This window comes from Streptosporangium sp. NPDC000239 (assembly GCF_040300765.1).
In the GTDB taxonomy this organism is placed as follows: domain Bacteria; phylum Actinomycetota; class Actinomycetes; order Streptosporangiales; family Streptosporangiaceae; genus Streptosporangium.
The window spans coordinates 1-113,194 of sequence record NZ_JBEPEI010000010.1 but is presented as its reverse complement, the minus strand read 5'-3'; the positions used below and the strand labels follow the sequence as shown (position 1 = coordinate 113,194).

The 113,194-nt window shown below is 71.4% G+C and carries 104 protein-coding genes (1 of these 104 cut by a window edge); 55 read left to right on the top strand and 49 right to left on the bottom strand.

Features of this window, described 5'->3' with window-relative positions; genetic code table 11:
- The 7 genes from ABT340_RS24135 to ABT340_RS24105 form a co-directional block, all read left to right on the top strand.
- Positions 1–935 carry the 3' portion of a helix-turn-helix transcriptional regulator gene (locus tag ABT340_RS24135; protein ID WP_352013076.1) on the top strand. 22 nt of this gene lie to the left of the window's left edge, so the window shows 935 of its 957 coding nt (coding positions 23–957); its start codon lies beyond the left edge, outside the window; it ends in the stop codon at positions 933–935.
- A gap of 24 nt (positions 936–959) precedes the next feature.
- Positions 960–1,148 carry a hypothetical protein gene (locus tag ABT340_RS24130; protein WP_352013075.1) on the top strand — a complete coding sequence of 63 codons (189 nt, stop codon included), beginning with the start codon at positions 960–962 and terminating at the stop codon, positions 1,146–1,148.
- Positions 1,149–1,213: 65 nt separating this feature from the next.
- Positions 1,214–1,543 (top strand): Sec-independent protein translocase subunit TatA, encoded by a 330-nt coding sequence (tatA, locus tag ABT340_RS24125; RefSeq protein WP_352013074.1) that lies wholly within the window; start codon positions 1,214–1,216, stop codon positions 1,541–1,543.
- Positions 1,544–1,700: 157 nt separating this feature from the next.
- On the top strand, positions 1,701–2,495 hold the full coding sequence (gene tatC, locus ABT340_RS24120) for a twin-arginine translocase subunit TatC (RefSeq protein WP_352013073.1): 795 nt from the start codon (positions 1,701–1,703) through the stop codon (positions 2,493–2,495).
- An 18-nt stretch (positions 2,496–2,513) separates the two neighbouring features.
- Entirely contained in the window at positions 2,514–3,431 is a 918-nt protein-coding gene (locus ABT340_RS24115; protein WP_352013072.1) for a diacylglycerol kinase family protein, read from the top strand.
- A gap of 335 nt (positions 3,432–3,766) precedes the next feature.
- The gene (locus tag ABT340_RS24110) at positions 3,767–6,496 is read left to right on the top strand and encodes a DEAD/DEAH box helicase (protein WP_352013071.1); all 2,730 of its coding nucleotides are present in this window, start codon (positions 3,767–3,769) and stop codon (positions 6,494–6,496) included.
- 155 nt (positions 6,497–6,651) lie between these two features.
- Positions 6,652–6,819: a hypothetical protein gene (locus ABT340_RS24105; protein WP_352013070.1), complete on the top strand. Its 168-nt coding sequence runs from the start codon at positions 6,652–6,654 to the stop codon at positions 6,817–6,819.
- A 58-nt stretch (positions 6,820–6,877) separates the two neighbouring features.
- Here the strand turns inward: ABT340_RS24105 and ABT340_RS24100 are convergent, their stop codons facing one another.
- Genes ABT340_RS24100 through ABT340_RS24090 form a run of 3 tightly spaced genes read right to left on the bottom strand, consistent with a single transcriptional unit; the run spans position 6,878 to position 10,523 of the window.
- A complete protein-coding gene (locus ABT340_RS24100; RefSeq protein WP_352013069.1) occupies positions 6,878–8,305 on the bottom strand; it encodes an RNB domain-containing ribonuclease in 1,428 nt (475 codons plus the stop codon).
- A gap of 51 nt (positions 8,306–8,356) precedes the next feature.
- Entirely contained in the window at positions 8,357–9,280 is a 924-nt protein-coding gene (locus ABT340_RS24095) for a 5'-3' exonuclease (protein WP_352013068.1), read from the bottom strand.
- A 22-nt stretch (positions 9,281–9,302) separates the two neighbouring features.
- Complete coding sequence (locus tag ABT340_RS24090; RefSeq protein WP_352013067.1) at positions 9,303–10,523, bottom strand: PP2C family protein-serine/threonine phosphatase; 1,221 nt, start codon at positions 10,521–10,523, stop codon at positions 9,303–9,305.
- A 237-nt stretch (positions 10,524–10,760) separates the two neighbouring features.
- Here ABT340_RS24090 and ABT340_RS24085 point away from each other — a divergent pair, with 237 nt between their 5' ends.
- Positions 10,761–11,885: a M24 family metallopeptidase gene (locus tag ABT340_RS24085; RefSeq protein ID WP_352013066.1), complete on the top strand. Its 1,125-nt coding sequence runs from the start codon at positions 10,761–10,763 to the stop codon at positions 11,883–11,885.
- A gap of 73 nt (positions 11,886–11,958) precedes the next feature.
- Positions 11,959–13,107, top strand: coding sequence for an acyl-CoA dehydrogenase family protein (locus ABT340_RS24080; RefSeq protein ID WP_352013065.1), 1,149 nt, complete (start codon positions 11,959–11,961; stop codon positions 13,105–13,107).
- 18 nt (positions 13,108–13,125) lie between these two features.
- On the opposite strand, the gene ABT340_RS24075 is transcribed toward ABT340_RS24080, so the two are convergent.
- The 3 genes from ABT340_RS24075 to ABT340_RS24065 form a co-directional block, all read right to left on the bottom strand.
- Positions 13,126–13,800 carry a hypothetical protein gene (locus ABT340_RS24075; protein ID WP_352013064.1) on the bottom strand — a complete coding sequence of 225 codons (675 nt, stop codon included), beginning with the start codon at positions 13,798–13,800 and terminating at the stop codon, positions 13,126–13,128.
- Positions 13,801–14,059: 259 nt separating this feature from the next.
- On the bottom strand, positions 14,060–15,472 hold the full coding sequence (locus ABT340_RS24070) for a dihydrolipoyl dehydrogenase family protein (protein ID WP_352013063.1): 1,413 nt from the start codon (positions 15,470–15,472) through the stop codon (positions 14,060–14,062).
- A 64-nt stretch (positions 15,473–15,536) separates the two neighbouring features.
- Positions 15,537–16,499, bottom strand: a complete 963-nt coding sequence (locus ABT340_RS24065; protein WP_352013062.1) for a pirin family protein — start codon at positions 16,497–16,499, stop codon at positions 15,537–15,539.
- Between the two features lie 110 nt (positions 16,500–16,609).
- Between ABT340_RS24065 and ABT340_RS24060 the strand changes: the two genes are divergently transcribed.
- Positions 16,610–17,110 carry an Lrp/AsnC family transcriptional regulator gene (locus ABT340_RS24060; protein WP_352013061.1) on the top strand — a complete coding sequence of 167 codons (501 nt, stop codon included), beginning with the start codon at positions 16,610–16,612 and terminating at the stop codon, positions 17,108–17,110.
- Between the two features lie 38 nt (positions 17,111–17,148).
- Here ABT340_RS24060 and ABT340_RS24055 read toward each other — a convergent pair whose 3' ends face one another.
- The 3 genes from ABT340_RS24055 to ABT340_RS24045 form a co-directional block, all read right to left on the bottom strand.
- Positions 17,149–18,120 (bottom strand): N-acetylglucosamine kinase, encoded by a 972-nt coding sequence (locus ABT340_RS24055; protein WP_352013060.1) that lies wholly within the window; start codon positions 18,118–18,120, stop codon positions 17,149–17,151.
- Positions 18,117–19,379 (bottom strand): 6-phospho-beta-glucosidase, encoded by a 1,263-nt coding sequence (locus ABT340_RS24050; RefSeq protein ID WP_352013059.1) that lies wholly within the window; start codon positions 19,377–19,379, stop codon positions 18,117–18,119. Before ABT340_RS24050 ends, ABT340_RS24055 begins: the two co-directional genes overlap by 4 nt.
- Positions 19,380–19,595: 216 nt before the next feature.
- Positions 19,596–20,789, bottom strand: a complete 1,194-nt coding sequence (locus tag ABT340_RS24045; RefSeq protein ID WP_352013058.1) for an ROK family transcriptional regulator — start codon at positions 20,787–20,789, stop codon at positions 19,596–19,598.
- Positions 20,790–21,015: 226 nt separating this feature from the next.
- Here ABT340_RS24045 and ABT340_RS24040 point away from each other — a divergent pair, with 226 nt between their 5' ends.
- The 11 genes from ABT340_RS24040 to ABT340_RS23990 all read left to right on the top strand — a co-directional run bounded on the left by ABT340_RS24040 (position 21,016) and on the right by ABT340_RS23990 (position 33,634).
- Complete coding sequence (locus ABT340_RS24040) at positions 21,016–23,316, top strand: HelD family protein (protein WP_502992528.1); 2,301 nt, start codon at positions 21,016–21,018, stop codon at positions 23,314–23,316.
- 570 nt (positions 23,317–23,886) lie between these two features.
- A complete protein-coding gene (lnt, locus tag ABT340_RS24035) occupies positions 23,887–25,515 on the top strand; it encodes an apolipoprotein N-acyltransferase (protein ID WP_352013056.1) in 1,629 nt (542 codons plus the stop codon).
- Complete coding sequence (locus ABT340_RS24030; RefSeq protein ID WP_352013231.1) at positions 25,515–26,258, top strand: polyprenol monophosphomannose synthase; 744 nt, start codon at positions 25,515–25,517, stop codon at positions 26,256–26,258. Before lnt ends, ABT340_RS24030 begins: the two co-directional genes overlap by 1 nt.
- An 87-nt stretch (positions 26,259–26,345) precedes the next feature.
- Positions 26,346–26,885: an FxsA family protein gene (locus tag ABT340_RS24025; protein WP_352013055.1), complete on the top strand. Its 540-nt coding sequence runs from the start codon at positions 26,346–26,348 to the stop codon at positions 26,883–26,885.
- Between the two features lie 260 nt (positions 26,886–27,145).
- On the top strand, positions 27,146–27,283 hold the full coding sequence (locus tag ABT340_RS24020; protein WP_352013054.1) for a putative ATP-grasp target RiPP: 138 nt from the start codon (positions 27,146–27,148) through the stop codon (positions 27,281–27,283).
- A 127-nt stretch (positions 27,284–27,410) separates the two neighbouring features.
- Positions 27,411–28,454, top strand: coding sequence for an MvdC/MvdD family ATP grasp protein (locus ABT340_RS24015; RefSeq protein WP_352013053.1), 1,044 nt, complete (start codon positions 27,411–27,413; stop codon positions 28,452–28,454).
- On the top strand, positions 28,451–29,452 hold the full coding sequence (locus ABT340_RS24010) for a TIGR04500 family putative peptide maturation system protein (protein ID WP_352013052.1): 1,002 nt from the start codon (positions 28,451–28,453) through the stop codon (positions 29,450–29,452). The genes ABT340_RS24015 and ABT340_RS24010 overlap by 4 nt, the downstream gene beginning before the upstream one ends.
- A complete protein-coding gene (locus tag ABT340_RS24005; protein ID WP_352013051.1) occupies positions 29,437–29,634 on the top strand; it encodes a hypothetical protein in 198 nt (65 codons plus the stop codon). Before ABT340_RS24010 ends, ABT340_RS24005 begins: the two co-directional genes overlap by 16 nt.
- Positions 29,631–31,778 carry a peptidase domain-containing ABC transporter gene (locus ABT340_RS24000; protein WP_352013050.1) on the top strand — a complete coding sequence of 716 codons (2,148 nt, stop codon included), beginning with the start codon at positions 29,631–29,633 and terminating at the stop codon, positions 31,776–31,778. The genes ABT340_RS24005 and ABT340_RS24000 overlap by 4 nt, the downstream gene beginning before the upstream one ends.
- A gap of 114 nt (positions 31,779–31,892) precedes the next feature.
- On the top strand, positions 31,893–33,032 hold the full coding sequence (locus ABT340_RS23995) for an NAD(P)/FAD-dependent oxidoreductase (RefSeq protein WP_352013049.1): 1,140 nt from the start codon (positions 31,893–31,895) through the stop codon (positions 33,030–33,032).
- Positions 33,033–33,136: 104 nt separating this feature from the next.
- Positions 33,137–33,634: a GNAT family N-acetyltransferase gene (locus tag ABT340_RS23990; protein ID WP_352013048.1), complete on the top strand. Its 498-nt coding sequence runs from the start codon at positions 33,137–33,139 to the stop codon at positions 33,632–33,634.
- 176 nt (positions 33,635–33,810) lie between these two features.
- Here ABT340_RS23990 and ABT340_RS23985 read toward each other — a convergent pair whose 3' ends face one another.
- Together ABT340_RS23985 and ABT340_RS23980 are read right to left on the bottom strand one after the other, a co-directional pair.
- Positions 33,811–34,377: a snapalysin family zinc-dependent metalloprotease gene (locus tag ABT340_RS23985; RefSeq protein WP_352013047.1), complete on the bottom strand. Its 567-nt coding sequence runs from the start codon at positions 34,375–34,377 to the stop codon at positions 33,811–33,813.
- Between the two features lie 64 nt (positions 34,378–34,441).
- Entirely contained in the window at positions 34,442–35,554 is a 1,113-nt protein-coding gene (locus ABT340_RS23980) for a S1 family peptidase (RefSeq protein WP_352013046.1), read from the bottom strand.
- A 576-nt stretch (positions 35,555–36,130) separates the two neighbouring features.
- On the opposite strand from ABT340_RS23980, the gene ABT340_RS23975 reads away from it, so the two are divergent.
- A complete protein-coding gene (locus tag ABT340_RS23975; RefSeq protein WP_352013045.1) occupies positions 36,131–36,298 on the top strand; it encodes a hypothetical protein in 168 nt (55 codons plus the stop codon).
- Positions 36,299–36,320: 22 nt separating this feature from the next.
- On the opposite strand, the gene ABT340_RS23970 is transcribed toward ABT340_RS23975, so the two are convergent.
- Positions 36,321–37,286: a TIGR03557 family F420-dependent LLM class oxidoreductase gene (locus tag ABT340_RS23970; protein ID WP_352013044.1), complete on the bottom strand. Its 966-nt coding sequence runs from the start codon at positions 37,284–37,286 to the stop codon at positions 36,321–36,323.
- Positions 37,287–37,440: 154 nt separating this feature from the next.
- On the opposite strand from ABT340_RS23970, the gene ABT340_RS23965 reads away from it, so the two are divergent.
- Complete coding sequence (locus tag ABT340_RS23965; protein ID WP_352013043.1) at positions 37,441–37,884, top strand: hypothetical protein; 444 nt, start codon at positions 37,441–37,443, stop codon at positions 37,882–37,884.
- Positions 37,885–37,891: 7 nt separating this feature from the next.
- Here ABT340_RS23965 and ABT340_RS23960 read toward each other — a convergent pair whose 3' ends face one another.
- The 3 genes from ABT340_RS23960 to ABT340_RS23950 form a co-directional block, all read right to left on the bottom strand.
- On the bottom strand, positions 37,892–38,206 hold the full coding sequence (locus ABT340_RS23960; protein ID WP_352013042.1) for a VOC family protein: 315 nt from the start codon (positions 38,204–38,206) through the stop codon (positions 37,892–37,894).
- 133 nt (positions 38,207–38,339) lie between these two features.
- On the bottom strand, positions 38,340–39,683 hold the full coding sequence (gene gdhA / locus ABT340_RS23955) for an NADP-specific glutamate dehydrogenase (protein ID WP_352013041.1): 1,344 nt from the start codon (positions 39,681–39,683) through the stop codon (positions 38,340–38,342).
- Between the two features lie 134 nt (positions 39,684–39,817).
- Positions 39,818–40,759, bottom strand: coding sequence for a quinone oxidoreductase family protein (locus ABT340_RS23950; RefSeq protein ID WP_352013040.1), 942 nt, complete (start codon positions 40,757–40,759; stop codon positions 39,818–39,820).
- 124 nt (positions 40,760–40,883) lie between these two features.
- Between ABT340_RS23950 and ABT340_RS23945 the strand changes: the two genes are divergently transcribed.
- Positions 40,884–41,771 carry a LysR family transcriptional regulator gene (locus ABT340_RS23945; protein ID WP_352013039.1) on the top strand — a complete coding sequence of 296 codons (888 nt, stop codon included), beginning with the start codon at positions 40,884–40,886 and terminating at the stop codon, positions 41,769–41,771.
- A 3-nt stretch (positions 41,772–41,774) separates the two neighbouring features.
- Here ABT340_RS23945 and ABT340_RS23940 read toward each other — a convergent pair whose 3' ends face one another.
- Both ABT340_RS23940 and ABT340_RS23935 read right to left on the bottom strand, forming a co-directional pair.
- Complete coding sequence (locus ABT340_RS23940; protein ID WP_352013038.1) at positions 41,775–42,509, bottom strand: DUF3152 domain-containing protein; 735 nt, start codon at positions 42,507–42,509, stop codon at positions 41,775–41,777.
- Between the two features lie 169 nt (positions 42,510–42,678).
- Positions 42,679–43,248: a hypothetical protein gene (locus ABT340_RS23935; protein WP_352013037.1), complete on the bottom strand. Its 570-nt coding sequence runs from the start codon at positions 43,246–43,248 to the stop codon at positions 42,679–42,681.
- A gap of 316 nt (positions 43,249–43,564) precedes the next feature.
- Here ABT340_RS23935 and ABT340_RS23930 point away from each other — a divergent pair, with 316 nt between their 5' ends.
- Positions 43,565–44,821, top strand: a complete 1,257-nt coding sequence (locus ABT340_RS23930; RefSeq protein ID WP_352013036.1) for a sensor histidine kinase — start codon at positions 43,565–43,567, stop codon at positions 44,819–44,821.
- Positions 44,818–45,513, top strand: a complete 696-nt coding sequence (locus ABT340_RS23925) for a response regulator (RefSeq protein ID WP_352013035.1) — start codon at positions 44,818–44,820, stop codon at positions 45,511–45,513. The genes ABT340_RS23930 and ABT340_RS23925 overlap by 4 nt, the downstream gene beginning before the upstream one ends.
- A gap of 9 nt (positions 45,514–45,522) precedes the next feature.
- Here the strand turns inward: ABT340_RS23925 and ABT340_RS23920 are convergent, their stop codons facing one another.
- Positions 45,523–45,723, bottom strand: coding sequence for a DUF5302 domain-containing protein (locus tag ABT340_RS23920; RefSeq protein ID WP_352013034.1), 201 nt, complete (start codon positions 45,721–45,723; stop codon positions 45,523–45,525).
- A 59-nt stretch (positions 45,724–45,782) separates the two neighbouring features.
- Positions 45,783–45,965: a hypothetical protein gene (locus tag ABT340_RS23915; RefSeq protein WP_352013033.1), complete on the bottom strand. Its 183-nt coding sequence runs from the start codon at positions 45,963–45,965 to the stop codon at positions 45,783–45,785.
- Between the two features lie 84 nt (positions 45,966–46,049).
- Between ABT340_RS23915 and ABT340_RS23910 the strand changes: the two genes are divergently transcribed.
- The 4 genes from ABT340_RS23910 (at position 46,050) to ABT340_RS23895 (ending at position 48,991) form a co-directional block, all read left to right on the top strand.
- On the top strand, positions 46,050–46,496 hold the full coding sequence (locus tag ABT340_RS23910; protein ID WP_352013032.1) for a MarR family winged helix-turn-helix transcriptional regulator: 447 nt from the start codon (positions 46,050–46,052) through the stop codon (positions 46,494–46,496).
- Between the two features lie 28 nt (positions 46,497–46,524).
- Positions 46,525–46,749 carry an HGxxPAAW family protein gene (locus ABT340_RS23905; RefSeq protein WP_352013031.1) on the top strand — a complete coding sequence of 75 codons (225 nt, stop codon included), beginning with the start codon at positions 46,525–46,527 and terminating at the stop codon, positions 46,747–46,749.
- Between the two features lie 205 nt (positions 46,750–46,954).
- A complete protein-coding gene (locus ABT340_RS23900; protein WP_352013030.1) occupies positions 46,955–48,289 on the top strand; it encodes a cation:dicarboxylate symporter family transporter in 1,335 nt (444 codons plus the stop codon).
- A 252-nt stretch (positions 48,290–48,541) separates the two neighbouring features.
- A complete protein-coding gene (locus ABT340_RS23895) occupies positions 48,542–48,991 on the top strand; it encodes a DoxX family protein (RefSeq protein WP_352013029.1) in 450 nt (149 codons plus the stop codon).
- A gap of 55 nt (positions 48,992–49,046) precedes the next feature.
- Here ABT340_RS23895 and ABT340_RS23890 read toward each other — a convergent pair whose 3' ends face one another.
- Positions 49,047–49,871, bottom strand: a complete 825-nt coding sequence (locus ABT340_RS23890; protein ID WP_352013028.1) for an alpha/beta fold hydrolase — start codon at positions 49,869–49,871, stop codon at positions 49,047–49,049.
- A gap of 75 nt (positions 49,872–49,946) precedes the next feature.
- Between ABT340_RS23890 and ABT340_RS23885 the strand changes: the two genes are divergently transcribed.
- A complete protein-coding gene (locus tag ABT340_RS23885; protein ID WP_352013027.1) occupies positions 49,947–50,981 on the top strand; it encodes a sigma-70 family RNA polymerase sigma factor in 1,035 nt (344 codons plus the stop codon).
- A 57-nt stretch (positions 50,982–51,038) separates the two neighbouring features.
- Here the strand turns inward: ABT340_RS23885 and ABT340_RS23880 are convergent, their stop codons facing one another.
- A complete protein-coding gene (locus ABT340_RS23880; RefSeq protein ID WP_352013026.1) occupies positions 51,039–51,932 on the bottom strand; it encodes a serine hydrolase in 894 nt (297 codons plus the stop codon).
- A 131-nt stretch (positions 51,933–52,063) separates the two neighbouring features.
- Between ABT340_RS23880 and ABT340_RS23875 the strand changes: the two genes are divergently transcribed.
- The 4 genes from ABT340_RS23875 to ABT340_RS23860 are packed head-to-tail and all read left to right on the top strand — an operon-like array spanning position 52,064 to position 56,776.
- A complete protein-coding gene (locus tag ABT340_RS23875) occupies positions 52,064–53,251 on the top strand; it encodes an LLM class flavin-dependent oxidoreductase (RefSeq protein WP_352013025.1) in 1,188 nt (395 codons plus the stop codon).
- Positions 53,248–54,573 (top strand): NtaA/DmoA family FMN-dependent monooxygenase, encoded by a 1,326-nt coding sequence (locus tag ABT340_RS23870; RefSeq protein ID WP_352013024.1) that lies wholly within the window; start codon positions 53,248–53,250, stop codon positions 54,571–54,573. The genes ABT340_RS23875 and ABT340_RS23870 overlap by 4 nt, the downstream gene beginning before the upstream one ends.
- A complete protein-coding gene (locus ABT340_RS23865) occupies positions 54,570–55,652 on the top strand; it encodes an LLM class flavin-dependent oxidoreductase (RefSeq protein WP_352013023.1) in 1,083 nt (360 codons plus the stop codon). Before ABT340_RS23870 ends, ABT340_RS23865 begins: the two co-directional genes overlap by 4 nt.
- A complete protein-coding gene (locus ABT340_RS23860; protein ID WP_352013022.1) occupies positions 55,649–56,776 on the top strand; it encodes an LLM class flavin-dependent oxidoreductase in 1,128 nt (375 codons plus the stop codon). Before ABT340_RS23865 ends, ABT340_RS23860 begins: the two co-directional genes overlap by 4 nt.
- A 55-nt stretch (positions 56,777–56,831) precedes the next feature.
- On the opposite strand, the gene ABT340_RS23855 is transcribed toward ABT340_RS23860, so the two are convergent.
- From ABT340_RS23855 to ABT340_RS23845, 3 genes are all read right to left on the bottom strand, one after another.
- Positions 56,832–57,830: an alpha/beta fold hydrolase gene (locus ABT340_RS23855; RefSeq protein WP_352013021.1), complete on the bottom strand. Its 999-nt coding sequence runs from the start codon at positions 57,828–57,830 to the stop codon at positions 56,832–56,834.
- 285 nt (positions 57,831–58,115) lie between these two features.
- On the bottom strand, positions 58,116–59,273 hold the full coding sequence (locus ABT340_RS23850; protein WP_352013020.1) for a cation:proton antiporter: 1,158 nt from the start codon (positions 59,271–59,273) through the stop codon (positions 58,116–58,118).
- Between the two features lie 8 nt (positions 59,274–59,281).
- A complete protein-coding gene (locus tag ABT340_RS23845; RefSeq protein WP_352013019.1) occupies positions 59,282–59,764 on the bottom strand; it encodes a cation:proton antiporter regulatory subunit in 483 nt (160 codons plus the stop codon).
- 162 nt (positions 59,765–59,926) lie between these two features.
- On the opposite strand from ABT340_RS23845, the gene ABT340_RS23840 reads away from it, so the two are divergent.
- Complete coding sequence (locus ABT340_RS23840; RefSeq protein ID WP_352013018.1) at positions 59,927–61,075, top strand: LLM class flavin-dependent oxidoreductase; 1,149 nt, start codon at positions 59,927–59,929, stop codon at positions 61,073–61,075.
- Between the two features lie 24 nt (positions 61,076–61,099).
- Here ABT340_RS23840 and ABT340_RS23835 read toward each other — a convergent pair whose 3' ends face one another.
- From ABT340_RS23835 to ABT340_RS23810, 6 genes are all read right to left on the bottom strand, one after another.
- A complete protein-coding gene (locus tag ABT340_RS23835; protein ID WP_352013017.1) occupies positions 61,100–62,653 on the bottom strand; it encodes an MFS transporter in 1,554 nt (517 codons plus the stop codon).
- Between the two features lie 129 nt (positions 62,654–62,782).
- Positions 62,783–63,934 (bottom strand): ARPP-2 domain-containing protein, encoded by a 1,152-nt coding sequence (locus ABT340_RS23830; protein WP_352013016.1) that lies wholly within the window; start codon positions 63,932–63,934, stop codon positions 62,783–62,785.
- Positions 63,931–65,304 (bottom strand): hypothetical protein, encoded by a 1,374-nt coding sequence (locus ABT340_RS23825; RefSeq protein WP_352013015.1) that lies wholly within the window; start codon positions 65,302–65,304, stop codon positions 63,931–63,933. The genes ABT340_RS23830 and ABT340_RS23825 overlap by 4 nt, the downstream gene beginning before the upstream one ends.
- Positions 65,305–65,638: 334 nt before the next feature.
- Positions 65,639–67,363 carry a M28 family peptidase gene (locus tag ABT340_RS23820; protein ID WP_352013014.1) on the bottom strand — a complete coding sequence of 575 codons (1,725 nt, stop codon included), beginning with the start codon at positions 67,361–67,363 and terminating at the stop codon, positions 65,639–65,641.
- Between the two features lie 169 nt (positions 67,364–67,532).
- A complete protein-coding gene (locus tag ABT340_RS23815) occupies positions 67,533–68,495 on the bottom strand; it encodes a LysR family transcriptional regulator (protein WP_352013013.1) in 963 nt (320 codons plus the stop codon).
- Positions 68,496–68,665: 170 nt separating this feature from the next.
- Complete coding sequence (locus tag ABT340_RS23810; RefSeq protein WP_352013012.1) at positions 68,666–70,885, bottom strand: MMPL family transporter; 2,220 nt, start codon at positions 70,883–70,885, stop codon at positions 68,666–68,668.
- Positions 70,886–70,989: 104 nt separating this feature from the next.
- Here ABT340_RS23810 and ABT340_RS23805 point away from each other — a divergent pair, with 104 nt between their 5' ends.
- Positions 70,990–71,619, top strand: coding sequence for a TetR/AcrR family transcriptional regulator (locus ABT340_RS23805; protein WP_352013011.1), 630 nt, complete (start codon positions 70,990–70,992; stop codon positions 71,617–71,619).
- A 4-nt stretch (positions 71,620–71,623) separates the two neighbouring features.
- Here ABT340_RS23805 and ABT340_RS23800 read toward each other — a convergent pair whose 3' ends face one another.
- Genes ABT340_RS23800 through ABT340_RS23790 form a run of 3 tightly spaced genes read right to left on the bottom strand, consistent with a single transcriptional unit; the run spans position 71,624 to position 73,874 of the window.
- Positions 71,624–72,172: a hypothetical protein gene (locus ABT340_RS23800; protein ID WP_352013010.1), complete on the bottom strand. Its 549-nt coding sequence runs from the start codon at positions 72,170–72,172 to the stop codon at positions 71,624–71,626.
- A 21-nt stretch (positions 72,173–72,193) separates the two neighbouring features.
- Positions 72,194–73,174, bottom strand: coding sequence for an ankyrin repeat domain-containing protein (locus tag ABT340_RS23795; protein ID WP_352013009.1), 981 nt, complete (start codon positions 73,172–73,174; stop codon positions 72,194–72,196).
- A gap of 28 nt (positions 73,175–73,202) precedes the next feature.
- Positions 73,203–73,874, bottom strand: coding sequence for an endonuclease V (locus ABT340_RS23790; RefSeq protein WP_352013008.1), 672 nt, complete (start codon positions 73,872–73,874; stop codon positions 73,203–73,205).
- Positions 73,875–73,950: 76 nt separating this feature from the next.
- Between ABT340_RS23790 and ABT340_RS23785 the strand changes: the two genes are divergently transcribed.
- Complete coding sequence (locus ABT340_RS23785; RefSeq protein WP_352013007.1) at positions 73,951–74,250, top strand: thiamine-binding protein; 300 nt, start codon at positions 73,951–73,953, stop codon at positions 74,248–74,250.
- On the opposite strand, the gene ABT340_RS23780 is transcribed toward ABT340_RS23785, so the two are convergent.
- A complete protein-coding gene (locus ABT340_RS23780; RefSeq protein ID WP_352013006.1) occupies positions 74,238–75,503 on the bottom strand; it encodes an MFS transporter in 1,266 nt (421 codons plus the stop codon). The two genes, ABT340_RS23785 and ABT340_RS23780, sit on opposite strands and share 13 nt — an antisense overlap.
- A gap of 325 nt (positions 75,504–75,828) precedes the next feature.
- Between ABT340_RS23780 and ABT340_RS23775 the strand changes: the two genes are divergently transcribed.
- The 6 genes from ABT340_RS23775 (at position 75,829) to ABT340_RS23750 (ending at position 84,895) form a co-directional block, all read left to right on the top strand.
- Positions 75,829–76,941, top strand: a complete 1,113-nt coding sequence (locus ABT340_RS23775; protein ID WP_352013005.1) for an MBL fold metallo-hydrolase — start codon at positions 75,829–75,831, stop codon at positions 76,939–76,941.
- A 257-nt stretch (positions 76,942–77,198) separates the two neighbouring features.
- The gene (locus ABT340_RS23770) at positions 77,199–78,911 is read left to right on the top strand and encodes a glycosyltransferase family 2 protein (protein ID WP_352013004.1); all 1,713 of its coding nucleotides are present in this window, start codon (positions 77,199–77,201) and stop codon (positions 78,909–78,911) included.
- Positions 78,908–80,929: a radical copper oxidase GlxA gene (gene glxA, locus ABT340_RS23765; protein ID WP_352013003.1), complete on the top strand. Its 2,022-nt coding sequence runs from the start codon at positions 78,908–78,910 to the stop codon at positions 80,927–80,929. The genes ABT340_RS23770 and glxA overlap by 4 nt, the downstream gene beginning before the upstream one ends.
- 8 nt (positions 80,930–80,937) lie before the next feature.
- Entirely contained in the window at positions 80,938–81,948 is a 1,011-nt protein-coding gene (locus tag ABT340_RS23760; protein ID WP_352013002.1) for a glycoside hydrolase family 6 protein, read from the top strand.
- A 100-nt stretch (positions 81,949–82,048) separates the two neighbouring features.
- Positions 82,049–84,028: a Xaa-Pro dipeptidyl-peptidase gene (locus ABT340_RS23755; RefSeq protein WP_352013001.1), complete on the top strand. Its 1,980-nt coding sequence runs from the start codon at positions 82,049–82,051 to the stop codon at positions 84,026–84,028.
- Positions 84,029–84,184: 156 nt separating this feature from the next.
- Positions 84,185–84,895, top strand: a complete 711-nt coding sequence (locus ABT340_RS23750) for an SDR family NAD(P)-dependent oxidoreductase (RefSeq protein ID WP_352013000.1) — start codon at positions 84,185–84,187, stop codon at positions 84,893–84,895.
- Between the two features lie 32 nt (positions 84,896–84,927).
- Here the strand turns inward: ABT340_RS23750 and ABT340_RS23745 are convergent, their stop codons facing one another.
- The 3 genes from ABT340_RS23745 to ABT340_RS23735 form a co-directional block, all read right to left on the bottom strand.
- Positions 84,928–85,218: a DUF1330 domain-containing protein gene (locus tag ABT340_RS23745; protein WP_352012999.1), complete on the bottom strand. Its 291-nt coding sequence runs from the start codon at positions 85,216–85,218 to the stop codon at positions 84,928–84,930.
- 83 nt (positions 85,219–85,301) lie between these two features.
- Positions 85,302–86,366, bottom strand: a complete 1,065-nt coding sequence (locus ABT340_RS23740; protein ID WP_352012998.1) for a cobalamin-independent methionine synthase II family protein — start codon at positions 86,364–86,366, stop codon at positions 85,302–85,304.
- 117 nt (positions 86,367–86,483) lie between these two features.
- Entirely contained in the window at positions 86,484–87,425 is a 942-nt protein-coding gene (locus tag ABT340_RS23735) for a YihY/virulence factor BrkB family protein (protein WP_352012997.1), read from the bottom strand.
- Between the two features lie 397 nt (positions 87,426–87,822).
- On the opposite strand from ABT340_RS23735, the gene ABT340_RS23730 reads away from it, so the two are divergent.
- The 4 genes from ABT340_RS23730 to ABT340_RS23715 all read left to right on the top strand — a co-directional run bounded on the left by ABT340_RS23730 (position 87,823) and on the right by ABT340_RS23715 (position 92,161).
- Entirely contained in the window at positions 87,823–89,157 is a 1,335-nt protein-coding gene (locus ABT340_RS23730; RefSeq protein WP_352012996.1) for an erythromycin esterase family protein, read from the top strand.
- Positions 89,158–89,355: 198 nt separating this feature from the next.
- On the top strand, positions 89,356–89,526 hold the full coding sequence (locus ABT340_RS23725) for a hypothetical protein (RefSeq protein ID WP_352012995.1): 171 nt from the start codon (positions 89,356–89,358) through the stop codon (positions 89,524–89,526).
- Positions 89,527–89,622: 96 nt separating this feature from the next.
- Positions 89,623–90,657, top strand: coding sequence for an NADPH:quinone reductase (locus ABT340_RS23720; RefSeq protein WP_352012994.1), 1,035 nt, complete (start codon positions 89,623–89,625; stop codon positions 90,655–90,657).
- A 130-nt stretch (positions 90,658–90,787) separates the two neighbouring features.
- The gene (locus ABT340_RS23715) at positions 90,788–92,161 is read left to right on the top strand and encodes an NADP-dependent succinic semialdehyde dehydrogenase (protein WP_352012993.1); all 1,374 of its coding nucleotides are present in this window, start codon (positions 90,788–90,790) and stop codon (positions 92,159–92,161) included.
- Positions 92,162–92,228: 67 nt separating this feature from the next.
- Here ABT340_RS23715 and glyA read toward each other — a convergent pair whose 3' ends face one another.
- A complete protein-coding gene (gene glyA, locus ABT340_RS23710) occupies positions 92,229–93,536 on the bottom strand; it encodes a serine hydroxymethyltransferase (protein WP_352012992.1) in 1,308 nt (435 codons plus the stop codon).
- 116 nt (positions 93,537–93,652) lie between these two features.
- Between glyA and ABT340_RS23705 the strand changes: the two genes are divergently transcribed.
- Together ABT340_RS23705 and ABT340_RS23700 are read left to right on the top strand one after the other, a co-directional pair.
- Complete coding sequence (locus tag ABT340_RS23705; RefSeq protein WP_352012991.1) at positions 93,653–94,702, top strand: PucR family transcriptional regulator; 1,050 nt, start codon at positions 93,653–93,655, stop codon at positions 94,700–94,702.
- A 39-nt stretch (positions 94,703–94,741) separates the two neighbouring features.
- Positions 94,742–94,891 (top strand): hypothetical protein, encoded by a 150-nt coding sequence (locus ABT340_RS23700; RefSeq protein WP_352012990.1) that lies wholly within the window; start codon positions 94,742–94,744, stop codon positions 94,889–94,891.
- 10 nt (positions 94,892–94,901) lie between these two features.
- On the opposite strand, the gene ABT340_RS23695 is transcribed toward ABT340_RS23700, so the two are convergent.
- From ABT340_RS23695 to ABT340_RS23685, 3 genes are read right to left on the bottom strand one after another with little or no spacing between them, the layout of a single operon-like run.
- A complete protein-coding gene (locus ABT340_RS23695; RefSeq protein WP_352012989.1) occupies positions 94,902–95,414 on the bottom strand; it encodes an ATP-binding protein in 513 nt (170 codons plus the stop codon).
- Between the two features lie 51 nt (positions 95,415–95,465).
- Positions 95,466–95,771, bottom strand: a complete 306-nt coding sequence (locus ABT340_RS23690; protein WP_352012988.1) for a DUF4031 domain-containing protein — start codon at positions 95,769–95,771, stop codon at positions 95,466–95,468.
- The gene (locus ABT340_RS23685; RefSeq protein ID WP_352012987.1) at positions 95,768–96,319 is read right to left on the bottom strand and encodes a TetR/AcrR family transcriptional regulator; all 552 of its coding nucleotides are present in this window, start codon (positions 96,317–96,319) and stop codon (positions 95,768–95,770) included. Before ABT340_RS23685 ends, ABT340_RS23690 begins: the two co-directional genes overlap by 4 nt.
- Before the next feature lie 116 nt (positions 96,320–96,435).
- Between ABT340_RS23685 and ABT340_RS23680 the strand changes: the two genes are divergently transcribed.
- Together ABT340_RS23680 and ABT340_RS23675 are read left to right on the top strand one after the other, a co-directional pair.
- Positions 96,436–98,010 carry an MDR family MFS transporter gene (locus ABT340_RS23680; protein WP_352012986.1) on the top strand — a complete coding sequence of 525 codons (1,575 nt, stop codon included), beginning with the start codon at positions 96,436–96,438 and terminating at the stop codon, positions 98,008–98,010.
- Between the two features lie 100 nt (positions 98,011–98,110).
- On the top strand, positions 98,111–99,073 hold the full coding sequence (locus ABT340_RS23675; RefSeq protein ID WP_352012985.1) for a GNAT family N-acetyltransferase: 963 nt from the start codon (positions 98,111–98,113) through the stop codon (positions 99,071–99,073).
- A 46-nt stretch (positions 99,074–99,119) separates the two neighbouring features.
- Here the strand turns inward: ABT340_RS23675 and ABT340_RS23670 are convergent, their stop codons facing one another.
- Entirely contained in the window at positions 99,120–100,499 is a 1,380-nt protein-coding gene (locus ABT340_RS23670) for an MFS transporter (protein WP_352012984.1), read from the bottom strand.
- Positions 100,500–100,601: 102 nt separating this feature from the next.
- On the opposite strand from ABT340_RS23670, the gene ABT340_RS23665 reads away from it, so the two are divergent.
- Together ABT340_RS23665 and ABT340_RS23660 are read left to right on the top strand one after the other, a co-directional pair.
- A complete protein-coding gene (locus ABT340_RS23665) occupies positions 100,602–101,468 on the top strand; it encodes a helix-turn-helix transcriptional regulator (protein WP_352012983.1) in 867 nt (288 codons plus the stop codon).
- Between the two features lie 134 nt (positions 101,469–101,602).
- Positions 101,603–102,040: a nucleoside deaminase gene (locus ABT340_RS23660; protein WP_352012982.1), complete on the top strand. Its 438-nt coding sequence runs from the start codon at positions 101,603–101,605 to the stop codon at positions 102,038–102,040.
- A gap of 1 nt (position 102,041) precedes the next feature.
- On the opposite strand, the gene ABT340_RS23655 is transcribed toward ABT340_RS23660, so the two are convergent.
- From ABT340_RS23655 to ABT340_RS23635, 5 genes are all read right to left on the bottom strand, one after another.
- On the bottom strand, positions 102,042–103,358 hold the full coding sequence (locus tag ABT340_RS23655; RefSeq protein WP_352012981.1) for an AAA family ATPase: 1,317 nt from the start codon (positions 103,356–103,358) through the stop codon (positions 102,042–102,044).
- Positions 103,355–104,824: a hypothetical protein gene (locus ABT340_RS23650; protein ID WP_352012980.1), complete on the bottom strand. Its 1,470-nt coding sequence runs from the start codon at positions 104,822–104,824 to the stop codon at positions 103,355–103,357. Before ABT340_RS23650 ends, ABT340_RS23655 begins: the two co-directional genes overlap by 4 nt.
- Positions 104,821–105,921, bottom strand: a complete 1,101-nt coding sequence (locus ABT340_RS23645; protein ID WP_352012979.1) for a hypothetical protein — start codon at positions 105,919–105,921, stop codon at positions 104,821–104,823. The genes ABT340_RS23650 and ABT340_RS23645 overlap by 4 nt, the downstream gene beginning before the upstream one ends.
- Positions 105,918–106,700, bottom strand: coding sequence for a hypothetical protein (locus ABT340_RS23640; RefSeq protein ID WP_352012978.1), 783 nt, complete (start codon positions 106,698–106,700; stop codon positions 105,918–105,920). Before ABT340_RS23640 ends, ABT340_RS23645 begins: the two co-directional genes overlap by 4 nt.
- 110 nt (positions 106,701–106,810) lie before the next feature.
- Positions 106,811–108,856 carry a HelD family protein gene (locus tag ABT340_RS23635; RefSeq protein WP_352013230.1) on the bottom strand — a complete coding sequence of 682 codons (2,046 nt, stop codon included), beginning with the start codon at positions 108,854–108,856 and terminating at the stop codon, positions 106,811–106,813.
- Between the two features lie 63 nt (positions 108,857–108,919).
- Between ABT340_RS23635 and ABT340_RS23630 the strand changes: the two genes are divergently transcribed.
- Complete coding sequence (locus ABT340_RS23630; protein ID WP_352012977.1) at positions 108,920–109,525, top strand: TetR/AcrR family transcriptional regulator; 606 nt, start codon at positions 108,920–108,922, stop codon at positions 109,523–109,525.
- Between the two features lie 72 nt (positions 109,526–109,597).
- Here the strand turns inward: ABT340_RS23630 and gnd are convergent, their stop codons facing one another.
- Together gnd and ABT340_RS23620 are read right to left on the bottom strand one after the other, a co-directional pair.
- Positions 109,598–111,028: an NADP-dependent phosphogluconate dehydrogenase gene (gnd, locus tag ABT340_RS23625; RefSeq protein WP_352012976.1), complete on the bottom strand. Its 1,431-nt coding sequence runs from the start codon at positions 111,026–111,028 to the stop codon at positions 109,598–109,600.
- A 119-nt stretch (positions 111,029–111,147) separates the two neighbouring features.
- Positions 111,148–112,812 (bottom strand): serine/threonine-protein kinase, encoded by a 1,665-nt coding sequence (locus tag ABT340_RS23620; protein WP_352012975.1) that lies wholly within the window; start codon positions 112,810–112,812, stop codon positions 111,148–111,150.
- Positions 112,813–113,194: the final 382 nt, after the last annotated feature.

Here is a 113,194-nt window from a genome sequence, read left to right as displayed (position 1 = left end):
CCAGGCTGCTGGCGCTGGTGCCGTACCTGATGTCCCACCCCGGGGCGCAGGTGCCGGAGGTCGCCAAGGTCTTCGGACTGAGCGAGAAACAGCTCATCGACGACCTGCAACTGGTGTGGATGTGCGGGTTGCCCGGCCACACCCCGGGAGACCTGATCGACGTCTCCTGGGACGGCGGTGAGATCCTCATCGACAACGCCGAGACCATCGCCCGCCCGCTGCGGCTGGGCATCGACGAGGCGAGCGCGCTGCTGGTGGCCCTGCGGATGCTCGCCGAGCTGCCGGAGTTCGGCGACCGTGACGCGCTGGCGCGGGTCATCGCCAAGTTCGAGCAGGCCGCGGGAGAGGGAGCGGCGGCGGTCAGCAGCCAGGTCGCCGTCGAGGTCGGCGCGACCCCGGACGCCCTGCCGACCGTCAACGAGGCGTTGCGCCGCGGCCGGCGGCTGTCGCTGCGCTACCACGTGCCCGGCCGTGACGAGATCACCCCGCGCGAGGTCGACCCGATGCGCCTGGTCGTGGTGGACGGCCGTTCCTACCTGTCGGGCTGGTGCTACCGGGCCGAGGCGGTCCGGCTGTTCCGTCTCGACCGGATGCTCACCGTCGAGATCCTCGAAACGGCCGCCGACCCGCCCGCGGACGCGGTGCCCGACGAGGTGACACCCGGGGTGTTCCGTCCTTCGCCGACCGACGAGCTGGTCGAGCTCGAACTGACCCCCGCGGGCCGCTGGGTCGCCGAGTACTACGCGTGCGAGGAGGTCACCGAGCTGGGCGAGGGGCGCCTGAAGGTGGCGCTGCGGGCTCGCGACCAGGGCTGGCTGGTACGGCTCGCACTGCGTCTCGGCGACACGGGCCGGGTGCTCTCACCCGCCTCACTGGCCGAGAGCGTCAGGCGGGCGGCGACCTCGGCGCTGAATCGTTACGAGTCGGTCTCCTGACGTGCGCCGTTATGATCGGCTGTCATGAGCTGGATCTTCGCCGCGGTCGGTCTCGCCTTCGCAGGCCTGCTGGTGCTGGGTTTTCTCGGGGTTCGCGTGCTGCTGGCCACCAGGGAGCTGGGCAGGGAGGTCGACAGGATTCGCCGGACGATCACCCCCGCACACAGCGCCTTGAACGAGCAGGTCCGGACAATCCCATCCCGGAAGGGATGAGTCTGTGCCCGGGGGAGCGTACGATCGGGCAGGAGAGTGCGTGTCGTTCGGCCTAAGGATGTGTCATGCCTAACCTGGGACCCACCGAGCTGATCATCATCGGCGTGATCCTGATCCTGCTGTTCGGTGCGAAGAAACTGCCGGACGCGGCTCGCGGCCTGGGCCGGTCGCTGCGGATCTTCAAGTCGGAGACGGCCAAGCTTCGCGACGACGACGAGACGGACACCCACACGGCCACCCATACGGCCACCGTCGTCCAGGCGCAGCAGCCCGCCCCGGCTCCCCAGCCGCTCCCCACGGCTCCCACCGCCCAGACGGCCGAGGAGCAGGCGCGTGCCCTTGAGGAGCAGGCCGCGAAGCTGCGTGCCCAGGCCGGTGCGGCCAAGCCGCAGTAGGGGCCGTACCGCAGAGGCCGCAGCCAGGTCTGTGGCCGGCTCCCCACCACCTCACTCGTCAGACCGGGATTCGTGAATGGCGCTGCTGAAATGGCCCAAGCCGGGCTCGAACAGACCGGGATCGCCCACGGAATCCTCCGAGGGGCGCATGCCGCTCATGGAACACCTCCGTGAGCTGCGCAACCGCATCCTGATCTCCCTGCTCGCGCTGGTCGTCGGCATCGTTGTCGGCTTCCTGTTCTTCCAGCCGATCTGGACTTTCATCACCGAGCCCTACTGCAGCCTTCCCGCGTCGCAGACCCTGCGAGCCGGAGAGTGCACCTTCGCCATCCGCGGTGTCTTCGAGGCCTTCTTCGTCAACCTGAAGGTCGCGGTGATGTTCGCGATGGTCGTCTCCTCACCGGTCTGGCTGTATCAGATCTGGGCCTTCGTCACCCCTGGCCTGTACCGCAACGAGAAGCGCTACTCGCTGTCGTTCCTCGGCCTTGCGATCCCGCTGTTCCTGGCGGGTGCCGGTCTGGCCTACCTCATCATGGACACCGGTCTGGCGATCCTGCTCAGCTTCGCGCCCAACAACGCGATCCCGCTGCTGGAGATGGACGACTACCTCACCTACGCGCTGGTGATGCTGGTCATCTTCGGTGTCTCCTTCGAGCTGCCGTTGCTCATGGTCTTCCTCAACGTGATCGGCGTTCTGCCGCGCGCCACCGTGGCCAAGCACCGGCGCACGGTGATCTTCATCATGTTCGTCTTCGCCGCCCTCGCGACCCCGAGCACCGACCCGTTCTCGATGGTCGCCCTGGCGATCCCGATGGTCGTGCTGTTCGCCCTCGCCGAGGGCTTCATGTACCTCAGGGAGAAGAGAGCTCCCAAGGGCGAGGACTTCTCCAACCTGCCCGACGACGAGGCCTCCCCGCTCGACCTGGAGACGGATACCGATCCGCCGAAATAGGCGGTAGATTCCGGCCCCATGCCCGGAGAGATCGCCGTCCTCGTCAACCCCGCCGCCCGGGGCGGGCGCTCACGCGGGATGCTCGGCCCGGTGCTGCACCGGCTGCGCCGAGGCGACAGGAAGGTCTCCGTGCTCGTCGGTGAATCCGCCGCCGACGCCCTGGCCAGAGCCCGTACGGCCGTGGCCGCCGGCGCGAGCGCGCTGGTGGCCTTCGGCGGTGACGGGCTGGTGCACCTGGCCGTGCAGGCGGTCGCGGAGACCGGAGTCCCACTGGGGATCATCCCCGCGGGCACAGGAAACGACATCGCCACCGCCCTCGGCGTCCCGCGGGGCGGACCTCTGGAGGCGGCCGACGCCGTACTCCGGGGTGGCAGCCGTACGGTGGACGCCGTGCAGACCGGGAGCGGCGAGTGGTTCGCAGGGGTGCTCGCCTGCGGCTTCGACTCCCGCGTCAACGAGCGGGCCAACCGGATCAGCGGGCCACCGGGCATGGCCAGATACCTGCTCGCACTGGCCGCGGAACTGGGCTCCTACCGGCCGATCCCGTTCCGGATGATCCTGGACGGCCCCTCGGGGACCGAGACGATCGAACGGCGGGCCATGCTGGTCGCCGTCGGCAACACCTCCTCCTACGGCGCCGGGATGCGCGTGTGCCCCGGCGCAGTCCCCGACGACGGCCTGCTGGACGTGACGATCATCGACGCGGTGCCCGTCGGGCGTTTCCTGCGCGCCTTTCCCCGGGTCTACCGGGGCTCCCACATCACCCACCCCTTCGTCACGACCAGGCGCGTGCGCGGGATCACTCTGGAGGCACCGGACGTGGTCGCCTACGCCGACGGCGAGCGCCTGGGCCCGCTCCCTCTCAACTGTGAGGTCGTCCCAGGGGCTCTGTCTCTTTGCTCCGCCTTCGGCGTCGCGGGGGCCTGGGCGCCCTGAGTCGGTGCTTTCCCTCGTCACTGCGTCGCTGCGCTCCTGCGTTCCTCAGTCCAAGCACCGACGCGCCCAAGCCGAAACCCCTCACACACGGCACCGGTAAAGCAGCAAGACCAAACTCTTCACTTCTGGCGCCAGGGCGTCGGAGTGGAAACCTTTCGGGCACGGCGCCGAAGCGCCCGAACCGGAAATCCCTCACACACTGGACCAGGGAAGTGCAAACCGAACTCTTCGCGCATGGCGTCGGGATCCTCCTCAACCCGGGTGGAGGGGGAGGCGGGCGATCTTCTGGGGTTCGTGGGGCGGACCGGAATCCTGATATCGGTAGGCTTGGAGACATGACGACCCCAGCGGAACGTTACGCTGCCTTCCGTCAGAGCCAGGCCGACAGCGGACCGGCGCTGACCTCGTTCCGCGGTCTTTACAGCTTCCAGCTGGACGACTTCCAGCTGGACGCCTGCCGGGCTCTTGAGGCGGGTGACGGGGTGCTCGTGGCGGCCCCCACCGGCTCGGGCAAGACCGTGGTGGGGGAGTTCGCGGTGCACCTGGCCCTGGAGGAGGGCCGTAAGTGCTTCTACACGACCCCCATCAAGGCGCTCTCCAACCAGAAGTACAACGACCTGGTCAAACGCTACGGCGCCGCCAAGGTCGGCCTGCTCACCGGTGACAACAGCGTCAACGGCGAGGCCCCGATCGTCGTCATGACGACCGAGGTGCTGCGCAACATGCTCTACGCCGGGTCGGGGACCCTCGCGGGGCTCGGCTTCGTCGTCATGGACGAGGTCCACTACCTGGCCGACCGGTTCCGCGGCGCGGTCTGGGAAGAGGTGATCATCCACCTTCCCGAGTCGGTACGGCTGGTCGCCCTGTCGGCCACGGTCAGTAACGCCGAGGAGTTCGGTGAGTGGCTGGGGGAGGTCCGCGGCGACACCAGCGTCATCGTCGACGAGCACCGGCCCGTCCCGCTCTGGCAGCACATGCTCGTCGGTCACCGCCTGTACGACCTCTTCGTCGGTGAGGAGGACGGCCTCAGGCCGCTGGTCAACCCCAACCTGCTGCGCCTGGCCAGAGACGAGGAGCGACAGGCGTACGGCAGAGGCCGCAGGGGCTACTCCCGCCCGCGCAGGGGCGGCCCGCCGGACCGTTCCCAGGCCATCGAGCGTCTCGACGCCGCGGGCCTGCTGCCCGCGATCACCTTCATCTTCTCCAGGGCCGGTTGCGACGCGGCCGTCATGCAGTGCCTGTACGCCGGGATCCGGCTCACCACGGACGCCGAGCGTCACGAGATCCGGCAGATCGTCGACGAGCGCACCGCCCACCTTCCGGACGAGGACCTCGCGGTGCTCGGCTACCTGGAGTGGCGCGACGCCCTGGAACGCGGCCTGGCGGCCCACCACGCGGGCATGCTTCCGGCCTTCAAGGAGGTCGTCGAGGAACTGTTCACCCGCAACCTGGTCAAGGCCGTGTTCGCCACGGAGACCCTCGCCCTGGGCATCAACATGCCCGCCCGCTCCGTGGTGATCGAGAAGCTCGACAAGTGGAACGGCGAGACCCACGCCGACCTCACCCCGGGTGAGTACACCCAGCTCACCGGAAGGGCGGGGCGGCGCGGCATCGACGTCGAGGGACACGCGGTCGTCCACTGGCAGCCGGGCATGGACCCGTTGCAGGTCGCGGGCCTGGCCAGCACCCGCACCTACCCCCTGCGTTCCAGCTTCCGCCCCTCCTACAACATGGCGGTCAACCTGGTCGGCCAGGTGGGCAGGGAACGTGCCAGGTCGCTCCTTGAGTCCTCCTTCGCGCAGTTCCAGGCCGACCGGGCGGTCGTCGGCATCGCCAAGCAGCTGCGCCGTCATGAGGAGGCGCTGCGGGGCTACCGCGACTCGATGACCTGTCATCTGGGCGACTTCGAGGAGTACGCCGGGATGCGCAGGGCGCTGTCCGACCGGGAGGCCGAGCTGGCGCGTCAGCGTGGCGCGGCCCGTAGGGGCCAGGCGCTGCGCTCCCTTGAGGCGCTCAGGCCGGGAGACATCATCCGTGTGCCCGGCGGACGCAGGGCCGGGGTCGCGGTCGTCCTGGACCCCGGGCTCAACTCCCGCGGTGAGGGGCCGGCCCCGCTGGTGCTGACCGCGGGCAAGCAGGTCAAGAAGCTCTCACCCGCCGACTTCCCCGTCCCCGTCGAGCCGGTCGAGCATCTGCGCATCCCGAAGAACTTCAACGCCCGGTCGCCGAGGGAGCGGGCCGACCTGGTCTCCTCCATGCACGCCAAGCTCGGTGACCGTGACCTCGGCAAGCCTCCCAGGGCGCGTGACCACGCCGCGGAGGACGAGGAGATCCTGCGCCTGCGCAGGGACCTCAGGCAGCATCCCTGCCACGGCTGTGACGAGCGGGAGGACCACGCCCGCTGGGCGGAGCGCTACTACAAGCTGCTCAGGGAGACCGAGGGCCTGCGCCGTAGGGTCGAGGGCCGCTCCCACGTCATCGCCCGCACCTTCGACAAGGTGTGCGGGGTGCTCGACCAGCTGGGATACCTCGACGGTGAGAACGTCACCGCGGAGGGTCGCAGGCTGGCCCAGCTCTACACCGAGCTGGACCTGCTCACCGCCGAGTGCCTGCGCGCCGGGCTCTGGGAGGGCTTGGACCCGGCGGAGCTGGCGGCCACCGTCTCCTCGCTGGTCTTCGAGTCCCGGCAGGCGGACGAGGCGCGTCAACCGAGGATTCCCGCGGGCGGGGTGCAGAAGGCGCTGGGCGACATGATGCGTCTGTGGGGCGACCTGGAGGCCGTCGAGAGCGACCACGGCCTGTCGTTCATCAGGGAGCCCGACTTCGGGTTCGCCTGGGCGGCCTTCCGCTGGGCCAGGGGGCACAACCTGGACGCGGTGCTCGGCGACGGGGTCAACGGCGCCGAGCTGGCCGCGGGAGACTTCGTGCGCTGGATCAAGCAGCTGCTCGACCTGCTCGGCCAGATCGCCGACGCGGCCCCGTCCGGCAGCAAGGTGAGGCAGAACGCGGGCAAGGCGATGGACGCGCTCAGACGCGGCGTCGTGGCCTACTCGTCCCTGAGCTGAGCGGATCCGAGGGAGGGCACGGGCCGACTGACCGTCCGGTCAATACCGCGTGACGGCGGGTGGGCGGAACGTCACCTTCAGGGCTGTTTTCCGGGATATCGCCTAGGAAATTCCCAAAGCGGAACCATGTTGGACCCCCGCCCAGGGAGGTAGGAATGCTCGCCCTCGTCGCCGCGCTGCTGTTCGTTCTCGCGCTGATCTTCCAGATCGCCGGTGTGGCCGTCGGTTCCGTCGTGACCGTCACCACGCTCGTCCTCGCCGGACTGGCCCTCGTCGCCCTGCACCTGCTGGGCGTCGGCGCCGGCTGGACGCTCAAGAGGTAAGAGGCCCAGCAGGAGACCGGAGGCGGGCGGCCCGGCGGAGAACGCGGGAAGCCCGCCGTCAGGTCAGGCTGAAACGGACCTCCCGGGTCGCCGGGTCGGCGCGCGTCAGCCGTACCCGGACGGCCTCGCCGAGCGGGAGCCGTTCCCCGTCGCAGCGGGCCACCACGGCGGGGTCGGTGACCTGAACCAGCCCCCCGGACCGGCCCTCGTCCACGTCGATCACCACCGCGTCGAACGTCTGGCCGACCCGCTCACGCAGCACGAACGCCTCGACCAGGTCGACGCACGCCCTCTCGGCCGCGCCCGCGCGCCGTCCCGTCACCCGCATGACGCCGGGCAGCTCGCCCATGACCCGCTGGACCTCCTCGGGCACCGGCTCGCCCGCCGCGACCGACAGGCAGACCTCGGTGGCGTAGCGGTCGATGAGCCTGCGCAGCGGAGCGGTCACGTGCGCGTACGGCGCGGCGACCGCCGCATGGGCCGCCTGGGCCGGCGGCGCGCCGTTGAAGGCCACGTATCCGGCCCCGCGCAGCAGGACCGTCGACTCCTCAAGAAAGGCGGCCTGCCCGGGGATCTTCGGGTCGAGGCCGTGGACGACCTCCCCGTAGCCAGCCCCGTCCGGCCACGGCACGCCCAGCGCGGCGGCGACCCGGCGAACCTGGGCGATCTTCTCGGCGGGGGCGGGCGGCAACACCCTCAGCAGGCCGATCTCGGCGTCAAGCATCATCGAGGCCGCGGCCATGCCGGTCAGCAACGAGATCTGCGCGTTCCAGGCCTCGGCCTCCATCGGGGCGCGCAGCTCGACCCGGTAGCCGTCCCCGTCCGGGACGACCTCCTGCTCCGGGGTCGGCAGCGTGACGCCGCCCCTGTCCCGTTCGAGTGCCAGCCTGAGCCTGCCGATCTCGGCCAGCAGCCGCAGCGTGCCGTCCGCGGTCCCGGTGTCGACCGCGGTCTGCACGTAGTCGTAGTCGAGGCGTTCCCGGCTGCGCACCAGCGCCCTGGTCACGTCGGCGCCGACGACCCTGCCCTCGGCGTCCAGGTCGACGCACCACAGCGCGGCGGGCCTGGTCGCGCCGGGCAGCAGGCTGGCGGCGCCCTCGGAGAGTACGGCGGGATGCAACGGCACCCGGGCGTCCGGCATGTAGACGGTCTCGCCCCGGGTACGGGCCTCGGCGTCGATCGCCCCGCCGGGCCGTACGAAGGCGGCGACGTCGGCGACGGCGTACCAGGCGCGGTAGCCGCCGCGACGCTCCTCCAGGTGCATGGCCTGGTCCAGATCCATGGCCCCCGGCGGATCGACCGTGACCAGGGGAAGGTCGGTGCGGTCGAGCGTGGGCAGCGTGGGTGTCCTGGTGACCTGCTCCGCCTCGGCGCGCACGGCCGGAGGGAACTCCCCGGGCAGCCTCAACTCACGCCTGATCCGCTCGAATCCGTCGCTCAGCCGCGGATGGGGGTCTTCGGGCACCCGGATGCTTTTGTGGGGCACGGGGGCCAACCTACCGCTCTCCGCGGTGCCCGAGCTCGGCCAGGGCGGGGCTCAGGGCCGCCAGGTCCAGGACAACGCATCGGCGAGGCGGCCGAGAGGACCGCCGAGCCCATGACGCCCGGCCAGGTCGGTGAGCGCCCGCGGGTCGCGCGGCTGCGCGGGCAGGGTCAGGCCGACATCGGGCACGGGCACGTCGTGGGCGACCCGGACCACCTCGGGTGCCACCCGCAGGTAGTCACGGGCGGCCTCCAGCCTGTTCCGCTGCGCCCCGGTGAGGTCGCCGTCCCCGTCGAGGGCCTTGAGCAGCGCGTCGAGCGAGCCGAACCGGGTGATCAGGGCGGCGGCGGTCTTCTCGCCGACCCCGGGCACCCCGGGCAGGCCGTCACTGGGGTCGCCGCGCAGGACGGCGAAGTCGGCGTAGGAACGGCCCGGCACGCCGTATTTGGCGGTGACCGCGGCCTCGTCGACGAGCTGGAGGTTCTTGACGCCCCTGGCGGTGTAGAGGACCCGGATCGGCACGCCGTCGTCGACGAGCTGGAACAGGTCCCGGTCACCGGTGACGATGTCGACTCCGCCGCCGGTCTCGCCCCGGGGACGCAGCGCGAGCGTGCCCATCACGTCGTCGGCCTCGTAGCCCGGCACGCCGAGGCGGGCGATGCCCGCGGCGTCGAGGACCTGCTCGATCACCGGGACCTGCGGGACGAGTGTGTCGGGGGTCTCCTCGCCGCCTCCGGGGGCGAGGCGGTGCGTCTTGTAGGACGGGATCGCCGCGACCCGGAAGGCGGGACGCCAGTCGGCGTCCATGCACGCGACGAGCTCGCCGGGGGAGTGCTGCCTGACCAGCATGGCGATCATGTCGATGAGGCCGCGCACGGCGTTGACGGGCGTCCCGTCGGGGGCGGTCACCGACTCCGGTATCCCGTAGAAGGCGCGGTAGTACAGCGAAGGGGTGTCGAGAAGCATCAGCCCGGGCATGGCGACCATTTAACCAAGTCGTTCACCCGGGCAGGACGATCATCAGAACACAGGTGTCGTCCTCGGGGTTGGGGCCGCCGACCGCCTGGATCAGTCGGTCCAGGGCGGCCTCCCCGTCCTGCCGCCGCAGGGCGGAGGCGGCCCTGAGGGTCAGGGCGAACCCCTCGTCGATGTCGCGGTCGCGCCGCTCGACGAGCCCGTCGGTGAACAGCAGCAGCGCGTCACCGTCGCGCAGACGTACGGCCGAGCGTTCGTACCGTTCGGACAGGGTCGCGCCGAGCAGCACCCCCGAGGGCGGCTCAAGCTGGACGGCGGTCCCGTCGCGGACCAGGATCGGCGCCGGGTGCCCCGCCTGGCTCCAGGTGAACACGCGGCTCAGCGGGTCGAGGTGGCCGACGACCGCGGTCGCGGTGGTCTCCTCGAAGCGGTGCATCACCAGGTGGTTGAGCCAGGTCAGCAGCCGGTCGGGAGGCTCGCCCGTCATCGCGAGGCCGCCCAGCGCGTGCCTGAGCCTGCTCATCTGGGTGACCGCGGGCAGGCCGTGGCCGGACACGTCGCCGATGGTCAGCAGCACCCGTCCGTCGGGCATGGTCGTGGCGTCGTACCAGTCGCCGCCGAGGCCGTCCTTCTGCCCGGCGGGGACGTAGCGGACCTCCATCCGGGCACCGGGGAGGTCGACGGACGCTCCGAGGCGCGGCATGATCGCCTCGCGCAGGGCCGTGCTCACGCCCTGCTGCTGGGCGGCCCGCTCACGGACCTCCAGCAGTTGCCTGCGCGACTCGGAGGCGATCTGCTCGGCTCTGCGGCGGCCGGTGACGTCCTGGATCACTCCGTGCACGGAGGCGTGTCCTCCGCTCACGACGGGGTCCAGGGCCGCGCGGAGGTTGCGGACCTCCCCGCGGCGGCGGATGCGGAACTCGGCCTGCCCGGGCTTGGCCAGATCGACCACCGACCTGAGCAGCCCGTCGACGAGGGCCCGGTCCTGCGGCTCGACGTGGCCGACCAGGTCACGCAGGCCGATGGGGCCCTCGACGGGATCGCGGCCGAAGATGGCGTAGGCGTGGTCGGACCAGGTGGACTCGCCGCTGTGCAGGTGCCACTCGGCCCAGCCCAGATCGCCCAGCCGTTCGGCATGGGCCAGCCGCGTGCTGAGAAGTTGTCTTTCGACGGCCATGTGCTCGTCCAGCTCTCCGCGCAACGGCTGCACCATCTCTGCCGCGGTCAGCGGGGCGGAACCGGTCACGTGGTCGTTTCGTGGGTGGAGGGGTGGCTGGTGGCCGCCCACTACGCCGACCATTTAGCTCGCTCTCGAATGTGGGGACCTAGGGACATCCTATCCACAAAATGTGATCGTCCTTCAACGGATTGTAGTGGCACTGTCACCCGAACGACGTCCTTTCCCCGGACTTTCCCCGGTCGCGACGATCAAGGGTGTGGCCACAGGTGTGGTGCCGATCTGTTCACGATTACATTGGTCGGTGTGACAAAGGAGTCCTCTGACCTGTATCCCGTGACCCGTCTCGCCGCAGCGCAGGAGGCCACGGCCGCCGCCGGCCTCGGCGCGCTGCTGCTCACCCCGGGCCCCGACCTGCGCTACGTGACCGGCTACGAGGCGTTGCCGCTCGAACGGCTCACCTGCCTGGCGTTGCCCGCCGAGGGCCCCGCCTTCCTGGTGGTGCCCCGTCTGGAGCTGCCCGCCGCGGAGCAGTCCCCGGCGGCGCGGCTGGGTGTCGAGTTCGTGCCCTGGGACGAGACCGACGACCCCTACGCGCTCGTCGCCGCGCGGCTGGGCGGCGCGGGGAAGGTCGGCAGGGTCGGGCTGGCCGACCGGATGTGGGCCATGCAGTCGCTGCGTTTCCGCGACGCGTTGCCCGGCACGGAGCAGGTGCTCGCCGGATCGGTGCTGCGCGGCCTGCGCATGCGCAAGAGCGAGGCCGAGGCGGCCGCGCTCCGCGAGGCGGGGGCCGCGATCGACGCCGTGCACGCGCAGGTGCCGGACTTCCTGCGGGCGGGCCGTACCGAGCGGGAGGTCGGACGGGACATCGCGGATGCGATCATCGCGGCGGGGCACTCGACCGTCGACTTCGTCATCGTCGCCTCCGGCCACAACGGGGCCAGCCCGCACCACGACCTCTCCGACCGGATCATCCAGGAGGGCGAGCCCGTGGTCGTCGACATCGGCGGCCAGATGCCCAGCGGCTACTGCTCCGACTCGACCAGGGTCTACTGCGTCGGGGAGCCGCCCAAGGAGTTCACGCGATACTACGAGGTGCTCCAGCGGGCCCAGGAGGCCGCCTGCGCGGCCGTCAGGCCCGGGGCCTCGTGCGAGTCGGTCGACGCGGCGGCGCGCGAGGTGATCGCCGAGGAGGGCTACGGAGACTACTTCATCCACCGCACCGGGCACGGCATCGGCCTGGAGACCCACGAGGAGCCCTACATCGTCGCCGGCAACACCGAGCCGCTCGAACCGGGGCACGCCTTCTCCGTCGAGCCGGGCATCTACCTGCCGGGTGAGCACGGCGCCCGCATCGAGGACATCCTCATCTGCACCGAGGAGGGCGGCGAGCGGCTCAACCACCGCCCTCGGGAGCTCGTCATAGTGTGACAGGTGTAACAATCGGGTGGCCGGCGATCCCGGCCGCCCTTTTTGCTTAGCCCCTGACCTGGAGTAAGCGGATATGACCGTTGAGCGTACGCTGCCAACCGCCGAGGCCCACGACCTGCTGGATCTCGTCCGCGACCTGATCGCCAAGGAGGTCGCGCCCAGGGCGTCGGCCGACGAGTCCGCCAAGCGCTTCCCCCGCGAGGTCTTCACCGTCCTGGGCAGGTCCGGCCTGCTCGGCCTCCCCTATCCCGAGGAGCACGGCGGCGGCGCGCAGCCGTACGAGGTGTACCTCCAGGTCATCGAGGAGCTGGCCGCGGGCTGGCTGGCGGTCGGGCTGGGGCTGTCCGTGCACACCCTGGCCAGCTTCCCGGTCGCCGCGTACGGCTCCGCCGCCCAGCGCGCCGAACTGCTGCCGGAGCTGCTCGGGGGCGAGCTGCTCGGCGCCTACTGCCTGTCGGAGCCCCAGTCCGGCTCCGACGCCGCGGCCCTGAGCACCCGCGCGGTGCGTGACGCCGACGGCTATCTCGTCGACGGGGTCAAGGCCTGGATCACCCACGGCGGGCAGGCCGACTTCTACACCCTGATGGCCAGGACCTCCGACGACGGCAGCCGTGGCATCTCCTGCTTCCACGTCCCCGCGGGCACCGAGGGGGTGTCGTTTGGAGCGCCCGAGCGCAAGATGGGCCTGCGCTCCTCGCCGACGGCCCAGGTCCGCTTCGACGGCGTACGGCTCGCCGGGGACGCCCTGGTCGGCCAGGAGGGGGAGGGTTTCCGGGTGGCCCTCGCCGCCCTGGACGGGGGCAGGCTCGGCATCGCGGCCTGCGCGGTCGGCCTGGCCCAGGCGGCGCTCGACGCGGCGATCGCGTACGCGGGGGAGCGCAGGCAGTTCGGCTCGCGCGTCATCGACTTCCAGGGGATCGGGTTCATGCTCGCCGACATGGCCACCCAGGTCGCCGCGGCGCGGGCGCTCTACCTGGACGCCGCCAGGCTGCGCGACGCGGGCCGCCCGTACGGCACCCAGGCGGCGATGGCCAAGCTGTTCGCCACCGACGTGTGCATGAAGGTCACCACCGACGCCGTCCAGGTCTTCGGCGGCTACGGCTACGTCGAGGACTTCCCGGTGGAGCGTTACATGCGGGAGGCGAAGGTGCTGCAGATCGTCGAGGGCACCAACCAGATCCAGCGGCTGGTCATCGGCAGGGCCCTGGCCAAGAAGGCCTGAGCGGCGCCGGGGGCCTCGTCACAGCATGGACAGTCCGACCAGGACGGCTGCGCAGCCGACGGTGATCATCAGGGTGCGCAGCCGTGACGGGGCGGTCGGGCGGAGCAGGAGGGGAAGGCACACTCCGAGGAGCACCAGGGCCACCAGCGGCCACGGACCGGCCGGTGCCGGGCCGCCGTGCGGAACCAGGGCGGCCTGCTGCATCTCCCGCCCCTCGGTGCACACCAGGGCGGTGAACGCCCCGACCGCCACGTCGCCGCTCAGGCCGTTCCTGCGGCTGAGATAGCCCGCGACGCCGAAGCCGACCATCGTGACGCTCAGGGCGATCTGCCAGCTCTCGTTGGCCTGGGCGAGCAGGGTCTCGTCGTGGTTGAGGGCGTGGGCGACCACGTGGCCCGCGGTCAGGCCGGCGGTGGCCAGCAGCCCGTTGAGCGCGGCCCACCAGGCGTTGGTCGAACCGCGGGTCATGACGAGCACCAGTAGCCCGTAGACGTACGGGTCGTAGGCCATGGTGACCGACGGGGGAAGCACCTCGGCGAGTGACTCGCCGGCCACGGCCAGCACCATGCCCAGCGCGAGTCCGGCGAGCATTCGTTTGATGATCAGGCGTTCACGTCTGTCCAGCGCCTGGAAGTCGACCTGCCAGGGAGTTTCGTGCTGGTTGCTGTGCATGCCCTTCTCCATGGCTGCCATTTCGCCCCCCTTGCACGCCCTGGTCCGCTCCATGTACCTGCCGAAACCGTATCCTTTCCATTGGTTCCCGCCTGTTTCTAAAATATGACAAACCAGTCAAAAAACCATTTTTTTCGCTGGCCAAAACATGAACCTCGGCAGGTGGAGAGGTTATGGGACAAAAGCCGCGATCCCCGGTGGGCGCGCGGAAGGAGCACCGGGGAGGGGACCGGGAAGATCTTCCATGACCGTCCCCCGCCCCCTCGCCCGGGCGTGTCCCTCAGAGGCCGTACTCCTCGAGCAGCCGCAACCACACCTCGCTGACCGTGGGGAAGGCCGGTACGGCGTGCCAGAGCCGTTCGAGCGGCACCTCGGCGGTGACGGCGACCGTCGCCGCGTGCAGCAGCTCGGCCACCCCGGGGCCGGCGAAGGTCACCCCGAGCAGGACCCGCCGCCGCTCGTCGACGACCGCCTTTGCCCTGCCCCGATAGCCGTCCCCCAGCAGGTAGGCACCGGAGACCGAGCCGAGGTCGTACTCGACCGCGCGCACGTCGAAGCCCTCGGCCCTGGCCGCGGCCTCGGTACGGCCGACCGCGCAGACCTGGGGGTCGGTGAAGACCACCTGCGGCGCGCCGTACCCGTCGGCGACGGCGCGCAGCGCGGGCAGGTCGTCGCGCTCCCCCCTGGCCCTGGCCACGATCACGTCGCCGCACACCCGCGCCTGGTACTTGCCCATGTGGGTGAGCAGGGCGCGGCCGTTGACGTCGCCGACGGCGTACAGCCAGCCGTCCCCGACGCCGACGGCGCGCATGCTGTCGTCGACCTCGACCGGGCCCCGCTCGGGCAGCCCGACGGAGGCCAGGCCCACGTCCCCCGTCGCGGGCGAGCGTCCGGTGGCGACCAGCAGCTCGTCGGCCTCCACGGGCGGCCCGGAGGCCAGGTGGACGGTCACCGGGCCGCCGGGCGCCGGCCGTTCGACCCGGGTCACCTCGGCCCGGGTGCGCACCTCGATCCCCCTGGCCGCCATCGACTCCGCGACCAGCTCCCCGGCGAACGGCTCGACCCTGCCGAGCAGCGAACCGCCGCGCACCAGGAGCGTCACCTCCCGCGCGCCGAGCCCGTGCAGGGCCTGCGCCATCTCACAGGCGACCACGCCTCCGCCGAGCACGGCCAGCCGCCCGGGGACCTCCCGCACCGAGGTGGCCTCGCGGCTCGTCCACGGAGAGGCCCCGGCCAGCCCGGCGGCCGGCGGGAAGGCCGGGCGGCTCCCGGTGGCCAGCGCGACCGCGTGCCGGGCGCGCAACGTCCGGACGGAACCGTCGGGCCCGGTCACCTCGACCACTTTGGGGCCGGCCAGCCGTCCCCGGCCCCGCACGAACTCGGCGGGCAGGCCCTCGACCCAGCCGACCTGGCCGCCGTCGTCCAGGTGCGAGACCGCCTCGTCACGCCGGGCGAGCACGGCGGCCGTGTCGATCGGCGTCGTCCCGAGACCCGGGACCCGCCCGACCTCGGCGGCCAGCTCGACCGGGCGCAGCAGGGCCTTGCTGGGGATGCACGCCCAGTAGGAGCACTCACCGCCGGCCAGCTCCTCCTCGACCACCGCGACGCTCAGCCCGCCCCGGGCCACACGTCCCGCGACGTTCTCCCCGGCGGGCCCGGCGCCCACAACGACCACGTCGAACTCATCGGCCACGACTGCCTCCCAGGACTTCGGAAACTCCACGTCCAGCTTGTCAGAGGCGCCGCCCGTGCCGGCGTCAGCGGTGCCGGCCCCGTGGTCTCAACGGGGTCCCGGGCAGGTCAGGCGCGGGCAGCCGGGTCCCCGGCGCGCCGGGGACGACGCCGAACGCCTCGCCCGTCATCCACTCCTGCCGGAACCGGACGATCTCGTCGTGGTCGCGGCCGACGAAGTTCCACCACATCACGATCCGCTCCTCGAACGGCTCGCCGCCGAGCAGCATGAGGCGCGCGGGCGCCCCGGCGCTCAGGGTGAGCTCCGAGCGGCCCGTGCCCAGGTAGAGCAGCGGCCCCGGCGCCAGGTCCGTTCCGCAGGCGCGCACCGCGCCGGACAGGATCAGCACGGCGTGCTCGAAGTCCGGTCTGAGCGGGACCGTGACCCGTGCGCCCTCCTCCAGGGTGATCTCGGCGCCGGTCAGCGGGCTGTGGACGCGGGCCGGGGAGACGACGCCGCCCAGCTCGCCCATCAGGACCTTCGCCGTGAAGCCGGGCCCGGTGAGCTCCGGCAGCACCGGATGGTGCTCGAAGGAGGGTTCCGTCCCCCGGTGCGCGGCGGGGAGCGCGACCCACAGCTGCACGCCGTGCAGGTCACGCCCGGCGGGGGACTCCTCGGAGTGCGAGATGCCGCGGCCCGCCGTCATGAGGTTGAGACTGCCGGGCCGGATCACCTGCTCGCTGCCCAGGCAGTCGCGGTGCAGCACCTCGCCCTCGACGAGCCAGCTGACCGTCTGCAGGCCGGTGTGCGGGTGCGCGGGCACCCGCATGGCCGTCCGTTCGGGGCCGTAGTGGTCGAGGAAGCACCACGCCCCGACCATGCGCACGTCGCGGCCGGGCAGGGTCCGGGTCACCCTCATGCCCCGTGGGCCGCCCAGCACCACCTCACGGCCGGTGAGAAGCTCACCGGCCGGGCCCGCCGCGGCGCCGGCGCGGCCGGTCGGGCCGCCGCACTCCGTCTCCCGGGGCTCGCGTTCCAGGTTGCTCATGCCGAGAATGTACGGCCGCCGCCGACCGGCCGGCACACGTGGGGCGGTTGGGACCATGCCGTGACCATGCGGCTGCGCGCGCCGTCCCACGGCCCGTTACCGTTGTCCGGATGGAGGAGATCGACCGTCGGATCGTGACGTTACTGGCCAGAGACGGCCGGATGAGTTTCACCGACCTCGCGAGGGAGACCGGGCTTTCGGTCTCCGCGGTGCACCAGCGGGTGCGCAGGCTGGAGAAACGCGGGGTCGTCAGGGGATACGCGGCGCTCGTGGACTACGACGCGATCGGGCTGCCGCTCACCGCGTTCGTCTCCATCAAGCCCATCGACCCGGCCGCCGCCGACGACGCCCCGGAACGGCTGGCCCACCTGGGCGCCATCGAGGCCTGTCACAGCGTGGCCGGGGACGAGAGCTACATCCTCAAGGTCAGGGTCGCCTCGCCGCTGGCGCTGGAGGAGCTGCTCAACCAGATCCGCACCTCGGCCAACGTCTCGACCAGGACGACGGTCGTGCTCAGCACGCCGTACGAACACCGGGCGCCCGAGCTGATCGGCGGGCAGGCGGGTAAGACCGACGACAAACCCGACGAGAAGGCCGTGGAACAGGCCTGAGTGCCCCGTACGGCCGTCGCGGGCCGTACGGGGCTTCCTTACACCGCCGCGTGGAAGTGGGCGCGCAGCGCGGCCTTGGCCTCCTCGGTCGCGCCGAAGGCGTCCAGGCCGAGCAGGGCGGCGCCCATGATCGGCGGAGCGTCCGCCACGATCAGCTTGGCCTGGGGGGCCCGCTCGGCGAAGCGCTCCTCGATCAGGCCGTTCAGCAGCGGGTCGCGGGCGGTCAGCACGCCACCGCCGAGGACGACCTCCATCGGGGTCTCCAGCAGGCCGAGACGGCGCAGCGCGACCACCGCGAGCACGGTGACCTCCTCGGCCATCCGCGTCACCAGGGACCGGGCGATCTCGTCCCCCGAGGACGCCACGGTCATCAGCACCGGCACCAGTTCGTGCAGCCTGTCGATCGGGGTGCGGCCGAAGTGGATGTCGAGGCAGGCCTCCTCGACCGTGCGGGTGCCGAAGTGCTCGCGCACGGCCTCCCGCAGCGCGGTCTCCGGGCCCCTGCCGTCCTCGGCGCGGATGGCGGACCACAGTGCCTCCTCGCCCAGGCCGAAGCCGCCGCCCCAGTCGCCGGTGAGCTTGCCCAGGGCCGGATACCTCGCCACCTCGCCGGTCGGGGAGACCGCCGCGGCGTTGACGCCCGCCCCGCAGACCACGGCGACCCCGGCGGGCCCCGAGGCTCCGGCGCGCAGCAGCGCGAAGGTGTCGTTGCCGACGACCACGTCCTCGCCGTATCCCCTGGCGAGGATCTCCGCACGCAGGATCTCCTCCTCCGCGGGCAGGTCGGCGCCCGCCACGTAGGCGGCCACATGGCCGGCGAACGGGGGAGCGGCGTCCGGGCCGAGCATCGCCCTCACGGCCTCGGCGATCGCGTCGACGGCGGTGCCGACCCCCGAGATCTGCGGCTGGAAGGGGCCGCCACGGCCGGTGCCGAGGACGGAGCCGTCCTCGGCGACCAGCGCGACGTCGGTCTTGCTGTTGCCGCCGTCGACCGCCAGTACGGTCCTCACTCCGTCGCCCAGGGCAGGTGGGCGCGGTTGGCCTCGATGAGGCGCCGGGCGAGGTCGTCGGACAGTGAGGCCTGGCCGATCAGCGGGTGGGCGAGCAGCGCGTCGGAGACCCGCCGGAGGCCGCCGTGCAGCGCGGCGTCGAGGGCCAGGGTCTCGTAGGCCGTGACGTGCGCGATGAGCCCCGCGTAGAGCGGTTCGACCGGGGCCACGGGCAGCGCGCGCGCCCCGGCCGCGGTGATCGTGGCCGGGACCTCGATGACCGCCTCGTCGGGCAGGAAGGGCAGGGTGCCGTCGTTGCGCAGGTTGACCACCTGGGCGTCGCCCCGGTCGCCGAGCAGTGAGGCGATCAGCGCGACCGCCGCCTCCGAGTAGAACGCGCCACCCCGCTTCTCCAGCAGTTCGGGCTTGGTGTTCACCGACGGGTCGGCGTACATCTCCAGGAGGCTGGCCTCCATCGCCGCGACCTCCGCGGCCCGTGAGGGCTTGCTGCGCTGCTCGGCCACCACGGCGTCGTGCTCGTAGTAGTAACGCAGGTAGTAGGAGGGAACCACGCCGAGGTGGCGCATCAGGGACAGCGGAAGGCCGATCGCCTCGGCGACCTCCTCGCCGAGGGGCTCCCGCAGCGTCCGCGGCAGCACGTCGACGCCGTCGAGGCTGACCGAGCGCACCCAGGTCAGGTGGTTCAGGCCGAAGTGGCCGAGGGAGATCCGTTCGGGGGCGACCCCGAGCCCCGCCGCGAAGCGGCGCTGCAGGCCGATGGCCACGTTGCACAGGCCGATGGCCCGGTGCCCGGCCTCGAGCAGCGCCCTGGTGACGATGCCGACCGGGTTGGTGAAGTCGACGATCCAGGCGTCGGGCGCGTGCGTGCGGATCTTCTCGGCGATGTCCAGCACCACGGGGACGGTGCGCAGGGCCTTGGCCAGGCCGCCCGCGCCGGTGGTCTCCTGGCCGACGCATCCGCATTCGAGGGGCAGCGTCTCGTCCACGTTGCGCGCGGCCTGGCCGCCGATCCGCAGCTGGAGCAGTACGGCGTCGGCTCCGGAGACGCCCTCCTCGACCGAGGCGGTCGCCACGACCCTGGCCGGGTGGCCGGCGTGCTCCAGCATGCGGCGGGCCATCCCCGAGACCAGCCCGAGCCGGGTGGGGTCGGGATCGACCAGCGCGATCTCGGTTATCGGCAGCTCGTCCCGCAGCCGGGCGAATCCGTCGATCAGCTCCGGTGTGTACGTCGAGCCGCCCCCGACTACGGCGAGCTTCATCTGTCTACTCCTGTCAACGTCACGCCCTGGACGGGAACTCTCCGGGCGTAGGGGAAAACGGTGATCACCGGTGCCGTGCCCGAGGACGGGCCGTCACCGTGCGGTTGGGCCGCGGCGGCCGGAAGGGGACTCACCCCGGCGGTGCCGGGACGCGGGCGGGGGGACGTCGGCGCACGACGGCTGCTCCTTGCTGGTGGGGGAGGGGGTGAAGGCGGCTCAGGTCGGCACGGTCGAGCTGAAGACCTCCTCGCGGGTGGCGGCGAGGGCGAGGTCGAGCGCGCCCGTGAGGACGGGGTTGCCCTCGACGGCCGACAGCAGCAGCGGGGGACGGGGGATGGTCAGCGTGTGCAGCTCGCGTTCGACGAGTCCCCGCAGGGTCTCGCCGCCGGCCATGAAGGTCCCGCCGGTCAGCACGATCAGCTCGGGGTCGACGACGGAGGTGATCGAGGCCAGGCCGACCGCCAGCCGGGAGGCGACCTCGCGCAGCCCGGCGCGGGCGTCGCCCGCCCGTGCCCCGCCGCCCTCGGCGGCCAGTACGGCGTTGCTCACGGCCAGTCTGAAGGTCGCGCCCGGCACGCCGTACGACCTGAGGATCCTGAGCACGGCGGGGCCGCCGGTGAGGGCCTGGTAGCCGTGGTTGGCGTAGCGGCCGCTCTCGCGGGCGGTGGGCGCCCCGGGCGCGGGCATGTAGCCGACCTCGCCCGCGCCGCCGGTCGCGCCCCGGTGCAGTCTGCCGCCGAGCACCAGCGCGGAGCCGAGGCCCTCGTCGGCCCACAGCAGCACGAAGTCCCGGTGCCCGCGCGCGGCGCCGTGCGCCTGCTCCGCCTGGGCGACGAGGTTGACGTTGTTCTCGACCGATACCGGGACGCCGAGTCCTTCGCCGAGGGTCTCGACGAGGCGGGGGATGTGCCAGCCGGGCAGGTCCCTGCTGGTGGCGTAGCCGATCCTGCCGGTACCCGGGTCGAGCGCGCCCTGCACGCCGATGACGACGCGCCTCAGGTCCACGGGGGCGCCCGCGCCGTCGAGCGCGGCCCGGACCCGTCCGACCAGGTCGTCGGAGGGGTCGGGGGTCACCAGGCGGTGCATGCCGATCACGGTCCCGGTGATGTCGGCGACCCTGGCGTCGATGTGGGTGTGGGTGACGTCGAGCGCGGCGACGTGCGCGGCCTCGGGGTTGAGGCGGTAGACCTCCGCGGTGCGGCCGGGCAGTCCCTCACGGATGCCGTTGAGCACGACCAGCCCCGCCTCTTGCAACCGGGCGAGCAACTGGGATGCTGTGGGCTTGGACAGGCCTGTGAGGGCGCCGATCTCCGGGCGGGTCAGCGGCCCGCGCTCCAGAAGCGCCTGCAGGGCCGCCCGATCGTTGATCGCCCGCAGCAGGCTGGGAGTGCCCGGGGTGGGCTGGGTCACAGGTCCTCCGTGTCCGGGCATGTTCGTACGGTCACCCGCAGGGCGGAGTTAGGAAAGTTTCCTAACCTTAAATAAACTTAAGGAACCCTGCTCAGCCGCGTCAAGCGTCGTGAGGACGCCGCAATGAACCTGTGATGGCCGGAGAATGGCCGGGTGTCTCAACGGACCTGCTAAAGTGGTGGTTTGTCACAACAACTAGCACAATGGCCCGGAGTATCCCATTAGTATCAACCATAATGGAGCGAAGGCAACCCGTCAAATCGAGCTCGATCGGGAGCAGGAGTACGTCTCCGGGCTCTACGAGCGGCTCGACCTGCTGCGCGAACGCACCCAGCGTCAGCTTGACGACGTGCTGGCCCAGGGCGGGGGCGGCGGTACGCACCAGAACCGCTCCGAGCGCGACAGTTTCGCCGGGATGTACGCCCAGCGGCTGGGCCGGCTGTGGGCGGTGGAGAACGGCCTGTGCTTCGGGCGGCTCGACGGCGCCGACCAGACCACCCTCTACGTCGGCCGCATCGGCCTGGCCGACGACGACCAGCGGCGGCTGCTGATCGACTGGCGGGCCCCGGTCGCCAGGCCGTTCTACGCCGCGACCCCGGCGTCCTCGATGGGCGTGGTCCGCCGAAGGCACCTGCAGACCAAGGCCCGCACGGTGATCGGGATCGACGACGACCTGCTCGACCTGGACAACCTCGCAGAGGAGGACGTCAGCACCCTCAACGGTGAGGCCGCGCTGCTGGCCTCCATCGACGCCAGGCGGACCGGGCGGATGCGCGACATCGTGGCCACGATCCAGACCGAGCAGGACCGGATCATCCGCTCCGGCCTCGACGGCGTGCTGGTCGTGCAGGGCGGGCCGGGCACCGGCAAGACCGTGGTCGCCCTGCACCGGGCCGCCTACCTGCTCTACACCCATCGGGAAAGACTCGCCCGCAGGGGAGTGCTCATCCTCGGGCCCAACCTGACCTTCCTGCGCTACATCGAGCAGGTGCTGCCCTCCCTCGGCGAGACCGACGTGCTGCTTTCCACCGTCGCCGAGCTCTACCCCGGGATCACCGCCACGGTCAGGGAACGCCCCGAGGTCGCCGCGATCAAGGGCGACGAGCGGATGGCCCAGGTCGTGGCCAGGGCCGTACGGGAGCGGCAGCGGGTGCCGCGCAAACCGGTCGAGATCCGCCTCGACCGCTACACCCTCACCCTCGACGCCCGCCTGCTCGACGCCGCGCGCAACCGGGCGGCCCGGTCGAGGAGGGCGCACAACGAGGCCCGCGCCGTGTTCGTCCGCCACCTGCTCAACGCCCTCGCCAGGCAGGCCGCCCGGCTGATCGGCAAGGGCGCGATCGACGACGACGAGCTGGCCGACCTGCGGGAGGAACTGCGCACCGAACAGCCCGTCAAGGCCGCGCTGAACAGGCTGTGGCCCTACACCACCCCGCAGCAGCTCCTCATCGGGCTGTTCACCTCCAGGGAGCGGCTCGACTACGCCGCCGCCGAACTGGGCGAGGCCGAGCGCGGGCTGCTGCTGCGCGAACCGCCCCGCAAGGGGGAGAGCTGGTGGGCCCCCTCCGACGTGCCGCTGCTCGACGAGGCCGCCGAACTGCTCGGCGACATCGACCCTGCGGTGCTGCGGGCCGGGGCGTGGATGGCGGAGGAGGAACAGGCCGCCGCGCGTGTCGCGGCCGAGGAGGAACAGCGCCACCGGCTCGACTACGCCAGGGAGGTGCTCGAACTGACCGGCCTCTCCGAGATCATGGACGCGGAGCGGTTCGCCGCCAGGCACATGGACGACGAGATATACCTCACAACCGCCGAGCGCGCCGCGGGCGACCGCACCTGGGCCTTCGGGCACGTCATCGTGGACGAGGCGCAGGAGCTCTCGCCGATGGACTGGCGGATGGTGATGCGGCGCTGCCCGAGCCGTTCGATGACGATCGTCGGCGACCTCGCGCAGACCGGCTCCTCGGCGGGCGTGCGCTCCTGGGGCAGGATGCTGGACCCGTACGTGGCCGGGCGCTGGCGGCAGGAGGAGCTCACCGTCAACTACCGCACCCCGAGCGAGCTGATGGCCGTGGCGGCCGACGTGCTCAGCCTGGTCGGTCCCGGCCTGAGCGCGCCGACCTCGGTCAGGGAGACCGGGACGAGCCCGTGGGTCGCCTCCCCGGCGGACCGCCTGTCCGAGCTGGTCAGGAGGGAGGCCGTCGAGGGCGGGCGGACGGTCGTGATCGTGCCGGAGTCGTCGGCGGAGGAGACCGGCGCGGCGCTCGCCGGGTCCGTCGAGGGCGCCGTCCGGGGACGCGGCAGCGCCGCGCTGGACGCCCCGGTCTCCGTGATGACCGTCGCCGAGGCCAAGGGTCTGGAGTTCGATGTGGTCATCGTGGTCGAACCGGAGCTGATCCTGAGCGAGTCGCCGCGCGGCCCGAGTGACCTTTACGTCGCGATGACCAGGGCGACCCAGCGTCTTGGCGTCGTGCACACCGGGCCGCTGCCCGAAGCGCTCGCTCGACTTGAGCGACATCGGATCACATGAGAGCATTGACGGCTCTCGTCGATCATGCCCCAGCTGCGGAAACTTGGTGTTTCCGCTGTTGGTGACACGGTTGACATCTGCGCTGGGGTCGGTAGTTTGCTGCCCAGTCCAGCACGGGACTGGCCGGTTGGCCGTCTTTCGGCATCGCCGGTTCCTGCGCCCGTGACGGGGGGTCACCCCGTCCGTACAGCCAGGCGCAGGGCGGGCGCTTCGTCGAGGCGGGGCACTCCATCCGGGCGGGGGGTTGGACCCAGGAGGGGCCTGGACACCCAGTAGACAACGGCAATCCGCGCTCGCCGCCGACGGGACGGAACCGGTCCGAAGGGTCGTCCGGGCCCTCTTCCCGCTCCCGTGCGAGCGCGCAAGCGTCGGGGCGGTTCCCAGCCGGGAGCCGCCCCGTTGCCGTTCGCGGGCCGTCGAACCCACGCCCGGCAGGCCTCTGAACTCGTGCTTTGGAACAGGGGCCGCAGACGCTTTGGGAGAGCGGCGGTGGGGCGGTACCGTTCGGGCTAGAAAGACGGGTCAGGATCGGATGTCAACCCGTCCAGACGTCATCGAGGAGCCCCGCCCGTGGTGCAGGAGAAGACGGCCGGCCCCGCGCCGGGGGCGGCCCCGCCGGGTGCTCCGCCGGGCACGGGACCGGGCACGCCCGCCACGCGCGGACGTCTGGCCATGCGGGCCGTGGGCGCCGTGGCGGGCGGGGCGCTGCTCTACCTCGCCTTCCCTCCGATCGGCCTGTGGTTCCTCGCGCTGCCCGGTGTCGCGCTGCTCACCCTCGCGGTGCGCGGCGTCCGCGCCCGTCGCGCGCTGTGGCTCGGCCTTCTCGGCGGCCTGGCCTTCCTGCTGCCCGCCCTGCACTGGGTCAGCCCCATCGGGGACGACGCCTGGCTGGGCCTGGTCGCGCTTGAGAGCCTCTTCTACGGCGTCTGGGCGGTGGGTGCCACCCTGACCTCCCGGCTGCCGCTGTGGCCCTTGTGGGGCGCCGCGCTGTGGGTGGCGATGGAATGGGCCAGGGGGACGTTCCCGGTCGGCGGCTTCCCCTGGGCGCGGGTCGCCTTCAGTCAGGGTGAGACGCCCTTCACCCCCTACGCGGCCCTCGGCGGCGCGCCGCTGGTGAGCTTCGCGGTCGTGCTGTGCGGCGGACTGCTCGCGCTCGCGGCCCTCAGGATCTCCAGGAGGGCCACGCGAGGCGCCGTGCCGGTCGTGCTGCCGCTGGTGGGGGCGCTGGCCGTACCGGCCGCCGCGTTCGCCGTGCCCAGGCCCGGCGACGAGGGCAGGACCGTCACCGTCGGGGTCATCCAGGGCAACGTCCCGGGAAGGGGCATGCACCCCCTGGGCGACGAACCCGCGGTGGTCCTGGGCAACCACGTCCGCATGCTCCACGAGATGGCACAGGCCGTACGGCAGGGCACGGTCAAGAAGCCCGACCTCGTCGTGCTGCCGGAGAACTCGACCGACATCGACCCCTACCGCAGCGACTTCGCCAGAGCGCAGATCGACGCGGCGGTCAAGGACGTCGGGGTCCCGGTCCTGGTCGGCGCCGTGGTCGGGGTCGGCGAGAACAACCGCGCCACCCGCAGCCTGGTGTGGGACCCGGTCACCGGGCCCGGCGCCTACTACGACAAGCAGAAGCTGGTCCCCTTCGGGGAGTACACCCCGTTCAAGGACGTCGTGCTGGCCCTGTTCGAGCGGGCCTCCCTGGTCGGCAAGCAGTCGGTGCCCGGCACCCGCGACGGAGACCTGAGGCTCGGCCCGGTGACCGTCGGCGCGATCAACTGCTACGAGGTGGCCTTCGACGAGGTCGTCGGCGACACCACGCGGACCGGCGCCAGCCCCCTGGTGGTGCAGACCAACAACGCCACCTACGCGCTGACGAACCTGCCGGCCCAGCAACTGGCCATGTCCCAGCTGCGCGCGGTCGAACACAACCGGGCGGTGATCACCTCCGCGATCACGGGTATATCCGCCTACGTGACCCCCCAAGGAAAAATCGCCTGGCGTACCGGTGAACTGGTTCCCGCCTCGGGCGTCCTCACCGTCCCGGTGCGGACCGCCCAGACCGTCGCCACCCGTGTCGGCTCACTGCCGCAGTGGCTCCTGATTCTTGTCGGTGCGGGCGCGCTCGCCGCCTCCCGGCTGCAGAGAAAGCGCATCCCGGCCCCGACCGAGGGCCCGGCGGAGCAGGTGGGAGAAGCATGATGGAGCAGATGCTCGGCCGGGTGCTCATCATCGTCCCGACGTACAACGAGCGGGAGAATCTGCCGATGATCGTCGGCAGGCTGCGCGCCGCGGTGCCCGAGGCGCACCTGCTGGTCGCCGACGACAACAGCCCCGACGGCACCGGAGAGGTCGCCGACGGCCTGGCGGCCGAGGACGACCACGTCCACGTACTGCACCGCCCCGGCAAGCAGGGACTCGGCGCGGCCTACATCGCGAGCTTCCGCTGGGGGCTCAAGGAGGGCTACGACGTCCTCGTCGAGATAGACGCCGACGGCTCCCACCAGCCGGAGGAACTGCCCAAGCTGCTCAAGCGGCTGACCCGCGGGGCCGACCTGACGATCGGCTCCCGGTGGGTGCCCGGCGGCAGGGTCGTCAACTGGCCCATCCCCAGGGAACTGCTGTCCCGGGGCGCGAACCTCTACACCCGGGTGATGCTCGGCATGCCGGTCCGCGACGCCACGGCGGGCTTCCGCGCCTACCGCGCCTCGACCCTGGAGAAGATCGGGCTGGACAACGTCCAGTCGCAGGGCTACTGCTTCCAGGTCGACATGACCCTGCGGACCATCCGCAACGGCCTGCGTGTCGCCGAGGTGCCCATCACCTTCGTCGAACGCACCGCCGGGGCCAGCAAGATGAGTCGCAGCGTCTTCGTCGAGGCGCTGTGGCGGATCACCGTGTGGGGCCTGACCGGGCTTCCCCGGCGGCTGCGCCGTACACGCTGAGCGAACAGGGCGGTGGGGCGGGCGCGGAACGCGCCGCGGCCTCCGGACGTTGTCCCTGTCGTACGGCTTGTCGCGTGAGTCGAGGAAATGATGCGCTCTGTGCTGCTCCTGTTCTTCCTGGCGGTCCCGGTCCTGGAGGTCTGGGTGCTCATCCAGGTCGGCCAGGTCATCGGCGGCTGGCCCACGGTCCTTCTCCTGCTCGCGGGCAGCCTGCTGGGCGCCTGGATCGTCCGCAGGGAGGGCCGCAGGGCCTGGCGGAACCTGCAGGGCGCGCTGCAGAGCGGCCGGATGCCCGAGCGTGAGCTGGCCGACGGCGCCATGATCGTCGCGGGTGGCGGGCTCTTGCTCTTCCCCGGCCTCGTCACCGACGTGGCGGCCCTGCTGTTCCTCCTGCCCTTCACCAGGCCGCTGGTGCGCAGGTTCGGCGCCCGGTTCCTGGCCCGCAGGGTCGACGCGCTCGCCAGGACGGTCCCCGGCGCGGGCTCGCCGTTCGGCGACGTCCCGGGCTTCCCCTTCGGAGAGGCCCGGGCACCGGGCTCCGGCCCCGTCATCCACGGCGAGGTCATCCGTGAGGAGCCCGGCGCGCCGGGTCCACGTGAGGGCCGGCGCGGCCTCACCGAGCACTGAGGCCGCTCCTCCACAGACGGCAGGCCCGCCCCGCGAACCAGACTCGCGGGGCGGGCCCTTTGCGTGTACCGGGGCCCTTCCCCGGGACACGAAAAGGGCCCGCGTGAGGGTTTCCACGGCCGGTTCTCCCGCGCCGACCGGCGGCTCCAGTCGTTCACAAGTCATCCGCCAGGTGATCACAAGCGGAGGTCCATAGCGTTCTCTCCGTAAGCACGACATGCCGGGACGACAAACCCGGCACGGCAAGAAAGGGGGGGCTGATGAAGGGCAAGATCAGCCTTGAGGACCTCGCGCTCGAAGGCGCGGAGCTGTCGGAGGCCGAGCTGGGTGAGGTGTCCGGTGGACGCTGGCACGTGACCTGGTACACCAAGGGCAAGCCCGCCGAGTGGGAGGTCTGATAGGCGGCGGGGCGGGCACACCCGTTCCGCCGCGCTGACCTGAACCGCCGGCCGGGCTCTCGCCCGGCCGGCGGTTTCGCGTTACGAGTCCCGATCTTTCTGTGACGAGTCCCATGACGAGGGCGACGTGATCCTGATTCTGAGCGACCGCGAGGACGAGGCGGTCGAGATGGTGCTCGCCGGGCTGAGGCGGCGTGGGGCGCCGGTCACCTGGTGGGACCCGGGCGACTTCCCGGCGCGCGGCCGCCTCACCGTGGCGTTCGACGGGGCGTTCGACGGGGCGTTCGACGGGACATCCGGCGGGCGGGGACACCGCGTCGTGCTCGACCCCGGGACGGGTGAGGCTCCCCTTGACCTGGCCGAGGTGCGCGCGGTGTGGCGGCGGCGCCCCAACCCGCCCACGCCGGCGGCGACCGTCACCGATCCCTCCCACCGCCGTCACGCGGTCGGCCAGGCGCGGTTCCTGCTCGACGGCGCGTGGGAGCTCACGCCCGCCCGGTGGATGCCCGCGCGCGGGGAGACCGAGCGCAGGGCGCACAACAAGATCGTGCACATGGCGCGCGCGACGGCCCTCGGCTTCCGGGTGCCGGAGACCGTCTACACCAACGACCCGTTCGAGCTGGTCCCCGCCTACGAGCGGGCCGGCGGTCGTCTCGTCGCCAAGCAGATCGACTCGGGGGAGTTCAGCCTCGACGGGGCCGACCACCGCGCCTACACCACCGTCCTGACCCGGCGCCATCTCACCTCACGCCACCGCCTCGGGCACGAGCCGGTCATCCTCCAGCCGTACGTCCCCAAGGCGGTCGAGCTGCGGGTGATCGTGGTCGGCGAGCGGGTCTTCGCCGCCGAGATCGACTCACAGGCCTCGCGCACGGCGAGGGACGACTGGCGGCACTACGACGACGACCGGGTGCGCTACGCCGCGCACCGGCTTCCCGGCGAGACGGAGCGCAGGTGCGTGGACCTGGTCGCCTCGCTCGGCCTGTCCTACGGCGCGATCGACCTCATCCTCACCCCGGAGGGGGAGTACGTGTTCCTTGAGATCAATCCCAACGGCGCCTGGGGGTTCGTCGAGCAGCGCACCGGGCTGCCCGTCGCCGACGCGATCGCCGACTGGCTCGCCGCCGCCGAGGCGGCGGGGACAGTGGTGGAGACGGGGGCCGGGCGATGAGCACCGACTTCGCGGCCGCGCTCGAATCCGGAGTGCGGCTGCTGCGCGGCCTGCCCCGCCGTCGCGCCCACGTCGAGGAGGCCAGGCGGACGGTGGCCGGATGGGCGCTGGAACACCCGGACCTTCGGGCCCAGCTCGTCGTCGACGAACGGCCCGGCACCCCCGTGGTCGACTTCGACCTCCTGGTCGAGGACCCGCAGGGCGGTACGGTGGCCCTCACCGTCCAGGCCGAGGACGGCGTGCCCTGGCTGGTCGACCACTCGACGCACTGGGCGGCGGGCCAGCTCGTCAGCGTCGACGACGTCCACCTGTCGGTCGCCCAGGCGCTGACCATGATCAAGTCGCTGTCCCGTCGTGACGCGACGCCGCACGACGAGATCGTCGACCAGTGCCTGATCCTCAACGAGGTCGGCAAGGAGACGGAGCCGGTCGCCACGGAGGACCTGCAGGCCGCGGCCGACGAGTTCCGCAGGGGCCGGGGACTGTACGACCGGGCCACGACGCTGGCCTGGCTGACCGAGATGGGCATGACGCCCGAGCAGTTCGAGACCTACATCGGCGGCATCGCCAGGCGCAGGGCCTTCCGGCGCCGCAAGGAGGCCGAGCTGGGCGCCGCCCGTCTCGCGGCCGATCCCCGGGCGTTCGACCTGGTGCGCGTGGTCTGGGTCACCGGGCAGGAGAACGCCGTCGCGGCCCGCGCGGGGGACCTCGCGCGCGTCCACGACGGGGGGCTCGCCGCCCTCGCGGCGGCCGGGGACGTCGAGACGACGATCGCGGAACGCCCGGCCGTCGAGCTCCCCGAGCCGCTGCGTGACGTGGCGCCGGGGGGGATGGCCGGGCCCGTGCCGTACGGCGGGGCCTGGCTGGCCGGGACGGTGCTGGCCCGGCAGGAGGCCCGTGCGGACGAGCGGACACTGGCCGTCGCGGGACGGGTCGCGTTCTCGGAATGGCTGGCCGGGCGCCGCGCCCAGGCCACGGTCGAATGGCACTGGTCGTGAGCGACGGCATCTACCGGGAGGAGTCCCTGCGCCGCTACCGGAGCAGGGCCAGGCGTGAGGACGTCCCGCTGACGGTGGGAACGGGCAGGCTGGTCGCGCTCTGGGCGGTCGTCGTGCTGCTGCTGGTCACGGCGGGCGTGTTCGCCCTGATGCTGTCGGAGCGGATGGGGGGCGGGACGTGAGACGCGTGCCCGTCGTACTGCAGAACACCGCGACCGAGTGCGGGGCCGCCTGCCTGGCGATGGTCCTGTCCTACCACGGCAGGCGCGTCTCCCTGCAGGAGATCAGCGACCGGCTCCAGATCGGCAGGGACGGCCTCAGCGCCAAGGCGCTGCGGGAGGGGGCCGTGGAGTGCGGCCTGAAGTCGCGGGCCTTCTCGCTGGCCCCGGCCGACCTGGCACGGGTACCGATGCCCGCGATCGTGCACTGGGAGTTCAAGCACTTCGTGGTCGTCGAGCGCTGGGCGCCGGACCGGGTCGACGTCGTCGATCCCGGGCTGGGCCGCCGCAGGCTCACCGCCGAGGAGTTCGACGAGGGCTTCACCGGCGTGCTGCTGGCCTTCGAACCGGGACCCGGTTTCGAGAAAGGCCGGTCGAGCGCGGGTGCCGCCTGGCGCCGCCGGTTCGTCCGGGCGCTGCTGGCCCGCAGGAAGGGCCTGCTCGCCCAGGTGGTCCTGGCCTCCCTGCTGCTGCAGCTCCTCGGCCTCGCGCTGCCGTTCTTCTCCGAGGCGCTGGTCGACCGGGTGCTGCCCTCCGGGGCGCGTGACCTGCTTCCGCTGATCGGTGTCGGGCTGGTGCTGGCCGCCGCGACCCAGCTCGCGGTCGGCTATCTCCGCTCGGTCCTGCTGGTGGCGATCAGGGCGAGCGCGGACGCCGAACTGACCGGCGGGGTGGTCTCCCATCTGGTCGCCCTGCCGTACCGCTATTTCGCGTTGCGCGGCAAGGGCGACCTGATGACGCGCGCGGGCAGCGTGGCGGTACTGCGTGACATGCTCACCGGGCAGGTCCTGTCGGCGCTGCTCGACGGGCCGCTCGCCCTGGGCTACATGGTCCTCGTCTTCGGCTGGGACGCGGTCATGGGGCTGTGCCTGCTCGGCTTCGCCGCGGCGCAGGTGCTGTTGCTGCTGGTCACGGCGCGTAAGGTCAGCCGCCTCACCCAGGAGGAGCTCAACGCCTTCTCCGCGACGCAGAGCCAGCTCATCCAGGCCATCGGCGGCATCGAGACGCTGAAGGCGTCGGGGGCCGAGCACCGGGCGGTCGAGCAGTGGTCGAGGCACTTCACCACCCAGCTCAACGCCGACATGCGGGGCGGCCTGGCCCAGGGGCTCCTGGAGGCCGCGCTCGGCACCCTGCGCCTGCTGGCCCCGCTCGCGCTGCTGTGGATCGGGGCGTGGCGGGTGCTCGACGGAGAGCTGACCCTGGGCGCGCTGCTCGCGCTCAACGCCCTGGCGGGCGCCGCTCTGACCCCTCTCGGCTCGCTGATGGCAAGCCTGCAGGGCCTCCAGCAGGCGGGGGCGCACTTCGACCGGCTGTCCGACATCCTCGCCTCGGAGCCCGAGCAGGCCGCGGGCATCGAGGTGCTCAGGCTGCGCGGGTCGATCGAGCTGCACGGGGTGGGCTTCCGGCACGATCCCCGGGGGCCGTGGACGCTGCGCGGCATCTCGGTCTCGATCAGCCCGGGGCAGAAGGTCGCCCTCGTCGGTCCCTCGGGGGCGGGCAAGAGCACCCTGGCCAGGTTGCTGCTCGCCCTGCACACCCCCTCGGAGGGGCGGGTCAGCTACGACGGGGTGCCGCTGTCGGAGCTCAACCTCCGTTCGCTGCGGCGCCAGTTCGGCGTGGTCACCCAGGAGCCGTCGCTGTTCACCGGGTCGATCAGGGAGAACATCGCGCTCAACGCCCCGGACGCGCCGATGGAGCGGATCGTGCAGGCCGCCGAGCTGGCCTGCCTGCACGAGGAGATCTGCGCGATGCCCATGGGGTACGAGACGGTCCTCATGGAGGGAGGCGGCCTGTCGGGCGGTCAGCGGCAGCGGCTCGCGCTCGCCCGCGCGCTGCTCTCCCGGCCGAGGATCCTGCTGCTCGACGAGGCGACCAGCAATCTCGACAGCACGACGGAGGCGCGGATCGAGGCCAACCTCGGCTGGCTCACCCAGACGCGCATCGTGATCGCCCACCGGCTGAGCACCGTGAAGGACGCCGATCTCATCCTGGTGGTCGACCAGGGCGGGATCGTGGAGCGGGGCACCCATGAGGGCCTGGTGGCCAGGGGCGGACGCTACGCCGCCCTGATCGCCGCGCAGACCGAGAAGGCGGACGTCACGGGCTGATCCCGTACGGCCTCCGTTTACCGTGTCCCGGTTGGGAGATGCCCGAAAACCCGGTTTTCCTATCGCTTAGATGGGTATTTTTGGGGACAAAACCTGGTTTGAGGATGTGGTGGTGTGTCGTACGACGTCGGGATCATCGGAGCCGGAGTCCACGGGGTCAGCGCGGCCTTCCACCTCGCGCGCAGGGGCCTCTCGACCGCCGTGTTCGACCGGAGCACCCCGGCCTCGGGGCCGACGGGGCGTTCGGGGGGCATCTGCCGGGCCTACTACACCGACGCCTTCCTCGCCGAGGTCGCCCGTGAGGGCATCGCGTTCCTTGCGGACTTCGGCGAGCGGACGGGCGGGGGACAGTCGGGCTTCCGCCGTACCGGGGCGTTCTACCTGCACGGGCCCGGCGACGTCCCGGCGGCGCGCCAGGCGGCGGCGCGGCTGGGGCCCGGTGCGGAGGTCGTCGGCCCCGAGGCCCTGCCCCACCTGGACACCGAGGGAGTCGCCGTCGCCGTGTGGGAGCCGGAGGCCGGTTACGCCGACCCCTTCGCCACCACGCTCGGCCTGGCCGAGGCGGCGCGCGGACACGGGGCGGAGCTCCACCTCAACCGGCCCGTGGTCGCCGTCGAGGAGGGCGCGCGAGGGGTGACCGTCACGACGGCCGACGGCGGCACGCACCACCTGGGCGCGCTGCTGGTGGCCGCGGGGCCGTGGACGGCGCCGCTGCTGCGGCCCCTCGGCGTCGATCTTCCGCTGACCGTGGAACGGCACGTCGTCGCGATCATGGAGCACGACCCCGCCGACACGGCGGAGCTCGTGCCGTACGTGCTGATCGACGTCGCCGGAGGCCACTACTCGACCCCGCAGCCCCGCACGCAGTACCTCGTCGGCGGCGTGGTGGCCGCCTCTCCGGCCGACCCCGACGACTTCGATCGCACGGCGGCCCCCGAGGAGAGGGCCGGGCTCGCCGCCGCCGCGGCCAGGCGCTCCCCCGCCCGCCGCAGGGCCCTGCCCGCCGGGGGGTGGGCCTCGCTGTACGACGTCAGCCCCGACTGGCAGCCGGTGGCGGGGCGGGTCACGGAACACGTCTACGTCGACGCCGGGACCAGCGGTCACGGGTTCAAGCTCGCCCCCGCCTGGGGGGAGCACGTGGCCAGGCTCGTCCTCGGCGAGGCCGACCCCCGGCTCGCGGCCTTCGCGCCGTCCAGGTTCGCGAGCGGGACCGGGCTGGTGGCGGGCTTCGGGGCCGCCAGGATCCTGGGCTGAGGGAGCGGGGCCGCCAGGGGTCCGGGACGGGGGGCGGAATACCCTCGACCGGTGAGAGTCCCGTGAGCGACAGGCCCCGTGAACGAGAGGCAGGCAAGGCCACCATGACCGCATACGCGGACGGAACCGATGTCGTCGAGGTCAGGGCGGTCGGCTGGGACGACGCCGCGGCCGTCGCGTTGCGCGGGGCGATGACGGAGGAGATGGGGGCGAGATACGCCGACCGGGTGGCCGGCAACCCCGACTACCTGCCCCGCGGCATGAACGTCGAGGCGGAAACCGTGGTCTACACCGGGGTTGCCTACGCCGGGGCCGACCTCCCCGTCGGTCACGTCGCACTGCGCAGGCTCGGCGACGACCTGGAGCTCAAGCGGATGTTCGTCGCGCCCTCCCACCGGGGGACGGGCGTGGCCCGCGCGCTGATCGCCGCCGCCGAGGAGGCCGCCCGCGCGCTCGGCGCGCCGAGGATCGTCCTGCAGACCGGTGACCGCCAGCCGGACGCCGTGCGGCTGTACGAGCGGGAGGGGTACACCGCCATCCCGCTCTACGCGCCCTACGAGCGGCTCGCCGGTTCCCACTGCTTCGAGAAGCTCCTGCGCTGAGCCTCAGACGGGCCTCAGACGGGCCTCAGACGGGCCTCAGACGGGCCTCGGATGAGGCCCGGTCACGGCGGCGGCCGGTACGGCGGAGCGCTCCGCCGTACCGGCCGTGTGACGTTCGTGTCCCGGCGGGCGGGACCCGGTGGGGGTCCCGCCCGCGGGTTCACCCGTGGGGCCCGTTACCGCGCCAGGGCCTCCGGGCTGTTGACGTAGACCCTGCCGAAGTCGACGAGCGGGGTGAAGCCCCCGAAGTTACGCTCGACCTGGGCCTTCTCGGTCGCGTTCGGGTAGGGGTTGGTGCAGCCGGTGCCCGCGCTCGCGCCGGACATCAGGTCCGAGCACAGGCCGGTGCGCCGGTCGGGCAGCCCCAGGATGTGACCGATCTCGTGGGTGGCGATGCGCAGCGGGTTGTGGCCCTCGGAGGTGGCCTGCCTGCCTATCCAGACCGTGCCGCGGCCGAGGCTGGTCGGCTGGGCCCGGGGCCAGCCGTAGTCCGCGTACACGACGAAGTCGGCCGGGCTGCCTGCGACCAGCCGCACGCTGGTGACGCTGGAGTTCCACACCTGTGCCGCCTGGTCGATCGCGGAGCGGAACTCCGCGGCCCGGCTGGCGTCGTACCTGAGCACCCGGACGGCCACCGCCTCACCGGGAGTCGCCTGCGCCGTCCCCGCCTGCGCGGGGGAGACGGTCGCGAGGAAGGCGAGCCCGAGGACGAAGCCGACGGCCAGGCGCATGATTCTCAGCACTTCGCTGATCTCCTCTGTCTGGGGGGTGGCTCGTGGGGACGAGCCGGGGAGGGGAGGAGAACGGTCAGCCGACCTTGAGGGTCAGCCCGTAGGTCTGCAGGATCTCGTTGACGGGCTGGAAGTAGGTCGTGCCGCCCGAGCTGCAGTTGCCCGAGCCGCCGGAGGTGACGCCCTGCGCCTGGCTGCCCGAGATGAACGAGCCGCCCGAGTCGCCGGGCTCGGCGCAGACGTTGGTGCGGGTCACCTGGTAGACCGTGCCCTGGGAGTAGGTGACGGAGGTGTTGTGCTGCTGGATGGTCCCGCAGCGCCAGCCGGTGGTCGAGCCGGAGCGGCAGACGGAGGCACCGACCGTGGCCTGGGTCGAGCCCTTGACGATGACGTTGGTGCCGCCCGACCTCACCCACGGCTGGGGCGTGGAGCCGGGGGTGGAGACCCAGGCGTAGTCGTTGCCGGGGAACGAGGAACCCTGGAAGGTGCCCGACGGACTGCTGGTGGTCTGGCCCGTCCTGCCGCAGTGGCCCGCGGTGACGAAGCCGGGGGTGCTTCCCTTGGTGACGGTGAATCCGATGCTGCACCGGCTGCCGCTGCCGATGTAGTACGGGTCACCTCCCCTGATGTTGGCGTAGGTCTGCGGCTGCTCCGCGGAGACCTGGACCCGTACGGCGTCACCGCCGACCCCGGCGGCCGACAGCAGGGCCTCGCCCGCCTCCCGCTGACCGGCGACCACGACGACGCTGTTGGTCGGCAGGTCCACGTACCACAGGGAGGCGCCCGCCCGGGCCTGGGCGGGCGCCTGGTCCAGGCGTGCCTTGAGCGCGTCGAGCTGGGCCAGGGAGCGGCCGACGACCACGGGCTGGGCGCCCTTGGCCCTGATGGCGGAGACCGCGGTCGCGTCGCTGGTGGCGACGAGGAGCTGGGTGGCGTCGGCGTTGAGCCAGGCGCCGGCGTATCCGTCGCCGAGGGTCGTGCTCAGGAGGGCCTCGGTGCTCGCCGCGCGGGCCTCGTTGGCCAGCCGGGTGACGGCCTGTTCCGCGGTGAGGCCGAGGTCGCGCTGGAGTGCCTCGATCATCGAGGGGGCGGGCTGCGCGGCCGGTTGGGCGGTGGCGGGGGAGACGGTGGCCACCACACAGAGGGCGGCGACGGCGGCGCCGGACAGGAGGGAACGCTTACTCAACATATGCACTCCTTGTGAGGGGTGCTGTCAAAGTATTTGTCAGGGCATGACTGAGCAATGTGGCAAAAACTCCCTACCGCAGTGGTATGACGTCACCGCGTTATGACCCCTGCTCAGCGGGGGCAGGCAGCGCCATCCGCGTGCCTTCTGGGCCCGATCGGCGGCCTGGTGCGGACGGCGCGGCCCCGGCGAGGTAAGGCTCGCCGGGACCGGCACGGGTCTGACGGGACGAGCCGTCCCCCCCGAGGGCTGCCCGTCTCGCCGTCGTCCTCCTCCCACCGTCCGCGAGGAGTCCGCGAACGTCTCTCCGCGGGGTGAGGCGACCGAAACGGCGAACGTGTGATCGCCGCCGGTTGTTCCCGCGCGGGGCGATTCCCAGACGAGCTTCGGGAGGAAAACAGGGCTATATCCCCCGATGGGTGATGATTCCTGACAACGATCACGTGGGGGAGCGTCAAACCGCCGGTCCTGGGCCAGGCGGAACCCCCGGGATAGATTGCTTGACTCACGGATTCCACGGACTCCGCGCCCGGCACGGTCCAGGGCGTTCCGTCCGGCGGTCACAGGAGGATGCGCGCGATGACCCACCAGCCTGCCGAGAACGGCGAGATCGGGCTGGAAGAGGAGTCGCCGCTCCCGCGGCGTCTCGAAGCGCCCCGCTGCCCGCAGACCGAGTCGGGACGCCGGTGCGTCCTGCCCGTCGACCACGAGCTCGGGCACGTCTACCCGCACCGCAAGGCCGGCTGACCGGTCAGCCGGTCGAAGCCGCCTACAGCCGCCGCAGTGCGGGCAGCAGCTCCCTGGCCGACCAGTCGAGGAACTCCCGCTGGTGCTCGTGACCGATCTGGACCAGCGCGACGTGGGTGAAGCCCGCCTCGGTGTAGCGGCGCACCGCCTCGACGACCGCGTCCACGTCCGGGCCGCACGGCACCTTCCCGGCCACGTCCTCGGGGCGTACGGTCTGCGCGGCGGCGGCGAAGTTGACCGGAGCGGGCAGCTCGGCCATCACCTTCCAGCCCGTGACCGACCAGCGCCACAGCCGGTGGGCCCGCTCCTTGGCCGCCTCGGCGTCCCGGTCGTAGGAGAGGGCGAGCTGGCCGTAGACCGGCTTGCCCCGCCCTCCGGCGGCGGAGAAAAGGCCGACCAGCTCCGCGTCGGGGTCGACCGCGACGAGCGCGTCGCCGTACTCGGCGGCGATCTCCCCCGAGCGGCCGCCCGATGCGGCGATCGCGATCGGCACGGGATCGCCGGGCAGGTCGAACAACCTGGCCGAGTCGACGTCGAAGTACTCGCCGTGATAGGTCGTGTAACGCCCCTCGAACAGCTCCTTGATGATCTCCACGGCCTCGCGGAACATCTCGTGCCGGGTGTCGGCGGGCGGCCACCCCTCGCCGATCACGTGTTCGTTGAGGTTCTCGCCCGCGCCCAGGCCGAGCGTGAAACGCCCCCCGGTCAGCGCCCCCATCGTGGCGGCCTTCTGCGCCACGACCGCGGGGTGGTAACGCATGATCGGGCAGGTCACGTACGTCATCAGCGGCAGCCGTTCGGTGGCGCGCGCCGCCGCGCCGAGCACCGACCAGGCGTACGGCGAGTGCCCCATCTCCTCAAGCCACGGGAAGTAGTGGTCGGAGATGACCGCGTAGTCGAACCCCGCCCGTTCGGCCTCGGCGACGTCGTCGACGAGCTGCCCGGGGGGAGTCTGCTCGCACATCATCGTGTAACCGATCTCCACCATGTCCGGGTCCCTACCCGCCTCTTTCACGAGACTCGCCGGAAAGGAGGAGATCTGGGCGTTCTTTGCCGTACGCCGGGCCGGCGCCCCGTCGAATAGCATGTGACCGCGCCTGAACGGCGGGCCATCAGGACGAGAAGGACGGAACGGGTCTTCCATGTTCGACGACAAGACACAGGAGACCCTCAGGCGCCTGCTCGACCTCGCCGGGCACCCCTCGACCCCGGAGCCGGAGCGGGCCCTGGCAGTGGCGAGGATCAGGGCGCTCGTCATGGTCCCCGAGGGAGACGCCAGACGCGCGCCGGTCACCACGGCCATGGACGCCGACATCCTCAGGAGGATCAGGCCGCTGGTCCGCGGGGTCGAGGAGGACACGGTCGAGGAGGTCCACGGCGACCTGTACGCCTTCGGCACCCGCCACCGGGTGATCGGCGAGGTCGCCGACGAGATGGCCCGCGCGCTCGAACGCTGGAGCGAGGTCGTCCCGGAGCGGCGGCACCGTCACGAGGAGGCGGTGCGCACGGCCGCCACGAAGCTCACCTATCTCCTGGAGCGTCGTGACCTGCTGCGCAGGCCCGGGTGGCGCGCCCGCACGCGTTAGGCGGCGTTCAGACCGGGGGGACGCGCACCTCGACCGTCCTGCCGTCCGGGTCGTGGAACAGGTGACGGCCGGGGGTGAGCGCGGTGCCGTCCAGGGCCAGGCCGGGATCGACGGTGAACCCGAGGCGCAGCGCGCCGGTCGTGCGACGCGGTGACGACGGATAGATCTCGAAGACGGTCCCGTCATCGAGCACCGCGGCGTAGTGCGCCGGCCCCGTCCCGTGCCGTTCACCCCGGAGTTCGAGTCCGAGGGAGGCGTAGAAGGCGCGACAGGCCTCCAGGGCGGGGGTGTAGATCACGATCAGGGTGGATCTGGGTGCCATGCCGTCTCCTCGCGGGGTCGAACGCTGGACCGGATGTGAGGGGCGGGTCTCGTTGGCACCGACCAGGCTGTCGGACGCCGTTGTCAGAACAGCCGGTCAAGGCGGCCAGGTGGATCGGCCAGGTGGGGGATCGTCAGATCAGGCCGAGGGAGAGCATCGCGTCCGCGACCCTCTTGAACCCGTCGATGTTGGCGCCGGCCACGTAGTCGCCCGGCATGCCGTACTCGGCGGCGGTGTTCAGGCAGCGGGAGTGGATGTCCCGCATGATCTGCTGCAGGCGGTTCTCGGAGAACTCGAAGGTCCACGAGTCGCGGCTGGCGTTCTGCTGCATTTCGAGGGCGCTGGTCGCGACCCCGCCCGCGTTCGCGGCCTTGCCCGGGCCGAAGGCGACGCCCGCCTCCTGGAAGATGCGGATGCCCTCCGGCGTGGTGGGCATGTTGGCGCCCTCGCCGACGGCGACGCAGCCGTTGCCGACGAGCAGCCCGGCGTCGCGGCCGGTGATCTCGTTCTGGGTCGCCGAGGGCATCGCCACCTCGCAGGGCACCTCCCAGATGCTCCTGCCGGAGACGAAGACGGCCTGGGAACCCCTGCGCTCGGCGTAGACGTTCATCCGCTGGCGCTCGACCTGCTTGACCTGCTTGAGCAGGTCGAGGTCGATGCCCTTCTCGTCGACGACGTAGCCGGAGGAGTCGGAGCAGGCGACCACGACGCCGCCGAGCTGCCGGATCTTCTCGATCGTGTAGACGGCGACGTTGCCGGACCCGGAGACCACGACGCGCTTGCCGTCGAACGACGTGCCACGGGCCTTCAGCATCTCGTCGACGAAGAAGGCGCAGCCGTACCCGGTGGCCTCGGTGCGCACCTGCGCGCCGCCGTAGCTGAGTCCCTTGCCGGTGATGACGCCGGACTCGTAGCGGTTGGTGATGCGCTTGTACTGGCCGAACAGGTAGCCGACCTCGCGTCCGCCGACGCCGATGTCACCGGCGGGCACGTCGGTGTACTCACCGATGTGGCGGTACAGCTCCGTCATGAAGCTCTGGCAGAAGCGCATGATCTCGCGCTCGGAGCGGCCCTTGGGGTCGAAGTCGGAGCCGCCCTTGCCGCCGCCGATCGGCAGGCCGGTCAGGCTGTTCTTGAAGATCTGCTCGAAGCCGAGGAACTTGACGATGCCGAGGTAGACGGACGGGTGGAAGCGCAGCCCGCCCTTGTAGGGGCCGAGGGCGCTGTTGAACTCGACCCGGAAGCCCCGGTTGATGTGGACCTCGCCCCGGTCGTCCTCCCACGGGACCCGGAAGATGATCTGCCGCTCCGGCTCGCAGATCCGCTCGATGATCTTCGACTCGGCGTACTCGGGGTGCTTGCCGAGCACCGGGCCGATGCTCTCCAGGACCTCACGGACGGCCTGGTGGAACTCGATCTCGCCCGGGTTACGCCGGAGCACGTTCTCGTAGATCGACGACAGTCGTTCGTGCAGCATCAGATTTGTCCCCTGCCCTTCGTAGGCGCATTCCTGCGCCCCACCTTAGGGGGAGGTGTCCGGAGCGTCCGAATCGGCCTCCCTGGGTACGCGACCGCCACCCGCTCCGTGGGCGGCGGTCACGCCCGGGGCCCTCAGGGGCGCAGGACGATCTTCCCCGTCGTACGGCGGGCCAGAAGGTCCTCGATCGCCGTCCTGGCGTCGGAGAGCGCGTACTCGCCGCCCGCGATCGGCCGGATGCGACCGGTCCCGGTGAGTTCGAGCAGTTCGCTGAGCTGCGCCTGGTAGCCCCCCGGCCTGGCGAGCACCGGCCGGATCCAGAAGCCCGCGACCGAGATGTTGGCCTCCAGCAGGCGGCCGACGTCGACCGGGCTCGGGTCCCGGTGCGAGGCGGTGCCGTAGCTGATCAGGCGGCCGAACTCGGCGACCGCGCCGAGCGCGGCGTCGAAGACCTCACCGCCGACCGCGTCCAGGATCACGTCGGCGCGCTCACCCAGGTTGGCCTCGATCACCCGCTCCGCGTAACCCTCGGCCGAACCGTCGACGGCCGCGTCCGCGCCCAGGCTCAGCGCCAGTTCGCGCTTCTCCGGGGTTGAGGCGGTCGCGATCACCCTGCCCGCGCCCAGCTCCCTGGCGAGCTGGACCGCGAGGTGTCCGACGCCGCCGGCGGCCGAGTTCACCACGACGCTCTCGCCCTTGCGGACCCGCGCCGCCGTGCCCAGCAGGTGCCAGGCGGTCAGGCCCTGCACCAGCAGCGCGAGGGCCTCGCCCGCGACGGCCTCCTCGGGCAGGTCGACGACGTCATCCAGCTTGATCAGGGCCTTGCTCGCGTAGGCCTGCCTGGCCAGGCCCATGACACGGCGGCCGTCCGAGGTCCGTCCCACGACCTCGCTGCCGGGGATGAACGGCAGGTCAGGGGAGAGGTAGGTCCCGGCGATCCGCTCGGCGTCGGCGTAGTTCACCCCCGCGGCCTCGACGTCCACCAGGATCTCGTCCGGGCCGGGAACCGGGTCGGGCACCTCGGACTCGACCAGCGTCTCGGGACCGCCGAGCCGGGTGATCTGGATGGCGCGCATGAATGTCCTCTGGTTCGTCGGTTGGTTGTGCCGGTCAGCGTAGGAAGCGCCACGAACGGGAACCAGGGGCCCGGGTTCATGAGATCGTTTTTTCCATGAGAGGCGTTCATATAACGTCTGCGACGTGACCAACGAGGATCTGACGCCAAGTGAACTGCGCGTTCTGGTCGCCGTCGAGAGCCGGCACGGTTTCTCCGCGGCCGCGGTCGAGCTCGGTCTCACCCAGTCCGCGGTCTCCCATGCCGTCAGGGCCGCCGAACGCAAGATGGGCACGGTGCTGTTCCGGCGCGGGCGCAACGGAGCACGCCCGACGGCGGCGGGGGCGGCGGCCGTCGGGCACGCCCGGCGCATCCTGCGGCTCATGGACGTCATGAAGGCCGAGACGCACGCGGCCTCCGCGGGGGAGACGACGGGGACCATCAGGGTCGCGGCCTTCCGCAGCGCGGCCTTCCACCTGCTGCCCATCGTGCTCGCGCGCTTCGCCAGGCGCTACCCGAAGGTCACGGTCGACGTCCGTATCGTGCCGGAGCTCGGCAGGGGCATCGCCGGGGAGGTGTTGGACGGCCGGGCCGATCTCGGCATCGCCACGCTTCCCTCCCGGGTCGACGGGCTGGTCGGCCGTGACCTGTTCGCCGAGCCGTACGTGCTGGCCTATCCCGCCGGGCACCCCTGCCCGCGCAGCCTGCCGATGATCGACTGGCACGAGAACTGCTCGGCCGAGACCAGGCTGTGGCTGGCCAGGCAGGCCTGGATCCCGCCGGGTGACATCCAGGTCGAGGACGACGGCGTCGTGGTCTCCATGGTGGGCTACGGCCTCGGCGCCGCCATCGTGCCGAGGCTGACCCTCGTGGACGCGCCGCCGAAGGTCGCGATGGAGAAGCTCGGCGAGGACCCGCCGATGCGGCACGTCGGCTACGTCGCCACCTCGGAGATGCTCGGCTCCGCCGTCGTCCGCGACCTGGTCGGCGAGCTGCGGGCCCACTGCGCGGAACGGTTCGCCGCGGTGGGCTGAGCCTCAGCGCCCCGGGGAGGGCCAGGCATTGGGGCGGCAGCCGTACAGGGACTTGGTCTGCTGGAGCATCACCGGGGCCCGCCTGCCCGGCCCCGGGCAGCGCGCGTGGCCGTGGCCGAGCCCGTGTCCGACCTCGTGGTTGACGACGTACTCGCGGTAGGAGGCGACGTCACGGCCGTAGCCCCGCGCGCCCGCGTTCCAACGCCTGGCGTTGATGACCGCGCGCCCGTGGTTCCAGCACGACAGCGCGCCGAAGGTGATCAACGGCCTGCACATGCGGTCGGTCATCGCGGGGCTGGACAGCGAGACCCTGATCCGTGCCGGGCCGCGCCGTACCCGCTGGAACCGGAACCCCCAGCTCCTGCGGTCGTTGAGAACGCGGTGCACCTCGTCGGCGAACTCCTGTCCGTCGAAGGGCAGCCCGCGCTCGACCTCGACGACGTACCGGATCACCTTGCCCGCCCGGCGTCCTCGGGGCGGCGGGGGAGGGGCGGCCTCACCCGCGACGACGCGGTAGCGGCCCCCGGCCGAGGCGGGCACGGAGACCCGCGCGGGCTGGCGGCGTCCGTTGGCCAGCAGGAACGTCCGCTCGGGATCCGTACGGCGCGCGGACTCGGTCGGCGTGGGGGGAGGCGTGGGGGTCGGGGACGGGACAGGGGTCGCCTCCGGGGCCGCCGCTCCGTCCGCCAGGGGAGGGGCGGGCTCGTCGCGGTCCGGGACGGGGTGACCGGTCAGCACGGCGCCGCTCCCGATCGCGAGCGTGGCCGAGATGCCGACGGCAAGAGCCCACAAAAAGGGCTTACGCTCGCTAAGCCTGATGTTCCTCGACATAGGCCGTAAACCATATTACCCATCGGCGTCCCGATCACCTCGGAAGGCGGAAGCCGCCGGGGCCCCGGAGAGGCCGTCACTCGGTCCTCGCGGCACCCGCCCACGTCGCCGCCGACAGCCACGTCAGTGACGCGCAGCCCAGCAGGTGGACCACGCCGGTAAGCGGTGTGTCGGGCAGCGGCGCCAGTACGGCGAGCAGCGGCAGGAAGAACCCGTAGCCCGCGGCGGCGGGCCAGGGCAGCACCCGGGCTCTGAGCATCGAGAGGCCGAACAGGGCGACACCGGTGACGAACACGACGATGGAGCCGAGCAACGCCGGCCTGGCCGGCCCCTCCAGCACCAGGGCGGCCGTGCTCTCGTCAAGGAAGAAGACCACCAGGTTCAGCGAGAACGCGACGCCGGCGAACAGCCCGAGACCCACGACGTTCACCGCGTACGCGATCGCCCCCAGCCTCCCGGCCACGGCGCACTGCCGCAGGTGGAACGCGGTGACCGCCGGGGCGGCGAAGGCGGCTCCGATCCCCGCGACGAAGCTCGTCGCGGGTGTCTCGCCGGTGAAGGGCTCGATCGCCCCCGGTATGCCGAGGGAGAGGCCGGTCAGCATCCCGCAGATCGCGCCGAAGCGCAGCAACCAGGAGATGGACATGTGAAGAGCTCCTTTTCGGGTGAGCCGATGGGTTTTCCGCGTGGACCGACGACGCCCGGACGATGTACGGGACGGCTCTGCGGCCGAAGGCGCCGCCTACAGACGAGACGACCGTAGGAACGGCGCGATCCGGCGCGGAAGTGCCGTGGGTACCGGTGAACGCGTCCGGAGGTCATGGTTCGCGGACGCACCGGTGCCGTCCGGCACGTGCCGGACGGCCAATGCGAGGACGGGCGGGGGACGGATGCCCGGTGGCGGCGTACGCTGCCGGAGACGGCCCCTGTCCGGCCGCATCGTGATCGTTCGGAGGTGCGTGATGGCTCCTTCGCGGGCCGCGCCTGTGACGGGCGGGCATGTCCGCGCGGGACGGCGGGGGAGCGGGTTCGCCTGGCCTGTGCCGTGGGTGTCGTCCACGCTCTACGTCTCGGTGCTCGCCGGCGGCGTCTACTACGACGTGGCCGGGGCGGGGCAGGGCGAGCCGGCGCGGACGGCCGTCTTCGCCGGCGGTCTCGTCGCGCTGCTCGTTCTCGACGTCACCGGACGGCACCGCCTCGACGCCAGGCAGCCCGCCAGGTCGGCGCTCGCGCTGCTCGCCGTACGCCTGGGACTGTTCGCCTTGGTCACGCTCTTCGACGGCTCCGGGCTCTCCCGCGCCCTGTTCCTGCTGGTGCCGTTCACGGCGTACTTCGCCTTCGGGCGCAGAGCGGGTGTCACGCTGGGGCTGGCGTGCCTCGGGGTGCTGGTCACGGCGTTCACGTTGACCGCCCCTGGCTGGTACACGCGGGCGGAGTACATCTCGGACCTGCTCATGTTCGCCCTCGGGCTGGTCCTCGTCGTCTCGACGGCCGAGGTCGCCGTGGGCGAACGGGCAGGAAGGGCACGGCTTGAGCTCACCTTGAGGGAGCTTGAGGAGTCCCACCGTCTGCTCACGGCCTACGCCGGTCAGGTCGCCGAGTTGTCCACCGCGATGGAACGGACCCGGCTGGCCAGGGACATCCACGACAGCCTCGGCCACCACCTGACCGTGATCTCCATCCAGTTGGAGAAGGCGTCCGCCTTCCGCGACCTGGACGGCGCCGCCGCCGACCGGGCCCTCGCCGACGCCCGCCGGGCGGCCAGACGCGCCCTTGAGGAGGTGCGCGGGGCGGTGCGGGCGGCACGCGCGCAGACGCGGCACTTCTCGCTGTCGGAGGCTCTCGCCGAGCTGGCGGGCTACGACGACGGCGGGCGTCCGGTGGTCACCCTCGAACTCACCGGCCAGGAGGACGGCTACGGCGCCGCGGAGCTCGCCGCCCTCTACCGGGCCGCACAGGAGTGTCTGACCAACGCCCGCAGGCACGGCGACGCGGACCGCGTGTCGATCTCGGTGACGTTCGGCGAGTCGTCGGCACGGCTTGTCGTCACCGACGACGGAGAGGGTTTCTCCCCGTCGGCGGGGCGGGACGGGTTCGGCCTGCTCGGCATGCGGGAGCGTGCCCGCCTCCTCGGCGGGGCGTTCGACGTCAGGAGCGGCCAGGGAACGGGAACGGTGGTCACCGTGACGATTCCCCGGCGCGTGGAGACCGTCGGATGAGTCACGACGACCTGGGGAACGGGGAAGCCGGTGGAACCGTACGGGTACTCGTGGTCGACGACCAGGAACTGGTCCGTGAGGGGATCGCCTCCCTGCTCGGCATCCAACCCGGCCTGACCGTGGTCGGGACCGCGAGAGACGGTCAGGAGGCGGTCCGCCGAGCCCTGGAGCTCGCGCCGGACGTGGTCCTGATGGACGTCAGGATGCCCGTGGCCGACGGCGTCGAGGCGGTGGCGGTCCTGCGTCAGCGGATGCCCCGCTGCCGCGTCGTCATGCTGACCACCTTCGACGACGAGGAGTACGTTGTGCGGGCGCTCGCGGCGGGCGCGGCGGGCTATCTCCTGAAGGATCTGCCCGCCGCCGACCTCGCCGGTGCCGTCCGGCTGGCCGGCGCCGGCGTCACCCAGCTCGACTCCTCCGTCGCCAGACGGTTGGCGTCCACGCTGGCGTGCGCGAGGGAGGTGCCCACAGCGGTGAAGACGGGGGCGGGCGGGGAGGCGGCCGCGCTGACCGGCCGTGAGGTCGAGGTGCTGCGTCTCGTCGCGGTCGGCGCGACCAACAGGGAGATCGCCTCCCGCCTGTTCCTGAGCGAGGGCACGGTCAAGAACCACATCTCACGGATCCTCGGCAGGCTCGGTCTGCGCGACCGGACCCAGGCCGCTCTCCACGCACGCGATCACGGCCTGATCTGACGAACCGGTTCAGCCGCTCTTGCGGCGGAAGGAACGCTTCCCCGAGACGGGGCCGTGGGCGCCGTGGATCTTCGACGCCCCCTTGCCCCTGCCGCCCGAGGCCGCGTCCCCCTGGGCGGACTTCTTGCGCTCCAGAGCCTCGCGGAACCTGCGCCTGAGCTCGTCGTCGGCGCTTTCGGACCCCTCGGGACCCGGCGTGACGTCGGACATACGGACCTCCTGGATCTGGCCGAGCGGGAACATCATCCTCTCACGGCGGCCGTCCCGGCTCAGTGCACCCCCATGGCCATCAGCACCAGCAGGCCCAGGAGATGACCGACCACGACGAACACGATGACGAAGAGGAAGACGAACCTCGCGGGCCCGTGCTCGAAGTGCTTACCCTCCCGGAGGGCGGGGCGCCCGGCCTGACGCTCGGCGATGCGTTCCTCGATCGTCTTGCCGTGAAACATGGGACTTCCTCTCGTCGCCCACCGGCGGTTGGCACAACAATGATTTGTGCACCAACTATCGTACTGTGAGGGTCGGGAGGTGTCGTGACCGATGTGACCGATGTCCTAAGCCTGGACCGGCAGGTGTGCTTCGCCCTCGCCGTGGCCTCGCGTGCCGTCAACGGTGTGTACCGGCCGCTGCTGCAGCCGATGGGGCTGACCCACCCCCAGTATCTGGTGATGCTGGCCCTGTGGGAGCACGCGCCGCTGTCGGTGAAGGAGCTGAGCAAGCTACTGAGACTCGACCCCGGTACGCTGTCACCGCTCCTCAAGCGTCTTGAGGCGATCGGTTACGTCCGGCGGCAGCGGGACAGCCAGGACGAGCGCGTCCTGCTGGTCACACTCAGCCGGAGGGGCCGGGAACTGAGGAGCGAAGCTGAGAGGATCCCGTCGTCCGTGGTCGAACGCCTGGGTATGCCCCTGGAGGAGCTGCAGGAGCTCCACCGGTCGCTGACCCGTGTGATCGCCGCCGCGAACGACGCGCCTCACTGATCCACGGAGAGGAACAGGAGAAAGGCTCATGGCTGGAAGCCACGGAGGAAGCCCCAAGTCTTGGCTTGCGGTGATCGTCATTCTGATCGGGTTCACCGTCGGCGGTGTGGCCCTGTGCCTGGGCCCCAACTGGACCCTGTTCTGGGTGGGCGCCGGGATCATCGCGGTCGGCGGCGTGATCGCCCTGGTGGTCGACATCTTCTCCGACGTGATCATCGACGCCCCTCGGGTGTCCCAGGACAACCACAGCTGATCGAGACACCGGTTCACCCCCTCCGCGGAGCGTTCTCGGCGGAAGGGGAGGGCTCGGACCCGGCGTCCCACGACCTCGCCGTACGGCCGTGCGGCGGGACGCAAGACGGGTGGGAAAACGCGTAACGGTGACCGACGGTCACCGGATGCGCTCTCATGGTTACCCGGCTGGAGTTTCCGCCGAGGTAACCGGAGGCAGGGCGCCCATGTCGCGCGATCGGACCCGTCACCTTTACGCCGCCGTTCTCCTGGCGACGGCCGCCGGCGCCGTCGTGGGGCTGGTGGCCCCGGAGACGGCCAGGGCGCTCGCCCCGCTGGGCACCGCCTTCGTCGCGCTGGTCAAGATGATGATCGGCCCCGTCGTGTTCCTCGGCGTCGTGCTCGGTGTGGGGTCGGTCGCGGGTACCGCCAGGGTCGGCCGGATCGGCGGCCTGGCGCTCGCCTACTTCCTCGTCATGTCGGTTGTCGCGCTGGCCTTCGGGCTGGCCGCGGGCAACCTGGTCAACCCGGGCCGGGGCCTGCGCCTGGCCGGGGGAGCGCACCCGGCCGCCGCGCCCGCGACGGAGGCGGAGGACCTGACGACCTTCCTGCTCGGGATCATCCCGGACACCCCGGTCTCCGCGTTCACCGAGGGGCGGGTGCTGCAGGTCCTGCTGGTCGCGCTGCTCACCGGTTTCGCCCTGCAGGCCATGGGAGAGCGCGGGGCGGTACCGCTGGCCGCCGCCGGGCACCTGCACGCGCTCGTGCTGCGCGTCCTCTCCATGATCATGTGGGCCGCCCCCGCCGGGGCCCTCGGCGCGACGGCCGCCGTCGTCGGCGCGACCGGCGTGGCCGCGCTCGGGAGTCTCGCCGCCGTGGTCGCCTGCTTCTACGCGACCTGCCTGCTTTTCGTGCTGGCCGTACTGGGGCCGCTGCTGTGGCTGGTCACCAGGATCGGCCTGCTGTCGCTGCTGCGCTATCTCGGCGGGGAACTGCTGCTGGTGCTGTCCACCTCCTCCTCGGAGACCGCGCTGCCCCGCCTGATCGCCAAGCTGGAGCACCTCGGGGTGAGCCGCGCCGTGGCCGGGGTCACGGTGCCGACCGGTTACTCGTTCAACCTGGACGGCACGGCCGTCTATCTGACGATGGCCACCCTGTTCGTCGCGGGCGCCACCGGCGTCTCCCTTCCTGCGGGGGAGCAGGTGTCGCTGCTGGTGTTCATGCTCGTGGCCTCCAAGGGGGCGGCCGGGGTCACCGGGGCGGGCCTGGCGACCCTCGCGGGCGGGCTGCGGGCGCACCGTCCCGACCTGGCCGACGGGGTCGGGCTGCTCGTCGGCGTCGACCGTTTCATGTCGGAGGCCCGCGCGCTGACCAACTTCACGGGCAACGCGGTGGCCGCCGTCCTGGTGGGGGCGTGGACCGGAGGATTCGACAGGGCGCGCGCCGCGCTGGTGCTGTCCGGGGGCGCGCCGTTCGACGAGGCCGGTGATCGGGCCCCCGCCCGGCCGGAGGATGTGTCCACGGGGCACGAGGCGCTGGAGCGCGACGACAGAGTGGGCTGATCCCACACGGACAATTCACCATCCACCCCACGTCCTTTATAGGTGATATGTCCGAAATGGGGTGTTTTTATGGCATGGGTCGGGGATCATGAGCAGAAGACCTGCCGGACCGTCCTGTCCCGCCTGCCGTACCGGCCTGGGAGAACCGTGGGGAGAGGACGGCCGGGCCGGGCGTACCCTCCGGCGCCCATCGGTGTCGTCGTTTCCGTTCCGCCCCGTGCCCCGGCGCGGGGTGGAAGAAGAGGAGGGGCCGTGAAGTTCATCGAATCGGCCAGGCCGTACGTCTTCGCCCTGTTCCGTCTTGTCGTCGGACTGCTCTTCACCTGCAACGGGGCCGCCAAGCTCTTCGGGGTTCTCGGCGGTGGGGCGCTGCCCTTCGGCTCATGGCCTGGGTGGTACGCGGGTGTCGTCGAACTCGTCGGAGGGGTTCTCGTCATGGCCGGGCTCGGCACCCGGATCGCGGCGTTGATCTGTTCGGGGGAGATGGCCTACGCGTACTTCGTCGTCCACCAGCCGCAGGCCCTGTGGCCGATCCAGAACGGCGGTGAGCTGTCGGCCCTCTACGCCTGGGCGTTCCTGCTGATCGCGATCGTGGGGCCGGGGGCGTGGGCGCTCGAAACCGTCTCGGCCCGCACCCGGGTCAGGGACCGTGGGGACGCGCGCCCGGCGGAACCGTCGGAGAACCCGCTGACGACCCTCTGAGCCGACCGGCGGTTTCCCGGGGCCCGCGTTCCCGGGAAACCGCCGCGCTCCCGTCTCAGCCTCCGTTCAGGACCTCACGCAGCCGGGGGGCGAACCCCGCCGGGTCGTCGACGAAGGCGATGTGGCCACCGGGGAAGACCGTCGGCTCCGTGCCGAGCGCCGTGGCGAGCGCGGCCGAGGTGAGGTCGCAGAACTGACCCGCCGAGTCCTGCCCGACGCCGACCACGACGCGGACCGGCCCGTCGCGCAGGGCCGCGATGTCGGGCCGCCAGCGGGTGGTCTCCCGCATCTCGTGCAGGAACCAGAAACGCTCGTCGGCCACCTGCCGCGGGTCGCGCTCGGCGGGCGCGCCGGACTCCTCATCAGGGGCCGGCGGGATGTTGGCGTTGACCAGGAACTTGACCCAGGCTCCCCCGACGTCGCCCGAGGCGTAGGTGGCGATGATGTCCTCGACCGCGGCGTCCCGCCCGGCGGGGTCGTCGAGCACGTGGTTCAGAGGGGCCTCGTGCGCGATCACGGTGTGCGCCCGCTCGGGGTGGGCGACGGCGAGCGCCAGCGCGGTGACGGCGCCGCCGCTCGAACCGAAGACCGCGGCCGGGCCCCGGCCGAGGTGCTCCAGGAGCAGGGAGAGGTCGTCGGCGCGCAGCCCGGGGGTCGAGTCCTGCTCGGGGGTGTCCAGGACACTGCGGTTGAGCCCCCGGGGGTCGGTGGTGAGCACGGTGTGGTCGGCGGCGAGCAGGTCCGCCAGCGGCGCGAAGAACGTGGCGTCCATCGGGGCGCCGACAAGCGCCACCAGGGGCCCCTCGCCCCGTACCTCGTAGTGCAGCGTGGCGTCGGAGACCCTGAGGGTCCCGGTGGTGATGGTCGTCGTGCGGTTCATCGGATCTCCCGTGATGCGGGCCTGAGGTTTTCGGTCGAAGAAGGAGACTCCGGCGGTGGGGCAGAATCGTCGTCTGTGAGGGAAGTTTTTTCCGGACAAAAGGAGACATCCACCGGCGACCCCGACCTGGCGCGGGCGCGCGGTGGAGACGACGCCGCGTTCACCCGCCTCGTACGGCCGTTGCGCGGTGAGCTGCACGCGCACTGCTACCGGATGCTCGGTTCCTCCCACGACGCCGACGACGCGCTCCAGGACGCCCTGCTGCGCGCCTGGCGGGGGCTGGCGCGCTTCGAGGGACGTGGTTCGCTGCGCTCCTGGCTCTACACCGTGGCCACCCGGACCTGCCTGGACATCGTCGAGGCCCGTGGCAGGCGGGCCCTGCCCGTCGACCTCGGCCCGTCGAGCGATCGGGCCGTCACCGGGGACGTCCCGCGCACCGACATCGCCTGGCTCGGCCCCTACCCCGACGCGGACCTCCCCGAGGAGCCCGCCGGGCGTTACGAGCGGCGCGAGGCCGTCGAACTCGCCTTCGTCGCCGCCCTGCAGCACCTGCCGGGCAACCAGCGGGCGGCGCTGCTGCTGTTCGAGGTGCTCGGATTCTCCGCCGCCGAGATCGCCGAGACGATGAACACCTCCGCCGCCTCGGTGAACTCCGCCCTGGCGCGGGCCCGCCGGGTCGTCGCGGAGCGGGTCCCCGCCGTCACCCAGCAGCGGACGCTGCGCCGGATCGGCGACGCCCGGGTGCGGGAGATCGTCGCGGGATACTCCGCCGCGCTGGAACGCGGTGACGCCGACGCCCTGGTCGCGTTGCTCACCGAGGACGTCACCTGGTCGATGCCGCCCATGGCGCACTGGTACCGAGGCGTCGAGGCCGTCATGGACTTCGCCGTGCGGCTGCCGCTGACCTCGTGCGGAAGCTGGCGGCATCTGCCGGTCGGGGCGAACGGCCAGCTCGGTGTGGCCGGTTACCTGTGGGACGAGGAGGCGGGGGCACACCTCGGCTGGTCGATCGACGTGCTGACCCTGCGTGACGACCGGATCGAGGAGATCACCTCCTTCGTCGGCCCAGGCCACCTCGGGAGGTTCGGACTGCCCGCCTCACTGCCCTGACCCGCCCGGCAGGGCACGGCCGCACCGTGGCCCCGCCGTCTCATCCGGCCCGCGGCCTCACCTGGCTCCGGTCCTGGCCCCGGCGAGGTAGATCCGCCTGGCCAGGGTGGTGGTCTGCGCGGTCGAGCGGCTCCAGGTGGCCGTCGAGGGGTGGGCGGTGAGCAGCACCATGATCCAGCGCTCCTCCGGGCCGACGAGACCGGTGGTGTGCAGCACCGGATGCCCCAGGTCGGGAACCGTGACGGCCGCGGGACGGGCAGGGAGCGAGGCGGTCCTCCAGGTGGCGGGTACGGCACCGCCCGAGGCGGGGGCGGTCTTGGCGCACCGGACCGGGGGCGTCGAGCCGTACCCCGACCAGCCCTGCTTGACCGCCCAGGGCCGGGGCACCGCGCGGGGGATGCCGAAGTACTGGTCGAAGCCGTCGGAGCCGCACTGCTCGGCGGCGCGCAGGTGCCCGAGGACGATGTCTCGGACCCTCGGGGCGGCGCGGTCGAGGAGATAGCGGTAGGCGCGGACGACGTCCATCGCGCTGAGCGAGGTGTAGCCCCAGAACCCCGGCTTGTCGGCGGGCGGGGGAGCGGTGTCGGTCAGCCCGAGCCTGCGCGCCGTCCGCTCGACGATCCGGCCCCGGCCGCCCCTGGTCCAGAAGGAGGTGGCCGCGGCGTCGTCGCTGACCCGCAGCATCCTGCCCAGCAGCGCGAGGTCGCGCCGGGGGACGTCGCGGTGCGACTCCAGATAGTCGATCGCGATCAGGATCTTCACCACCGACGCGGAGCGGAACCTCCGGTGCGCGTCGTGCTGGACGGTGACGCGGCCTGTCTTCCGGTCGAGGACGACGTAGCCGGCGCGCACCCCGGCCGGCACGTCCGGCTGGGCGGGTGCCGCCGAGGCGGGGGAGGCGAGGCTCAGCAGGAGCAGGGCGGTCGCGACGATCGTCAGGGGGCGTCTCACCCGCACATGCCTACCAGATCACCGCTCTTCCCGGGCGGTCTCGGGAGACCTCGCCGGCCTGGCGGGTTATCTCCCACCCTAAATACAACTAAACCTGTAGGAATTACTGGTTTTGGTGTTATCGTCATGACATGTCGGCAGATCATCTCCATCTCGCCGTCGCGCTGGACGGCGCGGGATGGCATCCGGCGGCCTGGCGCGATCCAGCCGCCTCTCCGAAAGAACTGTTCACCGCCGCCTACTGGGCCGGACTCGTGGCCGAAGCCGAACGAGGACTACTCGACTTCGTCACCATCGAGGACACCCTCGCCCTGCAGACCACCCGCCTCGACGGCCCCGACGGCCGTACCGACCAGGTGCGGGGCCGTTTCGACGCCGTCCTGCTGGCGTCGCGGATCGCCCCGCTGAGTCGGAGCATCGGGCTGGTGCCCACGGCCACGACCACCCACACCGAGCCCTTCCACGTCGCCAGTTCCCTGGCCACCCTCGATTACGTCAGCGGCGGCAGGGCCGGATGGCGGGTGCAGCTGTCGGGCAGGCGCACCGAGGCCGCCCACTTCGGCCGCCGCGACGTCCCGGAGCTCGGGCCCGCGCAGGCCGTCGCGCTTGAGGACCACGCCATCTACCACGAGCTGTTCGGCGAGGCCGGGGACGTCGTGGAGGTCGTGCGCCGCCTCTGGGACAGCTGGGAGGACGACGCGGTGATCCGCGACGTCGGGACCGGCCGCTTCGTCGACCGCGACAAGCTCCACTACGTCGACTACGAGGGGCCCCACTTCAGCGTCAGGGGACCCTCGATCGTCCCGCGACCGCCGCAGGGACAGCCGCCGGTCACCGCGCTGGCCCACTCGCGGCTGCCGTACGAGTTCGCCGCGCGCGGGGTGGACGTCGAGTACATCACGCCGCACGACGGCGACCAGGCGCGCGCCATCGTGGCGGAGATCCGCGAGATCGGCGGCGTCCAGCCGAAGGTCTTCGCCGACCTGGTCGTCTTCCTGGGCGAGACCCCCCAGGCGGCCAAGGACCGCAGGGCCAGGCTGGACGAGCTCGACGGCTCCGAGTACGTCTCGGACGCCGCGATCTTCGCCGGAACCCCGGAGCAACTCGCCGACCTCCTGCTCGACTGGCGCGAGGCCGGCCTTGAGGGCTACCGGCTGCGCCCCGCCGTACTGCCGACGGACCTGAACGCGATCACCCGCGCCCTGGTGCCGGAACTGCGCCGCCGCGGCGCGTTCCGCGACGGGTACGAGGCGGCCACGCTCCGCGGTCACCTCGGGCTCGACCGTCCCGCCAGCCGCTACGCAGGGAGCAGCCGATGAAGCAGGTCATCCTCGCCGCCCACTTCCCGGGGGTGAACAACCAGACGGTCTGGAGCGATCCAGCGGCGGGCAGTCAGATCGACTTCTCCTCCTTCGTCCATCTCGCGCGTACCGCCGAGCGCGGCCGGTTCGACTTCTTCTTCCTCGCCGACGGCCAGCGGCTGCGCGAGCAGCGCGGCAGGATCCACGACCTCGACGTGGTCGGCCGTCCCGACTCGCTCACCGTGCTCGCCGGTCTGGCCGCGGTCACCGACCACCTGGGCCTGGCCGGGACGATCAACGCCACCTTCAACGAGCCCTACGAACTCGCCCGAAAGCTCGCCACCCTCGACCACCTGTCCGGCGGAAGGGCCGCGTGGAACGTGGTCACCTCCTCCGACGCCTTCACGGGGGAGAACTTCCGCAGGGGTGGTTACCTGGACCACTCCGAGCGCTACGCGCGGGCCGCGGAGTTCGTGCGGACCGTGCGCGAGCTGTGGGACTCCTGGACGGCCGAGGACCTCGTCGCCGACCCCGCGACCGGGTTCTTCTCCTCGGCGAACGCGGGCGAGTTCGCCCACCACGGCGAGTTCTTCGACATCGAGGGCCGGTTCAACGTGCCGCGCGCCCCGCAGGGGCACCCGCTGACCATCCAGGCGGGGGACTCCGGCGAGGGCAGGGAGTTCGCCGCCGCCCACGCCGACGCCATCTTCTCCAGGCACGGCACCCTTGAGGACGGCAAGGCCTTCTACCGTGACGTCAAGGCCAGGGTCGTCGCCAACGGCAGGTCGCCCGACTCGCTGAAGGTCCTGCCGGGGGTCACGTTCGCGCTCGGCGACACCGACGCCGAGGCCCAGGAGAACGCCGACCACATCCGGCGCCAGCAGGTCAGCCCGCAGACCGCGATCCTGCTGCTGGAACAGGTCTGGAACCGCGACCTGTCGTCGTACGACCCGGAGGGGCCGCTGCCGGAGATCGACCCGCTCGTCTCCGAGGAGACCATCAGCAGGGGCCGCACCCGGCTGACCAGGGACCCGCTGGAGACGGCCGCGCGGTGGCGTGCACTGGCCGAGGAGAAACGGCTCGGCATCCGCGACCTGATCATCGAGGTCACCGGCAGGCAGTCCTTCATCGGCTCGCCCGCCACGGTCGCCGAGCAGATCAACGCGTTCGTGCAGCAGGACGCCGCCGACGGCTTCATCCTGGTGCCGCACCTCACGCCGACCGGGCTGGACGGCTTCGTCGACGAGGTCGTCCCGTTGCTGCAGGAACGCGGCGTGCTGCGTACCGAGTACGGCACGACCACCCTGCGCGGGCACCTCGGGCTGGAGGGCGGAGCGTGAGGTTCCTCGCCATCACGCTGATCGTCCACGGCCCCCACCCGGTCACCGGTGAGCTGAAGCCGACCAACGCGCGCCTGCGTGAGGTCGTGGACAACGCCGTCCTGGCCGAGGAACTCGGTTTCGACGGCTTCGGCGTCGGCGAACGGCACGAGCGCCCGTTCATCTCCTCCTCCCCGCCGGTCGTGCTGAGCCACATCGCCGCGCGGACGTCCAGGATCAGGCTGTTCACCGCGGTCACCACGCTGAGCCTGCTCGACCCGGTCAGGGCCTTCGAGGACTACTCGACGCTCGACCACCTGTCGGACGGGCGCCTCGAACTGATCATCGGCAAGGGGAACGGCGCCGCGCAGGCCAAGCTCTTCCACGTCACCCCCGAGGACCAGTGGGAACGCAACCGCGAGGGCTACGAGCTGTTCCGCCGCCTGTGGCGGGAGGACAAGGTGACCTGGTCGGGCACCTTCCGGCCGCCGCTGGAGGAGGCCGAGACGTGGCCGCGCCCGCTGCAACGGCCCATCCGCGTCTGGCACGGCAGCGCGACCAGCAAGGAGTCGGTCGAGCTGGCCGCCCTGTACGGTGACCCGCTCTTCTCCGCCAACGTCACCAACCCCGTCGAGCCGTACGCCGAACTGGTCCGCCACTACCGGGAGCGGTGGGAGTTCCACGGCCACGACCCCGCCGACGCCCTCGTCGGGGCGGGCAGCGCGGGTCTCTACGTGGCGAAGAACTCCCAGGAGGCGGTCGAGACCTACCGGCCGATCTTCGACGCCAGGCTGGCCCTGTTCGAGAAGGCCGGGGTCGACCCGGTCTTCCACACGATCGAGGACGCCGTGGAGCGCAGCTCCATCCTGGTCGGCAGCCCCCAGCAGATCATCGACAAGGTCCACCGCTACCACGAACGGCTCGGGCACGAGGTCATGCACCTGTCCGCCGACGCCGACGGTCTGACGGATGAACAGCACCGGGCCAGCCTTGAGCTCTTCCAGAGCGACGTGGCCCCCGTGCTGCGCAGGGAGATCCCCAGCAGGCCCTTCCCCGGGCACGAGAACCAGCACGAGAGCCGGCACGAAAGGCAGTCATGACCTCGCTGTCCATCCTCGACCTGTCCCCCGTCACCTCAGGAGGCACGGTCGCCGACGCCCTCCGCAACACCGTGGACCTGGCCAGGCGCGCCGAGGAGTTCGGCTACCGGCGTTACTGGCTGGCCGAGCACCACTTCGCCCCGGGAGTGGCAAGCGCGGCGCCCGCCGTGCTCATCGCCCTGGTGGCCGCGGCGACCAGCACGATCAGGGTCGGCTCAGGGGCCGTGCAGCTCGGTCACCAGACGGCGCTGGCCGTGGTCGAGCAGTTCGGCCTGATCGACGCGCTGTACCCGGGCCGGATCGACCTCGGACTCGGCCGTTCCGGGCAGCGCAGGACAGAACTCCTGGCCGAGGCGGGCAGGCCGCCCGCCCCGCCGCGGCCTGCCCGCCTCGTGGACGGGCTGCTCATCCCGGAACCGTTCTCCTTCGCGGCCCTGGCCACCTCCCCGGTCTTCGCGCTGCAGTCCTCGCTGCTGCAGCAGCCGGGGGCGCGGAGCCCGGACTTCGCCGACCAGGTGGACGACATCGCGGCCCTCATCGCCGGGACCTACCGCTCGGAGGACGGCCTGGCCGCGCACGCCGTACCGGGGGAGGGGGCGGGGGTCGAGCTGTGGATCCTGGGCAGCAGCGGCGGCCAGAGCGCCCAGGTCGCCGGGGAAAGGGGTCTGCCGTTCGCGGCCAACTACCACGTCAGCCCGTCCAACGTGCTGGAGGCGGTGCAGGCCTACCGGGAGGCGTTCAAACCGTCCCGGGCCCTGCCCGCGCCGCGTCTGGTCGTCTCCGCGGACGTGGTCGTCGCCGAGGACGACGAGACGGCCCGTGAGCTGGCCTCGCCGTACGGGCTGTGGGTGCGCGGCATCCGCAGGGGCGACGGGGCGATGCCGTTCCCGACGCCCGAGCAGGCCGCGGCCCACGAGTGGACGCAGGAGGACCGCGCCCTGGTCGCGGACCGGGTCACGACGCAGTTCGTCGGCTCGCCGCGGACCGTCGCCGAGCGGCTGCGTGTCCTGCGCGACGTCACCGGCGCCGACGAACTGCTCGTGACCACCATCACCCACGACCACGCCGACCGGGTGCGTTCCTACGAGCTCCTGGCCGAGGAGTGGGCGGCGTCCGGCGGCTGACGGTGCGACCCCGCCGGGTCCGCGAGGGAACCGGCGGGGAGCCCGCCGCCCGGCCTCAGCCGAAGAAGCCCGTCAGGTGTCCGATGACCGCGGCGGGCCGTTCCTCGACGAAGTAGTGGCCCGTCCCGGTCAGCTCGGCGACGCGGACGTCGGTGGCCTGGGTGGGCAGCACCTGGTTCATGTGGGGGTGGAAGGCGCTGTGCGCCAGCCCGAGCGTCGGCGCCGTCACCTTCCCGTACGTCCGATGGTCCTCGATGTCCTGGCCGAACGCCTGATACCAGCTGTTTCCGCCGCGAACGGCGTCGGGAGAGGAATAGGCCTTGGCGTACACGGCGCGGTCACGGTCGCCGATCGCCGACTTGTCCACCAGGAGGTGGTCGAATATCCAGTCGACGAGATATCGGGACCTGCCGGAGACGAGCTGCTCGGGCAGTCCCTGAACCTGGTTGAACGCGAACCACCAGGGAAAGAAGGCCTGCCCCGGCTGGGGCAGCATGCGGAACTCGTAGTAGGAGTCGTCGGGGTGGGTGACGTCGAGCAGCGCCAGTCTCCGGGTCGCCTCGGGGTGGTTCACGGCGAAGCTGAAGGCGATCATGGCGCCGACGTCGTGCCCGGCGATGTTCACCCTGTCGTGGCCGAGCGCGCGCACCAGCTCGCGCACGTCCCGTGCCATGGTCTTCTTGTCGTATCCGGAGGCGGGTTTGCCGGAGCCCCCCATGCCGCGCAGGTCCACGACGATGACCCGGTAGCGGGCGGCGAGCGCGGGCATGACCTTGCGATACTCCCACCAGGTCTGCGGCCAGCCGGGCAGCAGGACCAGCGGCTCCCCGCTGCCTCCTGACACGTAGTGCAGCCGGACGCCGTTCACCTCGGCGTGCCGGCTGGTGAAGCCGCCGGGCAGGGAACGCGCCAGCTCCGCGTCCGAGGGGACCGCCGGTCCCCGCTCCGCCTGCCCGGTCTCCGCCGCGGACGCCGGGGGCACGGCGCCGCCCGTCGCGGCCAGTGCGATCGCCCCGGCACCCAGCGCCATCGCGTTGCGTCTTCCTAGCGACACCTCGGGAAATCCTCTCCTCGGCCGTTCGATGAATCCCCGATTCAGGCGGACCTTTCGGTTCCGCTGAACGCTTGGGCAGATCATCTCGTATTCGGCCGAGAAGAACACCCCCTAATCCGGGGTATTGTCCTACCCATTTAAGGGTGATACCCGGATAAATGCTGCCATTTATCCTTAAATCCTGATAACAGGGGTGCCGGGTGGAATTTCGTGACGAATGAAACAGGGTACGGCCGCGCCGTGTGGCGTCGCCGTACCCTGTTTCAAGGTTTCAGGGTTCCAGGGTCAGGTGCGGCTGGCGACGGCGGTGATGAGGGGCTGGACCAGGCGAGCGGCCAGCGGGCCGAACGCGGCGAGGATGAGGACGTAGGCGGCGGCCAGCGGGCCGAGGTCGGGGTGCACCCCGGCCGCGACGGCGAGTCCGGCGATCACGATGTTGAACTCGCCTCTCGGGATGAGCGCGATGCCCGCCCGGGCCTGGCCCGCCTTGGCGATCCCGGCCCTGCGGGCGGCGTACGCGCCGGTGAGCAGCTTGGTGACCATGCTGACCAGGGCGAGCAGCGCGGCCAGCCCGGCGACCGGGGCGATCTTGGTCGGGTCGGTCTGCAGGCCGAAGAAGACGAAGAACACCGCGGCGAACAGGTCGCGCAGCGGTGTCAGCAGCGCGTGGGTGTCCTCGGCCAGCTTCCCGGAGAGCGCGATGCCGACCAGGAAGGCGCCGACGGCGGCGGAGACCTGCAGCTGCTGGGCGACCCCGGCGACCAGCAGTGCCAGCCCGACCACCTTCAGCAGCAGCACCTCCGAGTTGGGGCTGGCCACGAAGCTCTCGATGAACCGGCCGAAGCGCAGCGCGATCAGCAGTACGACGCTCACCGTGCCGAGCGCGATCGCCACGGTGACCGCGCCGCCGATGAAGCTCAGCCCGGCCAGCAGCGCGGTGAGGACCGGCAGGTAGATCGCCATGGTCAGGTCCTCGAACACCAGCAGGGAGAGCACCACCGGCGTCTCCCTGTTGCCGATCCATCCCAGGTCGGAAAGGACCTTGGCGGTGATGCCCGAGGAGGTGGCGTAGGTGACCCCGGCCATCGCCACGGCGGCGACCGGGCCCCAGCCGAGCAGCAGCGCCGCGATAGCGCCGGGCGCCGCGTTGAGCGCCAGGTCGACGAACCCGGCGCGCGCGTTGCCTTTCAGGCTGGTCACGAGTTCGTCGGCGTTGTACTCCAGGCCGAGGGTGAGCAACAGGAGGATGACGCCCAGCTCCGCGCCGACGGAGATGAACTCCTCGCTGGTCGCCAGGGGGATGATGCCGCCGGTGCCGAAGGCGAGACCGGCCAGCAGGTACAGGGGGATGGGAGAGATGCCGACACGCAGTGCCAGCGCGCCCAGGACGCCCAGTCCGAGCAGGACGGCGCCGAGCTCGAGCAGAAGGATCGCTGTGTGCACCCGCTGCCCTAACCGTGGGCCAGGATCTCGGAGACCGCGGACGTGCTCTCCGGGCTGCCGACCACGACCACCACGTCCCCGCCGTCGAGCGTGAAGTCGGGGCCGGGGCTGGCGAACACCTGGCCCGCGCGGACCACGGCGACGATGGACGCGCCGGTGCGGGTGCGGACCCGGGCGTCGCCCATCGGCCTTCCCGCGTACGGCGTGCCCGGCGAGATCGGCAGCTGCAGGCTGACCAGGCCCTCGACCTCCCGGTGCAGGGCGTTGAGGCGCTGCACGATGCGCGGGGCGCCGAGCAACTCGACCAGCGCGTCGGCCTCCTCGTCGTTCAGCTTCACGGTCTCGCAGGCCCGGTCCGGATCGGCGGGGTCGTAGATCACCAGGTCGCGGCGGCCCGTGCGGTGGGAGACGACTCCGATGCGCCGGCCTGCCCGTGTGGTGAACTCGTGCCGTAGCCCTATCCCCGGCAGCGCCGTCTGTTCGACGTCCACTGTGCCCTTCCTCCACTTTCGCGTAAATCGACGAAATCCTGAACCTATCAACGAACGACATCGGCTCCGGTTCCACGCATAACCCCTATTACCGATTGACTTTGTGGGTTATATGGCCGACGATGGGCGAAACCCCGCCTGCGTGACCGTGGAGGAGACCCCGTGAAGTTCCACTGGTTCCTGCCGACCGCGGGCGACAGCCGGGTCCTCACCGGCGGCGGGCACGGTCTCGGCAGAGGCCACGGCCGCCCGGAGAGCGCGGCCTTCCGCCCGCCGGACATCGAGTACCTCGCCCAGATCGCCCGCTCGGCGGAACAGCTCGGGTTCGAGGCCGTACTGACCCCGACCGGTTCCTGGTGCGAGGACGCCTGGCTGGTCACGGCCGCGCTGACCCGGGAGACCGAACGGCTGAAGTTCCTGGTCGCCTTCCGTCCCGGCCTGCTGTCGCCCACACTGGCCGCGCAGATGGCCGCGACCTACCAGCGCCTGTCCCGTGGCAGGCTGCTGCTCAACGTGGTGACCGGGGGAGAGTCGGCGGAACAGGTCAGGTTCGGCGACCACCTGCCGAAGGACGAGCGCTACGAGCGCACCGGCGAGTTCCTCTCGGTCGTGCGCGGGGCATGGAGCGGCACGCCGTACGACTTCGCGGGCAGGCACTATCAGGTCGAGGGGGCGACCGTCGCCGAGGTGCCCGACCCGGTCCCGGAGATCTACTTCGGCGGTTCTTCGGCGGCGGCGGGGCCCGTCGCGGCCGGGCACGTGGACGTCTACCTGACCTGGGGTGAGCCGCCGGACCAGGTGGCGGGGAAGATCGAGTGGATCCGCGGGCTCGCCGAGGAGCGGGGGCGCACGCTCAGGTTCGGCGTACGGCTGCACGTGATCACCAGGGACACCGAGCGGGAGGCCTGGGCGGAGGCCGAGCGGTTGCTGGCCGCGCTCGACCCGGAGGACATCAGGGCCGCCAGGCGGGCGCTCGGCCGCAGCGAGTCGGTCGGTCAGCAGCGGATGCTCGCCCTGCACGAGGGCTTCGCCGGAGGTACGGCCCGCGACCTGGAGATCCATCCCAACCTGTGGGCCGGGGTCGGCCTGGTCAGGGGAGGCGCGGGGACGGCACTGGTCGGCAGCCACGCCCAGGTGGCCGAACGGATCGAGGAGTACGCGGCGCTGGGCGTCGAGGAGTTCGTGCTGTCCGGCTATCCGCACCTGGAGGAGGCCTACTGGTTCGGCGAGGGGGTGCTCCCCCGGCTGCGCCCGGCCCTGGACGACCTGACGGCGGCCCCGGCCCGCCGCGCCCGCGTCCCCGCCCTGTGACACCCCGCCTCACGGCACTCGGCCTCACCGCCGTGGGCGGCTCGCGGAGGGCCGTGTCCGCCGTGTCCCGGAGCGTGCCCCCTGCCGGCCCCGCGACGAGGCCCGCGGTGACGGCCGCCCCGGAGGGCGTGACCTGCGGTCGGCGAGCACGTCGGCGACCGCGACCACCAGCGCGGCCAGCACGAAGCCGATGGTGACCAGCAGCGCCGTCCTGAACGCCGTGGCGTGGTCGCCGTGTGAGGAGGCGGTCACGGCGAAGAACACCGAACCGATCGCCGCGATGCCCAGGGCCGTGCCGATCCGCTGGCCGGTCTGCAGCACCCCGCCCGCGGTGCCCGCCTCGGCGACCGGGACCTGGGCCAGGGTGAGCGTCTGGTTCGGTGAGATCACCAGCCCGCTGCCCAGCCCCGCCAGCAGCAGCGGCGCCGCGATCGCCCAGGCGACCCCGGGCCCGGCGTTCAGCCGTACGGCCAGCTCGGTGACGGCCAGCCCGATCACCACCATCACCAGCCCCGCGACCACCAGCGGCCTGCCGAACCTGACGGTGACCCGTCCCCCCAGCATGGAGGCGATCGCCGAGCCCGCGGCGAACGAGGTGCTGGCCAGGCCCGCCTCAAGCGGGGAGTACCCGAGCCCGTTCTGCAGGTAGATGGTGAGGATGAAGAAGATCGAGGTGAACCCGGCGAAGTAGAGCGCCGCGATCAGGGCGCCGAAGGTGTAGGACCGTCTGCCGAACAGCGACAGGTTGACCATCGGTTCGCGGCTCCGCCCGTACCGGCGCTCCCAGAGGGCGAAGAGCCCGATCGTCGCCAGTCCGGCCACGGGCAGCAGCCACCTGCCCGCGCCCCGCCACTGCTGGCCCTCCACGAGCGGCAGCAGGATGAGCACGAGCCCGGCGGCCAGCAGCAGCACCCCGACGGGGTCCATGCTCTTGCGCGAACGTCTCTCCGGCGGGCGGCGCGGGATGTAGCGGTAGGCCAGGGCGATGGCGAGCAGGCCGATCGGCACGTTGACGTAGAAGACGAGGCGCCAGCCGTCGTGTTCGCCGCCCAGGCGGATGAGCAACCCGCCCAGCAGCGGGCCGACCGCGGTCGAGATGCCGATGGTCGCGCCGAGCATGCCGAACGCCCTGCCCCGCTCGGCTCCTCGGAACAGTTGCTGGATCAGCCCGCTGACCTGCGGGTTGACGATGCCGCCCGCCACCCCCTGCACGAGCCTGGCCAGGACCAGCCAGGTCGAGGTCCTGGCGATGCCGGCCGCCGCGCTGGCCAGGGTGAACAGGGCGACGCCGAAGACGAAGACGTTGCGCCTGCCGCGCATGTCGCCGAATCGCCCAGCGGGCACCAGCACCAGGCCGAAGGTGAGCGCGTACCCGGAGACCACCCACTGCAGGTCGCTCTGCGGCGCGCCGAGGCCCGTGCGGATCGCGGGCAGCGCGACGTTGACGATGCTGACGTCGAGCAGGGTCATGAACCCGGAGACCAGGCAGACGGTCAGCGCCTTCCAACGGCGCGGGTCGGCCTCCTCCTCCCGCCACCGGGTGGCCGGTGTCCCGCCGGACCGGGCCTTGGCGCTCATACGCCCCTGTCCCGGCCCGGCGCGGGAGTTCTGCTGCGGAGCATCATGACCGCCTTGGTTCTTGGCCTACCGTGATGGACTTTCCCCACTTAGTGCGACATACCTACCCTTTTCGGGTGGGCCAACCCGCTACCGCGCCCGGCGTGCCTGGGCCCGGTAACGGTCGAGGATGTCCTGGCGGAGGAGATGGCCGAAACCCGCGCCCTCGATGCGCAGGGCGAGTTCGTGCTCGGTCATGCCGAGCGCGGCCGCGGTCTCGGCCAGGTTCCAGCCGCAGGCGGCCAGCCGGGTCAGCAGATGACCGCGCCGGACCTGGTTCTCCGACAGGCGGAACGTCTTGAGGTAGGCGAGCCGGCCCGCGCCGTCGGTGATGAGCTCTCCGATGTGGTTCTCCTGCCGCCGCTCGAAGGACGGCAGGAAGCGGGACAGGAGGTAGCCGTCCATCTCGTAGACGCGCTGGTAGGTGTGGTCCGTCCGCAGCAGCCCGTTCGCCATGACCCCGTCGTGGAAGGACGCCCACTCCTCCTGCCGCTCACGGGCCCGCGCCCGCAGGTCGGCGAGGGAGCCGACCTGCGCGTCCACGATGCGGGCGCGGAAGTCGGGCACCGCCACGCTGTACATCGCGTAGTGGTGGATCAGCTCGCCGTACAGGTCGTGCAGGAGGGTGGTGTGCAGGGCGCGGTAGTCGTCGGGGTGCGGCACCACGAACGCGGAGGCGAGGGCGTCGGCGACGTAGACCAGGACGCCGCACTGGCCGGGGTGGATCTCGAAGATGCGCAGGGCGTCCCGCAGGCCCCTGACCTCGGCGCCGGAGTAGCTCTCCTCGACGCGCGGGGAGAGCCCCTGGTCGATCGCGCGGCGCGACCACTCCTCCCACGCGATCTCCGGCCCGCCGAAGTGCAGCGACAGGTAGCCCTCAAGCGCCAGGTGCAGGGGCAGGAAGCGCAGCCGGTTCCTGCCGGTCCTGCGGGCCATGCGGCGGTGGAAGTGCAGCGGCATCCCGCTGGGCACGTGGTCGCGCTCCGCCGGTCCCCGCAGCTGGGTGCCGTACGCCGCGGCGGGGGAGCCGTCGCGCGTCCAGTCCGCCACGAACCCGTGCGGGATGTAGGAGAGGTACGCGGCCCGCGGGGTCACCTCGACGAGGCCGAACTCCTCCTCGTATATCTGGGCGGACAGCCGCAGGTCCTCGATCGGCTCCTGACGGACCAGCGGGACGAGCCGTACGCCGCCCCAGACCTGCGCGGGGCGGGTGGACAACCCGGTGAGGGTGAGAGCCGTCATGTGTCCCCCAGGAGGAAGCCTTCGACACGGCGTGCCAGGTGGGCGCGCAGCTCGGGGAGCCCGGTGCGTCCGTCCGCGAACTGGGCCAGTTCCACCAGGGCGAGGAGGTTCTCGGCGTCGCGGATTCCGGCGGTCGGGACGGTCGGCGCCAGCCGCCGCACGTCGAAGTCGGCGGCGTCGTAGACCGGGTTGAGATGCGTGACGGCGCAGGTGTGATGCGGGTCGAGCCGGGTGCGCCAGATCCGCAGCACCTCCTCCGCGAGTCCCGGCGGTGAGTTGTCCCATCCGTCGGAGACGACGATGAGGCGTTCCGGCCGGAGTTCGAGGCCGTCGAGGACGCGCTCGCCGAGGGGCGTGGCCCCGTGCGGATGGACGAGCAGCGCGTCCTGGCGGCCGGAGAGCCACAGCGGCGTGTACTCGCGGGCCAGCGCCTCCAGCAGGAAGTGACAGGCGAGCGCGACGGCGAGCGGACGCCGGCGCTTGTGACCCGACCCGTAGGTGGAGAAGCTGTCGTCGAGGACGGCGGCCACCGTCCCCCAGCTCCCGGCCTGCCCGCCCGCGGCCCGGCGGGCCGCCGCGCGCAGTGCCCCGGTCAGCTCGGTACGGCGGCGCGCGCGCTCGTCCAGGGAGAGGGAGAGCACGTACGACGCCAGCCGGGTCAGCGGCATCGTGGTCAGGTCGGCCCGCACCGCCTCGGCTCCCAGGCCGCGTGCCGACTCCTGAAGCCGCAGGCGCTCCAGCCGGGTGAGCCGGGGCGCGATGCGCTCAAGGAAGGTGGCGCGCGGGATGCGGTGTTTCGCCGCGAACCCCTCCGCCACCGTGTAGGGCAGCCCGTACAGCGCGGCCTGCTCGTAGTGGGCCCTGCGCCACGTCTCCAGGATCGGCGTCGCGTAGGCGGCCCTCCTGCGCGGGGTGAACAGGAACGGTCCCAGCTCCCCCTCCGGCCGCAGGTGGGCGTGCCGGACCACGTCCTTGACGGCGCCGCGGTACTTCACCGCGTCGAACGCGGGGTCGGGGCGGGCGGCCAGCCAGTCCCGCATGATCGCCCTGGTGCGCCGGTTGTTGACCTTGGCGCGGCGCAGCGCGCGGAACAGCCCGTAGACCCGGGGCGGCGGCAGCAGGGCCAGCCGCCGGGCGATCAGCCGTCCCTCTGCGCGGCGCTGTTCCGGATCCGCCTCCGCCGCCGTGGTCAGCAGGTTTTTTGCGATCATCACGGCGTTGTGGTCGTTGACGTCCAGGGCGAGGGTGGCGGTGTACAGATCGCGGTAGTTGCCCAGCAGGTAACGGTGCAGGAAGTCGAGCGAGAGGCTCTGTTCCTCCGCGCCGGAGTGGAACTCACGCTGGCCGGTCGAGGTGATCGCCGCGTTCACGAACAGCAGGACGTCGTCGGCGGCGATCAGGTCCGCGCTGGTTTCGACGTGGGTGTCGATCGTCGCCTCCGGGTCCGATGCCGAGGCCGGCCGGGGAATGAGGGCGCGAACTGCGAATCATCGCTTCAAATGCGGGTTCCGGAAGTCGCGCCGGAGTCCCACGGCCGGCGCTGGAAGCGTAACAGCGTAATTAACGATCTATCAGCTCATTTTTCAGGGCATCTCCGGACACAGATACGGCGGGCGGTTGTGGCCGCCCGCCGTACTGTCACCCGGTTTCCTGGTTGGTTCCGGTGGATCGATCAGAACCTTTCAGCCGGTTCGGATCCTCTGCTCAGATCTTCTGCCAGAGAGCGGGGACGTTCGGCGGCTCCCAGCCGGGGTAGGCCGTGTGTCCCTGGATGCAGCGGTAGCTGGAGCCGCCGTAGGTGACGACGTCACCGGTCGCGTAGGTCTTCCAGGCCGCCCACTCGGTGCCACTCTGGCCGCCGTTCACGGTCAGGGAGATGGTGGCCGTGTGGGTCACGTTCCCGCTGCCGGTGATCGTGATGGTGTAGGTGCCGGTCGGGGTCGTGGACGAGGTGGCCACGTTGACCGTCGAGCTGCCGGGCACGGAGACCGTGGACGGGCTGAAGGACACGGTGGTGCCCGCGGGGGCGCCGGAGGCGCTCAGCGAGACCGACTGCGAGTTGCCGGAGACGAGCTGGGTGTTCAGCGTCGTCGAGGCCGAGGCGCCGGGCTGGACGGTCAGCGAGCTCGGGTTGACCGAGATCGAGTAGTCGTCCGTCGGAGGCTGGCCGCCGACCGTGAGCCTGAAGGTGGCCGACTTGGCGCCGCTGGCCGCGTTGCCGTTCAGGGTGATGGTGTAGGTGCCCGACGGGGTCGAGGGGGAGGTGGAGATGGTGACCGTCGAGTTACCGGGCACGGAGACCGTGGACGGGCTGAAGGACACGGTGGTGCCCGCGGGGGCGCCGGAGGCGCTCAGCGAGACCGACTGCGAGTTGCCGGAGACGAGCTGGGTGCTCAGCGTCGCCGTGGTCGAGGAACCCGCCTGCACGGTGGCCGAGGAGGGGCTGACCGACAGCGAGTAGTCGTTGGAGGGAGCGTCGCTGACGCCCAGCTTCCACACGGCGTTCGCGATCGCGTCGGCGTTGACGTCCAGCGCGGTCACGTTGATGTTGCTGGTGGTGTCGCAGGAGGAGTGGTAGCAGCGGTCGAAGGGCTGGCCCGCCTGGCCGCCCCACTTGGCCGCCTGTGCCGAGGACTTGCGGGTCTCGGCGCCGGTGAAGACACCGCCGACCTTCACGCCCGCGTTCTTGAAGGCGGTGTGGTCGCTGCGGCCGTCGCCCTCGGTCTCGATCTCGGTCTGGATGTTCTTGCTGGCGTAGAAGTCGTTGAAGACCTTCTGGATCGCCGGCACGTCGTCGTAGACGAAGTAGCCCGGGTTGGGCGAGGCGGTCATGTCGAAGTTGAGGTAGGTGTCCACCCCACTCGTGCCGGTGTTCTGCACGTAGTACCTGGAGCCGACCAGGCCGAGCTCCTCGGCACCCCACCAGGCCAGGCGCAGGTGCTTGTTGAGGTTGGGCTTGAGGCTGGCCACGTTCAGGGCCAGTTCAAGCAGGGTGGCCGAGCCGGAGCCGTTGTCGTTGATGCCGGGTCCGGCGGTCACGCTGTCCAGGTGGCTGCCCAGCATGAGGGTGGGGCTGGCGGGACCGGACGGCCAGTTGGCGATCAGGTTGTAGTGGGTCCGGCCGTTGTAGCTGAAGCTCTGGGTCTGCGTGGTGTAACCCACCGCCTCCAGCTTGTTCTTCACGTAGTTCAGCGACGCCGTGTAGCCGGAGGAACCGGACGAGCGGTTTCCGCCGTTGCTGTTGGCGATCGACTGGAACTGCTGCAGGTGCGCCTGGATGTTGCTCACGGACAGATCAGGTGCCGCGAGTGCGGCGCTGTTGCCCGCCGCGGGGGCCGCGACGGCGGTTGTGGCGCTCGCCACGGACGATGCGGCCATGGCGACGGCGGCCAGTACGGCGACCGCGCCTAACTTGACCTTGGGATTCACGCGGGGTGACTCCTCTCGGTGTCCCTTGGGGGGTTTGAGGGATGCAAGGAGCCCTGACGGTTTGGGCTGGACCAAAGCTCACACTCCGGGGACCGGGTGGAGTACCCCACGAATGTGGATAACTTGGAGATATGGTCGGCCAAACCTGGCAGGAAAGGGATATGGTCGTCTAGACCGGCGGAGAAAGCGGCACGTGGCGCCTCAGCCAGGAGGCATAGACCGGTGCGCGCCGTACCTCGGACCAGTAGGTCTTGGTCACCGCCTGAACCAGGTCGGGCCCGTGCCTGGCGATGGGGCCGTGTTCGGTCCAGCCGATCATGTGCCGGAACCGCAGCGGGGTTCCGGCGAGCGGCCGGATGACGATACCCGGATAGCCCTTGCTGGTCGCCTGGAACATGCCCACACAGCGTCCCGCGGCGATCAGGTCGATGGCGAGGCTGAGGTCGGCGGAGTAGGCGATCTTCGGTGCGAAGCCCTGCCGGGCGCAGGCCGCCCAGAAGTGCTCCCTGTGACCGGATTCGGCCAGCGCGTGCAGGGTCCAGTCCTCGCAGGCCAGATCGCGCAACTCCACCTCCTCCCGCTGGGCGAGCGGGTGGGTGGCGGCCAGGCCGACGAAGATCGGCTCGACGGCGACACCCGCGTACACCACTCCCGGGGGCGGGGTGAGCTCGTGCCCCGGATAGTCCCCGAGCGTGGCGAGTTCGAGCCGCTCGGACTCCAGCAGTCCGGGCAGCAGGTCCATGGCCTCCTCGGTGCGGACGGTGATGTCCGCTCCGGCCAGCAGTTCATGGAGGCACTTGATGACATTTATCGCGAGATGGCTGGACATACAGCCCACTCGGATTTTGAGCTTCTCCGCGGCCTGTTCGGCGTAGCGCATGCCGTCACGCCGGAGCTCGTCGAAGGCCGGCAGCAGGGAGCGTGAACGGACCAGCACCCACATGCCGAGCTGTGTGGGCCGTGCTCCTTCCCGGCCCCGCTCGAACAGCGGTCCACCGAACATGCGTTCGATGCGTCGCAGCTGTGTGGCGAGCGCAGGCTGCGACATCTTGAGGGCTGCCGCCGCCTTGGAAATGCTGCCCGAGTCGGCGATCGCACAGATCGCCCGTAAATGACGCACTTCTAGGTCCACACCGGAAGGTTAATAGTAAAGAACCTTTCCGGTAAGGCCCAACTTTGTTGCGCGCCGTTTTCGTGGGCCGTATATCGGCGTCTGTGCAGCGTGTGGCGTCGGGGGGCCGCATACCAAATCGCATATGACGGCTCGATATGGAGTCCCTGTAAGGAACAAAAGGGACATTTTCACAGCCTGTCAGGCTGGTGAACGGCGTTGGACCCCGCCCCGGGGACGGATGGGACCGGATGGGGGACGGGCGTCTCGGTGAGGCCGATCCTACGGTGCAGGCGGCGAAGAGGCGCGGGCGCCCACCAGTTGGCTCTTCCCGTCAGCCGCATCAGGGCGGGCACCAGAACCGCGCGGATCACCGTGGCGTCGACCGCGACGGTCAGCGCCATGCCGATGCCGAGTTCCTTGAGGAAGACGACCCCGCTCGTCGCGTAGGTGGCGAACGACAACGCGAGGATCACCGCGGCCGCGGTCACCAGCGGGGCGCCGCGGGAGACACCGGCCACGACCGAGCCGCGCGGGTCACCGGTGCGCTCGTGCTCCTCCTTGATCCGGGCCAGCAGGAGGATCTCGTAGTCCATCGACAGGCCGTAGGCGACGCAGAACATCAGGATGGGGATGCTCGGCTCGATCGAACCGGTCGGGGTGAAGGCGAGCGGGCCCGCCAGGTGGCCGTCCTGGAAGACCCACACCAGTGCGCCGAACATCACCGACAGGCTCACCAGGTTGAGCAGCGAGGTCTTCAGCGGGGCGACGACGCTGCCGGTCATCAGGAAGAGCACGACGAGGGTCACCAGCACGATCAGCGCCGCGACCAGCGGAAGACGGCCCGCGACGCCGTCGTGGTAGTCGGTCATCTCGGCGGGTGAGCCGCCGACGAGCACCTCGAAGGGCGCGGGCACCGCGCGTACGGCCCGAATCAGGTCGCCCGCGCCGGACTCCAGCCGCGCGGAGGAGGGCACGACGGAAAGCCAGGTTCCGCCACGGCCGTCGTGCGCGGTGAACCGCGCCGGGGCGGGGTCACCGGTCCTGCGCCCGCCGCCGAAGGTCCCGGCGGCCGAGTCGACGCGCACCACGCCCTCAAGCCGGGACAGGGCCGCGGCGTACGGCCCGGCCGCCGCGGCGTCGCCGGTGGGGGCGACGACCCGCAGGGCGTCGGCGTCCTCGGCGGCGAACCCCGTGCGGACCTGGTCGTACAGCAGGCGCGCCGGGGCCGAGGCGGGCAGTACCCGGTCGTCGGGCGCTCCGAAGCGCAGGCCGAGGAACGGCGCGCCGAGCAGGCCGAGGACGAGCAGCGCGGCGCCGCCGGAGATCAGGGGGCGCCGGGTCACCGCCAGCACGGCGCCGTACCAGAGGGAGGAGGAAGAGGGCGCCGGTCGGCGGCGCTCGACACGGGAGCCGAGCAGGACGAGCGCGGCGGGCAGCACGACCAGCGCGGCGGCCACGGCGGCGAGGACGACCGCGATCCCGGCGTAGCCGAAGGAGGCGAGGAAGGGAAAGGGGAAGACCAGCAGCACCGCCAGGGAGGCCGCGACGGTCAGGCCGCTGAACAGCACCGTACGGCCCGCGGTGCGCACGGTCGTGGCGACGGCGGCGCGGACCGGCGCGCCGCCGAGCCGCTCCTCCCGGAACCGGAAGATCATGAACAGGCCGTAGTCGACGCCCAGGCCCATGCCCATGACCAGGCAGACGTTGGCGGCGAAGGTGGAGACCTCGGCGAAGCCGAGCACCCCGCGCAGCAGCGCCAGCGATCCGGCCACGGCGAGCAGCCCGGCGCCGAGGGTGAGCAGCGCGGCGGCCAGGCGCCGGTAGACCCACCACAGCGCCAGCAGCACCATCGGCACGATGATCAGCTCGGCACGGGTGAAGTCGCTCCGCGACTCCTCCATCACCTGGCGGAACACCTCGTCGCCGCCGCCGACCTCGACCCTGACCGGGCCGGACGGGCCGGTGAAGGCCCGCGCCAGGCCGGGCAGGACGTCACGACGCACGTGGTCGGCGCTGCCGGGCACCCAGGCGAGGACGAGCGCGCCACGGGCGTCGCGGCTGCGCAGGGTGTCCTGGCCCGTGGTCCAGTACGACCAGACGTCACCGGCGCCGGGATGGGCGGCGAGCCTTCGGGTGAGGTCGCGACCGGCCGCGGCGACGCGGGGGTCGTCAACGGTGCCCTCGCGGGCGGTCACCAGGAGCGCGACGTTCGGCACCCCGGTTCCGAAGCGCTCGGCCAGGACGTCGCGGGCTCGCGCCGACTCCGAGCCGGGTGCCTCGAACCGGTTGAGGGACAGCCGTGTCATGGTCCCCGAGGCCAGGAGGGCCGCCACGACGGCGGCGATCACCCCGGCCGCGACCAGCCATGCCGGGCGCCTGGTCACGAGACCGGCGAGTCTGCTGAGCATGGATTCCCCCGTTGAAGTATTTTTACGAGTAGTCGCTCGCATCAAGCGAAGATTACGAGTGATTGCTCGTGTTTTTCAAGCGGGGTTCGAGAGAAAGGAGGCCGATGGCCGAGACGACGGAGGATCCACGGCCGCGCAGACGGCAGGCACGCGGGGAACGGCGCATGGCGGAGATCCTCGCCGCGGCGGCCACGGTGTTCGCCCGGCTGGGGTACGAGGCCGCGACCACCAACAAGATCGCGGCGGAGGCCGGGATCTCACCGGGCTCGCTGTACCAGTTCTTCACCAACAAGGAGGCCATCGCGCGGGCCCTCGTCCAGGGCTACCTCCTGGAGCTGGGACGGGCTCACCGTGGCGCGCTCGACCTCGCCGACCCCGCGGGGCTCGGCCTCGTGGAGCTGGTCGACCGGGCCGTCGATCCGATCGTGGCCTTCAACCTCGCCCACCCCGGCTTCAAGGCGCTGTTCGCGCGCCCCGACATGCCGCCCGAACTGGCCGCCGCGCTCGCGCCGCTCCAGACGGCGTTGCGGGCACGCGTCGAGCAGATCATCGGGGAGCTGGCGCCGCACCGGGACGGCACCGAGCGCGCCCGTGCCGCGCTGACCTGCGTGCACATCGTGCAGGGGGTGATCCCGCTGATCACCTCGGCGGACCCGGCCGAGCGTCCCCCGCTGACCGGGGAACTGAAACGGGCGCTGTGCGGCTACCTGGAGTCGCTGGTCGCGCGCCCGTGACCGCTCACTCCGTGGCGTGCTGCCAGTAGGGGTCGCGGTAGAGGACGACGGTGGTGCCGCGCAGGAGCTCGTCGGGGGCGGAGACCAGGACGAGTTCGCCGTTGGCCTCAAGCCCGCGCAGGACGTCGCGGACGCGGGGGCCGACCGGCAGCCGGCCGACGGGCAGTTCGAGGGTCGCGCGTACGGCGTCCGCGACCTGGGAGAGCCGGAAGGGCTCGGTCAGCGGGGTGATCAGCTTGCGGACGAGCTCCACGGTGATCACGGCTTCGGCCTCGGCGTAGGCGAGTTCCCAGCTGAGCTGCGCCTTGCGTTTGCCGGTTCCCGCGCACGAGGTGCAGGGCTGGGAGAAGTTCGGGGTGATCTGCTCGGTCGTGGTGCCCAGGCAGGTGGTGCACTGGTTGGTTTCCATGGCGTGCAGTTCGGCGGCGTCGCGGTCGGCCAGGTGTTTGCCGCACAGGCACAGGTAGCGTCTGAACCCGCCACGAACCACGAGGAGATCGTCGGCGTCGTCCGGAATCTCGTCCCACAGCGTGGTCATGGTGTGTTTTTTCATGATTTTGTGACTCTATCCACCTCAGCTCGTCTGACGCAGTTCAACGGGGACCACCCGCGTGGGCGTGTTCCACAGCCATTCCTCGGTGATGTAGGTCGCGGTCAGCAGCGTCATCAGGGCCAGGGCCCGCTCCGTCGAGGTGGACGGGTGCGCCCCGCAGTCGCCGAACCGGCACATCCACAGCTCGACCGGACTGTCGTCGCCGAGCTGTTCGTGCACCGACGGCCTGGCCACGCTGACGCCGTCCCGCCATATGTCGATCGAGCCGCTGGTCAGCGGAAAGCCCCCGGCGAGGACTCCGCCGCCCGAGGTGACGCGGCGGGCGACGGCGTCGTGCACCGGCAGTATGCCCTCGGCCTGGAAGAGCACGACGCCACCGCCGGGAGGGCTCGCGATCCGCACGGTCTCAAGGGGGGACTCGCGCTCGGCCAGCCGCAGTTCCCCGCCCCTGATCGGCGGGCACCACTCGGGCACCGCCCCCAGGCGGCGGACCACCTCCTCCTCGGTGACGCCGCCGACGAACGCGATGCAGAACTCCTCGTGGTAGTCCTCGTAGGAGAACATCATCTCGTCCACGGTCTCCTGGATCTCCCGCAGGTTCGGGCCGATCCGGGGAGCGCCGGGCAGGTGGGCGAAGAGGTCGGCCAGTTCGGTGAAGAGCGCCTGGAGGCCGGGGGAACGCCCGGCGATGCACGGCCTCCACGGGTCGGCGCCCGCCGCCAGCAGCAGCCTGACCGCCTCGTCCTGGCCGTGCCGTACGGCCTCCCAGAGGGGGGTCACCCCGTCGCCGTCGGTCGCGTCGACCCGCGCCCCCGCGGCCAGCAGCAGCCCGATCACCCGGACTGCGCCCTCCTGGGCGGCCTGGTGCAGGGGCGTCGAGTCCAGCCAGGGAAGCCGTTGCCCGGGGTCGAAACCCTCGGCCAGCCGTTCGCGGATCTCCTTCAGGTTCGTGTCGCTCCACGCGCCGGTGATCTCACTCCACTCGATGTCGCCCACTGTCACCCCATCTCTTCGCGATGACAGGATCAAATCACTCGAAGGCGACATTTTCGATCAAACCCATACGTGACAACCGGTCAGAGATCCGAGTCGTCTCCGGCAGGCGGTGCCGGGGGGTCAGGGCGAGAACGTTGTGACAGGCGGTTTCGAGGTCCACGCGGTGGCCGACCGAGACGAAGACCGGTTTGACGCCGTCCCGGGTGCGCAGCACGCGTCCGACCACCTCGCCGTCGAGGACCAGGTCGCTCCACGATCCCCGCGTGGTGCCCGGAGCCGAGTACGAGCCGACGAAGGCGGTCTTCCCGACGCCGATCGTGGGCAGGCCGGTCAGCACCCCCAGGTGACAGGCCAGGCCGAATCTGCGGGGATGGGCCAGGCCGTACCCGTCGCAGACGACGAGGTCGGGCGGAGAGCTCAGCCGTCCGAGTGCCTCGACGAGCGCTGGCATCTCCCGGAAGGCGAGCAACCCCGGCACGTAGTCGAAGGCCACCCGGCCGCCGACGACGACCTGCTCGACGACCTCCAGCGTCGTCCCGTCCAGTACGGCCACGGCCGCCGAGAGCCGTTCCCCCTCGTAGGCCACGTCCACCCCGGCGACCCTGGCGGGCCGCAGCGGGCCGGGACCCGTCAGGTCGACCAGTGGCCGCAGCTCGTCCTGGATCGCCTCGGCTTCGGCGATGGTGCGGGGCGTTCGTGCCTTCATATACACATGATCGCTATTTTTGACGCGTGACGCCGTACTCCAGGGCGGGACATCCCAGGACGCGAGGGAGAGTGACATGTCAGTTCTTGTGGCGTTCAGCGTGACTCCGATCGGCACCGGGGAGGACGTCGGGGAGCTCGTCGCCGAGGCCGTACGGGTCGTACGCGCCTCGGGACTGCCGAACCGGACGGACGCGATGTTCACCACCGTCGAGGGGGCGAACTGGGAGGAGGCCATGGCCGTGGTGCGGGACGCGGTCGCCGCGGTCGAGGCCCGGTGCGGACGGGTCAGCCTCGTGCTCAAGGCCGACATCCGCCGGGGCCGGGACGGCGGTCTCGACGCCAAGGTCGCCACCGTCGAGGACTATCTCGCCTGACACCCCGCGGGGGAGGAGTGGCGCCGGACCGTCGAGCGGACCGTGGTCACCGTCAGCAGCAGGGTCACCAGCGAGGCCACCGCGAGCAGGGCCAGGCTCAGGCCGTAGGAGCCGAGCCTGCCGTAGTCGAGTCCCATCACCAGTGGCGGGACGAACCCGCCCAGGCCGCCCGCCGCGCCGACCAGGCCGGTGATCGAGCCGACCAGATCGGCCGGGGCGACCAGGGTGACCAGGGCGAAGGTGGCCCCGCTGCCCGTGCCGAAGGCCGCGGCCATGGTCAGGAAGGCGACCGTGCCGGTGAGCGCGAGGGACGGGGTGAACGCCTGCGTCGTGGCGCAGACGGCGAGCACGGCGAAGACCGTGACCAGGACGGGAAGCGGTCCCGAACGGTCGGACAGCCAGCCGCCCAGGGGACGCGCCAGAACCGCGACGAGCACGAACCCGGCCATCCTGCGGGCGGCGTCCGCCTGTTCGAGGCCGTAGGCCGTCTGCAGGTAGACCGGCAGGTAGACCGAGAACGCGACGTATCCGCCGAAGGCCACCGCGTACAGGACGGACGCCTGCCAGGTGATCGGCAGCCGCAGCGCGGCGGCCATGCCCGACGACCCCGAGGGCGCAGAAGAGGGCCGTGCCCTCATCGGGGTGCGGGCCGTACGCCCGGGAGGATGCCGCAGGACGAGACAGGCGACGACGGCGTAACAGGTCAGCACGCCCGCCGTGAGCAGGAAGGGCGCCGCGGGACCGCCCGCCTGGGTCAGCCCGACCGTGGTCAGGGCGCTGATCGCCGTGCCGCCCATGCCGATCCCGAAGACGCCGACGGCCAGGCCACGGCGCTCTGGCGGGAACCAGGAGGTGACGAAGGGCACGCCGACGGCGAAGATCGTCCCGGCGACGCCGAGGCAGAGCCCGCCGGCCAGCAGCGCCGCCAGTGACCGCTGCCCGGCCAGGCCGACGAACAGGACCGGCGGTACGGCGGCGGCCGAGACGAGCGGGAAGGTCACCCTGCCGCCGAGCCGGTCGGTGAGGGCTCCGACGGGAATCCGGCCGAGGGAGCCGATGACCACCGGAACCGCCACCAGCAGCGCCTGCTGGGAGGCCGACAGGGAGAGCGTCCGCTTGAACTGCGGGCCGAGCGGGCTGAGCAGCGCCCATGCCCAGAAGTTCACCGTGAACCCCGTCGTGGCGACCGCGAGCATCAGCGCGGGGCGGCGAGCGCGGCCGCTCGCATCGGTCCGTACATCGTTCGATTTCATCGCCCATCCTTGTTGCGCTGGTTTGTGCACAGATGAGGTGGTCGTGAATCCCGTCATTTCTGACGAGTGAACGTGTTCCTGGATAATCCGGACCGCACTGTCCGGTGGAGAAGGCCGGCGGATCGCCGAGGCGGAGCAGAGCGATCCGCTGCCGAGGCGGAGCGTATCAGCTGGAATGAGGCCACGCTCCCCCCGCAAGGACCTTCACCTCCAAAAAGGACGCCGAAAGGCCGGAGGTCTCCGCGGCCGTACCGGGAACACCGGCCGGGGCTTCGCGAGTTAGGGGATCGGAGTCGTTTCTGGAGTGTTGTGAGGGTGTGGGCGAATGGCGGGAAACGGGCGGGCCGGGCGTCTGGTCGCGGGCGGGCTGGCGCTGGCGGCCGTGGGGTGGGCGCTGCGGGACGTCCCGGCCGCGCTCGGCGGTGGGGCGGCGGGCGAGCGGCTGGAGCGGATGCGCCGCTCACCGAGGTTCCGTGACGGCGCCTTCCACAACTCCGTCCCGGGTACGGCGATGCCGAGGGGCGACCTGGTGAAGCTCCTGGGCGAACTGCTTCGCGACCGTGACGGGCGCCGTCCTCCGGGGCGTGTCCCGGTGGTGGGCTCCCCCCTGGTCCAGCCGTCCGAGGACGGTCTCAGTGCCCTGTGGTACGGCCACGCCACGACGCTGGTCGAGATCGAGGGGCGGCGGGTGCTGTTCGACCCGGTGTGGAGCGAGCGGTGCTCCCCGGCGCCGGTCGGGGGTCCCAGACGGCTGCACCCGATGCCCGCGTCGCTGGTCGGCCTGCCCGCCCTGGACGCGGTGGTGATCTCGCACGACCACTACGACCACCTCGACATGGCGACGGTCCGCGCGCTCACCGCCCTGCAGCGGGCCCCCTTCCTGGTCCCGCTGGGCATCGGCGCGCACCTGGAGCGCTGGGGTGTGCCCGGGGAGCGGATCGTCGAGCTCGACTGGGAGGAGGAGACGCGGGTGGCGGGCCTGCGCTTCGTCGCGACCGCCGCCCGGCACTTCTCCGGGCGCACCCTGAGGCGTGACACGACGCTGTGGGGGTCGTGGGTGGTCGCGGGGGAGCGGCACCGGGTCTTCTACGCCGGAGACTCCGGATACTTCGACGGCTACGCGGGGATCGGCGCCGCGCACGGTCCCTTCGACCTGACGCTCATGCCCGTCGGGGCCTACAGCCCGAACTGGCCGGACATTCACATGAACCCGGAGGAGGCGGTGCGGGCCCACCTCGACCTGGGCGGCGAGCTGCTCCTGCCCGTGCACTGGGCGAGTTTCACCCTGGCCTTCCATCCGTGGGCGGAGCCCGCCGACCGTCTGTGGCGCGAGGCCAAGGCCAGGGACGTCCGCGTGGTCGTCCCGCGTCCCGGCGAGCGGATCGACGTCGGCGACGCTCCCGCCCCGGACGGCTGGTGGGAGCTGCTGGGCGGGTGACCTTTACTCCGGCCAACCGGCCGGGGTGTGGATTTGGTCGTTTCCGGACCGTTCCATGAAGAATCTGAGAGTCTTCTGGAACGGTGCAGAACCTCATGTGACAGGTGATGCCTGGCTTACCGCTGAGAATATGATGGGTCATCCTTTATCGTTCTATGGGCCGGTGACGGCCGTGCCTTCAGGCAGGGTGGCCCATGTGATCTGCCTGGGGGGACAGTGCCGGTGTTCCGCATGCGCGTGGTGAGGTCACCGATGCGATGAGCGTCGGCACCGGACCCGCGAGGCGCGCCCTCTACGACTACGAGCGGTTCAGCAGGCTGGCCGGGCCGATGACCGAGCCCGACCCCGGCGAGCCGTACCGGGTTCGCTACCGCTCACTGCTGGCGGGCGAACCGCACCGGGTGCGCGCGGTGCTGCTGATGGTCGCCGCGCTGCTGGTCGAGTTCACCCTGATGGTCTGGCTGCTGCTGCCCGCTCACTGGACGGAGCGTCCGGACCCCTACGGCGGGCTCCCGTGGTACCTGCCGGTCGCCGACCGGGTCATGCTCGTGGCGATCGCCCTCATCGAACTGTTCCGGCTGGTCAGCGTGGTCTCCAACGTCCACGCCATGCTCGCGGCCAGGGACCCGGTACCGGTGAGGCCGGAGCCCGGCGGCAGGGTCGCCTTCATCACCACCTGCGTGCCGGGCAAGGAGCCGCTGGAGATGGTCAGGCGTACCCTGACCGCGGCGCTGAAGATCCGTCACCAGGGCGTGTTCGACGTGTGGCTGCTGGACGAGGGCGACGATCCGGAGATCCACGAGCTGTGTGACTGGCTGGGCGCGCACCACTTCACCCGCAAGGGCGTGCCCGAGTGGAACCAGCCGAGGGGGCCCTTCAGGGCGAGGACCAAGCACGGCAACTACAACAGCTGGCTGGCCGCCCACGGCGACGACTACGACTTCTTCGTCTCGGTGGACACCGACCACGTGCCGTTGCCGGAGTTCTGCGAACGCATGCTCGGCTACTTCCGCGACCCCACGGTCGCCTTCGTCGTCGGCCCCCAGGTCTACGGCAACTACACCCTCGGCGTCACCAAGGCGGCCGAGAGCCAGCAGTTCCTCTTCCACTCCCTGATCCAGCGCGCGGGCAACCGGTACGGCGCGCCGATGTTCGTCGGCACCAACAACGCCGTGCGGATCAGGGCGCTCAAGCAGATCGGCGGACTGTACGACTCGATCACCGAGGACATGGCGACCGGCATCGAGTTCCACCGCGCCCGCGACCCGGAGACGGGACGGCGCTGGACGTCGGTCTACACCCCCGACGTACTGGCCGTCGGAGAGGGGCCGACGTCGTGGACCGACTTCTTCAGCCAGCAGCTGCGCTGGAGCCGGGGCACCTACGAGACGTTGCTGACCCAGTTCTGGCGGGCCGTCCCGCGTCTGTCGCCCGGCAGGCTGTTCAACTACACGCTGATGGTGACGTTCTACCCCATGTCCGCGCTCAACTGGCTGCTGGCCGGGCTGAGCGCCGTGCTGTTCATGGCGGTCGGCGGCTCGGGCGTGACCGTGCCGATGGACATGTGGCTCATGCTGTACGGCGACGCCGCGCTGCTGCAGATCATGCTCTACACCTGGAACCGCAGGCACAACGTCAGCCCGCACGAGCCCGAGGGCTCCTCCGGCGTCGCCGGGATGGTGATGTCGGCCCTGTCAGCGCCCATCTACGTGGCCTCGCTCGCCGGGGCCGCGCTGCGGCGCCCCAGCCGGTTCGTGGTCACCCCGAAGGGCGACTCGGCCAGTCCGGACCAGGTCGCGACCTTCCGCATCCACCTGTGGTGGGCGGCGGTGTTCGGCGGGGGCCTGCTGCTCAACGTCTTCTGGACCGGCCACCTGCACGTGGCCATGACCCTCTGGGGGGTTCTCGCCCTCGTGATCTGCCTGGGGCCCATGGCCGCCTGGGCGTGGACCTCTAGGAGAGGCCGATGAGCAGGCTGCGCAAGAACCTGGTCGTTGCCGCGATCGTGACCGTCGTCGTGGGGGTCAACCTGCCGGCCGTCGCGGGGTTCGCCTACCGGGAGTGGCACGACTACCGGATCAACCGGGACGACTACAAGGCGAGCCACGGCCACTGGAGCTTCCTGAACATCCCCGAGCGGTTCAAGGTGAACGCCATCCACGCGGCGCTGCTGCACACCGGCAAGGTGCTCATCGTCGCGGGCTCCGGCAACAACATCGTCAACTTCGACAAGGGCACCTTCAAAACCCTGCTCTGGGATCCGGCCAAACCAGGACAGCCGGGCGAGTTCAAGCTGGTCGACACCCCCGTCGACCTCTTCTGCTCCGGGCACGTCATGCTGCCCGACGGCAAGCTGCTCATCGCGGGCGGCACGCTGCGCTTCGAGGTGCTCAAGGACAAGGTCAAACGGGCGGCCGGGCCGCTGGTGGTGAAGAACGAGAACCCGCACATCACCAAGCACCTGCCCGCGGGCACACTGGTCGCCTCCCCAGACGGGCGGCTCTACCGGACCACCTCCATGATCATGGTGCCGCCCGCGACGAAGACCGAGACCGGGGTGCGCGGCAAGGCGCGGGTCACGCCCAGTGAGACCAAGGTGTTCGCCGAGTCGGTGGCCGAGGGCGCCATCGGGGTGATCAACGCGGCCGACGGCTCCGTCAAGTACGAGATCCAGGGACTGACCACCGACAGGGAGAAGCGCAACCTGTACGCCATGGGCGGCGGTATGACGCTCGACAAGCAGGACTTCCAGGGCATCAAGGACGCCTTCGAGTTCGACCCCGTGACCGAGCGGTACACCAGGGTCCCGGACATGGCCGAGGGCCGCTGGTACCCGACGCTGACGGCCCTGCCGGACGGCAGGGTGATGACGGTCTCCGGGCTCGACACCGTCGGGAAGGTCACCAGGGACAACGAGATCTACGACCCGGCCACGAAGAAGTGGAGCCCCGGCCCCCGGCGCTTCTTCCCGACCTACCCCGCGCTGTTCCTGCTCGACGACGACACGCTCTTCTTCTCCGGGATGAGCGCGGGGTACGGCCCCGGCCAGCTGTCGATGCGTCCCCCCGGCGTGTGGGACTACCGCCACGACACCGACCGCCTGGTGTCGACCCCCGGGGCGCCCGGCGGCCTCGCGCCGGACGAGATGGAGGCTTTCACCCCGGTTCCCGGCCTGCCCGAACCCGAGCTCAACGAGACCGGAGCCTCGGTGCTGCTGCCTCCCGCGCAGGACCAGAAGATCATGGTGCTGGGCGGAGGGCCGGTCGGGGAGCGCCAGCCCGGCCAGAAGAACGCGACAGACCGGACCGCCATCATCGACTTCGAGCAGCCCGCGCCCCGTTACGTCCGCGGTCCCGACCTCTCCCACCCCGTTCGCTACTCCTCGGCGGTACTGCTGCCGGACGACACCGTGTTCACCTTCAACGGTTCGAGCGACTACCGGGGCAGAGGGGACAGCAACATCCTGCGGGCGGAGTTCTACGATCCGCGGGTCAACGCCTTCCGGCAGGCCGCCGCACCCGCCGTCGGCCGCAACTACCACGCCGAGGGCCTGCTGCTTCCCGACGGCCGGGTGCTCAGCATGGGCTCGGATCCGCTCTTCGGCAACGGGGAGGGCTCGGTCCCCGGCAGCTTCGAGCAGCGGGTCGAGGTGTACACCCCTCCCTACCTGCACAACGGCGAGTCGCGTCCGGTGTTCACCGACGGCAGGCAGCAGGTGAAGCTGGGCGGAAAGGCGGGCTTCAAGACCCCCGACGCCGAGCGCATCACCGAGGTGCGCTTCATGCGGCCCAGCGCGGTCACCCACGTCACGGACGTCGAGCAGCGCTCTATCAAGATCGACTTCACCCGGGTGTCGAGCGGCATAATCGTCACGCTCCCCTCCAACCCCGCACTGATGCCGCCAGGCTGGTACATGATGTTCGGAGTCACGCAAAAGGGAACACCGTCCCAGGCCCGCTGGGTCCACGTCCTGGACGGTCGAGCCTGAGGAGCCCGATGAACAGCTACGGCCGCGCCGCCGCCGCGCTCGCCCTCGCCCTGGCGACGGCCTGTACGGCGGCCCCGGAGCCGTCAGCCGTACGACCGCCCGCCTCCACCGGAAGTGGCGCGGGAGCCGCGGGGGAGGACGTCCGCTTCTACGTGGACGACGAGGGAGCGGCCGCCAGGGAGGCCAGGAGGCTGCGCGAGGAGGGCAAGACCCAGGAGGCGGAGCTGATCGGCAGGATCGCCGAACGGCCGAACGCCGTCTGGATCGGCGACGCCGACCCCTCATCCCGGGTCGCGGCCGTCACGGAGAAGGCGGCCAAGGCGGGCCAGGTGCCGGTCCTGGTGGCCTACCACATCCCCGACCGCGACTGCGGCCAGTTCTCCGCGGGCGGCGCCGCGAACCCCGACGAGTACCGCTCCTGGATCCGCCGCTTCGCCGAGGGTGTCGCCGACCGGCCCGCCTGGGTCATCCTCGAACCGGACGCGCTCGCTCACATCCTCGACAACTGCACCAAGGGCGGCAAGGCGGATGAACGGCTCGACCTGCTCAGGGACGCCGTCGAGACGCTCAAGAAGCAGCCGAGAACCAGGGTCTACCTCGACGCGGGCAACGCGGGCTGGATCAGGGACCCCGGGGCCTGGGTCGATCCGATGCGGCGCGCCGGGGTCGCCACGGCCGACGGGTTCGCCTTCAACGTCAGCAACTTCTTCACCGTCGAGGAGAGCGTCGCCGTCGCGGGACGGCTCTCCGACGCGCTCGGCGGGGCGCCGTACGTGATCGACACCTCGCGCAACGGCAACGGGTCGCCACAGGGCGCGCAGGGTGACGACGCCTGGTGCAACCCGGCGGGCCGGGCCCTGGGCACGGCGCCGACCACCCGGACGGGCCGCGAGCGGGTGGACGCCTTCCTGTGGGTCAAACGACCCGGTGAGTCGGACGGCGAGTGCCACCGGGGCGAGCCCGCGCCCGGAACGTGGTTCCATGACTACGCACTGGAGTTGGCACGTAACGCCAAGTAGTCAGTGAATTCGTTACCTCCCGGATCTTGTCGGTGAAGTTCCGACTGCTGGACATTGACAACTGTTGTCAATCTTCATCGGCCTTCGGGAGTCCCCCTCGATGAACAGATGGAAGACAGTCCTCATCGCCATGGCGGTCGCCGTACCCTCCGGCGTCATGCCCGCGGCGGCCGCGCGAACCGCGGCCGCCCCGATGCCCTCCTCGTCGTCCGCCCCGGTCGTGAACGAGGAGACCCAGCCGGTCTACTCACGCGCCGACGCCCTGACGGAGACCGTGTTCGTCGAGGTCGCCGGAGTGGACAGCGACCGTGACGGCAGCCCCGACCGGGTCGCCGTCGACATCATGCGGCCAAGGGAGACCGCGTCCGGGCTGAAGGTCCCGGTCATCATGGAGTCCAGTCCCTACTACGCGGGCACCAACACCGTGGTCAACCACACGGTGGACCTCGACGCCTCCGATCCCTCGGGCATGGACTACCGCCGCAACAAGCTCGACGGCATGGGTGAGGCGATCTTCGGCTCCGAGGAGCGTCCCCCGACCTCCAGGGCGGTCGCGCCGCCCTTCCGCGGCTACTACGACAACTACTTCGTCCCGCGCGGCTACGCCGTCGTGCTGGTGGAGAACCTCGGTTCCGGGCGGGCAACCGGGTGCCCGACCTCCGGCCTGGAGAACGAGACGGCCGGGCCCAAGGCGGTGATCGACTGGCTCAACGGCAGAGCCCGGGCCTTCGACGCCTCGGGCGGCCAGGTCCGCGCCGACTGGTCGACGGGCAATGTCGGCATGATCGGCGTCTCCTACAACGGCACGCTCGCCAACGCCGTCGCCGCGACCGGGGTCAAGGGTCTCAAGACCATCGTGCCGATCGCGGCGATCTCCTCCTGGTACGACTACTACCGCGCCAACGGCGGCGTGGTCGCCCCCGGGGGCTACCAGGGCGAGGACACCGACATCCTGGCCCGTTACGTCCTGACCAGGCAGAACGCCGAGCAGGCCTGCGGCGCTCTGGTCGACTCGATCGAACGTGACCAGGACCGGGTGACGGGGGACTACTCCCCGTTCTGGGCCCGGCGCGACTACCTCAACCACGTGCGCGGGGTCCGCGCCTCCGTCTTCGCGGTCGCCGGGCTCAACGACTGGAACGTCAAGACCAAGCAGACCGTCCAGTGGTGGAACGCCCTCGCCGCCCAGGGGGTGCAGCGCAAGATCTGGCTGCACCAGGGCCCCCACTTCAACCCCTTCTCCTTCGCCGCCCGCAACGCCGAGTGGCTGCGCCAGCTGCACCACTGGTTCGACTTCTACCTGTACGGCCTGCGCAACGGCATCCTGGACGAGCCGAGGGCCGACGTCGAGTCGGGGCCGGACCAGTGGGCCCAGTACGCCACCTGGCCGCTTCCCGGCACCCGCGACGTCCGGCTGAACCTCGGCGCGGGGGCGGGCGGCCGCAACGGCACACTGAGCCCGCGGCGCTCGCACGGCCGCGCCGTCGAGTCCTTCACCGACCAGGGCGGCCGCACCGCCGGTCAGCTCGCCCAGGACGTCGCCACGACCGATCCGAACCGGCTGGCCTACCTGTCGGAGCCGGTGAGCGGGCAGGTGCGCCTGTCCGGCACGCCGAAGGCGCGGGTCAAGGCGGCCTTCGCGGCGGGACGCTCGCCGTACCTGACCGCGTTGCTCGTCGACTACGGCACCGACACCCGTGCCACCGGCGGCGTGGTCTTCGGCCAGGAGCCGGTCTGCTACGGACAGGGCGTGCCGGGGGACACCGGCTGCTCCTACCTGGCCAGGCACGTCACGGAGACAGCCTCCTACAAGATCATCACAAGGGGCTGGCTCGACGTGCGCAACCGCCACTCCGCGGCCAGGACCGAACTGCTGAAGGAAGGCAGGTTCTACGACTTCGACTTCGACCTGCAGCCCAGCGACTACGTGGTCAAGCCCGGCCACCGGATCGGCGTCGTGCTCATCTCGACCGACCGTGACTTCACCCTGCGCTTCCCGGCGGGGACCAGGGTCTCGGTCGAACCGGGTGCGGGTTCGGTCACCCTTCCCCTCGTCGGGGGCCGCGGCGCCCTCGGCTGACGGAACGCGCCCTCCGGCCCTGCCGGAGGGCGCAAACCCTTGACCTTCACATCAATGTGAAGGTTTTACCCTCCTCTCGCGGTCGGCGGCGCACCATGGTCAACGATCAACCGGGCACGCCGACGCCCGGACTGAGACGTGAGGGGAGCCAAGCGGATGAGCGACGAGGGAAGGCGCCGGCACGGGGTGTCCGAACCCGCGCCGGCGAAGGCGGAGCCGGGAGGCGTGGTGGTCATCGGCGCGGGGCCGGGGATCGGGCGCTCGGTGGCGGCACGGTTCGCGCGGGAGGGACTGCCGGTCGCCCTGGTGGCCCGTACGGACAGGACCGTGAAGGCGGTGGCCGAGGCGATCGCCCCAACAGGGGTCCGGGTGGTCGCCCTGACGGCGGACAGCGCCGACGAGACGGCGCTGCGGGAGGCCCTCGACACGGCGGCGGCCGAGATCGGCCCGCCGGATGCCGTGGTCTACAACGCGGCGATCGTCCGCCCGGACGAGCCCGGTGAGCTGTCCGTACGGGAGCATCTGGACATCTGGTCGGTGAACGTCATCGGGGCGCTCACCGCCGCCGCGCACGTCGCGCCCGGGATGGCCCGGCGCGGCGGCGGCTCGTTCATCGTCACCGGAGGGATGCCCGAGCCCAAGCCCGACTACGTGAGCCTCTCGCTGAGCAAGGCGGGGGTGCGCACGCTGGTCGCGCTGCTCGACGGGCGTTACGGAACCTCGGGCGTCCACGTGGCCAGTGTGACCGTCGGGGGCGTGGTCGCCCCGGGGACGGACTACGACCCGGACGACATCGCCGAGCACTACTGGCGGCTGCACACCCAGCCGCGTCAGGAGTGGGAGCACGAGGTCGTCCACGGGGCCTGAGGCCGCCCGAGATCGCCCGAGATCACCCGAGATCACAGCCCGGTGACGATCAGGCGGTCGCTGTCGGTGTTGCGGATCCGCAGGGGGGCGATCCGCTGGTATTCGGGGGAGTCGTTCCACGCGCGGGCGGTCTCGGCGTCGGGGAACTCAAGGACGACGATCCGGCCGGGCTCGGGGTCGCCTTCGAGGACCTCGACGGCTCCGCCCCGTACGAGATAGCGGCCGCCGTACGGTTCGAGGGTCGCCTGGACCTGGGCGCGGTACTCCGCCAGCTCCTCCTCGTCGCCGGTCGCCTTCACCTTCGCGATCACATATGCGGTCATGGGCCTCACCGTACCGGGAGGCGTTCCGCGGTCCCCGCCGCGGGGAGGGGCCGCGGAACGCCCCGGCCTTCACCGGCGGGACGTCACAGGCCGAGGGCCCGGGCGGCCAGCGCGGTCCCCCGCACCCGCGCGGTGATCTTGGCGAACGCGGTGTCGCGGGAGGTCGAGGTGTCGTCGGCGAAGGGGGAGAACCCGCAGTCGTCGCAGGTGCCGAGCTGGTCGGCGGGGATGTGGCGGGCGGCGGCCAGCACCCGGTCACGCACCTGCTCGGCCGTCTCGACCAGGGGGTCGATCGGGTCGATGACGCCGACGAAGACCCTGACGCCGGGGCGCAGGGCGCCGCCGATGAGGCTCAGCACCCGTTCCTGGTCCGGCTCACCGGCCAGCTGGACGTAGAAGTTGCCCGCCTGCAGCCGGAAGAGCGTCGGCAGCAGGTCCGCGTAGTCGACGTCGAGGCTGTGGGTGGAGTCCAGGTCGCCGCCGGGGCAGGTGTGCACGCCGATCCTGGCCCGCTCCTCCTGGCTGAAGCGTTCGAGGACCCGGTTGTTGAGCTCGACGAAGTCCCCGAGCAGCCCGCCGCTCGGGTCGAGCTTGAGCGAGAGCCGCCCCTCGGTGAAGTCGAGTTGCACGGCGTGCGCGCCCGCCTCCAGGCAGCCTCGGATGTCCGCCTCCGCCTCATCGACCAGGTCGTCGAGGAAGGCCTTGCGCGGATAGTCGTCGATGCCGTCGGCCGGGTAGAGCAGGCTCAGCGCGGACGGGGCGATGACCGCCTGCTTGACCGGCAGGCCCGTGTGGCTCCTGGCCTGCCTGAGGTACTTCTCCGCGTGCACCGCGTAGCGGAACGGGCCCGAGGTCAGGCACGGCAGCTGCCGGGTGTGGCCGTCGGCGAAGGGGATGACGGCGCCGTCGGGGCGCAGCCCCGCCAGGCCGGTGATCGGATAGGTGGCGAAGCTCGGCTTGGACTGCTCGCCGTCGACGAGGACGGGGGATCCGGTCCCCTCCAGGCGTGTGATCGTCTCCGCGACGGCCTCGGCCTGCCGTGCGGCCAGTTCCTCGTCGCCGATCCGGCCGTCGGCGTGTCCGGCCAGCGCGGCGAGCAGTTCCGGAGGCCGGGGGATGCTGCCGATCGGTTCGGTGGGGATCGTCATGCCGCGAGCGTAGATAACGATGCGTGTTCCATCAATCACTCGTCGGTGGAGATGATTACACCCCGAGATGTGGAACCTCCGCCCACGGATGTGGAACATCCGCGCACCTGGCCCCGCTCACGGCGCGTCGCCGTCCCGCCCTTGAGGAACGGCGGGCGGTACGGCCCTGCCGGTCGTCAGGTCGATGACGCGGCCGTTCCCGCCGGTCGCGGTGAGCGCCGCGGCGAACAGGACGAGCTGGTTGAGGAGCTTGAGGAAGACGAGCATCGCGGCGGCGCCCGCCACGACCTGGTAGGCCGGGTTGGCCGCGGTCATGCCGATGTAGAGCTGGCCGAGGGACTTGAGGATCTCCAGCCCGACGGTGATGAGCAGGGCCGGGCCGATCGCCCTGCGCGGGGGCAGCCGCAGCCTCGGCGGCCCGCTCAGCAGGGCGAACGCCAGCAGCGTGTTCACCCCGAGCCCGATCAGGAAGGCGGCGGCCGACAGCAGCCACTTGGCCGGGGCGTCGTCGGTGCCCACGGTGTGCGCGACCAGCCAGCTCAGCATCTCCCCGGTGACGAACGCCAGGGTGAGCGTCAGGGAGAGCAGCAGTCCCAGCCCGGCCAGCACCCCCAGGTCGATGAGCTGGCGCAGAAGGAGCACGCCCGGATACTGCTCCAGGCGCCAGATGGCCCTGATCGCCGAGCGCAGCGTGTCCATCCAGAACAGGCCGGTCAGCGGAAGGCCGACGAGGGCGATCATCCCGGCCGTGCTCTGCGCCTCACGCAACGCCGCCACGTCCAGGCGCGGGAAGTTCTCACTCAGATAGTCCTGTACGGCCCGCACGACCTCCGGCGTGTCCAGGACGTGCCCGATGATCGCGAAGCCGAGCAGGCCGAGCGCGAAGACGGCGAAGAACGAGTAGTAGGTGAGCGCCGCGGACAGGCGCCCGCCGTCCACCTGGTCGTAGCGCACGGCGGCGCGCGCCAGATGGTCGAGCCATCCGTGGCGGCGGCGGGCCCGTGCCCACGCCTGGGTGATCCTTCCGGACAGGCGCCCGGTGAAGCTGACGACCGTCATGACAGGGCCTCGCCCCGGGGCCGTGCGGCACGTCCCAGGGGGTGTGGCCAGGGGCCGGATGTCACGGAACGCGACGGAATCATCCCGGAAGTCTGGCAGAAGCCCCGCTCCCAACGGCACCCCGACACCCCGTCGCACGCGGCCTTTCCGGGCTTTTGTCCCCTACGGCGCAGGAGATCGGGGACGTCCCCCGGCCGTTGTGCCGGGGCCGTTCGTGCTGATGGCGTGTCCCGGGTACCGGGGGCGGCCAAGGCGCGAACAGCCTCGTCCGGCGTGTCGTCCCCCCGACGGGGGGTGGGGTCAGCGCCACCACGATGGACCGGCCCGCCGGATCGAAAGGCCCGGCGCCGATCCCTAGTTTGATGAGCGTCCGGTGACACCGACCGAAGGAACACCCATGAGGAAGACTCCCCTGCGTCGCGGCCTGCTGGTGGCGGTCGCCCTGGGCGCCGTGGCGGCCCCCGCGCTGGCCACTCCCGCCCTGGCCGCTCCCAAACCGGCGTCGGAGACATCGGAGGAGCGGGTCGTCGCGGGCCTTGAGCGTCACGCCCACCCACTGCGCGGCACCCGACCGGACACGCCGGGACATGATCTGAAGGCGCTGTCGGCGCTGGTCCGTGACGCGGAGATCGTGGGAATCGGCGAGGCCACCCACGGTTCCAAGGAGCTGTTCACCCTGCGCCACCGGCTGTTCCGGCACCTGGCGACCACACAGGGCTTCACCACCCTCGCCCTGGAGGCGCCCTGGTCGGCCGGTGTCCGCCTGGACGAGTACGTGCGCACCGGCAAGGGCGACCTGCGCACGATCCTCAAGGAGGAGGGCGAGACCACCGGCGGCGTGTGGAGCACCGAGGAGTGGCTGGACCTGTACTCCTGGATGCGCGACTACAACCGCACCGCCCGCACCAAGCTCCGGGTGATGGGCTTCGACCTCAGTGACGTCCACCCGCAGCAGTACCGGCGGATCCTCGACTGGGCCGAGGAGCACGAGCCCTCGATCCTGCCCGAACTGCGCCGCCGCTACGCGAAGCTGCTCGCCCTTCCCGGTGGTGCGAAGGAACGGGTCGACGCGCTGACGGCTCTTCCCCCGGAGCGGCTCAAGGCCGTGGCCGAGGACGCCGAAGCCGCTTACCACCTGGTCGAGAAGGCCGCCAAGGTCAACCCCTACGTGCTCCAGGAAGCCCGCGTCATCCACCAGATGACCAAGGTGTACGCATCGGAGGGGTCCGAACTGCACCTGAACCGCGACCGGTTCATGGCGGAGAACACCATGTGGTGGAAGCGGCAAACCGGTCTGAAGATCGTGGCCGCCGCGCACAACGGGCACGTGACCTACCTCTCCCCCTTCCCGCAGCACTACCCCGTCACCCAGGGGGCCCGGCTACGTGCCATGGCCGGGCGCTCCTACGTCGCCATCGGCACCTCCATCCACAGCGGCGGATTCCGGGCCATCAATCCCGACAACGGCAAGGCGGAGAACTTCGACACGGGGGTCGCGGGGCCGGACAGCAACGAGCACATCCTCGACAAGGTGCGCCATCGCGACTACTACGTGAGCCTGCGCCAGGCGGAGCGCGACCCGGCCACGCGGAAGTGGCTCGGCACCGCCCGCCCGACGTTCACCGTGCCGGCCACCTACCTGCCCGACATGCTCAAGGCACCACTGGCCCTGGGCCAGGCGTACGACATCGTGGTTCACCTCCACCGCGTCAAGGCGGCCGATCCGCTGTGAGGACGCCTGAGGCTCCCGGCGCACGGAGCCGGAACGGCCGCTGAATCCGGCCGGGAAGACGCGGTACGCGAAGGGAAGGAACGCCGAGGAGGCCTGGGCCGGGGCCTCCCGGAAACAGCATGGGGGAACACCCTGGCTTGTCCCTGACTTCGGGTTCTGGCTCTGCCGCTGGTCCGTGCCGGGCCGTAGCGTGGAGACATGGGACGGATTCTGTTGATTGTGGCGGCCGTGGTGCTCGCCTTCTTCCTGCTCGGCTCGCTTCTGGGCTTCGTCGTCGGCCTCATCAAGTGGGCCCTGATCCTCGGTCTGATCGCCGTGGCCGCCGGTTTCGTGGTCAAGCTCTTCCGCTCCTCCAGCCTCAGAGGCTGACGGGGCCAGGCCCGCGGAGCCGTTCTCCTCACGGCGGTTCCGCGGGGGCAAGGAGGGCACGGGAATAAGCCGCTCTAACCGGAGATTTCCTCCGGTATGAGAGCGATCATCTACACCGAGACCGGCGGCCCCGAGGTCCTGCGCCTGGTCGAACGGCCCGTTCCCGAGCCGGGACCGGGTGAGGTCAGGGTCCGCGTGGTCCTGTCCGCCGTCAACCCCAGCGACTGGAAGTTCCGCGCGGACGACTCAGGCCCCACCTTCCCCGAGGTGGTGCCGAACCAGGACGGCTCCGGAGTCGTGGACGCGGTCGGCGAGGGGGTCGACGGGCTGCGGCAGGGCGATCGTGTCTGGATCTGGGAGGCCGCCTGGCAACGCCCGGACGGCACCGCCCAGGAGTTCGTGGTGCTGCCCGCCCGGCAGGCCGTACGGCTTCCCGGGGAGGCCTCCTTCGAGGTGGGCGCGGCGCTCGGGATCCCGGCGCTGACCGCGCACCGTTGCCTCACCGTGGCCGACGGCACGGCGGCGGGCGGTGGCGCGGGACGGCTGGCGCCGGGTGCCCTCGCGGGCCGCACCGTGCTGGTCGCGGGTGGGGCGGGCGCGGTCGGCAACGCCGCGATCCAGCTCGCCAGATGGGCGGGCGCCACGGTCGTCACCACGGTCAGCGGGCCGGAGAAGGCCGCGCTCGCGACCGCGGCCGGGGCCCACCATGTCGTGAACTACCGCGAGGGGGACGCCGCCGCCGAGATCAGGCGGGTCGCCCCGGGAGGCGTCGACGTCGTCGTCGAGGTGGCCCCCGTGGTGAACCTCACCCTCGACCTCGCGGTCCTGGCCCCCGCGGGAACCGTCGCGGTCTACGCCGTGGACGGCGGTCCCGCCGAGCTTCTCCTGCCGCTGGGGCCGGTCGCGGCGGGCAACCTCCGCTACCAGGGCGTCCTGGTCTACACGGTGCCCGAGACCGCCAAGCTGGCCGCCGTCGAGGACGTCTCGGCCGCCGTCGCCGCGGGCGCGCTGCGCGTGGGGGAGGAGGCCGGGCTGCCGATCATCCGCTTCCCCCTGGAGCGCGCCGCCGACGCCCACGCGGCGGTCGAGGAAGGAGCCGTCGGCAAGGTCGTCATCGAGGTCGGCGCCTGAGCTCTGTTTCCTCCGGGTCTGAACGGATATCTGGGGAAGGTAGGGGCAGGACGCCCGCCGTACCCGCCCCTGTCCGGCAGGTCCCGATTCCGGCCGCCGTCCGGGGGCGGCGGCCGTCGAGGAGGCAGTGATGGCGATCGCGACGGTCAACCCGGCCACCGGTGAGACCCTGAAGACCTTCGAGCCGCTGGACGAGCGGGAGGTCGAGGAACGGCTCGCGCGCGCCGCGGCCGACTTCCTGACCCACCGGACGACCGGTTTCGGGCAGCGGGCGGCCTGGATGCGCGCTGCGGCCGACCTGCTTGAAGGCGAGCTTGAGGAGACGGCCCGTCTCATGACGACCGAGATGGGCAAGACGCTGGTCTCGGCCCGCGCGGAGGCGGCCAAGTGCGTGACGGGGATGCGCTACTACGCCGACAACGCCGAGGCGCTCCTGGCCGACGAGCCGGGGGACGCGCGGGCCGTGGGGGCGCGGCGCGCCTACGCGCGCTACCAGCCGCTGGGGCCCGTGCTCGCGGTGATGCCGTGGAACTTCCCGCTCTGGCAGGTGATCCGCTTCGCCGCGCCGGCGCTCATGGCGGGCAACGTGGGGCTGCTCAAGCACGCCTCGAACGTCCCCCAGACCGCGCTCTACCTGGGGGAGCTCTTCACCAGGGCGGGTTTCCCCGCGGGCTGCTTCCAGACCCTGCTCATCGGTTCGTCACAGGTCGAACGGGTGCTGAGGGACAGACGGGTGGTCGCGGCGACCCTGACCGGCTCGGAGCCCGCGGGCCGCTCCGTCGCGTCGATCGCGGGTTCCGAGGTCAAGAAGACCGTCCTTGAGCTGGGCGGTTCCGACCCCTACGTGGTGATGCCGTCGGCGGACGTCGAGGCCGCCGTCTCGACCGCCGTCACCGCCAGGGTGCAGAACAACGGCCAGTCCTGCATCGCGGCCAAGCGCTTCATCGTGCACGCCGACGTCTACGACGAGTTCGAGGGCCGCTTCGTCGAACGCATGGAGTCGCTGCGGGTCGGCGACCCCATGGACGAGGAGACCGACGTCGGGCCGCTGGCGACCGAGCAGGGGCTCGACGACCTGGAGAGGCTGGTCGCCGACGCGGCGGGACGCGGCGCGCGGGTGCTGTGCGGCGGGGTGAGCCCCGACCGGCCCGGCTGGTTCTACGAGCCGACCGTGCTGAGCGGTGTCACCCGGGAGATGAAGCTGTTCCTGGAGGAGTCGTTCGGCCCGGTGGCCTCGCTGTACCGGGTGGAGGACGTCGAGGAGGCCGTCGCGCTCGCCAACGCCACCTCCTTCGGGCTCGGCGCGAACGCCTGGACCACCGACGAGCGCGAGCAGGAACGCCTCATCACCGAGCTGGAGGCCGGGATGGTCGCCGTCAACGGCATGGTGGTCTCCTACCCGCAGCTGCCCTTCGGCGGCATAAGGAACTCCGGGTACGGCAGGGAGCTGTCCGCCCACGGCATCCGGGAGTTCTGCAACCTCAAGACGGTCTGGATCGGCTGAGGGGAAAGGCGCGCGGACCGGCCCGCCAGGGGCGCGCGGCCCCAGGGGGTCGCGGGCCGGTCCGGGATCAGGGGATGGAACGGCGCAGCCCGACCGTGTCCCGCAGGACCTCGGCCGGGTCGTGGCCGTCGATCAGCAGCCTGCGCATCAGCGCCGCGACAGGCCGCATCGTGCCGGGGGTGAACCCTCGGCGGGTGACCTCCTGGGTGCCGATGCGCAGACCCCGCATCGGCTCGCCGGGAGCCTGGTCGGGCAGGCCGATGCCGCTGAGGTAGACGCCGCCCTCGGCCAGCCGCCGGGCCGCCTCGTCCCCGCCGCCGAACGCCGCGGCGTCGACCGCGACGTGGTGGGAGACCGTCCAGCCCAGGTCGGCCGCCGCCACGGAGAAGCCCTCCTCGGTCAGCGCGGCGGCCAGGGCGTGCGCGTTCGCGATACAGGCGTCGGCGTAACGCGGGCCCTCGGCGGCGTGCTCGGCCGCCGTCACGGCCAGCGGGGCCAGCCGGGAGGCGTCGTAGTTGGCGGTCAGCCCGGGGTAGGCGGCGGCGGAGACCCGGTGGGCGAGGTCCTCCTCACGCGTCACGACGGCCGCCCCGGGAGGGCCGCCGAAGGACTTGTAGGTGGACATGGTCAGCAGGTGGGCGCCCTCCAGCAGAGGGCGCTGGAAACGACCGCCCGCGATCAGCCCGGCCACGTGCGAGGCGTCGTAGAGCAGCACCGCCTCCACTTCGTCGCACGCCGCCCGCACCCGTGCGACGTCGTGCGGGAACAGCATCAGGCTGGCCCCGATCACCACCAGGACGGGCCGGTGCTCGCGCAGGAAACCCGGCAGGGCGTCGTGGTCGATGCCGAACCCGGCCGCGTCGTAGGGCAGGTCGACGACCCGCAGGCCCCGGATTCCGGCGGCGCCCTGGACGTGGTGGCTGGCGTGCCCGCCCGCCGCCTCGGGCAGGACCGCGATCGTGTCGCCGGGGACGGCGAAGGCGGTGTAGCAGGCCAGGTTGGCCAAGGTCGCGCTCTGCAGCCTGACCTCGGCGAACTCGCCGCCCATCAGGGAGGCGACCCCCAGCGGGGCGAGCACCTCCAGCACGTCCAGCTCGTCGAGGCCGGTCTGGAACTTCTCCCCGGGCCAGCCCATGGAGGGACGGCAGGCCGCCGACAGCTCGTGAGCCGCCCTGGCGCGCTCGCTCATCGTGTTGGTGCCCGCGTAGAGCACGACGCCGTCCTCGTCGAGCCTGCTGCGGTGTCCGGCGAGCGCCGCGCCGACCGTCCGCACGACCTCGTCGAGCCCCAGGCCCTCGGCCGCGGCCTCAAGCTCCGCCAGACGTCGTTGCGCCCTGGGCGAGGCCCACGGGGCGATGCGGCTGCGCTCCTGCACGGCGGTCTCCCTTCACGAGACCCTCTCACTGAACGTGCAAGCGACGGTACGGCCCGCGCCCCGGCCAGTCATCGTCCTGCCAGCGGAGACCTTTCATACATCTGTAGGATTCGACGGTGATCGGCGATGAAGTCCAGGATCTCCTCGATTCCCTGGCCGCGACCGTGGGACGGGGCGTCGCGGTGGACGATCCCGAGGGCCAGGTCGTCGCGCACAGCGTCCACCACGGCGAGGTCGACCAGGTCCGCGCCCAGGCGATCCTGTCCCGTTCCGTCCCCGCCGAGGTCAGCGCCTGGCAGGAGGCCCACGGCGTGGCCACGGCCCGCGTTCCGGTCAGGGTGCCCGCGAACCCGGCGCTGGGCATGGCGGCCAGGCTCTGCGTTCCCCTGCTCCACCAGGGCAGGCGTGTCGGCCTGCTGTGGATCATCGAGGGAAGGACGCCGCTGAGCCAGGAGGAGGAGGCCGGGGCCGTACGGGACGCCGCCGCCATCGCCGCCCTCCTCGACGGCGGAGGAGGGTCGGGCACGCTGCGGGGGTTGCTGACCGGCGGGATACCCGCGGCGCGGGCCGCCGCGGTACTCGGCGAGGGGCCGCTGCGCCTGCTGGCCCTGCGCGGCGAGCGGGGGGAGCCGGGCCGGGCGGTCGAGGAGGAACTGGCCGGGACGCGGCGCCCTCCCGCCTTCACGGTCCTCGACCGGCACGCCGTACTGCTGCTGAACGGCGGGCAGGACGCGACCGCGCTGGCCGGACGGCTGGTGGCCCGTACCGGGGGCGCGGCGGGGCTCAGCGCGGTGCACGCCGGGCTCGGGACCGTCAGGCGCGCCCACCGGGAGGCGGTCGCCGCGGCCAGGGCGGCGGTCGCGGAGCCCGCGCTCGGGCCGGTGGCGAGCTGGCCGGACCTGGGCGTCTACCGGCTGCTCGCCGAGCCGGGGCGGATCTCCCCCGGACCGCTGCACGAGCATCCGGCCCTGGCCGCCACCCTGGAGACCTATCTGGACAGCGGAGGGGACGCGCAGGAGACCGCCAGACTGCTCCATCTGCACCGCACGAGCCTGTACTACCGGCTGACACGGATCGAGGAGATCACCGGACGCAGCCTGAAGGACGGAGCCGACAGGCTGGAACTCCACCTCGCGTTGAAGCTGGCACGCTGGAACGCGGTGTAGCGGCCGGATAAACCGGGCAAAGCTGTGCAGGTGCGGCAGTTGATCAGTGAGCTTGTCAGCGTTCTGGTCGTTGTCGGCCTTATCGGCCTGGCGGCGCTTCTCGTCTCCGTGGTCGTCCTCGTCGCGATGGTGACGCTGGCCGCCTCCACCCTGCGCGGACGCGGCGGGCCGGCACGACGCCGGGGCTGAGGGCCCCGGTTCACCTTGCCCTGGCGTGCTCCTGCTCTCGCCGGGCGTCTCCCGGCCGGGAACGGTCCACCCCGTCGTGCCGCACGTGCTCCTCGTCGAGCAGCAGCGACAGCCCCGGGGCATCCTGGACGAAGCGCAGGTTCTTCTCCAGACAGACGACGGATCCCCGCTCGGGGCGGCTGGTGAAGCGGATGTCGTCGGCCAGCGCCCTCATGATGAGCAGGCCGCGGCCGTGCTCCGAGGTCGGCGAGGGAGCCCGCGTCCCGGAGAAGTCGAACCCCTCGCCCGTGTCGATCACCTTGATGACGCAGCGGTCACTGAAGAGCTCGGTGCTCACCATGTAGTCGTCGCTCGGGATGGCGTGCTGGATCACGTTGGAACACGCCTCCGAGAGCATGAGCAGGATGTCCTCGCGCACCTGTGGCTCGACCCCCAGGGCGCGGAGCGCCGCGTCGAGCAGTTGCCTGATGACCGGAACGCTAGCCGCGTCACGCGGCAGGCGGAGCGTGATTGTGGCCTCCACGGTCCCTCCTTCACGGTTGCCCGCTGAGAGCCCTGCCCCAGCCCGCCCGTCCTAACCGGGACGAACGGCATCTCCTGAATCGCCCGTCCCGGAACGCCTGGTCTTGCGCCTGCGCAGACCGGAGGCGACCAGCCGGGTGAGGAGCTCCCGGGAGGAGACCGGCTGCGCCCCGAGGGAGACGGCGCGCTCGTAGACGGTCTCCGGGACGTCGTAGTGGTCGCGGTCGAAGGCCCTGGCGGGCACGCCGAGCCGTTCGGCGAAGGCGTGCAGCTCCTCGGTGGAACTGTCGCTGACCAGGTGGGACCAGAGCAGGCCGCGGGGACCCGGCCAGGCGGGCGGGTCGATGAGGACGCTCACCGGCGCAGCAGTTCGAGCGCGACCTCAAGGGCGGCGTCCCTGCGCTCGTCGTCGCTGATCTCCTCGTCCCTGAGGAGGAACCAGGAGGCGTGCAGGGCGAACAGCGACATCGAGTTCCTCAGCCGGGTCGCCGTGGGATCGCCGGGCTCGACGAGGATGGTGAGCATCTCGAACATCTGGTGGCGGACCCGCTCCATCGTCGGGTGGCCCTTGAACGAGGCCTGGTTGCGCTCTATGAGACGCATGATCTCGTGGTGCCTGCCCCGGCGCAGGTCCTCGGCGTAGCGGCGTACCAGTTCGCGTCTGGTCTCCTCGGTGCGCGGCTGGGACTTGGCCCACTCGATCAGCTCGTCGAAGGCGTACTGCCGGGCCTCGACGAGACTGGTGATGATCTCGTCCTTGCTCTTGAAGTGGTAGTAGAGGGCGGCCTTGGTCACGCCGAGCGCCTCGGCGATCTCGCGGAGTGAGGTCGCCTCGTAGCCCTGTTCGATGAACAGTTTCAGGGCCGTTTCCTGGATGCGAGTCCGGGTGTCGGCGTTTTCGCTCATGGTTCCCTTTGCGGTGGAATTAACTTGACGGCCGGTAAGTAGGCGCCCTACATTTCCCATCATATCCGACACTAGCCGGTCGGCAAGTAAGCAAGATCCACTAGGGGGCAACGAAAGTGAAGGAGACCGCGACCGCGCCGGCGCGGCAACGTGAGGTCATGGTGGTGCTGCCGGGCCTCATGCTGGCGATGGTCCTGGCCATGCTCGACAACATGATCGTCGGTACGGCGATGCCACGCATCGTGGGGGAGCTCGGCGGCCTGACCCACCTGTCCTGGGTGGTCACCGCCTACGTGCTCGGCACCACCGTGTCGACCCCCATCTGGGGCAAGATCGGGGACCTGTACGGCAGGAAGAACATCTTCCTCGCCTCCATCGTGATCTTCATGATCGGTTCGGCGCTCTGTGGCATGGCCGGTTCGGAGATGCTGGGCGGCACCGCGGACGGCATGAACCAGCTCATCGGCTTCCGCGCGCTCCAGGGGCTGGGCGCGGGCGGCCTGATGGTCAACGCCATGGCCATCATCGGCGACCTCGTCCCGCCCCGTGAGCGCGGCCAGTACCAGGGCATCATGGCCGGTGTGATGGCGCTCGCGATGATCGCGGGACCGCTCGTGGGCGGCTTCATCACCGACAACCTCAACTGGCGCTGGGCCTTCTACGTGAACCTGCCCGTCGGCTTCGTCGCGCTCGCGCTGCTGGCCGTCACGCTCAAGCTGCCGAGATACCGCACCGAGCACCGCATCGACTGGGTCGGCGCGGTCCTGCTCTCGGTCGGCATCACCGCCCTGGTCCTCATCACCACCTGGGGCGGCAACGACTACGACTGGAACTCGCCGCAGATCATCGGCCTCGCCGCGGGCGCCGTGGTCAGCCTGGCCCTCTTCATCGTGGTCGAGCGCAGGGTCGTCGAGCCGATCATGCCGCTCAACGTGTTCCGCGACCGCAACTTCAGCCTGATCTCCGTGGTCGGCTTCCTGCTCGGCTTCGCCATGTTCGGCGCCATCAACTTCCTGCCGCTGTTCCAGCAGACCGTCCAGGGCGCCTCGGCGACCAACTCCGGCCTGCTCCTGCTGCCGATGATGGGCGCGGCCATGGTGGTCTCGCTGTTCGTCGGCCGGGCCATCACCAAGACGGGCAAGTACAAGATCTACCCGGTCCTCGGCGGCGTGATCATGGCGGTCGCCATGTGGCTGCTGTCCACGCAGACGGTCGACACCCCCTCCTGGCGTACCGGCGTCTACATCGCGGTGCTGGGCCTGGGCATGGGCTTCCTGATGCAGACCACCATGCTGATCGCGCAGAACAGCGTCGAGCAGAAGGACCTGGGCGTGGCCAGCAGCGCCTCGACCTTCTTCAGGTCCATCGGCGGCTCGTTCGGCGTCTCCCTGTTCGGCGCCATCTTCACCCACCAGCTCACCGCCAACCTGACGAGCAAGCTGGGGGAGGCGGGCGGGAAGCTCGCGTCGAGCGGAGGCCAGTTCAACCCCGCGGCCCTGCACGAGCTGCCGGCCGGCGTGCGCACCGGATTCCTTGAGTCCCTGGCGTCGTCGATCGGCTCGGTGTTCACCTGGGCGATCCTCTTCGCCGTCCTGGTGCCGCTGGCGGCGGCCTTCATCAAGGAGATCCCGCTGCGTGGCGGCTCCGACCAGGGCGCGGACGAGTCGACCCCGGTCGCGGCGCTCGACTGAACGGCAGGGCGAGACTTGAAGGGCGGCGAGCAAGACTTGGACGGCGGCGAGCAAGTTCTCACCCAGTGATCGCCAAGTCCCTCCTCCCAGACTGGGTGGCATGAACACAACGACGACAATCGTCACCGCCGCCGGGTACACCACCCGGCGGCCGGGGACCGGCGACGCGGTCGAGATCCACCGGCTGATCTCCCTGTGCGACACGCAGGTGATCGGCAAGGCCGACATGACCCTCGACGACGTCACCGACCAGCTGAACGAGCCCGACTTCGACGGGGAGAAGGACGGCTGGGTCGTCCACGACACGTCGGGCCGCCTGGTCGCCTGGGCCTGGGTCTGCCGCAAGGGCACGGGCGACAACATGGACGTCGACGTGGTCGTGCACCCCGACGCCGCCGAGCTCACCGGCGCGCTGTGGGACGCGGTCACCGAACGGGCGGCCGAGATCGCCGCCGAACTCGGCCACGACAGGGCCGTGGTGGACATCGCCCTGTACCGGGAGGACAGCGGCAAGCGGGCCCTGGCCGCCGCCCGGGGCTTCGTCGCCGCGACGAGCTTCATCCGCCTCCTGACCGACCACGGCGCCTCGGTCCCCGAGCCCGCCGCCCCGGCCGGGGTGACGGTCCACCACGGGACGAGCGAGGAGGTACGGCGTCAGGGCCACGCCGTACAGCAGGAGGGCTTCGCCGAGCACTTCGGGTTCACGCCCAAGGACTACGACGAGTGGTTCGCCGACCTCGACTCCTCGGCCAGCACCGACTGGGCGCAGCTCATGGTCGCCAGGGTGGACGGCGAGCCCGCCGCGATGCTGCTGGGCACCGACGCCTTCGCCGGGGACGAGAACTCGGGCTACGTCCGCCAGCTCGCGGTGCTGCCCCGCTTCCGGGGACGCGGCCTGGGCCGGTTCATGCTGCGCCGGGCGTTCGCCGCGGACGCCGCGCGCGGCCGGGTCGGCACCTACCTGCACGTGGACGCCAACAACAGCACCCCCGCCCTGGACCTGTACCTCTCGGTCGGCATGCGGCAGGTGCTGGCCATCGACGTCTGGCGCAGGACCGTCTGACCCGGCCTCCCCGCGGGCCGTACGGCCCGGCCCGCGGGACGGGACCTCAGCGCCGCAGCAGCGGCAGCGCGCAGGCCGCGGTGACCAGCGTCGCCGCGGCCAGGACCACCCCGACGGCCGTCATCGACGCCCCGCCCAGGTACAGCGTGCCGAAGGTGGCCACCCCGACGACCTGGCCGAGCTGGGTCACCATGACGAACAGCCCGCTGGCGTCCGAGGCGTGCTCGGGCGCCACATGGGTGAGCGCGATCGTGAGCACCGGGCTGAAGACCGCGCCCATGCCGAACCCGGCGACGGCCTGCGTGATCCACAGCAGCGGCTGGCCGTGGTCGCCACCGCTCAGCGCGAGGGCCAGACCCAGGTAGCCGAGCGCCGCCACGACGAGCCCGGAGACGACCATGGGCCGCCTGAACCGCTCGGGGACCCGCCGCCAGTTGAGGCTGGAGACGGTGAACGCGGCCGCGGCGGGGACGAAGGTCAGGCCGGCCCGCAGCGGGCTGTCACCCAAGGCGCCCTGCAGGTGCAGGGCGAGGCCGAACAGGTATCCGCCGTAGCACGTCATCAGCCCGAAGACGGTCAGCACCGAGGGGATCACACCCTTGGCCATGAGCACCCGCGCGGGCACGAGCGGAGCGGCCGAACGCCGCTCGACCAGCGCGAAGATCCCCGCGAAGGCCACGCTCACCCCCATCGAGACCCACCCCCACAGCGGCCAGTCCTGCTCGTGGCCCAGCACCAGCGGCACCACCAGCAGACTCACCGCGAGAGAGAGCGTGACCAGGCCCGGCAGGTCCAGCGGGCGGTGCAGACGCGGTCCGCCCGAGGGCAGCAGCCGTACGCCCGTGACGAGCAGGGCCAGCCCGATCGGCACGTTCACCAGGAACACCGGGCGCCACGCGGTGCCGAACAGGTCGGCGGAGACCAGCGTGCCACCCAGCACCTGCCCGATCACGGCGGCCCCCGAGATCACCGTGGCGTACAGGCTGAGCGCGCGGGCCCGCGCGGCCCCCTCGAAGTTCGTCTGGATCATGATCAGCACCTGGGGCACCATCAGGGCGGCTCCCGCGCCCTGCAGGAGCCGGAAGGCGATGAGCTGCCCGGCGGAGGCGGCCAGGCCGCAGGCCAGGGAGGCGACGGTGAAGACGGTCAGGCCGGTCAGGAACAGCGGGCGTCCGCCGTACCGGCCGCCGAGCCGGGCACCGGTGATCAGCAGCATCGCGTAGGCGATGGTGTACCCGGAGATGATCAACTGGAGCCCGGAGCCCGAGGTGCCCAGGTCCGAGCGGATCACCGGGGAGGCGACGTTGACGATGGAGACGTCCAGGATCGCCATGAACTGCCCGGTCAGGATCACCGTGAGCAGCCGGCGGTTACGGGAGGAGGCCGGGAGAGCGGCCGGGGCCTCCAAGATCGGTGGTGCGGTCATGGAGAAGACTGTGAGGGCGGACGGATACCGGTAACGAGAGCCTGCTGATCCTGGTACCGACACCACCTGGCAACGGCTTTCCCCGTCGGCCAGCATGGGGAGATGACCATGACCAGCCGGCGTGCCCGACGGGCGGAGCTGGCCTCGTTCCTGCGCAGCCGCCGCGACCGCATCACCCCCGAGGCCGTCGGACTGCCCCCCGGGTCGCGGCGCCGTACGCCGGGCCTGCGGCGTGAGGAGGTGGCCATGCTCGCCGGGGTCGGCGTCACCTGGTACACCTGGCTCGAACAGGGACGTCCGATCAACGTCAGCGTCCAGGTGCTCGACGCGATCTCCAGGACGCTCCGTCTCGACGAGGCCGAGCGCGAACACCTGTACCGGCTCGCCGACCTGCCGAGCGTGCCCCAGTCACCCGGCGGCGGCGGTCTCGAACCGGAGGTCCAGCTCATCCTGGACCAGCTCGACCCGATGCCCGCCGTCGTCTACAACGGCCGCTACGACGTGCTCGCCTGGAACCGGGCGTACGGAGCGCTGTTCCCGAAGGTCGTCAAGGCCCCGCCGGCCACCCGCAACGCGCTCTGGCAGATCTTCGTCACCCGTTCCTGCTGCCTCCCGATGACCAACCGCGAGGCCGAGCTGCCCCAGATGGTGGCGACCCTGCGGGCGGGCTTCGGGCGGCACCTCGGCGAGCCCGCCTGGGACGACTTCGTCCGCGTGCTGTCGGCCGAGAGCCCCGAGTTCGCGCGGATGTGGGCGGCCCACGACGTGGCCAGGCCCGGCAGCAGGATGAAGATGTTCCGGCACTGCCAGGCGGGGCTGGTCCGCACGGTCTCCACGAGCCTGAGCCTGTCGGCGCCCGCGGAGGCGCGGATGGTCGTCTACACCCCGGTCGACGAGGAGAGCCGCGAACGCATCGCCTGGATCAGCGCGAACCCCGAGGTGTCCCCGGTCGCCGAGCACGTCCACTGACCCCGATAGCCTGAACGGGTGCGAACCCGGCGTCGCGCCCCGTTCGACGGCGGCCCCGGCGAGGCCCTCGATCCGGCGGCGAAACAGCGGACGCCCGCCGCCGGCTGGGACCTTCACCCGCGAACGGAGCGACCATGACACACCAAGCCACGACACACGACGAGGAACGACTCCTGCGCCGCGCGATCGAACTCGCCGCGCAGGCTCGGGCGGGCGGCAACCCGCCCTTCGGGTCACTGCTGGCGGACGGGAACGGCCGGGTGATCGCCGAGGAGCGCAACACCACCCTCACCGACGCCGACATAACCGCGCACCCGGAGTTGAAACTGGCCCGCTGGGCGGCCCGCGAACTCGGCCCGGAGACCGCGGCCGCCACGACCATGTACACCAGCTGCCAGCCCTGCCCCATGTGCGAGGGGGCGATCCGGCGCTCCGGACTCGGCCGTGTCGTGTTCGCCCTCTCCGGCGAACAGCTCAACGCCCTCAAACCGGGTGGCGACTTCCCTGAGGTGCCGCAGCAGGGCCCCACCCTGTACGAGGAGGCCCGCGTCCCGGTGGAGGGCTACTACTGAGTCAGTGCGCGGCGACCCGGTGCTTGGCCAGGTGGGCCAGCACCGCCTGGTTGGCCTCCCAGCCGTCGGGGAACTTCACCGGCACCCCGAGCTGGACCGGCTCCGCGGACGGGTGGGCGTCGAGCAGTTCGGGGATGCCCGCCCTGGCGACCACGACGCAGGCGTGCCGGTGCCGTGAGGCCAGCACGCACAGCCGTCCCGACTCCAGATGGAAGGCGGTGGCGTCCCGGCGCCCGGACAGCGGATGGAGCACGATCGTCACGTCGTACTCCCGGCCCTGGAGCCGGTTGGCGGTGTCGACCGTGATCTCCTCGGGCACCCCGGCGGCGCGGATCGCGGTCACCTGGTCGCGGTGCGCGGCGCCGATGGCGATCCGGTCCGCCGTCACCCGGTGGCTGCCCCGCTCGGAGTGCGCGACCGGCGCCCGCTGCAGCAGCCGTACGGCCAGCAGCGCGACCGCCTGCACCGCCTCGGCGTCCGTGCGCACGGTGTGACGGCTGGGCAGCTCGTACAGCGCCCACCCGGAGGCGGCGGCCTCCTCCAGCGCCCGGTCGTAGGAGGTGCGCATGCCGTTCACGGTCAGTTCGAGCGAGCGGTCACGGTGTTCGGTCCCCGCCCTGAACCCGGTGAACGGGTAGAACGCCTCGGAGACCACCGGCGCCGCCGAGGCGGGCAGCCGCCAGGAGACCGGCAGCCGGTGCACGGGAAGATCGGGGTTGTGGCGCAGCAGCACCGAGACCGCGCTCTGCACCGGGTCCCAGGACAGGCCCGCCCAGCGGTCGCCGTCCACGATCGAGAACGGGTCGAGCTGGCCGGGGTCGCCGACGAACAGCGAGCGCTCGAACAGCGAGGCGATGCGCAGCAGTTTGTCCGAACGCATCTGGTAGGCCTCGTCCACGATCGCCCACGGCCAGGTCCGGTCGCCGACCCAGGCCCACTTGTCCGCGGTGGCGATCACCACCGCCGGGTCGCCCAGGTCGGGCAGCTTGCCCGCGACCGAGACGTTGGGGTGGGCAAGAACGCGAGGCGGCGTGACGTAGCCGCTCGCGGAAAGCCGTCCGACGGTGAGATCGGGGTGATCGGTGGCCAGCCGCTCGACCAGGTCGTCCACCTGTTCGTTGGTCTGCGCCACGATCATCAGTGGCTCGCCCGTCTCGGCGATGTGCGCGGCGGCCTTGACCACCAGCGTGGACTTGCCCGCTCCGGGCGGGGAGTCGACGACCACGCCCCGGTTGCGGGGCAGGTCGGCCAGGACCTCGCCGACGACGGTCGCGGCGGCCTGCTGCGGCGTCATGTCCTTCGTGGGCCGTACCTTCATGACCACTCCTCCTGGGCGTCGTCGTCACCGGGCACGTACTCCTGCGGAGGCCCGCCGTGGGTCCACGGCGTCAGCTCCGGATCGGGCAACGAGGCCGAGGACTGGAAGTCGTCGAGCAGCGAGGTGTAGGTGATCCGCTCACCGGGTCCGGGCACCGCCCCCGGAGCGGGTGTCCTGCCCCGGCCCATCCCCTTGACGACCTTCAGGGTGATCTCGTCGCCGGAGACCTCGACGATCTCGGCGGCGTGCCCGCGTCGTTCCGGGCTGCCGACGACCACGCCCGGCGCCAGCCGTACCGGGTCGGCGGTGGTGACCGTGACCAGCGGCCTGAGCTTGCGCGAACGACCCTCGCCCTCGGTGTGCTCGGGGTCGGCGGCGGTGACCGTCCCGGTGAACGCCTCACCGGTCAGGCGGTACTCGGCCATGATCAGCGGGTCGTCGTAGGCGCGCTGCACGTCGTAGCTCGCCCTGGCGCGTTCGAGACCGGCCAGCCGGGCCGCGGCGCCGACCGCGCCGTCCCTGCGCGCCTGCGGCGGGCCACCCTCCGCGAGCCGTTCGGTGAAGCGGGTGAACGACCCCCGGTCGCTCTCCCAGCGGTCCCGTACCCGTGACCCCTCGGGCAGCGCGCGCAGCAGGTCGACCGCCCGCCACATCAGCCGCCACGTCGGATCGAGCTGGGTGCGCAGCGCCTGGGTGACACGTTCCACCGACCGCTCGGTCGGCGCCTCCTCGTAGGCGCGCATGGCCGGGGCGAGCACCTCGTTGTCGAAGCCCGGGTCCGTCGAGGGCCCCGCGGGAGGCCACAGCAGCGGATCCTCCGCCTCAAGCGCGGCCTGGGATCCGGTCATCCCGGCGGGAGGGTCGATCCAGCCGAGCAGCGCGGCCAGGTTGGCGTCCTCAAGGCCGCTCTGCCCGCTCGCCCAGTGCGCGCCGAGTGCCTCGGTCGCCGCCATCAGCAGGCAGGATCCCGGCTGCTGCGACCGGTCGGCGAAGTAGGTCAGCCACCGGCCGAGCAGCGGCACCGAGGGATGCACCGGATAGGGTCCGTCGACCCTGCGGAAACGGGTGGACCGGCCGAGCAGCCCGAGGAAGGCCACCCCCTGCCGGTTCGGCACCAGGATCTGCGGGGCGTCCAGGCACCGCTCGTACGGCTCGCCGCCCCGCCGCTCGACCGTCTCGGTGCCCTTGCAGAACCCCTCCACGTACGGCAGGACGACCTCGGCCAGTTCGGCGGCGAAGGCGAAACGGAGGTCCCGGTTACGCGGCTGGGGCACCACGAGCAGCCGGGGATGGCCGGGATCGCTGCCGACCATGGCGGCGAGCGGGGCCGCGGCCTCACCGGAGAGGCCGAGCGGGACGAACACCAGCGGCTGCGGGGCCAGGTGACAGTGCCTGACCGTGGTGACCGGCTGCGCGCTCCCGTCCCTGATGGCGCGCAGCCGCGCCAGCGCCGTCAGCGCGCTCATCGCAGGCACTCCTCGCGCAGCCGGTCCGCCAGCCGCAGCAGCCGGGCGATCTCCTCCTGGCCCTCGGCGGGCTCCAGGGTGCCCTCGGCGAGCCCGAGCGCCTCCGCCACGGTCGAGACCCCTCCGAGTTCGTCGCGGACCTGGCGGCCGAGCAGGTCGGTCGAGCCGTTCCCCCTGGCCTCGTCCCGGCAGAACATGCACATGTCACAGGTGGACAGGCAGTCGGGCGCGTAGCGGGCGGGCACCCGGGACAGGGCCTGGGCCACCTCCCCCGCGGGCCGGGTCGGCACGCCGTCCTGACCGGGGGCCAGGTCGAAGGTGAGCTCCTCGGGAAGCTCGTCGAGCAGGGTCTCGACCCGGGTCAGCCGGGTGAGCTGCCGCTTGAGCACCGCCAGCTGCCTGCGTACGTCGACCAGGCACGCCACGGGCCGGTTCGCGAAGTTCTCCGGGCAGACCAGGACCACCTCGTGGGAGACCCGTTCCGGGTCGTGTCCCAGGTCGGCCAGCAGCGCGCGCAGCGCCAGCACGTAGACCGCGGCCTGCCTGGCCGCGGCGGCGACCTTCCGCGGCTCGGCCTGCCCGTCGATCACGCTGAACGACTTGATCTCCACGATGTGGAAGCGCCCGCCGAGCTGGAAGGCGACCACGTCCGGCTCCAGGTAACAGACGTGCCCGGCGATCTCCAGGCTGAGCAGCGGGTGGTCGTAGAAGACAGCGGCCTCCTCCTGCCGTGCGGCTCTGTCGACCAGGGCCCTGGTGTGGGAGTGGCGCAGATGGGCGCCGACGCTCTCCACGTCCTGGTAGCCGACCTCCGCGACGGGCAGTCCGAGCAGTTCGCGCAGCAGCCGGAGCAACTCGGCGCAGCCGTTCTCCTTCACCACGATCTCGAAGGAGTTCCCACGGGTGATCGCGAACTGGGACTGGCCGAAGGGCGCGGGAAAGCCCATGTGCCTTGCCGTACGGTCCTTGTCGACTCCCGCGGCGTCCAGCAGCGCACGGCGTGCGCAGCCGGGGTTGGCGGCCAGCGCCGCGATGGCGCGGGCGTCGTGCGGGTGTGACGGCACGGGGCCGCGCAGCCTGTCCAGCCTGCCGTTCAACTCGCTCCCCTCAGGGTGCTCAGGGCGGCGGCGCCGAACAGCCGCTCGATGTCGGAAAGCTGCCTGCCCGCCCGCGCCGCGACCTCGGCTCGCTGCGCCGCGTCTCCGGCGTGGTGCACGTCGAGTTCGGCGCGTGCCGCGCGGATCGTGAGCTCCGGGTCCGCGGGGGCGAGACCCTCGACGGCTCCCGGGACGTTCTGCGCCATCCGCCGCAGCAACCGTCGGGCGCCCTGCGGCGGATCGGTCATGCGGATGATCCTGTCGGCGACGCGCATGGCCGAGACGAGGAAGTCGACACGTGGGCTCAGCGGCCCGAGCACCCTCCGCTCCGGCTCCCAGGTGCTGTCGGCGAGCAGCCCCCTGGCGGGGGAGAGGCGGTCGGTGAGCGCGGCGCACAGGTAGTAGGGGCGGGCGTAGGGGTCCCCGCGGAAGGAACGTTCCTCGTCCCTGCGCAGGCTGGTGAGCTGGGCGCCGCGCAGCGCGCCGGAGAAGAACGCCTCGTTCACCGCGACGATCATCCTGGCCGCGGAGGGCACCCCCAGCAGCGCCAGCGCCTGGTGGACCTGTTCCCTGACCGGCAGCAGCGGCGGCTCGGTCTCCCCGGTGGACTCCCCGGTGGACTCATCTGTGCCGACCGCGCGGTCCCAGGCCTGTTCGGCCCGGCGCAGGTCTCCCCGCAGGGACCGCGCCAGCGTGTTGTCCCGCGCCTTGACCGCGCGCCGTACCTGGGCGCGGAGCTCGGTTATCCGCAGCTCCAGCGCGTCCAGTGATTCACTCACGGCACGGAGCGTAACAGGAGTTCCACCAGCCTCCCGTGTATTCCAGCGATTTCCAGCATTTCGTGGCGTTTCATTGAGTGGATATATGTGGATAAAAGGGATATTTATAGCTAAATGGCTGGGGTGATTCCGGCGGGCAGCGGGCGGGTGTGCACCACCTCCAGCCGCGAGACGGCACGGGTCAGTACGACGTAGAGCCGGTTCGCCCCCCTGGGCTCCGCCTCGACGACGGCCGCGGGCTCGGCCACGACCACGTGGTCGTACTCCAGTCCCTTGGCGAGTGTGGCGGGCACGGCGGTGACCCGGACGCCGTCGGACCCCTCGCCGAGGGCGGCGATCTCGACACCCTCGGCCCGGACCGCCTCGGCCAGGCCGTCGAGCGCGTCGTCCGCGGCCACGAGCGCGATCGAGCCCTCGTGCCCCAGCGCCTCGCGCACCACCCGCGCCGCCGTACCGGGAAGATCGGACGTCCGGTGGAACCGCAGCAACCCGTCACCGCGGAACGAACGCGTCCTCGGCACATCGACCGCCAGCTCGTCGAGCAGGCGGTTGGCCAGCCTGACGACCGCCCCGGGAACCCGGAACCCGGTCGTCAGGGTGACCGGTGCCGCTCCCGGCTTGCCCAGCGCGGCGAGCTGCTCCGGCCAGCTCCGCGCCGCCCAGGGCGTGGTGCCCTGCGCCAGGTCGCCCAGCACGGTGATCGAACCGTGCTCGCTCCTGCGCGCGACGGCCCGGCACTGCATCGGTGACAGGTCCTGGGCCTCGTCCACGATGACGTGACCGTATCCCCTGGGACGCTCGATCAGGCCCGCCACCTCGTCGAGGAGCACGGCGTCGGCCTCCGACCACCTGGCGCTCTTGAACGAGCGCGGCGGACGTGACCACAGGATCGCCGACTGCTCGGCGGGGGTGAGGATCCCCCCGGCAGCCCCGGCCAGCACGTTCGGATCGGTGAGCAGCTCCGCCACGACCTCCCGGGGCCGCGCCACGGGCCACACCGTGTCCAGGAACTCCCTGACGGCCCTGCCGGTCCTCCTCGTCCACGCCGTGCCGGTCGTCTGTCCCCGAGCCTCGGCCCGCGCCCGCAGGAGGGAGACCAGCCGTGAGAGCACCCGCTCACGCCCGACCCCGTACGGCGGCGCCTCCCGCAGGACGTCGTCGACGACGCGCCGCAGCTCCTCCTCGGAGACCCGCCAGCGGTAGGCCCCGTCGGGCACGGTCAACGGGCCGTCGGGCCGTCTGACCCGCCCGTACAACGCCCTGCGCAGCACCTCGGCCATCCGTGCGTCGTGTTTGACCACCGCCGCGGCCTCGTCGTCGGAACCCTTCGGCGGCCCCTTGGACGGCTCCGGCGCCAGCAGCCGCCCCAGGGTCGTCTGCTCGACGTCCATCTCGCCGAGGGCGGGCAGCACGGCCGAGATGTAGCCGAGGAAGGCCTGGTTGGGACCGAGGATCAGCACACCGCTGCCGGCGAGCCTGCGCCGGTAGGTGTAGAGCAGGTAGGCGGCGCGGTGCAGGCCGACCGCGGTCTTCCCCGTGCCGGGCGCGCCCTGGACGCAGATCGACGTCTCAAGCCCGGTCCGCACCAGCTCGTCCTGCTCGGGCTGGATGGTGGCGACGATGTCACGCATCGGGCCGACACGGGGCCGTTCGATCTCCTCGGCCAGGATCCGGCTCGCCGTACCCGGCGCGCCGCCCTCGCCGAGCCGTTCGTCCTCGAAGCCGGTCAGGACGGGAGGCCACCCCGACCATCCGAACCGGCGGCGCGTCGTGACACCGCGGGAGTCGCGGACGTCGGCCTGGTAGAACACCGTCGAGACGGGTGCCCGCCAGTCGAGCACCAGCGGCTGACGGCCGGTCCCGCCGGAGATGTGCCGCCGCCCGATGTAGTAACGCCGCCCCCGGTGGTCGCCCGCGTCCGCCCCCGCGCCGAAGTCGAGACGGCCGAAGAACACGGGCCCCTCGGGCTCCTCGGCCAGCTCCTTGGCGAGGCTCTTGAGATGGCGCCCCAGCCGTTCGGCACTGTAGCGGTCACCCGCCACATGCTCGCCGACGACGACGTTGAACCGTGCGCCGTCGAGCATCCCTCGCAGCGCCGCCCTGCATTCCTCCAGGTAGGACCGCTCCTTGTCGAGTCCGGTGCCGGTCACCAGCATCACCTCTCAAAGCTTAACCGAGTCAATATATTAACCCGGTTAACCACCTGTTAGGTTGGACGGGTGACAGGACTCCGGCAGCTCAAGAAACAGCAGGTCCACGACGCGATCTCCACGGCGGCCATCACCCTGTTCCTCGACCGGGGCTTCGACGAGGTGTCCGTCGCCGAGGTCGCCGCCGCCGCGGGGGTCTCCAAACCGACGCTGTTCAAGTACTTCGCCTCGAAGGAGGACCTCGTCCTCCACCGCATCTCCGACCACCACGAGGAGTCGGCACGAGTCGTACGGCACCGCGGCCGGGACGAGAGCCCCCTGGCCGCCCTCCACCGTCACTTCCTCGAAGGACTCCGCAGGCGCGACCCCGTGACAGGGCTCAACGACCACCCGACGGTGCTCGCCTACCACCGGATGATCTTCTCGACCCCCGGCCTGGCCGCCAGACTCGTGCACCACACGACCAAGGACGAGGAGGCCCTGGCCGAAGCGCTCAGGGAGGTCACGGACGAGCTCACCGCCCGACTCGTGGCCGCGCAGACGCTGGCCGTACAGCGGGTGCTGGCCAGGGAGAACTGGGCCAGGCTCACCCGGGGGGAGACCGCCGACGAGGTCTACCCGTCGGCGGTCGCCGCCGCCGACCACGCGTTCGGCCTGCTGCCCCAGCCGGGCTGACCGGAACGGCCGCGCACAGGAACGGGGTGCCGCCCCCGAAGGGACGACACCCCGCGACACCGGAGGCCGAGCTCAGGCGCCCACCTCGGAGCGGTCACCGGACCACAGGGTGTGGAAGGCGCCCTCCCGGTCCGTCCGCTGGTAGGTGTGCGCGCCGAAGAAGTCGCGCTGCCCCTGGATCAGGGCGGCGGGCAGCCGCTCGGCGCGCAGCGAGTCGTAGTAGGCGAGCGCCGTGGAGAAACCGGGCACCGGAATGCCCAGCTCGGCCGCCTTCGCCACCACCCGCCGCCACGAGTCCTGCGCCAGGCTGAGCGCCTCGACGAAGATCGGCGCGGTCAGCAGCGTCACCGGCGGCGTGCTCTCCTCGTAGGCCTCGCGGATCCGGTCCAGGAAGACCGCCCTGATGATGCAGCCACCCCGCCAGATCGTGGCCAGCGCGCCCGGATCGACGTCCCAGCCGTACTCGGCGCTCCCCGCCCTGATCTGGTCGAACCCCTGCGCGTAGGCGATGATCTTCGACGCGTACAGCGCCCGCCGTACGTCCTCGACGAAGTCGTCACCGAGCGTCCGATCGGGCACGGGCGTGGGGCCGGGGAGCCCGCGGGCGGCCTCCCGCAGGTCGGCGTGACCGGAGACCGAACGGGCGAAGACGGCCTCGGCGATACCGCTCACCGGCACACCCAGGTCGAGCGCGATCTGCACCGTCCAGCGCCCGGTGCCCTTCTGCTCGGCCCGGTCGGCGATCACGTCGACCAGCGGCCCGCCGGTCGAGGCGTCCACCTGCCTGAGCACCTCGGCGGTGATCTCGATCAGGTAGGAGGACAGCTCACCCCGGTTCCACTCGTCGAAGACGTCGGCGAGCCGCGAGGGCTCCAGCCCGGCCCCCTGCCTGAGCAGGTCGTAGGCCTCGGCGATGAGCTGCATGTCGGCGTACTCGATGCCGTTGTGCACCATCTTGACGAAGTGACCGGCCCCGTCGGGACCGATGTGCGTACAGCACGGCACCCCGTCCACCTTCGCCGCGATGTCCTCGAACAACGGCCCGAGCGCCGCGTACGACTCCTTCGAACCGCCGGGCATGATGCTCGGCCCGAGCAGCGCGCCCTCCTCACCGCCCGAGACCCCGGCGCCGACGAAGTGGATGCCCCGTTCCCGAAGCGCCGCCTCACGCCTGCGGGTGTCGAGGAAGTGCGCGTTGCCGCCGTCGACGAGCATGTCACCCGGTTCGAGCAACGGGGCGAACTCCTCGATCACCGCGTCCGTCGGAGCCCCGGCCTTGACCATGATGAGGACACGGCGGGGACGTTCGAGCGCCGCGACGAACTCCTCCGGAGTCTCACAGGCGACGAAGGTTCCCTCGTCCCCGTGCTCCTCGACCAGCTTCGTGGTCCGTGACAGAGACCTGTTGTGCACCGCGACCACATGCCCGTGCCTGGCGAGGTTGCGGGCCAGATTCGCCCCCATCACCGCCAGGCCGGTCACACCTATCTGCGCCTGAGTCATGTTGTGACACCCCCTATTACGTTCAAGGATGCCCAGTCTGCACCGATCGCTCCCCACAGCGCGCGCCGAGCCGCGCCGACGCCCGGAGCCGGCTCAGGGCCGGGTCTCAGGGCCGGGTCTCAGGGCCGGAAGGACGACCCCGCCCGGTCGCCGCCGACAACGCTCCCGAGACAGCGGTAGGTCCGCACCCCCGAGGCGAACCGCTCCTTCGAGGGCGGCAACACCGCGATCTGCCAGTCCGAGGGAATGATCTTGACGGCGGCGCCGCGCCGGGAGCTGAGCATGACCGACGACGCGCACACCTTGCGCACCATCGGATCGCGCTCGGCGGCCCCCGCGTCGTAGGTGAGGCCGCCCGGCAGCGTGGCGATCGCGAACGTCTCCCACGCGTGCGGCTCCTCGCACCTGACGGGCCGCGCCGACGCGTCCCCCGCGATCACGACGAGTCCGCCCCAGCACTCGGCCTTCTGCACGCACGAGGCACGGCCACCGGGCACGGCCGCCGCGGGACAGTCCAGGGTGAACGTGGCGACCTCGGCGTTCGTCCCCTGAGCCCCCGTACCGGGGCCCCCGGCCTCGGAGGTGTCCGCGAGGCCGCCGACGGAGGCGCCCTGACCGAAGTTCTCCATGATCATCAGCCCGACCCCGGCCAGCAGCAGGATCACGAAGGCGGCCGCGACCGCGACGAACACCCGGGTGTTCGAGGCGCCGGCGGTGGGCGCCGCCGCGTCCTTGGCCGGTGACTGGGTCACGCCGAGCTCCTGAAGACCGGGTGAGGTCAGGTGCGCGCGCATCACCTCTCTCCCCGGCCCCGGCCGCGCCCCCGGCACGCCGTACGACGCGTGCCCCCCGGTCTGAGGAGTGGGGCGGGGCCCGGAGGCGTACGGAGGCGGTACCGGGACGGACGGCGGTGGAACGGGAGAAGGACGCGGCGGCATCGGCCTGCCGTCCCGGGCCCCCCGTTCCAGGTGCAGATCGGTGAGGGCGTCCCGCAGGGCCGCGACCGAGGGGGTGCGTCGCGCGGGATCGCTGTCCATGGCCTGACGGAGCACGGCGGTCAGCTCCGGCGGCACACCGGGGATCTCCGGGATCGGCAGCCGGTGCAGGGCCATGATGACCGCGATGTTGGCCACCCCGCTCTCCGGAAACCGGGGAGGACGCCCGGACAGCAACGCGTAGAGAGTGGCGGAGAGGGAGTAGACGTCTCCCGCCGCGGAGGGCTCCGTCAGGTCGAACGCCTCGGGCGGCGCGTAGGCGGGGGTGAGCGACTCTCTGGTCACCGAGGCCTCGCCCCCCGCGGAGGGCATGGTCGCCAGCCCGAAGTCGGACAGCACCACGTTGCCGTACCGGTTGATCAGGATGTTGGCCGGCTTGATGTCCCGGTGCAGCACCCCCGCGGAGTGGGCGGCGGCCAGCGCGTCGGCGATCCGGACGCCGATGTCGGCGACCTCGGCGGGAGCCAGCGGCCCCTCCGCACGCAACCGGTCGAGCAGCGACCCTCCAGGACACAGCTCCAGCACCATGTACGGCCTGCCGTCGGCGAGCACTCCGGCGTCATAGACATGGGCCACGTGCGGATGCCCCGACAGGGCTCCCGCCGAGGTGACCTCCCGCATGAAGCGCCGCCGGTCACGCTCGGAGAGCAGAACGCGGTTGTCGACCTTGAGCGCGACCTCCCGGTCGACCGCCAGCTGCCGGGCCCGGTAGACGATCCCGAAACCGCCTTGGCCGAGTACGCCGGATATGTCGTAGCCGGGTACTGAAAAGGCGCCCGCTTCAGCCATCTGCCACCTCCTGACGATGGGCAGATTATCGGAGTTCAGCGTCGTCCCGGCTGCGTGACCGGCCCTGATTTGACGACGTCCCTCGGGGGACATAGAGTCACCAGGCCCGAGGGCGCCGACGATGTCGGTGAGACCCCGGGAACCCCTTCTGACTCACTCTCGACCGAGACACGTGTGTCCCGGTCGCTTCGGTTCGACACGTTCCGGATGTCAGAGTAAATTGGAAGGGTTGCTCCGGAGACGGGGCGGTCTGAAATTCCTCGGACAGGCTTTATCGAAGAAAATGCGATCCGGTCGGATCGGTTTGACACGAAAAAGCGGGTCTGAAAGAATAAAGACACAACGAAATGAACGAAACGAAACGCCCCGGAATTCCGGCCGG

Excerpts from the sequence above, each read along its gene's own strand:
- ABT340_RS23875 (WP_352013025.1), top strand. The coding sequence starts at position 52,064 with ATGTCGGCAGATCATCTCCATCTCGCCGTCGCGCTGGACGGCGCGGGA.
- ABT340_RS23925 (WP_352013035.1), top strand. The coding sequence starts at position 44,818 with ATGAGTCACGACGACCTGGGGAACGGGGAAGCCGGTGGAACCGTACGG.
- ABT340_RS24095 (WP_352013068.1), bottom strand. The coding sequence starts at position 9,280 with ATGCCCGGGCTGATGCTTCTCGACACCCCTTCGCTGTACTACCGCGCC.
- ABT340_RS23770 (WP_352013004.1), top strand. The coding sequence starts at position 77,199 with ATGAGCGTCGGCACCGGACCCGCGAGGCGCGCCCTCTACGACTACGAG.
- ABT340_RS23720 (WP_352012994.1), top strand. The coding sequence starts at position 89,623 with ATGAGAGCGATCATCTACACCGAGACCGGCGGCCCCGAGGTCCTGCGC.
- ABT340_RS23835 (WP_352013017.1), bottom strand. The coding sequence starts at position 62,653 with ATGAGCGCCAAGGCCCGGTCCGGCGGGACACCGGCCACCCGGTGGCGG.
- ABT340_RS23975 (WP_352013045.1), top strand. The coding sequence starts at position 36,131 with ATGACCCACCAGCCTGCCGAGAACGGCGAGATCGGGCTGGAAGAGGAG.
- ABT340_RS23960 (WP_352013042.1), bottom strand. The coding sequence starts at position 38,206 with ATGGCACCCAGATCCACCCTGATCGTGATCTACACCCCCGCCCTGGAG.
- ABT340_RS23930 (WP_352013036.1), top strand. The coding sequence starts at position 43,565 with ATGGCTCCTTCGCGGGCCGCGCCTGTGACGGGCGGGCATGTCCGCGCG.
- ABT340_RS23965 (WP_352013043.1), top strand. The coding sequence starts at position 37,441 with ATGTTCGACGACAAGACACAGGAGACCCTCAGGCGCCTGCTCGACCTC.
- ABT340_RS24130 (WP_352013075.1), top strand. The coding sequence starts at position 960 with ATGAGCTGGATCTTCGCCGCGGTCGGTCTCGCCTTCGCAGGCCTGCTG.
- ABT340_RS23745 (WP_352012999.1), bottom strand. The coding sequence starts at position 85,218 with ATGACCGCATATGTGATCGCGAAGGTGAAGGCGACCGGCGACGAGGAG.
- ABT340_RS23655 (WP_352012981.1), bottom strand. The coding sequence starts at position 103,358 with ATGAAGGTACGGCCCACGAAGGACATGACGCCGCAGCAGGCCGCCGCG.
- ABT340_RS23900 (WP_352013030.1), top strand. The coding sequence starts at position 46,955 with ATGTCGCGCGATCGGACCCGTCACCTTTACGCCGCCGTTCTCCTGGCG.
- ABT340_RS23650 (WP_352012980.1), bottom strand. The coding sequence starts at position 104,824 with ATGAGCGCGCTGACGGCGCTGGCGCGGCTGCGCGCCATCAGGGACGGG.
- ABT340_RS24020 (WP_352013054.1), top strand. The coding sequence starts at position 27,146 with ATGAAGGGCAAGATCAGCCTTGAGGACCTCGCGCTCGAAGGCGCGGAG.
- ABT340_RS23635 (WP_352013230.1), bottom strand. The coding sequence starts at position 108,856 with ATGCTGGTGACCGGCACCGGACTCGACAAGGAGCGGTCCTACCTGGAG.
- ABT340_RS23760 (WP_352013002.1), top strand. The coding sequence starts at position 80,938 with ATGAACAGCTACGGCCGCGCCGCCGCCGCGCTCGCCCTCGCCCTGGCG.
- gnd (WP_352012976.1), bottom strand. The coding sequence starts at position 111,028 with ATGACTCAGGCGCAGATAGGTGTGACCGGCCTGGCGGTGATGGGGGCG.
- ABT340_RS23675 (WP_352012985.1), top strand. The coding sequence starts at position 98,111 with ATGAACACAACGACGACAATCGTCACCGCCGCCGGGTACACCACCCGG.
- ABT340_RS23750 (WP_352013000.1), top strand. The coding sequence starts at position 84,185 with ATGAGCGACGAGGGAAGGCGCCGGCACGGGGTGTCCGAACCCGCGCCG.
- ABT340_RS23775 (WP_352013005.1), top strand. The coding sequence starts at position 75,829 with ATGGCGGGAAACGGGCGGGCCGGGCGTCTGGTCGCGGGCGGGCTGGCG.
- ABT340_RS23725 (WP_352012995.1), top strand. The coding sequence starts at position 89,356 with ATGGGACGGATTCTGTTGATTGTGGCGGCCGTGGTGCTCGCCTTCTTC.
- glxA (WP_352013003.1), top strand. The coding sequence starts at position 78,908 with ATGAGCAGGCTGCGCAAGAACCTGGTCGTTGCCGCGATCGTGACCGTC.
- ABT340_RS24110 (WP_352013071.1), top strand. The coding sequence starts at position 3,767 with ATGACGACCCCAGCGGAACGTTACGCTGCCTTCCGTCAGAGCCAGGCC.
- ABT340_RS23620 (WP_352012975.1), bottom strand. The coding sequence starts at position 112,812 with ATGGCTGAAGCGGGCGCCTTTTCAGTACCCGGCTACGACATATCCGGC.
- ABT340_RS23915 (WP_352013033.1), bottom strand. The coding sequence starts at position 45,965 with ATGTTTCACGGCAAGACGATCGAGGAACGCATCGCCGAGCGTCAGGCC.
- ABT340_RS23730 (WP_352012996.1), top strand. The coding sequence starts at position 87,823 with ATGAGGAAGACTCCCCTGCGTCGCGGCCTGCTGGTGGCGGTCGCCCTG.
- ABT340_RS24075 (WP_352013064.1), bottom strand. The coding sequence starts at position 13,800 with ATGGCAGCCATGGAGAAGGGCATGCACAGCAACCAGCACGAAACTCCC.
- ABT340_RS23715 (WP_352012993.1), top strand. The coding sequence starts at position 90,788 with ATGGCGATCGCGACGGTCAACCCGGCCACCGGTGAGACCCTGAAGACC.
- ABT340_RS24060 (WP_352013061.1), top strand. The coding sequence starts at position 16,610 with ATGGAGGAGATCGACCGTCGGATCGTGACGTTACTGGCCAGAGACGGC.
- ABT340_RS24025 (WP_352013055.1), top strand. The coding sequence starts at position 26,346 with ATGATGCGCTCTGTGCTGCTCCTGTTCTTCCTGGCGGTCCCGGTCCTG.
- tatA (WP_352013074.1), top strand. The coding sequence starts at position 1,214 with ATGCCTAACCTGGGACCCACCGAGCTGATCATCATCGGCGTGATCCTG.
- ABT340_RS24030 (WP_352013231.1), top strand. The coding sequence starts at position 25,515 with ATGGAGCAGATGCTCGGCCGGGTGCTCATCATCGTCCCGACGTACAAC.
- ABT340_RS23685 (WP_352012987.1), bottom strand. The coding sequence starts at position 96,319 with ATGAGCGAAAACGCCGACACCCGGACTCGCATCCAGGAAACGGCCCTG.
- ABT340_RS23790 (WP_352013008.1), bottom strand. The coding sequence starts at position 73,874 with ATGAAGGCACGAACGCCCCGCACCATCGCCGAAGCCGAGGCGATCCAG.
- ABT340_RS24080 (WP_352013065.1), top strand. The coding sequence starts at position 11,959 with ATGACCGTTGAGCGTACGCTGCCAACCGCCGAGGCCCACGACCTGCTG.
- ABT340_RS23785 (WP_352013007.1), top strand. The coding sequence starts at position 73,951 with ATGTCAGTTCTTGTGGCGTTCAGCGTGACTCCGATCGGCACCGGGGAG.
- tatC (WP_352013073.1), top strand. The coding sequence starts at position 1,701 with ATGGAACACCTCCGTGAGCTGCGCAACCGCATCCTGATCTCCCTGCTC.
- ABT340_RS23980 (WP_352013046.1), bottom strand. The coding sequence starts at position 35,554 with ATGTTGAGTAAGCGTTCCCTCCTGTCCGGCGCCGCCGTCGCCGCCCTC.
- ABT340_RS23670 (WP_352012984.1), bottom strand. The coding sequence starts at position 100,499 with ATGACCGCACCACCGATCTTGGAGGCCCCGGCCGCTCTCCCGGCCTCC.
- ABT340_RS23935 (WP_352013037.1), bottom strand. The coding sequence starts at position 43,248 with ATGTCCATCTCCTGGTTGCTGCGCTTCGGCGCGATCTGCGGGATGCTG.
- ABT340_RS24010 (WP_352013052.1), top strand. The coding sequence starts at position 28,451 with ATGAGCACCGACTTCGCGGCCGCGCTCGAATCCGGAGTGCGGCTGCTG.
- ABT340_RS23740 (WP_352012998.1), bottom strand. The coding sequence starts at position 86,366 with ATGACGATCCCCACCGAACCGATCGGCAGCATCCCCCGGCCTCCGGAA.
- ABT340_RS24050 (WP_352013059.1), bottom strand. The coding sequence starts at position 19,379 with ATGAAGCTCGCCGTAGTCGGGGGCGGCTCGACGTACACACCGGAGCTG.
- ABT340_RS23735 (WP_352012997.1), bottom strand. The coding sequence starts at position 87,425 with ATGACGGTCGTCAGCTTCACCGGGCGCCTGTCCGGAAGGATCACCCAG.
- ABT340_RS24115 (WP_352013072.1), top strand. The coding sequence starts at position 2,514 with ATGCCCGGAGAGATCGCCGTCCTCGTCAACCCCGCCGCCCGGGGCGGG.
- ABT340_RS23860 (WP_352013022.1), top strand. The coding sequence starts at position 55,649 with ATGACCTCGCTGTCCATCCTCGACCTGTCCCCCGTCACCTCAGGAGGC.
- ABT340_RS24065 (WP_352013062.1), bottom strand. The coding sequence starts at position 16,499 with ATGAGCAACCTGGAACGCGAGCCCCGGGAGACGGAGTGCGGCGGCCCG.
- ABT340_RS23780 (WP_352013006.1), bottom strand. The coding sequence starts at position 75,503 with ATGAAATCGAACGATGTACGGACCGATGCGAGCGGCCGCGCTCGCCGC.
- ABT340_RS23990 (WP_352013048.1), top strand. The coding sequence starts at position 33,137 with ATGACCGCATACGCGGACGGAACCGATGTCGTCGAGGTCAGGGCGGTC.
- ABT340_RS23755 (WP_352013001.1), top strand. The coding sequence starts at position 82,049 with ATGAACAGATGGAAGACAGTCCTCATCGCCATGGCGGTCGCCGTACCC.
- ABT340_RS23810 (WP_352013012.1), bottom strand. The coding sequence starts at position 70,885 with ATGCTCAGCAGACTCGCCGGTCTCGTGACCAGGCGCCCGGCATGGCTG.
- ABT340_RS23950 (WP_352013040.1), bottom strand. The coding sequence starts at position 40,759 with ATGCGCGCCATCCAGATCACCCGGCTCGGCGGTCCCGAGACGCTGGTC.
- gdhA (WP_352013041.1), bottom strand. The coding sequence starts at position 39,683 with ATGCTGCACGAACGACTGTCGTCGATCTACGAGAACGTGCTCCGGCGT.
- ABT340_RS23665 (WP_352012983.1), top strand. The coding sequence starts at position 100,602 with ATGACCATGACCAGCCGGCGTGCCCGACGGGCGGAGCTGGCCTCGTTC.
- ABT340_RS23800 (WP_352013010.1), bottom strand. The coding sequence starts at position 72,172 with ATGAAAAAACACACCATGACCACGCTGTGGGACGAGATTCCGGACGAC.
- ABT340_RS24005 (WP_352013051.1), top strand. The coding sequence starts at position 29,437 with ATGGCACTGGTCGTGAGCGACGGCATCTACCGGGAGGAGTCCCTGCGC.
- ABT340_RS24105 (WP_352013070.1), top strand. The coding sequence starts at position 6,652 with ATGCTCGCCCTCGTCGCCGCGCTGCTGTTCGTTCTCGCGCTGATCTTC.
- ABT340_RS23830 (WP_352013016.1), bottom strand. The coding sequence starts at position 63,934 with ATGACGGCTCTCACCCTCACCGGGTTGTCCACCCGCCCCGCGCAGGTC.
- ABT340_RS23920 (WP_352013034.1), bottom strand. The coding sequence starts at position 45,723 with ATGTCCGACGTCACGCCGGGTCCCGAGGGGTCCGAAAGCGCCGACGAC.
- ABT340_RS23970 (WP_352013044.1), bottom strand. The coding sequence starts at position 37,286 with ATGGTGGAGATCGGTTACACGATGATGTGCGAGCAGACTCCCCCCGGG.
- ABT340_RS23805 (WP_352013011.1), top strand. The coding sequence starts at position 70,990 with ATGGCCGAGACGACGGAGGATCCACGGCCGCGCAGACGGCAGGCACGC.
- ABT340_RS23870 (WP_352013024.1), top strand. The coding sequence starts at position 53,248 with ATGAAGCAGGTCATCCTCGCCGCCCACTTCCCGGGGGTGAACAACCAG.
- ABT340_RS23890 (WP_352013028.1), bottom strand. The coding sequence starts at position 49,871 with ATGAACCGCACGACGACCATCACCACCGGGACCCTCAGGGTCTCCGAC.
- ABT340_RS23905 (WP_352013031.1), top strand. The coding sequence starts at position 46,525 with ATGGCTGGAAGCCACGGAGGAAGCCCCAAGTCTTGGCTTGCGGTGATC.
- ABT340_RS23660 (WP_352012982.1), top strand. The coding sequence starts at position 101,603 with ATGACACACCAAGCCACGACACACGACGAGGAACGACTCCTGCGCCGC.